A 115,343-nucleotide genomic window follows, 5' to 3' on the forward strand; every position below is an offset into this window, starting at 1 on the left:
TTCATTCTTTTTAAAAGCTTCCGATTCCATTTGCATTGCCATGCATTATACCTATTTTTAATGCACCATTCGTTACCTGTATGCCAGCAAAGCCCGTTACGATAAAGGAAATCGCCAAACTGCTAGAGGTCTCCACCTCTACAGTTTCCAGGGCGCTACATGACCACCCAAGCATAGGGCTGGCTACCACACAAAAAGTAAAAAAACTAGCTAAGGAACTGCAGTATGAGCGGAACCAGACGGCTATTTTTTTTCAGCAAGGCAGAACCTATACCATCGGCGTTATTTTACCGGAACTCTCAGAGGCCTTCTTTTCAGCGGCCATCAGCGCCATTGAGGACACAGCCTATAAGCGTAACTACACGGTGCTGCTGGCACAATCCCATGACGACGAATTGAAAGAGAAACAACTGGTAGAGAAGATGAAGCACCACCGGGTAGACGGCTTGTTGGTGTCCATCTCAAAAAACACCTCCTCTTTCGAGCATTTCAATAGTCTGAGCAAATACAACATTCCTGTCGTTTTCTTTGACAGGATCCCTGCATTGGACAACATTCACTCTGTTTCCTGTAATTTAGAGACCGGCACCGTAGAAGCCGTATCCTACCTTCTAAAAAAAGGGCACCGTGCCATTGGCATGATCAATGGTCCTGACACCCTCTTTGCCAGTAAGCAGAGACGGGAAGGTTACATAAAAGCCATGCTCAAAAATAGGCTCAAGTTCGACCCATCCCTGCTTGTAAACTGTGATCTGACAGAGGTCAGTACGCAAAAGGCATTGGATGAACTATTGGCGAACCGGCGCAAAGTCACGGCTGTCGTCACTTTCAACGATTATGTCTGGCTCTATGCCATGCAATATGCCCGTAAACTTGGCATCAGGATAAACGAAGAGCTAGAGTACGTTAGTTATGCCAATCTCCCGATAACCAGTTACATGTCCTGCGCTCCTTTGGCCTCTGTTGAGCAATTCCCTTACCAACAGGGGCAGAAAGCTACCGAGATCTTGCTGGACCTTCTGAACTCAAGAGAAAAGGAACCGAAGCAGCAGGCCTACTACAATGTCTTGGTAGAGTCGCAACTAGTAGACAAACAAGGGAAGGATCAGCAATTAGAGTAGGCCCGAACTCCCAAACATCGCCACATTACCCTTTCCGACAATCTTAATTATATAAAGACATGATAGCCCTATTAATATGGGTGCGTTATCGTACAAACCAAGTGCGTGTTCGTAAACATTATCGAAAATTTCTTGCTTTATATCGTACGAGGCTATACATTTAGGAACAATACGGTCAAGAGTGTCTCAACATGCTGATAAGTAGTGCCGGGAACCTCATAATTATAGCAATTTATTTTACCGACGGTCTCAGTTTTTGGTTTTATTCTAAAACCATGGAGGCTTGTCTTTATTTCTATCTTATATAGCATGCATAAACGTCCGACTCTACTGATCTTAGCAGCCGGTATGGCGTCAAGGTATGGCAGTCTGAAACAACTGGATGGCTTTGGGCCAAACGGGGAAACCATCATAGACTATTCCATCCATGATGCGATCAGAGCAGGATTTGGCAAAATCATCTTTATCATCCGGCAATCCATCGCTGATGAGTTCAAGGCTGTCATGCAGTCAAGGCTGCCTGCTCACATACCTGTTGTGTATGTAGCACAGGAACTGGACATGCTACCGACGGGCTATGAAGTACCTGCAGGAAGAGAAAAGCCCTGGGGAACTGGTCATGCCGTTTGGGTAGCCTCTCGCCTTATTGCGGAGCCTTTCGCAGTTATAAATGCCGATGATTTCTATGGCTATGAATCGTTCAGACTGGTTGTAGATTTTCTACAGAACAGCACGCTGGATCATAAGCATGGTCTTGTGGGATTTACCTTATCAAACACCTTGTCGGAGCATGGAAGCGTATCCCGCGGCATCTGCTCTTTTGCCCCGGACAACTCGCTTTCATCCTTAACGGAGCTAACCAAGATCGTGCAGTCGTCCAGCGGGGAAATTACGGTGCAGGATGAGGGTGCAACCTGCACGCAGTTGCAGGGCGATGAAATAGTGTCGATGAATCTCATGGCCTTCAAGCCCACGGTGTTTCCCTATTTTGAGAAGTATCTGAAGGAATTTCTAAATGATAGAGGCCAGGAGTTAAAAGCCGAATTCTACCTGCCAGCAGTTGTTAACAAAATGATTGCGCATGGTGAGGCACAGGTTCGCGTACTACCCTCACCTGAAAGATGGTTTGGAGTCACCTATCCTGACGATAAACCAACGGCAATTGCAAGAATCAAGGAACTGGTAGACAGTGCCGTCTACCCTGAAAACTTATGGACAACCATACCATGAGCAAAACAAAAGCTAGTACTCCGGTTACGGAAGACCTGAAAGAGATCCTGTCCCATTTCCTCATAGAAGGGAGTGTAGCCAGTGTGAAGGCATATGGTTCGGGGCATATACATGACACCTATTACGTGCAGAACCAGTCTCTCACTCTGCCTGACTACCTGCTACAGCGCATCAATCATCATGTTTTCCGGAACGTCCCCCAACTAATGGACAACATCGAGCTGGTTACTGCGCACCTCCGCAAAAAACTCGCCGCCATGCCAGGCCGTGAACCCGACAAAGAAGTGTTAACGCTCATTCCAACAAGGCAGCATAGGAGTTATTTTGAGGACCCAGCCGGCAACTTCTGGCGGCTATACCTCTTGCTGCAGGGAACGCGCAGTTACGACCTGGTAGAAAACACACAACAGGCTTACGAAGGAGGTAAGGCTTTTGGGCTGTTCCAGGCCCTGCTCGCCGACATGGACGCTCACCTGCTGCACGAGTCTATACCTGATTTTCACAACGTGGAGCACCGGCTAAAGCAATTCGAAGCAGCTTTGGTGAAAGACAGGGTAGGAAGGGTAAAAGCCGTGCAACCGGAAATAGCGTTTGTAAAGCAGCGCGCGTACGAGATGACGGCACTCCTGAGGCTAGGCCGCGAGGGAAAGCTCCCGCTTCGGATCACACACAACGACACCAAGTTTAACAACGTGCTGCTCGATCGCCAGGACAAGGCGCAGTGTGTCATTGACCTGGATACGGTAATGCCAGGCTTTGTCGCCTATGATTACGGGGATGCCATCCGTACCACCGCCGTCACATCGCCCGAAGATGAAGAAAACCTTGACCGAATCGACATCGATTTGGGCTTGTTCAGGAGCTTCACGCAGGGTTTTCTGGAGGAGACACACGCCTCACTCACAGATGCTGAAATCGCGTCCCTATCGCCTGGCCTCACACTTTTACCCTTCATCATGGGCCTTCGTTTTCTGACAGACTACATCGACGGTGACCATTACTATAAAATCCACGCGCCGGACCACAACCTGCAGCGGGCCAGGGCACAGTTCAGGTTAGTTGAAGTTCTGGAAGAAAAATCCGGATTGCTTCAAAGTATCATTCAAGAGATCTATCAGGCCTGCCAACATACTGACACCCAAAAAATCAGCTAAAGTGATGCATCATTTAAACGTCCCTCTTCTGCCCCATCTGCGGCAAGACAGCCCCATGCAACTGGTTTCTTCCGAACTGGACAAGTTAGCGCCGGAGCGTATAGAAAACACGCCATGGTCTGCTCACGAGAATGGGACCATAGCATCTTTTGCCATGGCCCACAACAACGCATGCATCTTTCTAAAGTACTATGTAACCGAACAGGCCATTCAGGCAAAATACCGGAACACCAACGACCCAGTATATAAGGACACCTGTGTCGAGCTTTTCATCGCGTTTGAGGGAGAAACGGCCTATTATAACCTGGAGTTCAACTGTCTTGGCACCTGCCTGGCTGAATTTGGTTCTGACCGCCAAACCCGCAGATTGTTACCTGCAGAGACGATAGCTAAAATCAGGCGTATGGCATCCCTGCGCGCAGGTCATGAAAATGCTCCCTTAAAGACATGGCAACTTACGCTCGTGATTCCGACTGACGTGTTTTCGGAGCACGCCCTAGCAAAACTGGAAGCGACTCAGGTACGCGCCAACTTTTACAAGTGCGGAGATGAGCTCCCCATTCCCCACTACATGACCTGGACTGCTGTGGAAGCTCCGGCGCCTGACTTTCACTTACCAGAATACTTTGGAAGAATTAACTTTATGGAGGCACCATATCACCCTACGGAGCATTCTACCGGCCTTTGCTTTTCCAGCGCATCGAAAACCCTTTAATCATATCACCTGGACTTAAAGAAATTACCATGAGCAACAACCGCAGAGATTTTCTTAAACTAACCGGCCTGGCTGGTATTGGCCTGGCCGGAACCGGGCTACTGAGCAGCTGCGCGACTGCAACTACTCAAGCAGCTAATGACCCAACGAAACAGCAAGCAGCACGTTCCTACACCCAACAGTTCAACATGTCAGGCTACCGGGCCCCAAAACTCGACAAGGTGCGTGTTGGCTATATAGGGCTGGGGATGCGGGGGCCCGGTGCGGTTATGCGCATGAACCGCATCGAAGGTGTCGAGATCAAAGGCCTCTGCGACCTGGTGCCTGCAAAAGCACAGGCAGTAGAAAAAAAATTGGCTGAAGCCAACCCGGAACACAAGCCCACCCTGTACGCAGGCAGTGAGGACGCCTGGAGGAAAATGTGCGAGCGAGATGACATTGACCTCATCTACATCGCCACCCCCTGGGACACGCACACGCCGATGGCCCTCTATGCCATGGAGCATGGCAAGCACGTTGCCGTTGAGGTGCCGGCCGCCGTTACCATAGAAGAGTGCTGGCAGTTGGTAGAAACCTCTGAGCGCACGAAAAAGCATTGTATGATGCTGGAGAATTGCTGCTACGACTTCTTTGAAATGCTCACGCTCAACATGGCCCGCCAGGGTTACTTCGGTGAAATCATTCACGGAGAGGGTGCTTACATACACCAGTTGCTTGACCTGAACTTCGACAAAAACGGCTACGAGGGAATGTGGCGCCTGAAGGAAAACATGACCCGCAATGGCAGTCTGTACCCCACGCACGGCTTAGGCCCTATTTGCCAGATCATGAACATCAACCGGGGTGACCTGATGGACTATCTGGTGTCGGTGTCTACCGACGACTTCCAGATGTACGAAGAAGCCAAGCGACTGGCAGCGACGGATTCCTTCTACAAGCCTTTTGTGCAGGACACGTACCGCGGCAATATGAACACCACCACCATCCGCACCAAAAAAGGCAGAACGATCATGATCCAGCATGATGTCACTTCCCCGCGCCCCTACTCCCGCATCCACCTGGTGAGCGGCACCAAAGCGATTGCCCGGAAGTGGCCTGAAAGAAAGATCGCCACCAGCCACAACGGCTGGCTCAAACCAGAGGAGTTTAAGGCTGTGGAAGAGAAGTACACACCGGAGATCATTAAAAAACTGGGCGAGATGGCCAAGAAGATCGGAGGACACGGCGGCATGGACTTCCTCATGGAGTGGCGCCTGATCGACTGCCTCCGAAACGGACTTCCTCTGGATCAGGATGTGTATGATGCCGCCTCGTGGACGGCAGTAGGTCTGTTGAGCGAGTGGTCTGTAGCGAATCGATCCAACTCCATCGATGTGCCCGACTTTACGGCCGGTGCATGGCAAAAGAACGCCCCCGTTGATATCTCTCTGCAGGGAGCCGGCACTACTAATGTCAGAATCTAGCATTTCGACGAACTGGTCTGCAGATCAGCCCCAGCAATATAACAGCTGATTTCAATGCCCCGGCTCCCTGAGCGCGGGGCATTGGCGCTTTTGGTGCCTTGTTCGCCAGATTTTTTTAACTTCCCGGGTAACTTAATGCACAGGTAGTATAAGATTTAATCTATATTTTTGGTGTTCCCCGGTTATTTAGGCTACCGGAGCATTGTCATTCAGAATTTAAGTCGCGGTAAATCCGACCACGAGATAGAAAGCAACGTGAATAAACAGATAGTCAGAATAAAAGATATAGCAGAGAAAGCTAACGTGTCAGCGGGAACGGTGGACAGGGTACTGCACAACCGGGGCCGGGTGGCGGAAGACGTACGCCAGCGGGTGCTTAAAATTGCGGAGGAGCTAAACTATACGCCCAATATCCTGGCGAGGGCCCTGGTAACAAACAAGGTATACAATATAGCAGCTCTGATACCAGACCCGGCAGCAGACCAGTACTGGCAGGCACCAAAAGTAGGTATAGAGAAGGCCGAAGCAGAACTCAGGCAGTATGGCATACGGGTCACTCAGTATATATTCGATCCCTTCCATGCAGCCTCTTTTCTAAATGAGGCAGACAAGGTAGCGGCTATCAAGTATGACGGCATTCTGATCGCTCCGATCTTTTACCGACAGTCCTTGTCCTTCTTCACCAAGTGGAGAAGGGATGGCATACCTTTCGTGCTCTTTAATACCCACATACCGGACTATGAACCGCTCATGTACATCGGTCAGGACTCTTACCAGAGTGGCGTGCTGGCGGCCAAGCTGATGCATTATGGATGTCGCGACAAAGCCACTTTTGTGGTAGCCCACGTGGAGGAAGATATCCAGAATTCTTCTCACTTGATCCACAAAGAGCAGGGCTTTGTAGACTATTTCTCCAGAAATAACCTGGATGGCTACTATAACATCGTCCAGAAAGACCTGCAAAGCACTTCCCAGGCTTCCATGTTGCAGCAACTGGATCAGCTTTTCGAAGAGACACCCGGTATCAAGGGTATTTTTGTGACAAACTCAAAGTCAAACATCATAGCCGAATACCTGCAGCAGAAAAAAATGCAGCATATCAATCTGATAGGTTACGACCTGCTGGAGAAGAATCTCCAATACCTCAACAACGGCGTGATTGATTTCCTCATCAACCAGAACCCGAAAGGACAGGGTTACTGGGGCATTCAGGGCCTGGCGGACCACCTGGTGTTTCAAAAGAAAAACAACCCGATCAAATACCTGCCGCTTGACATCATCACCAAAGAAAACCTCCACTATTACATAGAGGCTGACCAGTAATTTTCAGGCGGCTGCCTATTGGAGGGAGCCGCCTGAGTCCATTCTGCTGTTGTCCTGGTTTTCAACAGTAACCGGCACGAAAGTGAACATCCATTTGGTGGGGTTCTGCCAGTCTTTCCCTTTGAAACTGCCTGCCGGCAACTTTACCAGCACCGTGTTCCATCCTTTGCGAAGTGGCAGCGCAACGGGTGTTCTGTACTCGTACCCTTCATCGAGAAGCGGAATTTCAGAATTGCCTTTCTGGCCGGCCCGCCTCCACTTAGGTGGCGCTACCGGCTGCCCGTTCAGGTATACTGCGCTGCCCCTGTCATCCCAGGTGCCCGGCGCGGGGGAGTCAGAGTTGTAAGAGCGGGACAGGTTCTGAAAACCGATCCAGAAATGACCGGTGGTATCCGTATCGCTCCAGAATTGGGTGGTGGCATACCAGGTGGTGTTTTCCTCCGGATCAGGCAACACGCCCTTCACCAACGGATGCCAGAAGTGGCGTAACACCACGGTGCCACCTATCACCTCCATCGCCGGTTTGCTGTTCTTGAAGTTCTTCTTCTCCGAGGTAAAGGAAGCCTTCAGATCGCCCTTGTTTTTGTAAGGCCCGAACAGTTTCCAATTTATACCTGCCTGCGCGGCATACGGGAAAGGAAGCCCCTCAAAATTTAGCTTTTGCTGATCCAACAGGCGGCGTTCAAACTCCTGAAACTCCTGTAGCCGCCCGGGCTGATCGGCCGGAATGTTGGTGATCCATCCATCGTGACCACCTCCCTTCCAGCTGCGCTCTGCAAAGGCCAGTATACCAGGGTACACCGGATTCATGTGCAATACGTCTTCCTGCCGCAGCACAATACGGTCGTGCCAAAGGCAAAGGGTAGCTCCCACAACGCTGCTGTCGCCTTTCACCCGGTCACCGATGCGACGGCTGAAAATAGTATTCACTGCCTCCAGGGGATCCATGTGGTTCAGGTAGAGATGACGCGACTCAATGTACTTTGACTTTGGGTTGACAGCGCCATCTTTCATCCAGAGTTGCCGTATTGTGGCTTCGTCTAGGTTGCCTCCGGGGTCCCAGCCGATCGTCTTTTTGCCTCTGTCGTGCAGCCACTTGGTGACCTGTGGCAAAAACTTGTTGTTCGTAATTTCCACTTCGTCCCCCCCGATATGGACGTAGGGCACATCGTAAGTGTCAGCGAAATCCGACAGGATGTTTTTGAGTATAGCCAGTCCCTCATCACTCTGCATATCCACTCCCATGGCCCGGGTAAAAGCGGCGCTGTGACCTGGCATGTCTATCTCAGGCACTAAGGTTATGTGGCGGTCCTTGCAGTACTGGATCAGCTCCTGCATGTCGGACACGGTGTAATAGGCGCCTTTGTTGCGGGTCATGTGCTCCGGTGCCGTTAGTTGCGGATATCGGGGTATTTCCAGCCGCCAGGCAATGTCTTCGGTCAGGTGGAAGTGAAAAATGTTGAGCTTATACCTCGCCATCACATCAATTTGCTGCTTGAGCATGTCCATTGTCTGGTAATTCCTGCCTACATCTACCATGTAGCCTCTCCAGCCAAAGGCAGGCCAGTCACGTATCTCACAGCCAGGTATAAACACCCCATCACGCATCAGCTGGTCGAGCGTCTGCACGGCGTTGAAAATGCCATGCGCCGTGTTGGCCTTAAGCTGCACCCTGCTCCCATTCACTGATAATGTGTAGGCCTCGTCTGAGTGCTGTGGTGCGACTGTTTTCTCCAGCGCCAGCGCAAAATGTGGTTCGTTGCCTACTGCCTTCTCTGTTATGTGCACTGCCAGCCCTTTGCGGGCAAGCGCTTGTTTGAGACGTACCGCCTCCGCCTTTAAGGAGGGATCCTTTACCACAATTGACTTTGCCTGGTAAAGCGGGAAGGCCTCATCCTTCCACTCCAATTGCTGGGGTACGGGCAGGATGGCAGGCTTTTGCTGCAGGTCAAATACTTTGTCGTAGATCAGATGTTTCCAGAAGGTATAGCCATCGCCGTTCAGGTGCAGGCCGTCGTTGGTATATTTGGCGTTGAGCCTGCCGGTGTGATCTGAAAAAAGGGTGTGCAGGTCAAGGTAGGTATAGGCCTGCTTCGCAGCATTTACCCGCAGCTGTTCGTTCACTTTTCTGATAAGCTCCGCCTTGCTGGTGTGGCCTCCAAACTTGTTGAACTGCTCGTTTACTGGCAGAATGCTCTGTACATACAGTTGCGTAACCGGAGATTTCGCCCTCAGATAATTTGCTATCCAGGACATGTTCTTCAGCAGGCTGTCAGCCGTTATATTCTGGGCCAGGTCATTGGTACCAATCAGCAGAAAGACTTTTGCCGGCTTGCGTTGCGCCACCTCTTCGATACGATGCATCACACCAGCAGAAACATCGCCGCTTATGCCCCGGTTCTTTAGCCCGCTGTCGGCAAATAACTCACTCCACTCACCTCCGTCGCTTATGCTGTTGCCCAGGAAGATGATGTCGCCATTGGTGTACGGCAGGTTCTTAAACAGGCTTACCCGTTGATGGTAATAGGTAGAAAACAGATTATCTGCCAGTTGCACCGGCTTTACCTGGGCAGTAGCGGTGCTGATTAGCAACATCAACAGGAGCGTGAGTCTTGTCATAGCTATAAAGTAAATCTTTTATGCCAAAGCACAAAGTGCAGGGTACGATTGGTTATACACAATGTATTAGGTATGACATATAATTATAAAGTTAGCTATTTAAGTCAGGAACAACCAAATCTCTATCACCAGACTTAGGAGGTGAAGGCATAAAAAAAGGCAGGTGACCAACTCAGGCTGGCACACCTACCTCCCACATCCGGCTGATTGCTCTTCAGCCGTACATAAACTCAATTGTGCATCAGCTTATTTCTCCCTGGACAGGGAGTAAGGATAGGCTCCTTCTTTTGTACCTCTTTCCTTGTTTGGGCTATTGGTCATTTGGAAGTCTATTGCACCTCCTTTTAAAAGCTCACTGTGACTCAGCCAGTTCTTATCGTAGGATTTGCCATTGAGGCGCATGCTGTTGATGTACTTATTGTCGGCGCTGTTTTCCGGTGCGCTGATGACCAGTTGCTTACCGTTTTCCAGCTGCAGCGTCGCCTTCTTGAACAAAGGGGCTCCCAGCACATACTGGTCCGTGGCTGGGGTAACCGGATAAAATCCGAGCGCAGAGAACACATACCAGGCAGAGGTCTGCCCATTGTCTTCGTCGCCACAGTAACCGTCCGGTGCAGGCGTATACATGCGGTCCATGGTCTCGCGTACCCAGTACTGCGCCTTCCAGGGCGCACCTGCATAATTGTAGAGATAGAGCATGTGCTGGATGGGTTGATTACCGTGTGCGTACTGGCCCATGTTGGCAATCTGCATTTCGCGTATCTCGTGGATCACGGCTCCATAGTAACTCTCATCATACACAGGGGGCAGGGTAAACACAGAATCCAGCTTGGCGGTGAAGTTGGCGTTGCCGCCCATCAGGTCGATCAGGCCCTGCACATCGTGGAACACAGACCAGCTGTAGTGCCAGCTGTTGCCTTCCGTAAAGGCATCGCCCCACTTAAAGGGATTGAATGGCGACTGAAAGGTCCCGTCCTGGTTTTTGCCGCGCATCAGCCCGGTGGCAGGGTCGTATAGGTTGCGGTAATAAAGCGCCCGTTTTGCATACAGGTTAATCTCCTTCTTAGGACGCTTCAAAGCCTTGGCCAGTTGGTAAATGGCAAAGTCATCGTAGGCGTACTCGAGCGTACGGGCGGCATTCTCGTTGATCTTCACATCATAGGGCACATAGCCCAGTTTATTGTAATAGGATGCGCCGGCACGCCCCACTGCCGTCAGAGGCCCTTCGTTGTTGGCCCCCTTGAGCACTCCTTCGTAAAGCGCTTTGATGTCCTGGCCCCGTACCCCCTTCAGGTAGGCGTCTGCCACGACAGAGGCAGAGTTGTTGCCCACCATCACGTTGCGGTAGCCCGGACTGGCCCACTCCGGTAGCCAACCGCCTTCCTTGTAGGTGTTAGCCAGGCCCTCCTGTATTTCAGCATTTACAGACGGGTACATCAGGTTCAGGAAAGGGAAAAGTGCCCGGAACGTATCCCAGAAGCCGGTGTCGGTGTACATAAAACCCGGCAACACCTTACCGTTGTAGGGGCTGTAATGCATCACTTTCCCTGCCGCATCTGTTTCGTAGAACTTGCGGGGGAAGAGCAGGGTACGGTAGAGACAAGAGTAAAAAGTACGCATCTGTTCCGGGGTGCCACCCTCCACTGCAATACGGCTCAGTTCTTTGTTCCAAGCCTGTTTCCCTTTTTCCTTTACCGTTTCAAAGTCGTCGTCTCCGATCTCTTTCAGGTTCAATACGGCCTGTTCAAGACTAATAAAAGAAGAAGCTATACGGGCATGCACCTGCTCTCCCTTGCGTGTCTTAAAGCCGACTGCGGCGCCAACGTGATTATCCTGCAACTCCAGCACGGTCGCCTGCAACTTATCCCCGCTCCAGGTCGCCGTGCTGGCGAAGGACTTGTCGAAGACGATCACAAAGTAGTTTTTAAAATTCTCGGGCACCCCGCCACTGTTTCTGGTGGTGTAACCAATGATCTTGTTTTCGTTGGGTATGATCTTGATGTAAGAGCCTTTGTCAAACGCGTCGATCACCACATAAGCGCTCTCAGTTTCGGGAAATGTAAATCGGAAACTGGCAGCGCGTTCGGTAGGGGCCATTTCGGTGGTTACGTCGTGGTCGGCCAGGTATACGCTGTAGTAATAGGGTTTGGCCACTTCGGATTTGTGGGAAAACCAGCTGGCACGGTCCTCTTCGCTGAACTTCAGCTTTCCCGTCACAGGCATGATGGCAAACTGCCCGTAGTCGTTCATCCAGGGTGAGGGCTGGTGGGTTTGTTTAAAGCCCCGGATCTTGTCGGCGCTGTACATGTAGCCCCAGCCGTCCCCCATTTTGCCGGTCTGTGGCATCCAGAAGTTCATCCCCCAGGGAAGCGCGACAGCCGGATAGGTATTGCCATTGGAAAGGCTGTGCTTCGAATCTGTACCCATCAGCGGATTCACCCACTCTACCGGGTCTGTCACTTTATCAACCAGTACGGTTTGCCCGGATACGGAGAGCGTGGCAAAAGCAAGAAAAATGAGTAGAAGCTTTTTCATGATTAAATTTGGAGCTAGACAATAGCGTATGGTTGCACTATACTATACAGCGGCCTTTTTACCGTTCTTCAAGTATACTATATTTTAGATTAAGGAAAAACTACCCTCCCTATCCAAGTCCGCTATACCTGCTACAGCGCCCGGTCCAGGTGCACATAGCCGCCATCCACATGCACAAGCTGCCCGGTGGTGTGGCTGGATTTTGGGGAGAGCAGAAACGCCACCGTATTCGCGATCTCTGTAGTAGTGGTCATGCGCTGCTCAAGCGGGATTTTCTGTGTGATGGCTGCCAGCTTGTGCTCCGGCTCTTCAAAGGTGCTGATCCAGGAGGCATACAACGGCGTCCAGGCTTCGGCCACAATCACGGCATTGACCCGAATGCTGTAAGGCAAAAGTTCAACGGCCCACTCGCGCGTGAGGGCGTTGCGGGCTCCGTTGGCGGCGGCATAGGCGGAGGTGCCTCCCTGCCCGGTTTCGGCTGTCTTGGACCCGATGTTCACAATGGCGCCTTTCGAGGCTTTCAGGGCTGGCAGGGCGTGGTGTGCCATCAGGTAATAATGCACCACGTTTTTGTGAAGTGAAGCCATGAATCCTTCGTAGCTACCCTGTTCCAGGCCCACGCCATCGTTCTCGCCGGCGTTGTTTACCAGGCCATCGATGCGCCCGTACTGCTGCATGACCTCTTTTACGGCTTTCTCGCAAGTTGCCGGATCTGTCAGTTCGGCAACTACCTGGAATGCCTTTCCTCCGGCAGCTTCCACCTCTGCTACAGTTTTCTGATTGTCTTTCCCGGACCTGCCTACAATAACAGGTATAGCCCCCTCGGCAGCCAGCACTTTCACGATCCCTTCCCCAATTCCTTTGGCCCCGCCTGTCACAATGATCACTTTATCTTTTAGCTCTAAATCCATAGCAGCTTTGTTTTAAGTCAGGTTGTAAAATCTGGCTGCATTCCCTCCGAAGAAAGCCGCCTGCTCCGTCTCGCTGAAAGAAGCGAAGTACTCCTCCACGATGCCCAGCATGTCGGCATAGCTGGCGGCCACCAGGCACACCGGCCAGTCAGAGCCAAACAGAATGCGTTTTGTTCCAAATGCTTCTACCGCAGTGTCCAGATAAGGTATAAAGTCTTCTTTTTTCCAATTCCTCCAGTCTGCCTCCGTCACCATGCCCGATAGTTTGCAGTAAGTATTTTCATGAACGGCCAACGCGCTTATACCTTTTCGCCAGTTACGCAATTCCTGGTTTCGGATATCCGGCTTGGCCAGGTGGTCGAGCACGAAAGGCTGGTTTGGGAAATGCGCTACAAGCTGCTCCGCATACGCCAGCTGGTCCCGGTAGATCAGAAGGTCATAGGTATAGCCATACCTGGCGAGCTTTCCGATACCCCGCATAAAGTCGGGCCGTAACATCAGGGCCTTGTCCGGCTGCCCCTGCAAGATATACCGGAAACCTTTCATCTTCGGGAACTGGCTGTAATAATCCAGGCGGGCATCCAGGTTTTCGTCTTGTAGCTCCACCCAGCCAACGACTCCTTTTACAAAGTCATGCGCCTGCTCCAGCAGAAACCTGTTCTCTGCTTCGGGCTGCGCCGACTGCACCAGTACACAGCCGTCAAAGCCGTGCTGCCGTAACAGCGGTTCCAGATCCGATGGCATAAAATCCCTCCGGATCGATGCCATTTCATCGGTGATCCAGCTGTCACGCTCCGGGTTATACTGCCAGAAGTGCTGATGGGCGTCTATTTTAACCATAGGCTTTTACAATCTGCTTAGACGAGCCCAAACCTTCTATCCCTAACTCCACCACATCACCTTCCTGCAGGTATACTTGCGGGTTCATACCTAAGCCGACACCGGCGGGAGTGCCTGTCGTGATCATATCGCCGGGCAGCAGCGTCATGAACTGGCTCAGGTAAGAAACCAGGAATGGAATTTTGAAAATCAGGTTGGCTGTGGTGCCCTCCTGCATGGTCTTACCGTTCACGGTCAGCCACAGGCGCAGGTTATCGATATCGCCTAGTTCGTCGGGCGTGGCCAGGAAAGGCCCGACCGGTGCGAAAGTATCGTTGCTCTTGCCCTTCACCCACTGTCCACCACGCTCCAGCTGAAACTCGCGCTCGCTGTAGTCGTTGTGCAGGGTATAGCCTGCCACAAAATCCAGCGCTTCCGACTCCGACACATAGCTGGCTTTTCTGCCGATCACAACGGCCAGTTCCACTTCCCAGTCCAGCTTTTTGGCGTTCTTCGGTATTACTACGTCATCGTTGGGCCCGCATAGTGCCGAAGTTGCCTTAAAGAAAACGATTGGCTCCTGTGGGATGGCAGCGTTTGTCTCCCTTGCATGGTCAGCGTAGTTGAGTCCGATGCAAATAATCTTAGACGGGCGGGCAATTGCTGAACCGAACCGCACGCCGTCCGGTACCAGCGGCAGCTTCCCCTCATTTTGCTGTACATAGGCTGCTAGTCGATCAAGGCCGTTGCGTTCAAAGAACTGCTCATTGTAATCTTCACCAAAGGCAGAAACATCGTATTCTACATCGTTCAAAATCACGCCGGCTTTCTCCTGCCCCGGCTCTCCGAATCTGAATAGTTTCATGGTAATTGTTTGTAAGTATTAATTTCGCTCCAGATTTGCACTCGAGCGCTACATTTTGGATTTAGAGCGTGTACCCCCTGATCGAGGTAGCTCGGTTCATTCAATTTGTTGTCTCTGTCGACTATCATGCCCCTACCATTCCCGAAGGCGGGACTCATCGTCAGAGTTGTTTCGTTAGTTGTTCAATTTGATAAAGCCTCCGTCGATCGGGTAGTCGCAGCCGGTAATGAAAGCCGCTTCGTCAGAGCAAAGAAAGAGGGCGAGTGCAGCTACTTCCTCCGGTCTGGCCATTCGTCCGATAGGCTGGGTTTTGGAGAGTTTTTCAAACATCTCATCTTCCTTCCCCGGATAGTTCTTCGCAATAAAACCATCCACAAAAGGGGTATGGACGCGGGCCGGGGACACGCTGTTGCACCTGATATTATCCGAAAGATAATCTTTTGCGACAGACAAGGTCATGGCATGTATAGCGCCTTTGCTCATGGAGTAGGCAAAGCGGTCCGGTATACCTACATGGGAAACGATAGACGCCAGATTCAGGATCGTACCGCCCCCCTGCTCTCTCATCCGGCTGACAGCAGCCTGCAGGCAGTTATAAGCACCTTTCACGTTTACCTGGTAGATCCTGTCCAGGTCTGCCTCAGAAGTATTTTCCAGGTTGCCCACATGCGCTATACCTGCATTGTTGACCAGGATGTCCACTCCCCCAATGGCTTCGAACACCTTGTTTACCTGGTCCTGCCGGCTCACATCGCAGGTATGGATGAAGACAAGACCACCAGCAGCTTCAATTTCTGCCCTAGTTTCATAGGCCGCCGCTTCGTGCAGTTCCACCACGTGCACCTCGGCACCCTGTCTTGCGAATACCAGCGCGATGGCTTTCCCAATGCCGCTTCCGCCACCGGTCACAATCGCTTTCTTTCCTGTTAGCTTAAACATTTCGATTGTTGATTGTTAATTATTGATTGTTGGTTGTTTTGGGGTGAAGATGATTAGGCTGGTCATGTTAATTGCGAGGTATCAACCACAATAGTCAAACAAACAATTGACAATCAACATTTAACAATCCACATCTTCCTTTAGAGCGAAACCCCGCGTTTCCAGAAGATAAAATCGTCCTGCCCCAGTTCCATTGCCCGGGTATCGTATTCCCCGCTGGCCAGTCCGATGATATATTCCAGCATCTCCTCACCCAACTCTTCAATTGTTTTTTCCCCACTGATCACAGGCCCGGCATCCAGGTCGATCATGTCGGGCAGCCGGGTGGCCAGGCTAGTGTTACTCGAAATTTTAACCACAGGAGCAACAGGATTTCCGGTAGGCGTGCCCAGGCCTGTGGTGAACAGCTGCACTGTACAGCCCGCCCCCGCCATGGCCGTTGTGCTCTCTACATCATTGCCCGGTGTACAAAGCAGCGTCAGTCCGCTCTTACGCACGTACTGGCCATACCCGAGCACGTCCACTACCGGCGAGGTACCTCCCTTTTTGGCGGCTCCTGCCGACTTGATGGCGTCTGTGATCAGGCCGTCGCGAATATTGCCCGGCGAGGGATTCATATCGAAGCCGGATCCTACTGCCTCTGCACGGGCAGCGTATTCCCGCATGAGCCGCACAAAACGCTCCGCGGTTTCATCGTCTGTGCATCTGTTTATTAGTTCCTGCTCTACCCCGCATAGCTCTGGGAACTCACTCAGCACGATTCTGCCTCCCAGGGCTGCAATCAGATCTGCCGTATAGCCCACCGCCGGGTTAGCCGATATGCCCGAGAAACCGTCCGAGCCACCGCATTCCACCCCAATGACCAGTTTGTCGAGTTTGGCTGGCTGTCGTTCGCAGCGGTTGGCCTCAGCCATACCTTTAAAAGTCTGCAAAATGGCCTCCGACAGCATGGCAGACTCTGAGGCGGCTTGCTGTTGCTCTAGTACAAACAGCGGTTTGGCAAACGCTGGGTCCCGTTCCCAAATCTTTTGCTGCAGCATGTCTACCTGCGCATGCTGGCAGCCGAGGCTCAGCACCGTTACGCCAGCCACATTCGGATTAACGCAATAGCCGGCCAGCAGTGCGCACAGGTTTTCCGCGTCCTCGCGGGTGCCGCCGCAACCACCGTCATGGGCGATAAACTTGATCCCATCGAGGTTCGGGAAGAGGCGGCTCTGAGAGGTATAAACAGGACTCTCGGCCAGGTCGATCTCCTGCAGGTCTTTGCCCTGGCGGTAGAGGTTGGAGAGCTCCCGTACCTGCGCCTGGTATCTGTCCGGAGCGGCATAACCCAGCTCTTTCAGAAAAGCGTGCTTCAGCGTCTCGATGTTCCGGTTCTCGCAGAAAACCAGCGGCAGCACCAGCCAGTAGTTACGGGTGCCCACCTGCCCATCGGCGCGGTGGTAGCCCCTGAAGGTACGTTGCATCCACTTGCTCACATCCGGTGCCTGCCAGGTATACGACGCGCTCTTCTGCGAAAAACCTTCGGCAGCGTGTTTTAAATTTTCGGTAGTCAGTAAACTCCCCGCCGGCAAAAAACAGGTCGTTTTACCGACCAGCACGCCATACATGTATACCTCAGCACCGATGGCCAGGTCCGTTATGGTGAACTTGTGCTTGGCTGGCACGGGGTCATTTAAGGTAAGCTCCTGTCCGTCAATGAAAATACGGTTGCCCGCCTGCTGATCCTGCAGTGCCACCAGCACATTGTCTTTGGGGTGAATCCGGAGGTAGGTTTGTCTGTCTGTCGTTTTCATCATCGTGCTTATAAAGCAAATAGCTTATTCATCGGCTGCCACTTCTCACCGGCTGCTACGCCCGGCAGTCCCTGCTGGTATTTCCACATCAGTTCTTCCCACTCCTGCACTTTGGGGTTGGCAGCGTCCATAGCTGCTTTACGCTCAAAACAGAATGTATCTTTCACTTCCATGATCATAAAAAGCCGGTTCTCCCACCGGTATATCTCCATATGGTCTATACCCGCATACCGGATACTGGCGATGATCTCGGGCCATACACTTTTATGCCAGGCTTCGTATTCGGCGATCAGGCATGGGTCATTTTTCAGGTCTAGCGCAAAACAGTAGCGGGGCATAAAACTGGCTTAAGGTTGAATGGGAAAAGCTAAAGGACACTTGTCACAGGCTGCGTTACCAACGCATCTGCTTCTTTTTTACGAGCTGCTATTTCCGGTTTTTCTGCCACGAAGGCATACAGCGCAATTACCAGAAAACACAGGAGCGGCACATAGAACGCCAGCCCTATATCCTGCGTCAGGTCGGAGACGTAGCCCTGAACGGAGGTCAGGATTGCGCCGCCAAGTATAGCCATGATCAGGCCCGAGCCGCCAATCTTTGTGTCTTCTCCCAAGCCCCGTATACCTAATCCGTAAATGGTGGGGAACATCAGGGACATACACCCGGATATCCCGATGAGCGCGTAGACGCCTGCCGGGCCGTTCCCGTAGATCACGACAAGGGTAAGCGCAGCGGCGGCAATTGCGGTGGCAAACAGGAGTGTCTTCGGTTGAATGAACTTCATCAGGGCTGTGAACGCGAACCTGCTCGCCATAAAGAGCACCAGTGAGGCCATGTAGTAAGTGGAGGCATCGCTTTCGTTTAGCCTGAGCTCCAGCATGACGTAGCGGATCGTAAAGGACCATACGCCGATCTGCGCGCCCACATAAAAGAATTGGGCCACAACCGCCCAAACATAGTTAGGTGTTCTGACCAGCCTGCTGAACGTTGCAGCCAGCTCTACCTTCGAATCGGTATCAGAGGCTTTGGGCATCCTTGTAAAATAGAGCACACCCCACAGCAGCACCAGGAAAAGGGCGATGCCCACGTAAGGGCCCATTACAGCGGTCAGTTCCTCAGACTGCACAGCCGCCAGTTCGTCGGCGTTCAGGCCTGACCGTTCTTCTGCATTTAGCTGGTTGAGTTGCGACAGGATAAACACTTTGCTCAGCAGCACCCCCGATATAGAGCCGATCGGGTTAAAAGACTGGGCCAGGTTCAGGCGCCTCGTGCCGGATTCCGCTGGCCCCATGGCTACAATGTACGGGTTGGCTGCCGTTTCCAGAATGGATAGTCCGCCAGCCAGCACATAGAGCGCTACCAGAAAATAACCGTAAGACAACGTGAGGCTGGCCGGATAGAACAGCAACGCCCCAAGGATAAACAACCCCAGCCCTACCAGTATACCTGTCTTATAGGAATACTTTTTTATCAGTATAGCGGCAGGCAAGGCCAGGCAAAAGTAGGCCCCGTAAAAAGCCATCTGGATCCATGAGGTCTGGAAGTCAGACATGCTCATGATCCGCTTGAAAGCAGCCAGCAGGGTATCCGTCATGTTATTAGCCAGCCCCCATAAAAAAAACAGGCTTGTGACAAGGATAAAGGGTCCTAAAGTGCCCGGTGCTAAAAGAAAATTTTTTCTGGGAGCTGTATGCATGATCTTGGTTAGTTAAACAAACACGGATGATCGTTAAAATTTGCAGGAACAGGTACTACAGGGTAGCTGCATGAAGCCGCTACACCAGTCATTAAGAAATTCAAACCACAGTGTTGATAGAGGCAGCTACTACAAAGTAAACAAATTACGCTTCCCGGAATAGTGAAGAGATTGACCAATTAATAAACTATTTTGGCATAATTGGACACAACTTTTGTTAAATCCCAACCAACATGACATATTAGAAGTGTCTTTGCTGTACCTGTTATCTCCAGCTCTATGAAGTCACACCTTATAAAAATTTCAACCGCGCCAACACAGTCTTTCAGCATCCGGCAGGACAAGGTACCCTTCATTAACAACAGGTGGCACTACCACCCGGAACTGGAGCTGATTCACATCAGGCAGGGAGAAGGTTTGCAGTTTGTAGGAGACAGTATTCAGCGCTTCTGCTCGGGCGATCTGCTGCTCATCGGATCTAACCTATCACACTATTGGCGCTTTGATGATGCCTATTTCGGTGAAGACCCAAAACTAAAGGCCGATGTATGTGTCGCTCATTTCGGTGAAAACTTTTGGGGAGAGACATTCAGCAACTTACCAGAGAATAAGCTTATCAAGGCGACACTGGAGAAAGCAAAGTTGGGTATGCAGATAACAGGCAAGACACGGCAAACGGTAGGCCGCCTGCTCGACGAAAGTCTCCAGGCAGATGGAGCCAGAAGGATCATTCTACTGCTGGAGATACTGGACCTGATTTCCAGGAGTAGCCAGACGCAAATGCTTTCCTCCATAGGCTTTAAGATGAAACTTGAAAAAGCAGAAGAAGAGCGGATTGGCAGGATATACGAGTATTCCCTGGCCAACTTCAGAAACAAGATAGAACTTCAGGAGATTGCGTCTGTTGCATACCTAAGCCATAACTCATTCTGCCGTTATTTTAAGTCAAAGACCAGAAAGACTTACTCTCAGTTTCTAATAGAAATCAGAGTTGGGCAGGCCTGCAAACTTATTATGGAAAACAGGCTCGACATGAAGCAGGTCTGTTACGAAAGCGGTTTCAACAACCTAACCAGTTTTTACAAGTGTTTTAAAAAGATTACAGGCAAAAGTCCGCTACTCTACCAAAGGGAATTCCTGCATTCGGGGTAAACTAGGGGCGCAACTCCAAATTATATGGTCCGCGCCCTGGGTTCACGGTACCTGTACTGCTTGCATATGTTAAACATAAGCGATAGTTCCGATGATGACAACGCAAACGTTTGCTATACCTTATTCAACAAACTATGTGTGAGAAGGTATGCCCGACAAGCATTTTTTCCTTAACTTTTGCCTATAAAATCAAGCTTACTCCCAAACGAACGTTGTTTTCAGCCATTGAGGGGCGAATTGAAGTCTGAAGTTGATCACCAGACTTTACCTGCGGTGCCAGTGCACATCCACTAAAACAGAAGATAATGCGGCTTTACACCGCCTTAATACATACTACATAATACATCTCTAAAGCACTAACCAATTTAATATGAATCCACGCTTCAGGAAGAAGATTGCCAGTTTAGCCGTCGCCTGTGCCCTGGCAGGCTTGACAGGACCACTCGCATTCGCACAGGGTCAGCAGAAATCCGCTCCCCAACAAACCGTTTCTATTATTCCGCAGCCAGTTAAACTGACCCAGCAAAGTGGCAGTTTCGCGCTGGGGAAGGAGACGAAGATTATTGTTGATCCCAAAAATGACGAGCTCCGTAAAATCGGGGAATACCTGGCCAAGCACCTACAGGAAACAGCCGGCCTGCAACCGACGGTGCTCCAAAAAGCACCTGACAAAAACAGCGGCAAGCACATTTACCTGACGCTTAACACCCCCATCGACACGTTGGGCACCGAGGGTTATACCTTGGAGGTAACACCGGACAAAATCACGCTGAGCGCCAAAGCGCCCCAAGGCCTTTTCCTGGGCACGCAAACCATCCGGCAGTTGCTCCCAGCCTCGAAGGCAAACGTCCCAATTTCCATTCCGGCGCTCGAGATCGTGGACAAGCCCCGTTACCAGTGGCGCGGCATGCACCTGGACGTAGCCCGTCACTTCTTCCCCGTGGAGTTTGTAAAAGAGTACATCGACTACCTGGCCATGCACAAGATGAACACCTTCCATTGGCACCTGACCGAGGACCAGGGATGGCGCATCGAGATCAAGAAATACCCGGAGCTGACCCAGGTGGGCGCCTACCGCGACGGCACCCTGATCGGGCACTACAGCAACCAGCCCCACCGGTTCACCAACGAGCGCTACGGCGGCTACTACACCCAGGAGCAGATCAAAGACGTGGTGAAGTATGCCCAGGAGCGCTACATCACCGTAGTGCCGGAGATCGAGATGCCGGGCCACGCGGTGGCCGCCCTCACCACCTACCCGCACCTTTCCTGCACCGGCGGGCCGTTTGAGGTAGAGAAGAAATGGGGTGTGTTCGACGATATTTTCTGCGCCGGCAACGAAGAGACATTCACGTTTCTGGAAAACGTGATGACCGAGGTGCTGGACCTTTTCCCAAGCAAGATCGTGCACATCGGCGGTGATGAGGCGCCAAAGACCCGCTGGAAAGAATGCCCGAAATGCCAGAAGCGCATCGCCGACGAAGGCCTGAAGGACGAACATGAGCTGCAAAGCTATTTCATCCAGCGCATGGAGAAGTTCTTAAACGCCAAGGGCCGCACGATCATTGGCTGGGACGAGATACTGGAAGGCGGTCTGGCACCGAACGCTCTCGTGATGAGCTGGAGAGGCACCGAAGGGGGAATTGCCGCCGCCAAGCAAAAGCACTATGTGGTGATGACGCCCGCCTCGCACGTATACTTCGACTATTACCAGGGCGAGCCAAGCCTGGAGCCGACTGCCATTGGAGGCCTGGTGACTATGGAAAAAGTATACTCCTTCGAGCCAACTCCGGCCGAACTGAGCGCTGATGAGAAAAAGTACATCCTGGGTGCGCAGGCCAACTTATGGACGGAGTACATCCCGAGCACCGAACACGTAGAGTACATGGTTTTCCCGCGCATCTCAGCCCTGAGCGAGGTGCTTTGGACGCCGGCCGCCAAAAAGGACTGGGACAGCTTCCAGGCACGCATGCAGCAGCAGTACAAGCGCTACGACGCAATGGGCATCAACTATGCCCGCAGCACGTTCAACGTGAAACAACAGATACAGGTAGATCCTGCCAAAAGCGTGGCTACCGTTCACCTGAACACAGGTGCCAAAGGCACGCAAATATTCTACACGCTGGACGGCTCCGAGCCGACCACAGCTTCACAAGCATATCAGGGCCCTGTGCAACTGACAAACTCTGCGGTGATAAAGGCTGCTTCTTTTGACGAAAAGGGGGGGCTGTTGAGCAAGGTGAGCACGAAAGAACTAGACATGCACAAAGCTTTTGCGCACACGGTGGAACTGAAGCACCCGCCCCACCGCAACTATACTGCCGCCGGTCCCACCACCCTCGTAGATGGGCAATTGGCTTCTAACAGCTTTACAAACGGGCAGTGGCTTGGCTTCCTGGGCACCGACGTGGAGGCCGTGATCGACCTAAAGGAGAAACAGCGCATCAACCGCATCACCAGCTCCTACCTGCAAACGAAAGGCGATGGTATCTATCTGCCAAGCCAGGTGGAGTTCGCCATCTCCAAGGACGGCAAAAAGTACCAGACCGTGAAAGTGGTAAAAGAGCTGACAGATAAGCCCGGCGTGTTCAAGGAAGTGCTCACAGCGGAGGTACCTAACAAAAAGGTGCGCTTCATCAAGGTGACCGCCAAAAATCCGCTCCCCGGCACGGAGCAGGACAAACGCAAAGCCTGGTTGTTCACAGATGAGATCATTGTAAACTAAGCTTTCCCGGCCTGCACCAGAAAGGCAGGCTTCATTACAAGTAAATGAAGCCTGCCTTTTTCTTTCCGCAGCAATATCCTATTTTTACACTAGCCAAAAGTGTCCAGAACCCTCACCCTGACTGCATGACAACTTTTACCATCTCCCGCTTTTTAAGCTTATTTATCTGCACGCTCTTCGGCCATGCGCTCCTTGCTCAGAGCCAGTACGAGCTTAAGGCTGGGTGGATGAGTGCGCCCATCTCCCAGGTAAAGGAGAAAGGCGAAGCCATCTCCACGTCCTCCTACTCCACCGCAGCATGGGCCCCAGCCGTGGTGCCGGGCACCGTGCTCACCACGCAGCTACACAACAAACAGATACCCGACCCCTTTTATGGGATGAACAACGAGCGTATACCTGATATCTACACCACGGGCCGCGAATACTATACCTATTGGTTTGCAAAGGACTTTACAGAGAGCACCCCGCAGAAAGGGGAGCAGGTATGGCTGCACCTTCGCGGCGTCAACTACAGCAGCGACGTATACCTCAACGGACGAAAGCTGAACGAAAAGACCCACCATGGGATGTTCCTGCGCCAGACCTACAACATTACCCCCTACCTGGCTAAAGACGGCAACAACCGCCTGGCCGTGTTGGTATACCCACCCGACCCGGTGGGAAAGCCTAACGGCGGGCAGGGTGGCGACGGCACCATCGCTCGGAACGTGACCCACCAGTATGTGGCCGGCTGGGACTGGATACAGCCGATTCGCGATCGCAACACCGGCATCTGGGATAAGGTGATCATTGAGAAGACAAAGCAGGTAAACCTGAAAAACCCGCACGTCATTACCCTGGTGCCCGGCAAGCGCAAGCCCAATGGGCCACAGCAACCCGCCACCGTGAAGGTAACGGCGGAACTGGAGAACCCAACATCCGAAAAAATCCGTGGTGTGCTGCGCTATACCCTGGATGGAAAGACCGTCTCCAAGAAAGTAAGCCTGCCGGCCAATAGCACACAAAAAGTTGCACTGGACGACCTGGTGCTCCAAAACCCGAAACTGTGGTGGCCGAACATGTACGGCCCGCAGCACCTCTACCCACTCCATTTACAATTCCTAGTAAACGGCAAAACCGTGTCGGACGAGGAAACGGTGCAAGTGGGGGTGCGTGAGATCCAAACCGTGTGGAACGAGCGCACCCGCAGCATGCAGGTGAACGTGAACGGGCAGCCCATCTTTATCAAGGGCGGCAACTGGATCATTTCGGATGCCATGCTCCGCTTCTCAGATGCCCGCTACGACGCCGAGGTGCGTTACCACCGCGACATGAACCTGAACCTGATCCGCATCTGGGGCGGCGCCCTGGTGGAGCGCCCCGAGTTTTACGAGGCCTGCGACCGGTATGGCCTGCTCGTGATACAGGACTTCTGGATGACAGGCGACGCCAATGGCCGCTGGGTGGACCCCCTGAAAGCAGACGACCAGTGGACCCGCCGCAAATACCCGGACGACCACGGCCTGTTTCTACGCTCTGCCGCAGACCAGGTGAAGATGATCCGGAACTACCCCTCGCTGGCCATGTGGTGCGGCGGCAACGAGATCACACCGCCCGCCGGTATCCTCACCGCCCTGCAGGACTCCATCCTGCCCGAACTGGACGGCACACGCTGGTTCATCCCCTACTCCAATGCCGACAGCATGTCGTTCAACACCATCGGCGGCAACGGCGACGGGCCTTATACCATCCAGCCCATCAGCCAGTTCTGGGCCTACCGCACCTGGCCGTTCAACTCCGAGGTGGGCTCGGTAGGCGTGGGCGACCTGGAATCGCTGGAGCGCTTTATACCCAAAGAGAACCTGGTGGCACCGCAGTACCTGGGCAAAGACCACAAACCGTCTGAAAAAGTGGATTCCGTTTGGACCTACCATACCTATACCGGCGTGGGCTACGAGCAACATATCCTGCCCTACGGCGCCCCTACCGATATTAGGGACTTCACCCGCAAGGCGCAACTCGTGAACTACGACCAGTACCGGGCGCTGATGGAGGGCTTCAGTTCCCACATGTGGGACTGGTACACGGGCACCATCATCTGGAAGACCCAGAACCCCTGGACCTCCATGCGCGGCCAGATGTACGACTATTACCTCGACCCGAATGCTGCCCTCTTCGGTTTGCGTAATGGTGGTGAGCCGCTCCATGTCATGTTCGACCCGGTGGACAGCATGGTGATGGCCGTGAATAACGGCTTTGAGATGAAGCGCGACCTGATGCTGGTCGCTACCGCCTACGACATGGCCGGCAAGAGCACCTCACTGGGACAGCTGATCGTGGAGATCAACCCGTCCACAGCAAAAAAATACTTCCCGCTAAAAGGTAACCTCAGGCGCCTCGGAAATGAAAAAGGCGTTTTCCTGTCGCTCCGTTTACTCGACCTGGACCAGAACGTAATCAGCAACAACTTTTACTGGCTGCCAAACGCAGCAGGCAACTACACCGGCCTGAACGAGCTGGCGAAAGCAAAAGTACATGTGACCGCCAAACAGATAGAGAAAGGGAAAATGGAGGTAACGCTCAGTAACCCAGCTACCAACACGGTTGCTTTCTTCAACCGCGTTTCGCTGATAGACCCGCAAACCAACGAGCGTATACTGCCCGCATTCTACAGCGACAACTATATCTCGGTTCCCCCGGGAGAGCAGCAGCGCATTACAGTGGAATACACTCCAGTGGAAGGCGCGGCATCACCCGCTATCACAGTGGAAGGCTGGAACGTGGAGAAACTAACCCTGCCTGTAACGACAACTGGCTCAGCCGGCCGTTGATACGCTAGCGACAGAGCAACTGAAATGCTATACCTGAACGACTTTATACCTTGACAACCCTATACCTAAAACGAACCCGATGCACCTGAAAGCTTTCTCCAGATTAAAAGCCGCTTTCGTTGTGCTGGCCTGCATCTTTGCAGCCTGCACAGCCACCCACCAGCAGGACAATCCCTCCTCCACCGCCTCACTGACCAAGTACGTAGATCCCTACATCGGCAGCAGCTATCACGGCCATGTGTTCGTGGGGGCCAACGTGCCGTTTGGGGCGGTGCAGCTGGGCCCTACCAACATCACGCAGGGCTGGGACTGGTGCTCGGGCTACCACTACTCTGACTCCACCATTGTGGGCTTTGCGCACACACACCTTAGCGGCACGGGCATCGGCGACCTGGGCGACATAGCGGTGATGCCCGTGACGGGCCAGGTGCAGCTTGTGAAAGGCAATGTAAAGCAGCCGAACAGCGGCTACTATTCGCTATTATCGCATGACGAGGAGACGGTGCGCCCAGGCTACTACGCAGTCAGGCTAAAGCGCTATGATATTGCCGCCGAACTCACCACCACTCAGCGTGTGGGCTTTCACCAGTATACCTTTCCGGCATCAGAGGAGGCGGGCATCATCATCGACCTGAAGGAGGGCATCGGCTGGGATTCGCCCACCGAAACGTTCATTGAGCAGATCAACGACAGCACACTGGCAGGGTACCGTTTTTCCAAGGGTTGGGCAAACGACCAGCGCGTCTATTTCACCGCCGTCTTCTCCAAGCCAATCGGCAAGTTCGAGAGTTATCAGGTATACGACACGGCTGCCACCTCGCCGACGCCAGCCGCTAAAGGCAATCGCATCAAAGGGATAGCGCGCTTTAAAACCCAGCAGGGCGAGAAGGTAAAACTGAAGGTAGGTCTCTCGCCAGTGAGCACAGAGAACGCCCTAGCAAACATACAGGCCGAGCTGCCCCACTGGAACTTCGACAGGGTGGTGTCCGAGGCCGATGCCGCCTGGAACAAAGAACTGCAAAAGGTGCGCATCGAGGCCCTGGATTCGGCGCAGCTCCGCACCTTCTACACTGCGCTGTACCATACCCTGATTGCCCCGTCCATCTTCAACGACCACAACGGCGACTACCGCGGCACCGACAAAAAAGTATACCGTAACGCTGATTTCACCAACCTGACCACTTTTTCGCTCTGGGACACCTACCGGGCCGCCCACCCGCTCTACACCATCCTGCAGGCAGACCGCGTAAATGACATGATCAACTCCATGCTGGCCATTTACCAGCAGCAGGGCAAGCTACCCGTTTGGCACCTGATGGGCAACGAAACCAACACCATGGTGGGCTACAGCAGCGTGCAGGTGGTGGCCGACGCCATCCTGAAAGGTTTTGACGGGTTTGACCACGCCCTTGCTTACGAGGCCATGAAAGCCACCGCCATGGGTGACGAGTTCGGGCTTACCTGGGTCAAGAAACAGGGCTTTATACCTGCCGACGAGGAGGTAGAGAGCGTAGCCAAGGGCCTGGAATACGCTATCGCCGACTGGAGCATCGCGCAGGTGGCCAAAAAGATGGGCAAACAGGAGGACTATGCCTACTTCAGTAAGCGCGGTAGGTACTACGCTAACTATTTCGACCCGCAAACCCACTTTATGCGCGGCAGAATTTCACAAAATGAATGGCGCACCCCGTTTGACCCGTTCCGATCTGAGCACCGCAAAGATGACTACTCAGAGGGCAACGCCTGGCAGTATACCTGGCTGGTACCGCAGGACGTGGAGGGGTTAATCAATTTACTGGGTGGCGAAGAGGCTTTTGCGCAGAAACTGGACTCCCTCTTCACAGTGGAGGGCGATATGGGCGAAGAGGCCTCCAGCGACATTACAGGCCTGATAGGCCAGTATGCCCACGGCAACGAACCGAGTCACCATATCACCTACCTATACCCCTACGTGGGCCAGCCCTGGAAAACAGCCGAAAAGGTGCGCTTCATCGTTAGGAACATGTACTCTGATAAACCAGACGGATTGATCGGCAACGAGGACGTGGGCCAGATGTCTGCCTGGTACATTTTCTCCACGCTTGGCTTTTACCCGCAGAACCCCGTGAACGGTGCCTATGTGTTCGGTAGCCCCGCCGTTAAGCAGGCGACGCTCACCCTGCCGAACGGAAAGGTGCTGGAGCTAGAGGCCCTTAACAACAGCCCGGAGAACAAGTATATCCAGCGGGTAACACTGAATGGCAAGCCCTATACTAAAACGTATGTCCTACACAAAGACCTGATACAGGGCGGCAAGCTGGTGTTTGAGATGGGACGCCAGCCGAGCCCTACCTGGGGTGTCGCTAAAGAAGACTGGCCCCGCTCAACACCTGGTGAGTAAGGTATAAGCCCCAAAATAAACAAAAGCCCTGCCCCGGATTGCCTGGACAGGGCTTTTGTTTTAATCACTTTAGTTTATTTAACTGGCGCTATCCTCTCGCCGAGGCCCGCTCCAGGGCCTGTAGCACCTGCTCGTTCACATCCCCGAAGATAGAGATACCTGCCGCGCCGTTCTGAAGTGCATACTCCATGCCCTGCTGCAGCTCTTGGTTGTCCTTAAAATCAGGCAGGTATAGCCCAGCGTAGAGCGGGAATTTCCCATTCAAGAAGTGCAGTCCCTCTGCCACGGCGTCCCCGATCCAGCGGACGTCCTCTTTGTAGAATCCGTGGTAAATCATGGGATATACGGCATTCAGGTTCCAGTTAGTCCAATCCTGGCGCACGATGCGGCGGGCCACCTCGGGCGTCGGGAAAACGGCGGCGGTAATGGGTTTCTTTTTCTCTTTGGCCACTTCGGCAAGGTGGTTCACAATGGCATTGACTGCGTTGTAGCGGAACAGTCGCCACGAAAGGCTGGCCTCCGGGTACTCCAGTTCCTCAACAGCCTGCCCACGCCAGGCTTTAAATTTAGCGCGGCATACCTCGCAGTAACAATAATCATATTCCGGCAACTCTTTTGTTTGCTCGATTTTATACGTGTCCCAAAGGTTTACAGGAAGAATCACGTCGCAGAAACGCACGTAGTCCAGGTGGATGCCGTCGATGTAGTCTTTGCTGAGAATGTTGCGCACGTCCTCGGCCAGGTATTGCTTTACCTCTTCGCGGGAAGGGCATAGCCAGCGGTAGTAGTTGACATAGGGCGGCTTGTCGGCACAGGACTCACCCTTGCGGTTGCGGGCATACCAGTCGGAGTGCTTTTGCAGGAGCTCTTTCTCACCCCTGTTCATGGTCCACATCCAACGGTGCGCCTCCAGTTTGCTGGCTTTGGCTGCCCGAAAGTGCTTCTCGCTGTCGGCCTCGAAAAAGATGCCCCGGATACCTGCCTTGTAAAAACGGGCATACTGCTGTTGCAGGTCAGACACCTTGTCTGCTTTGTTGGGCCTTACCCATACCCAGTGGCGGAGTTCTTTTTTTGCTGCCGTCCCAGTTGCTGCCACAACCCCAAAGGCAGGTGCCGCAGGTATACTGGCCGCCAGACCGGCCACTACCCCAGCTTTCAGAAAGCTTCTTCTCGATTTCATAGGAGACCCTTTATCTTGTGTACAAATCCGTTTTCATTGATACCCCATACCTGACCGTCGGTACCCTGTATGGCCGCCATGAATTGCAGCGTGCCCGCCTCCAGCATCATCCGATTTTCCTGCCCCTCTACCTGCACGACAGAGCTCTCCAGGCCCAGCTCTTTGAGTGATTGGCTATACCTGCCATGCTTGCCAAAGTATTCTTTTTGACGGTAATACACCAGCCACAGGTACTGCTTCTGCCGCTCGGCATGGGGCAGGCTAAAAGCAACGGGACTATTCCCAGCAGCTTTTCGTGTGAAGTACAAATAGCCCCACCGCTCTGGCAGGTGCATGTTGACCACTCCCTGCGGCGACCATACCCAGTTATGCTCTGGCAGTGGTTTCCCGTCTTCGGCTTTGCGCTTAACATACCTGCCATCCTCGACGTCCACATCCCATTGCACCCTTGAGAAGTTGATGCGCCACAAGGTTCCTTCTTGCGGCACTTTCGTGTGGTTGCCTATGGTCACGGAGCGGAAGGGAATGGCCATTTCCACGGTCCAACCCTCGTCTGTATCGGTGGTGTTGTTCAGCGTACCCTGTACCTGCACTGCCGACTTCAGCCCATGCATGTCCCAGGCTATCAGGGCGCCATTGTTGTTGCGGTAAGGCTTGGACATGAACAAATCAAAAATCGTGTTCAACGCATTCACCTCCACCTCAAAGTACTGGTGCGTGTCATTGTCAGGGTCGATGAACACCTCAAAATCGTTGTCGTGGAAAACCACCTCGTCGTGTTCGGTCAGGGTGGCCCACACATGCGGGTCTTTCAATTCCGCGGCAATGTATAGGTAGGTATTGTCCCAGGCCATTTTCACGCGGGTAAGGTAAGACGGCGCTGGTTTTGTGTCGCCCTCTATATCGGTAAAGAGGTCTGTCCAGACGGCCTGTTGCCATACCTCATCATCCAGGTGCCCATCTATGGCTGGAGCCGTGTCCGTGAAATGGGCAACGTAGTGTCTGGGCTCAGTGAACAGGTGCTCCAGGCCTTCGAAAGGTGATACGGATGATAGGGGCTGGCTTATGTAATGGCTGCCCTGCTCCTGCTCAATAGATGAACGTGCCATCTGCGCGCAACCCGCTCCGATAAAGGCCAGAAAAAGCACTATGCAATATTTTATCATGTCATTGGTTATACAGCCTGTTTTCAGTATACCTACCGAAAAGCGTTGCCATCTTTAAACTCACCTCTCCGTTTTTCCTCCTTTATAAGGGTAATGCGGAATGATGCGAAGCCGCTTTGGCTCACAAAAAAAATCAGAAGGTAGTTGAGCTTTCCGTACATTCAATTACTCTCGATGGGCTTTATCTCCTCCCGGTAGAGCTCCACAGGCCTATCCAACAGTATGGCGATCACGGTCAGGTCATCGTCCAGCAGCTCGTGCGGCACATCGATGTAGGCAATGCCAGGGATGTCGCTCCAGTACTGCTTGTTGAAAATCTCGTGCCCCAGTAAGGTGCCGTTGCCCACCACCCTAATGCGCTGCAGTTTATTTTTAAGCCCCTTGATGGCGATAGGCCCTGTGGGTTTGCCTTCCACGAACAGGTATAGCGTCTGCCTGTCCGCTGACAAGGAAGTGGCCCCTTCGTAATGCCCGGCAGGCAGTCCTGGGGAGGCTTTGTACAGCGTCTCAGCATGTTTGCGCACCCAGCGCTCTACTCCCGCATCGGCCAGCTTCAACTGCTTCACATCCGTGCCGTCTGCCTGTAGTGAGGTATTCTGGAAAGGATTGTGCCCCGCCTGCAGGTTGTCGGCCAGTTGGCTAATGGTGCGGTTTCGCTGTACATTATCCAACTTACCTGTTTGCTGCAGTGTCGTCAGCTCCACTTTCGTTTGTTCTGGTAATGTTAATTTCAACGGTTCTTCAAAGAACAGGGCCAGCACTGTCAGCTGTGCATCATAGGCTTGGGCAGGCACCTGCATGTAGGTGGTGTTTCCCTGCTTTTCATAGCTGGCAACTGCATTGGTCCCCACTACTTTCACCTCTTTCACTGGCGTGGCGAGCCCCTTCACCCGCACCGATTCCGCTCCCTGATGCTCAACGAACAGGTATAGCGTTTTGCGATCTTTGGATAGGGTGGAGTTACCATGGTAGTGCCCCTCAGGTATACCCGCCACCGTCCCGTAAATAGCGTCTGCATGTTTGCCCGTCCAGCGGCCCAGTTCCTTCAGAATCGCCACCTGTTCCTCGGGTATAGTGCCGTCTGGCTTGGGCCCGATGTCGAGTAACAGGTTGCCGCCGTTGCTAATGCAGTCGGCAAAGGTGCGTATAATCTGGTTGGGGCTCTTGTAGTGACGGTCGTGCGGGGAGTAGCCCCAAGAGTCGTTCATGGTGAGGCAAAGCTCCCAGTAGGGGTCCTGCGGCCGTACCACAGGCACACCCTGCTCTGGGGTGGCATAGTCGCCGTAGTGGTTCAGGCGGGAGTTCAGAATCACATTCTGGTTATACCCCAGCAGCATGTCCCGCACCTTAGCCGACTCCCATTCCTCGGCACTGTGCTCCCAGTCGCCATCGAACCAGTACAGGTCGGGGTTGTAGGTTTTGGAGAGTTCGCGCAGCTGCCCCTGGTAGTAGTGGAGGAACTTCTTCCAGCGGCGCGGCTCCTGGGCCAGCGTATAGCGTTTTTTGGTCCGCGTGAACACATCGTAATCGGCATGGCTCCAATCAGGCAGCGAGTAGTAGAAGCCCGTCTTCAGGTTCTCTTTCCGCAGCGCCTCCACAAAGGGTGTGAGCACATCCCGTTTGGCAGGCGTGTGTTTTTGGGTATTGATGCCGCCCATTTTGCTGTCCCAGAGCGCCACCCCATCATGGTGCTTGGTGGTGATGACGGCATACCGTGCGCCCGATTCCTTTATCAGCTTCGCCCATGCCGCCGGTTGGTAGTTGGCCGCCGTGAACCCATCGAGCTGTTTCATGTAGTCCTCGTGGCTGATGTAGTTATTGAAAAAGGACCAGGACTCGGGAATGCCGTTGACGGCATAGATGCCCCAGTGGATGAAGATGCCCAGCTTAGCGTCGCCAAACCATTGCATTTTATCAGCCTCCTGCGCTGGGTTTGCCTTTTTTGACTGGGCAAAGCAAAAATTACCGCTCAGGGCAAAGAGAACAAGCAGCCATAGTCTGCACTTCGTTACCATCATAATTAGTGTCTACTTTAAGCCTTTTTGATTTAATACACGGCGGCTATTCCTCAAATGCTGTGCGCATGGCACGCACCTGCACTACGTCGGCCACCAGTTGCTCAAACTCCGAAAGGACGCTGTTGCTGGACATGGGCGGGTAGTCTTTGCGGAAAACCATGCCGCTTTCCACAGCCGTTCGCACCGAGGCATGCACCTCGCTTACCCCTGTTCTGGCCACCAGCTCCCGCACGTTTGCAGGACTCACACCGCCCCCGGGCATAACGCTCAGCCTACCTGCTGCGCGCCTGTTTAGCTCTTTTATCAGATTAGCCCCCTGCAATGCGGACTCCTGCTGCCCAGACGTAAGCAGACGCTGTACTTTTAGCTGCAGCAAGTCATCCAAAGCCTTATAAGGGTCTGCCACCAGATCGAAGGCTCGGTGAAAGGTAACGTTCATCGCACCAGCCGCTTCCATCAGTTCCTGCGTAAGGGCCAGATCAATATTCCCCTCTTTTGTCAGGGCACCGATGACCACGCCATCGACGCCCAGGTCCCGGCAGACCTGTATATCGTGCTTCATGACGGCGCATTCGGCTGCCGTGTAGAGAAAGTCACCGCGGCGGGGTCGGATAAGGACGTGCAACCCGATGCGGATGCTGTTGCGCACCACCGCGATCATACCCGCACTCGGTGTGGTGCCGCCACCCGCCAGGTAGTCGCACAGCTCCACCCGCTGCGCCCCACCCGTCTCAGCAGCCAGGGCCGAGGCGACAGAGTCCACGCATATTTCCAGTGTCAGGGGTGTTTTAGAACTTGCTCTTTCCATCCAGTAGTTTCACACCAGCATGATCCTGCACGGCGTAGTTAAATCCCTTGTGAATGCAGTAGCCGCCATATTCGCCTTTTTTGTTCAGGGCGATAAAGCCAACCTGTAGGTCTTTCACGTCTTTGTGCTTGGCGATGATGCGCTCTACTGCCAGGCGGCAGGCTTTCTCGGGAGAGTTGCCCTGCCGCATCAGCTCCACCACCAGGTGGCTGCCCACCATGCGGATAACTGCCTCACCCAGACCAGTAGCCGTAGCAGCCCCCACTTCATTGTCCACAAACAGGCCCGCCCCGATGATAGGGGAATCGCCTACGCGACCATACATTTTGTAGGCGGCGCCGCTGGTGGTGCAGGCACCTGCCAGGTCGCCGTTGGCATCGAGGGCCAGCATGCCGATGGTATCATGGTTCTCGATGTTGATGACAGGCTTGTACTTTGACTCCCGCAGCCAGTTTTTCCAGTCTTTCTCGGAGGCAGGCGTGAGCAGGTTCTCTTTCGGAAAGCCCTTTTCGAGCGCAAACTGCAGAGCGCCCTCTCCAACCAGCATCACGTGCGGAGTATCTTCCATCACTTTGCGGGCCACAGAAATCGGGTGCTTGATGTGTTGTAAAAACGCCACGGCGCCGCAGTTGCTGTCCTTATCCATAATGCAGGCATCCAGCGTTACGTGGCCCTCCCGGTCAGGGTAGCCGCCGTAGCCCACGGTGCGCACCTCGGGGTCTGCCTCTGGCACGCGCACACCTGCCTCTACGGCATCCAGTGCGCTTCCTTTTTGGGATAGTATCTCCCAGGCAGCCGCATTGGCAGGTATGCCATGGTTCCAGGTGGAAATCACCACAGGCTTGTTTGTTTTGGCTACTCCCAGCGTACCAGCAAAGGCGCGCTCAAAAGGAAATCCGCCGCCCAGAATAGTCGCTCCCAGGGCGGATAGTTTTATGAATTTTCGTCTGCTATTCATCTTCTATAGTTCTGTTATCGAAAGGTATGTGGCTGCTGTACCCCATAACCAGGTATGGCAGCCTAAGGCATGTGCTTTCCTGTTATGCTCTGGCTTTGAGTATATGTGGTCGTTCGGCATGCAGCTTCAGAATCAACTCACCGAACAACGTATTGGCCCAGGCAAACCACTCCCTGGTAAACTTAGTCGGGTCGTCTTTGTGGAACGTTTCGTGCATAAAGCCTGTGCCCGCGTGGGTGTTCTTCAGGATCTGCAGGCAGTTCTTTATCTCTTCATCAGACTGGCTGGTCATGGCCTGCATGATGATGCTCATCGGCCAGATCATCTCGGGCCCCACATGCGGACCGCCAATGCCCTGCCCTGCCTTGCCCTTGAAGAACCAGGGGTTGTTCTCGCTCAGTACAAACCTGCGGGTGTTCAGGTATACGGGGTCGTCAGCGGGGCAGCAACCCAGGTAGGGCAATGAGATCAGGCTTGGTATGTTGGCATCGTCCATAAACAGTTTGTTGCCGAAACCGTCCACCTCGAAGGGGTATACCTTGCCAAAGTTCAGGTGCTCGGCCACGGCATATTGCTGCAGGGCTTTCTCCACTTCGTTGGCCAGGGCGGTACACTCGCTGGCGAACGCGCTGTTCTTTTTTATCTGCTGGCTCATTTCAGCCAGTTGTCGCAGCGAGGTAACGGCAAAGAAGTTGGAGGGCACCAGAAACAGGTAGATGGTGGCATCGTCGGAGGGGCGAAACGTGGAACAGATCAGACCGACGGGGTTTATCGGAAAGCCGTACCCAGCGCCCGCCACGGTATCTGTCTGCTTCGGTGTTTCGCGCTGAAAGGTATAAGGCCCCTTTCCCTCCTTGCGTTGCTGCTCCTTAAAGGTCTTCACGACCAGTCGCATGGCTTTGTCCCAGTCGGCATCGAAAGGAGCGGTATCCCCAGTGGTTTTCCAGTAGTGGTAGCCCAGCCTGATCGGGTAGCAAAGCGAGTCTATTTCCCATTTTCGCTCATGCACGCCGGGCTGCATATCCGTCAGGTCTGTGGCCCATTCCCCTTTTCGGTTCGGGTCGTCATAAAAGGCGTTGGCATACGGGTCTTGGAGGATATAGCTGGTCTGTCGGTTCACGACGCCAGCCACCAGATGCTGGAGGGCCTTGTCCTTTTTCATCAGGGGCAGGTAAGGCCATACCTGGGCCGAGCTGTCGCGCAGCCACATGGCATCGATGTCGCCCGTGATGACATAGGTATCGGGGCGGCCGTTTTTCTCACGGTAGGTTACGGTGGTGTCGAGCGTACTGGGGAGACAGTTCTCGAACATCCAGGCCAGTTCGGGGTCGGCTATGTCTTTTTTCACGTCCCTGATAACCTTTTCAACCGCCTTGCTCGTGAAGTTGCGCTGGGCGCTGGCGGGGCGCTGGCTCACAAATTTGTCCCGCTGGGTGAACGACATGAACGAAAAGCCTGTAGCGGCGATGCCAGCCGTAGCGAGGGCGCTTGTCTTTACAAAATCTCTTCTTGTAGGCATAAGGATGGAACTGCTTTTAGTCAGGATATTTGTTTTGGTGTATCGCTATTAAAGATAGTGATTTCAGTATTCATTTATGGGTTCAAAGTAACGTCCATGGCGCTATCGCACGATTATTTCATCGGCGAATAGCCAGGCCGCCTCTCCCGCTCCGTTATGGCCCTCCGGCATGGCGGTGAGGTGATAAGCCGTTACCCGCACATACTTTGCTTTTTGCCTTGGAAACTCTGCCTTGAAATCGTAAATGGTGGCCTGCTGCACGTTCGGCGAGACTGGGTTTTTCACGGTCTTCACCTCTTTGAAATTGACACCGTCGGCCGACACCTCAAACTTCACCGCGGTCGGCAAAAAGATCCAGTCGCGGTAGTGCTGCAGGCAGCCCAGGGCGATGCTGGAGATGTTTTTTGCCGCTCCCAGGTCTATGGTGGCCACCAGGTCTTTTCGGCTGAAGCCGTGCCAGTATTTGCCCACAGCCTGCCTGCCGCGCACGCCGTCTGTCAGCGAGTTGGGGCCATCGGCATTGTAGTGCTTGCTCACAGGGTTTTCGTAGTGCACATCCCGCCCGATGGCCTGGTGCATGCTAAACGACTGCTCTGCCGGTTTCAGCCCCATCACCTTGCCCTCCACCACGGTCACTGCCTTCAGCACCACCGACGAGTCGATTGGAATGGCTTGCGTATACCTGCTGCTTTGCGTGGTGGGGGCTGAGCCGTCCAGGGTATAGTATATGTCCCCGTTCATGGCTTCGGTAAAAAGACTCACGGTGAGCTTACCCCCCGCTGAACTTGGTTTGATATCCACCGTGAAATTGCCTTTGGAGTAGTTCAATCCTTTTTGGTCAAAAGCCCTGAACTGGGGTTGCAGGCGTCTGTTGAAACTTCCCCAGTCACGGCTCCCCGGTGGCGACCAGACTACCTCGGCCAGGGCCAGCATGCGGGGCAGCACCATGTACTGTAAGTGCGATGGTGTGGTGATGTACTCCGCCCACACATTGGCCTGCGCACCCAGCACGTGCTTTGCCTCGGCTGCCGTAAGTTCCTTAGGTATAGGCTCATAGTCGTACACTTTCTTCAGCGTGTTGAATCCCCCGATGGCCAGTGGCTCTCCTTCCGGGCCAGCCTGGTACTGGTCGAAATACACGGGGTTGCCAGGCGTCATGATGACGTCGTGCCCCATCTTGGCCGCCTCTACCCCTCCGCTCTCGCCGCGCCAGCTCATCACGGTGGCCTGCGGGGCCAGTCCTCCTTCCAATATCTCATCCCACCCAATGATGCGGCGCTTCTTTGTGAGCAGGTAGTTTTCCATGCGCTTGATGAAGTAGCTCTGCAACTCCTCCACGTCCGCAAGCCCTTCGGCGGCCATGCGTTGCTGACATTTCGGGCACTTCTTCCACCCTGATTTGTCTACCTCATCGCCGCCGATGTGCACATACTGCGAAGGGAACAGCTGCACCACCTCGTCCAGCACATCCTCCAGAAACGTATACACCGCTTCGTTGCCCGGGCAGTAGTTGGAGGCCATGTTGGTATAGTCGCCGCCCGTGAGTGGGAGCTGTGACTTTCCTTCGCAACTCAGGTGTGGGTAAGCGGCAATGGCAGAAGCCACGTGACCTGGCATCTCAATTTCCGGCACCACGGTTACGTTGCGCTGTGCGGCATAGGCCACTATTTCTTTCACCTGCTCCTGGGTATAGTAGCCTCCGTAGGTGGGTTCATCTCCTGGCCTGGCCTGCGGTCTTGCATCCCAGGGTTTGTCGGTGTGGTCCACACGCCAGGCGCCCACCTCGGTCAGTTTCGGGTATTTCTTGATTTCAATGCGCCAGCCCTGGTCGTCTACCAAGTGCCAGTGCAGGGTGTTCAGTTTATAGGCTGCCATCAGGTCGATGTACTGCTTCACGACCGCTGGTGAGAAGAAGTGACGGCTCACATCCAGGTGCATACCGCGCCAGGCAAAACGGGGGTAGTCCGTTACGGTCATAGCGGGCACTTGCAGCGCCGCGTTGGTACGCACGGCTGGCAGTGTTTGCAGCACTGTCTGTATGCCGTATACAATGCCTGCTTTAGTATTGGCCTTTATGCTTATCCTGGCAGGTGTCACCTCTAGGGTATACCCTTCTGGCCCTAAACCTTCTATGCGCTCAAGGGTCAGGCTGATTGTTTTGCCTTTACCCTTTCGGATGGGAAGTTCGTGGCCGGATAGCTCGCTGATGCGTGCCGCCAGAAACGCAGCGGCGGGCTTCAACTCCTTTTTTTCATTTTCCAGATATATAACAGTCTCCCTGTCAATCACGAAGCTGCCGTCGTGGTGAGCTATGCGCACAGGTTGCGGTATGATGCCTGCAGGCTCCTGCGCCAGTGCCAGCAGGGGAATCAAAAATGCGAGTAGAAGGGGAATCCGCTTTATCATGTCTGTTCAATCTTTCCCAATCAGGGTTTAGGGTTATGTGTCATCAGAAGGCTATACCTGCCAAAGCAGGCAGTGTCGGTGCTTCGGTATACCTAAATGGTAATTTGTGTTATCCTTGCCTTTCAGCTTACTCCTGTTTGTTGGCTGAATAGTTTGCCCCAGAAAGGGCGTTCTTGTACAGTCCAATTTCCGAAATGGTCGGGTTCAACCGCGATGACGCAATGCGCAGCCTTACTTTACTGGCCGTTACAGGCTCAAAACGTAGCAGTCGTTTGTAGCCGACGGTGGTACCCTCGGTTGCCTTTTGCCACTGCCCTTCCTTCCAGTACTCAAACGTGAACTTTTCAATGCGCTGTCCCACGCTGATGTTTTCCTGTAGCATCAGCACGTCGAAGGTCTGCTCTCCTTTGAGCCGCAGTTCAATAATGGCGGTGGTATCTTTTGCGGATTTGGTCGTAAAGTGCGTATCGTACTTGCCGTCGAGCAGGGCGTGCTTGTTCCTACCCGCCGCTTTCACTTTGGCTCCGTTCGCAAAGTTCCTCGCAAAAGTGTCTTGGCGCAACTTGGCCCAACCCTGTAGTGCTTTCACATCGCTTTCATGGATCAGCCCCCGGGTGTCGGGTGGAATGTTGAGCAGGAGCACGCCGTTGCGGCCCACCGAGCTGTAATAGATGTCCAGCAGCTTCTCGGGCGACTTCACTTTATCGTCTTCGCCCGGGTGGTAGAACCAGCCCGGACGAATGGACACGTCTGTTTCGGCGGGGTACCATACAAGTCCCTTGGCGTTGCGGATCTTTTCACGGCTGCCCAAAACTTCCCCGCGCATGTCGCCCTGCGGCTTAAAGGCAACGGCTTGCTGCGAATTGGCCGCCACAGCTTCCTGTTCCAGGTTATCGGCAGGCACAACACTCCACTCAGTTTCGCGTCCGTAGCCCGTCTCGGTGCCCACCCAGCGCACATCGGGTCCCATAATGGCAATCGTGGCCGTGGGCTGCAGCTTGCGGATGTGCCTGTACCAGCGGTCGAAATCGTATACCTGCTTTTTTCCGTTTGGTCCCTCACCGTTGGCACCGTCGAACCACACTTCATCTATCTGGCCGTAGTTTGTCAACAGTTCCGTCAGCTGCGCCACAAAGAGGTCGTTATAGGCGTCGGTGCCGTACACGGGTGAGTTCATGTCCCAGGGCGACAGGTATACGCCTACCCCAAGCCCATACTCCTGGCAGGCCTCCACGACTTCCCGCATCACATCGCCTTGCCCGTTCTTCCAGGGGCTGTTCTTTACCGAATGCTCCGTGGTGGCAGTGGGCCAAAGACAGAAGCCATCGTGATGCTTGGCTGTCAGGATCACCTGCTTGATGCCCGCTTCCTTGGCCACGCGCACCCATTGGCGGGCATCGAGCTGGGAAGGATTGAAAATTTTAGGATCTTCCTTTCCCGTGCCCCACTCCCGGTTGGTAAAGGTATTGACGCCGATGTGGAAGAAAGCGGTGAGTTCCAGCTGCTGCCAGCGCAGCTGCCGGGGTGTTGGCACCACGTTCGCAGCTTTGCGGATGATGTCGGACTCGGTGTCATTCGGGCGGATGATATAGAAGTTTTGTTTATCGTCTGTTCCCTGTGCCAGCACCTGGGGTGAAGTGACCAAAAGGATGCACAACATGCCAGCCACCAGACATTTCATGCCACCACAAAGGCAAGTTGAATATGGGTATTGTATTCTCAGCATCAGTTTATCGTAAAATCAGTTTATCGTAAAAGCTGCATTTACTCATTGCATATATCCATGTGACCATGCCAGTCGTCAGTGTGTCGCCCTTTTCAATTGACAGGCCCGCTTGAGAAAACCGTGGTAGCAAACCCTGTCTATGCTCCAATGCGAAAGGCGCATGCTCCGTAAGCACCATGCATGTCAGGAGTTCCCACTGCCTTTCTCCAGTAGCTGCCTGGCTTCGTCATCCTCGTACTTTTTAATCATTTCGCGCAATTGGCTTCTGAGTTTGGCGGTAATTTTCTCATAGCCCTTTTGCCCGTACAAATTATTCATCTCCTGCGGGTCTTTCTCGAGATCATACAGTTCCCACGACTCCACTCTTTTGTAGAAACGAATCAGCTTGTAGCGTTCCGTCCTGATGCCGAAGTGAGGTGATACAGCGTGCTCGCCGTTCTCATAGTAGTGGTAGTACATGGCTTCGCGGCCCTTGGCCCTAGGCTGTTGCAGGTATTTCAGAAAAGACTCGCCCTGCATCTCGTTCGGGATGCGCACGCCGGCTGCATGGAGCATGGTAGGGGCTATGTCGAGGTTCATCACAAACTGCCCCAACTGTGAGCCTGGCTTGACCACAGCGGGCCAGCGCACCACCATGGGCGTGCGGAACGACTCCTCGTACATGAAGCGCTTATCAAACCAGCCGTGCTCCCCCATGTAAAAGCCTTGGTCGGAAAGGTACAGCACAAGGGTATTTTCGGCGAGCCCGTGCTGGTCTAAGTAGTCCAGCATACGGCCGATGCTGCGGTCCATGGAGGCAGCTGTGGCCAGGTAGTCACGCATGTAGCGCTGAAACTTCCACTCCACCAATGCCTTGCCCTGCAGGTTTTGGGCCATCAGGTCTTCATAGATAGGCTTGTAATAGGCCTTAAACCTGGCTCGCTGAGCTTCGGTCATGCGGGTGATGTTACCGTCGCTGATCTTGTCGTAATCGGGGAACATCTTCAGGTCATATCCCATGATCATGGTTTTGTCTATGGTCATGTCCTGCACAGTGGCGGCCTCGCGGTTTTTGTAATGATCGTAGAAGTTGGCGGGCAGCGGAAAGGTCTTGCCATCGAAGATCCCCATGTCATTGAGGTCGGGCATCCAGGTACGATGCGTCGCCTTGTGGCCGATCACGAGAGCAAAGGGTTTAGTCTTGTCACGGCTGTCCAGCCATTCCTCTGCCACATCCTGTGTCAGACTTGACACATACCCCTCGATGCGCTCGCGGCTGCCGTCCATGTTAATAAAGTCCGGGTTAAAGTAGTGGCCCTGCCCCGGTAGTATTTTCCAGTAGTCAAAGCCCTGCGGTTCAGTTTCCAGATGCCATTTGCCCACCCAAGCTGTTTGGTAGCCGTTGTGGCCCAGTTCTTTCACAAAGGTGTTCTGGCTCCCGTCGAAGCTGGAGTTTTCGTTGTCCTTGAAACCGTTTTTGTGGCTGTACTTACCCGTCAGGATCACGGCACGGCTTGGCCCGCAGATCGAGTTGGTAACATAGGCCTTGTTCATGATCGCCCCTTCCCGGGCGATGCGATCTATGCTGGGCGTCTGCATCAGATTGCCGCCATAGGCACTGATGGCTTGGTAGGCATGGTCATCAGACACAATGATGACAATGTTGGGCCGCTTGGCGGGTTGCTGTGCGTAAGTAGAGAATCCGTACCCTAATACCGTGATCAGGCATAAAAAAGTCTTCATTATAGCATGTCGCTGTATCATGTAGCCTGGAATTAAAGGGTAAAGGGCTGCTCAACCCGTAACGGGATGGCAGCCCCTCTCACCTAATTAAACTCTAATCTATCACCACTTATACTAATCTTATCAATAATACACTGCACATGCAGTTGCTGAGATTCACTTGCCCTTCGGGCCCAAAGCCTGATGGGCACCATAGGCAGTAGGATCAGCTTAAAGCAAACAGGCAGTAATTACCGCTTCTGTGCCCACCACAACGGTGTGGTTACGGCATCTTCACCTCCCAGGAAGCCTACAGCCTGTTTGTAACCGGCAGGGTTTGCATTTTGGAGCCCCGATGGGTACCTGAGGCGCTGCGGGAAGAACTCCACTTTACTGTCCATGTAGTTGGAAGCCGTTAGAGATGGCAGGTTAGGAAGTGGGTTCTCCACGGCAGGGGTCTCGAAGAATGGAAGCCCTAGCCTTCTGTGATCATTCCAGGCCTCCAGCGGTAACCACGGAAACTGTGCAAGATACTTCTGTGTGATGATCTTGGTCAGGTGATCATTTTTAACAGTCCCGTTCTTATACAGGTGATTGTCCGGATATTTTACAGTAGCCACACCGGTTGCGCCTGTATACCCGTTCTCAAACTGCATCGAATAGGTAGCAGGAGGTTCTGCCGTGTGGTTCCAGCTGGCAGAGGTGCCGTTCCGGTTATATTCCTGCGACACCAAGTAACCACGGAGGGGTAGATTCCAATACTCGAAGCTTTTGGTAACTCCAGCTTCATACGCTTCTTGTGCACTTACAGGAGTGCTCCAACCACGCACAGCTCCTTCGGCCAATAAAAAGTAGGTTTCCCAGGGACCGAAGAAAACACGCTGGCTCTGGCTTGTCCTGAACTGATGAGACATACGCGGAATAGTACCTACATAGGTATAGAGCCTGTTCTTTGCACCTTTAGCGCCCCAAGACCCGTTCGTCGTCGAATTCCAGGTATAGGCAGCGTCAATTTCCTTCACCACACCACCATTATCGTCAATAAGCGTACGCTTGGTGTTTCTGGCATCCGTTGTCCAGGACGGGTAATGGCTGAAGTTAGGGTTTGAGAAATCTCCTGGTATCACGAATGCTTTGTAGGCACGAGGGTCTACTGCATGCGGCAGGCCATTGAACCAGTAGCCAGCGGTTGGGTTGTTCGTTTTGGTGGCAAAGTGCTCCTCAAACTTTTGTCCCATCCAGTTGGCAGGCTTAATATAGGGATGATAGGTGCTACCAAGCTGTGCCTGTGATTCTACCCCACCCAGGTTAAAGTAGGTGTTGAAAAGCGTTTGAGACAAGAACTGTGCGTTCCACTCTCTGCTCATAACTCCTGATAAAGCATCCCAACCTGGTCTCTCCTGTACTTTAAACGTCTCGTTCGTGTTAAGCAGCAGCGCACCCGTGGCAGCTGCGGCTTCAAACTCAGAACGGGCCTTGGCCGGGTCCACTTCAGAAAGCCTCATCGCCAGGCGCAGGCGCAGCGAGTTGGCATACTTCTTCCACTTGATAAAATCATAGGCATAGGCTGGATCAAGCGCGCGCAGCCGGTCAGTTGTTGCTACCGACTCATCCAGTTTGGCACTGGCATCCTTGAGCTCCTCAAGTAAAAAATAGTAAACAGACTGCACATCCGAAAACTCCGGGTTTTGTCCCTGAAATGCGTTGATCGGAATTGGGCCGAAGTTGTCGGACATCTCGCTCATCAGATAAGCTCTCCAGATACGGGCCACCTGCAGCAGGTTTCCGGTGTAGGGCTGTGTATTGCCCGAACTGATGTGACCTTCGGCAATCTCAATGGCGGTGTTGGCAGCATTGAGCCAGCTAGCCACCTGATTGTAGTAGGCTCCCGTCCAGCCATCGTTGTAGCCACCGGCAGATAAGGTGCCCCCTTCCTGATAGTGCGCGGCAACTTTCCAGTATAGTATAAAGGATCGTTCCGCCACGTCGGGGTTCATTTGTGCACTGATGATGGAGTTGTTTATAAAATACTCCACCTGCACCTGATCGGCACTGGCCGCAACAGGGTTTACGTTAATTTCATCAAAGTCGTCGCAGGCAGTCAGCATCAAACCGGCCCCTACTAGTGCCCATGATTTTTTCAGTATATTTCTCATCTTGATAGTACGTTAATTGATTAGAAGCCAAGCGTGAGGTTAAACAGGACAGAGCGGGTAGTTGGCATGCTGCCATTCTCAAAACCTGTCGCGTTAGTGCCCGTGGCAAACACTGACTCAGGGTCCAGGCCATCCATGTGGCTGGAGATCAGCCATACGTTAGTAGCCGTTACCCCAACGCTTGCCCGTTGCAAAGGCAGTCTGGACAAGAGCCCACTTGGGAGCGCGTAGCTGAGCTGCACGTTGCGCAGGCGCACATTGGTTGCATCGTAAATATTTGCTTCGGTTATACCCAGGTTGCCGACGCCAGCCACGGCATTCCAATAGTTCTGCGGAGTGACAGCGGTAGTGTTAACAGTATAGGCACCTGTGTTGGGGTCCTGTATCACACCCTCCACCACAAAGCTCTCGCGGCCTCCATTGCGCAATGTGGCAGCACCCGTACCGTTGCGCTGCATGCTCACGTGCGTGCCAGAGAAAATCTCTCCTCCGATGCGGGCATCTACCTGGAACGTCAGGCCAAGTCCTTTGTAACGCAGGGAGTTGATCACGCCCACCAAAGCATCAGCCTGTTGGTTCCCCAGTCGCACACCTTGCTCTCCCACAGCGGGCAGGCCGGCACTGGTCAGCAGCAACTGACCGTGGTATGGGCTCTCCGGGTCATCCACCCTTTTGAAGGTGCTGCCGTAAATCTCGCCATACTCGCCGCCTACTACGGCCCACACCCGCACGTCATCAAAGCCACCCAGCGGATAAACTTCAATGTCCTCGTACAGGTCTTCTACCGTGTTGCGGTTTCTTGAGAAATTACCAGTGATGTTCCAGTTGAAGCCGGCAGGGTTACGGATAAGCTCCGCATTTACCATTACCTCTACCCCTTTGTTCTGGATATCACCCGCATTGATTTTTCGGAAACTGTAACCGCTCAAAGGGTCCATTGGCAGGTTGATGAGCTGGCGAGTGGCGTTGGACTTGTACCAGGCCACATCAACACCAATCCGGTTGTTAAAGAAGCGGGCCTCCAGACCTGCCTCGTAGGCTTTCACCAGTTCACTTCTCAGATTCGGGTTATACAGGATAGGGTTCCTGCCGGCAGTAGGATTGCCGATCGGATCTTTGCCCACCCAATAAGTATTGTAAAGTTCGTATGGCCCGAGGCTGTTACCTACCTCTGCATAGGAGGCTCTCAGCTTGCCAAAGCTCAGCCAAGAGGGGGCTGTACCGCCAATGGTTTCCAGCATGTCGGTAAAGACATAAGAGGCGCTCAGGGAAGGATAGAAGTAAGAGCGATTTTCCTTGCTTAGTGTGGAAGACCAGTCGTTACGGAAGGTGGCGTCCAGAAACAGGTAGCCGTCCCAGTTAAACTGCACTGATCCATATACTGAATTGATTTTGTGCTCGCGCAAGTCCTGGCCCACGCTTGGGTTGGAACGCCCGTTATTTAAAGAGAACAGGTTGGGCACTTCCAGTTCGCCCGCGCTGCCACTGATCGAACTGAATTTCTGGGACATCAGGTTACCACCCAGTGTCACCATGCCCCCTAGCCTGCCGATCACATTGTCGCGCTGCGCTGTAAGGAGTGTACTGTAGTTGGTCTCCATGAAGTTCTGCTTGTTCAGGCTATACCTACCGGAGGGTGTCTGCGGACTGCCTCCGTAGAGTTTGTTCTCGGCAGTCGTATAGTGCATATCCCCGCCACCCTTAATCTCAGCACTCATCCAATCAGTGAAATCATACTTAACCGAGCCGTTCAGGATAAAGCGATCCCTTACATCCTGGTTCAGGTTATACCTGCCGTTCCAGTACGGGTTCATCTGGCTGCTGGATCCATACCAAATCATCTTGCCTTCCTCGTCTACTGCCTGCTCAAAGTCGCGCACATCGATGGAGCGAGGCAGCCCGAACAACGTTCCAAAGGAGTTATTGGGATTGTTGCCGCCAATAGGCCTGTTTCTGGCATCCGACTTGGTGTATTGCACCTTGGTGTCGGTGGTCCAGCGGTCGGTCTTGCCAAAATGGCTGACGGCTCTGGCCATCAGGTTGGTTCGGGAAAGCTCTACTCCGGGAGAAATTCCCTCGTTATCAAACCGGTTGAAGGAGGTGTAAACGGAAGTTTTATTATACTGCTGCTGGAAAGACACATTCTGGCTGGAGTAAAGCCCTTTCCCGAAAAAATTATCGATGTTATCGTAAATACGAAGCGGCGCGCTTTCGCCTCTCCAGTTCTTCTCTGGCTGGCCTTCGGCTCGCGGCCCCCAACTCAGCCCCGACTGTTCATTGTAGCTTCCTTCAGTCCCTTGCCCAAAAACGTTCTGCAGCTGGGGATAGGTAAATATCTCATCGTAACCAACTGTGGAAGAGATGGTGATTCCGAGGCCCTCTTGTGGCCTTCCGGATTTTGTAGTGATCAGTATGACGCCATTGCCAGCTCTTGACCCATAAAGTGCCGCCGCAGAAGGCCCCTTCAGTACAGATATACTTTCGATATCCTCTGCATTGATATCAGCCAGGCCGTTGCCCATGTCCAGGCCCGGGTTCCAATAGTCGTTATTGTTTCTGCCTGTGAAGTTATCGATCGGGATGCCGTCTACTACGATAAGCGGCTGGTTGTCGCCCACCAGGGAGTTATTGCCACGGAGCACGATCTTGGAAGAACCAGCAGGGCCATTGCTGGATCGGGTGATCTGCAAGCCGGCCACCTTACCCGTCAGGGCGTTAGCCAGGTTAGCCTCTCGCGACTCCACCAGGCGCTCTCCTCCCACTTCCTGCACAGCATAACCGAGCGACTTCTTTTCACGCTCAATGCCCAGGGCGGTCACCACTACTTCGCTCAGTTGGCTGCTGCTGGTACCCAGTGTCACAGCCACAGTGCTGGCAGTTCCCACCCGCACCTCTTTTGTGTCATATCCAATGGATTTCACCACCAGCACCGCTCCTTCATCCACAGAAAGGCTGAAAGAACCGTCGTCTCCTGTTGTAGCCCCAATCGTAGTGCCCTTCACCTGTACGGATGCGAAAGGTACGGGAGCCCCCTGTTCATCCTTTACTGTACCGGTGATTGTTCGCTTCTGCTGAGCAAATGCCAGTCCCGTAAAAAGGCACAGCACCAAACAGAGCAGAAACTGCTTTGTAAAGACTTTTCTCATAAATAACAGTTTTGAATGTGTGAATTAAATTTTATCCCTTAATTTTTTCAGGATACTTACCCAGCTGCTACTACACAATCTGTGCGGGTCCGGCCAGTTGATGTGTTGACAGGCTCAGCGTATCGCAATGCTCCATCACCAGGGCGGCAGCCCCTATGATTTCGGCCTGGAAACCAAGCGAGGATATTTTTATTTCTGTGTCTTCTGCGATTTTAGGGATACAATGCTCGTTGATGGCCTGCTGGATAGGCGCCATCCAAAGCTTACCGGCCAGCGAGCCTCTGCCACTCAGGACGATAAGCTCAGGATTGAGCAGGTGTATGAGCGTAGCAACCCCTCTGCCAATATTATAGGCAGTCTCTGAGAACAGCTCGACTGCAAAGCGGTCGCCGTGAAGGGCCGCCTCCATAATGGCATTGGCAGTGGCCTCTACATCGTCGAGCGTAAGTCCTTGTAGCTGTGATGCCCTGCCCTCCCGCAGTCCCCTGACTGCCTTCTCTGCCACTACCACCAGCGATGTCTCTGTTTCGAGGCATCCACTTTTGCCGCAGCTGCACAACTTACCGTTCATGAAAATAGGGATGTGGCTGAGCTCGCCTGCAAAACCATTATGCCCTCTAAAAAGGCTACCATTCAGCACCATCCCCAAGCCAATGCCCCAGCCTATGTTGAGCACCATCACGTTCTGTCTGTCTCTGGCCGCACCCAACTTCTGCTCTGCCAGCGCCACCAGGCTGGCGTCATTGTCGATCAGAACGGGTATCTTCACAATGGATTCCAGGTAGCTGACAATACTCCCCTGCGGTGCTTTAAGGAATGAGTGGTTCACGCCCTTAATTACATCTATAAATCCAGGCATGCCGATACCAATGCCTATGATCTTATCGCTCGAGACCCCTGTCTTTTGAATGAAATCAGAAATGTGATCTGCCAGTTGAGTCAGCGCGTCAGGATTGTTGGCCAAAGGCAATTCAACGCGTTTCACCTCCCCGATGTAATTATGGTGCATGTCCAGCAGTGCGATGCGTGTGATCAGCTGATCCATCGCCACGGACACAGTATACATCAGATCAGCCTTGAGGGTGTATACCTGCGGGCGGCGCCCGCCTGTGGAGCTGGCATACCCTTTCTCTATCACCACTTCTTCGCTGATCAGTTCATTTAGTACACGTGTCGTATGGGGCACACTTTTATGAGTTAGGCCACTTAACTCGGCGCATGACAGTTCGCCTGCAAAGTATAGCTGCTTTACAATGTTCCTTTTATAGGCAAACTGCTTATCAAACATCCAATATAAGTTATAAACTTTCCTTGTACATGTTACGAATATGTTAACAAGTTAGTCATACTTTTTAAAAATAAAAATAACTTTTTAAAAAATTTAATAAGTATTTCTATTTACTTGGTTCCCGGTTTCCATGTTAGTACAGGATGCTACTTGATACTGCCCGATGACGTGAGTGCTTCTCACCTTGCAGATTAGTTTAAAACAAAAGCCACTCCCTGCCAGGATTGCTCCAATAACAGACAGTGGCTTATTTGCCCAAAAGCAATGCTTACTCTTTTAGTCGGATGCGCTTTTTGAACTTTTCCTCCCCGCCAACAAACACTACTAAGTAGAAGCGCCCTTTCGGGTGATGGCTCAGGTCGTAGGTAAAAACACCCTCCTTCAACTCTGCATATTGCTGCTCCAACACTACTTCCCCACCCGGTTCGGTCACTATTTGCACCAGCACGTCGTGCGGATGGTTAGCGTAATAATCGAAGGTGGTGGTGTCGTTGGTGCGGGTAGGGTACAGGCCGAAGGAAAGTGCATCTGTGGTAGGAGTTGCCGGTGTGCCTACCTCGAAAGCATAACGCACCGAGGAACCGAAGTCTGACTCGAAATCCTGCAGCATGGCGCCATTGCCGTCCAGCAAACGGAGCTTGCCCCTGCCACCGCGCGGATTGGCCCAAAACTCCAGGCCGTTGCCTCCGCTGTCCTGAAACAAGAATTCATAATTCCCTTGCCGGAGCTGCAGGGTATCCCGGTACAGGGTATTGGCTTTCAGAGTCCCCACCACTCTTTCTTGTACAATTTCACCAGCGCCATTCTTAAGTGTGTAGAAATTTTGATCTGGCTGATTATTGGTCATCAGGTATACCACCATTGTTGCCCCATGCTTCGGCACCCCCTCAAAGGTGCTGGTCATTTTATTGTCTGCCGGATACTTGTCTTTCTTACCGTTTGGCTTAAGCAGCTCCACCTCAAACATGTTCCGCCCGGGTGCTTGGTCTATCACGCCGGGTAGGGAGATAGTGGTGGAGGCGGCGGGTGCTAGGTTGCCCGCCCAAGTATAGCTGCGCTGCCCAAACCCTTTGGTGCCGTAGCGGATATCCAGGCGGGTGAGCGGAGCCGCCCCCATGTTGCGCACCACTACCTGCGGCTGCACATTGGCGGGGTTCTGACGTCGGTGCGCGTCTTTCAGCGTCGGGCGCACGATATCCGAAATGGCCGCATCCTGCTTGGCAGCTGGTTTTTTGTACTGAATGACATAGGCGGTGATGTAGGCTTCGGCACTGGGGGCAGAGGAGGTATAGTCCTCCATGTTGATGTCCACGGTGTGCCGGGCTCCCGCCCGCACGGGCAGGTCAAACAGGTCGGGTTGCATCAGGTCGCCGGGACACCAGTCGGCCCGGTCGTAGACCCAGGTACCCGCCTGCGGGTAGAGCGGGTTGTCTCCGCATTTCTTCCAGATGTCACGTTTGTCGATCAGTTTCTGATCAAAGTATATCTCCCGGTACTTACTGCAGAACTCGGCGCAGTTGTCGGGCTTGTCCATGCCGTGGCCGGTCTGCACAACCCGCAAACGGGCGAAAGCGGCGTTTTTATCTGCCGTGAAAGCGGTAGGTTTCAGTGCGTTCTCAATCGGGTTGGCAGGGTCGCCGTACCGGTAGGCCCCGTCATAAATCTTGTGAATGGAGATCGGTTCCCAGGCGGGTTTGCCCTTCACTATCTCAAAATCGAGCGTGATGGTCCAACCCCTGTCATTGTTGGGTTCCCAGCCGGTATGGTTGTACTCTATTTCCACGCTGTCGCGCAGGAGCAGACTGAAATCGGTGACATCCACTTCCCAGTCGAAAGCCCAGTCTTTGCTGAAGGCCCCTCCATAGGGTGTGAGCATCCGCCCGATCTCAATGTCCTGCGACTCGCCCTTTACCCCTCCCGTGCGGCGGATGGTGATGTGGTCTTTGTAGTCCCAGTCGGCGCAGCGCATCGTATCGGGACACCCCATGCGCAATTTAAGCTTGATGCTCCGGATGCCTTCTTTGGGGGAAGGAAATACACCCCATGCTTTGTAAAAGTTAACGCCCTGGCTCGGGTCGGTCACAACAGTCAGGCGCTTGTGCGTGACCACATGCAGAGTGTCGGAGGCATAGGTCTGAAATGAAAAAAGCAAGAGAATAGCAGTGAGGGTGTAATACCATACCTTGCTGTTGGTCTTGGAGCTCATGTATTTCCGTAGTTATTGATGGTGTAAACAAAGAGGGCCCGACAACCACCAGAAGCGAGTTGCCGGGCTTTTTTTGACTAGTTTGCTATACCTATTCGAGCGGTATGGGTCATTCTACTTTTTCACAGGCACGATGCGGTATTCATACTGGTAGGGCTTGTTGAGGAACAACTGGTACTTATCCAGCGGCAGGAGCCCCCAGCTGTTGTTACCGCCCAAGCCAAGCTGCTGCAAGTCCACGTGCAGGTGTATGTTCTTGTCTGGCTCCAGCGAGCCTGAGTGCGTCTGGTGCTTATCGAAGCCCGGGAACAACTGGTTTGGGCTGTAGGGCAGGGCGCTCACGTTAAGCAGTGTGTCGATGTATTGAATGATAATGCCAGAACCATCCTTGCGGCTGATCTTGGCCCAGCGCACATCCGCCTTATTGCCGCTTTCCTGCGGACGGGCGTAGGGGTGGTACTGCTCAGCAATGCTGCCCTTGTAATGCCCCACCAGGGCAGCCGTTTTCCTGTCCCAGTAGCTCTCCCACGGACCGCGGCCATACCACTCCATGCTTTTAAAGTCGGTCGGCAGGGTCATGTGGTTGCCTACCTTCAAGGTCAGCATCCTCAGTTCCTTAAGTGGCTGCACACTGTTTTTCACCGTCAGGGCGCCTCTGCCGTCGGCGACTAGCGTTTGCGCATACCGCAGCCCACCATCCAGCAGTTCCTTTTCGATGCTTACCTGCACCCGCCCATCGGGGAGTGTTTCTGCAGTTACTATTTTTACCACGGCTTTATCATCTGCGTCTTTCAGAACGCGCAAACGTTTCTGCAGATTGGCACCAAAGTCGTTATCCGTACTAGGACGCCAGAAATTGATGCGCGGCCCGCTTTCGAAAACCGTCTTGCCGTTGGCTTTGTAGGAGGTGATGTTGCCGGTTTTCTTATCCACCTTCAGGCTAAAGCTTTTGTTACCCAGTTCGATGGCAGCAGGCCCATCCGTCACGGTTATTTTGTCGTTGTTCGCGGCATAAGCCGGAGGCACCGACTTGCTTAAGGCGAACTCCTCGAGGGCCAGCTCAGTGCCTGCTTTCAGCATGCCCTCGTCGTTTTTGAGCACAGCGCGCACTTGCAGGTAATATTCGTTCAGGCTATCCGCCTTGATAGCCTCTGCCGGCAGGGTAAGCCTGGCAGTTTGCCCTGGTTGCACAGTCAGCTCATCTATCGTGCCGGCCTTCACTTCCTTTCCATCGCGCAGGAGTGCCCATTGCAGCTTGAAGTTGTCCAGGGAGCGGAAGAAATACTTGCTGCGCACGCCGAGCTGATCTCGCTGCAGCGTGAAGGCGATGTTCTGGTATACCTTGCGCACTTCGTAGGCGTGCGGATGCAGGCTGCGGTCCGAGGCGATCACCCCGTTCAGCAGGAAGTTGTTGTCGCTCGGCGTGTCTTTATCACCCCAGTCGCCGCCATAGCCCAGGATTCTCTTGCCGTCTTTCTGGCGATACACCCCCTGGTCCACCCAATCCCAGATGAAGCCGCCCTGCAGCACGGGGTAGGTCTCGAAGATATCCCAGTACTCTTTCAGGTTGCCGATACTGTTGCCCATGGCATGTGCATACTCACACAGCAGGTGTGGCTGCGTGGGGTTGCTTTGGGCATAGGCAACCACCTCGTCAGGCGTGCTGTACATTTTTGAGTAGATGTCTGTGTTCCAGTCACCTGACGCCAGTTCGTAATGCACGGGCAGGGAGGGATCCAGTCGCTTGGCCAGTTCGTAGCCTCTGTAAAAGTTCCAGCCGTTGCCTGCCTCGTTCCCCAGGCTCCAGGAGAAGATGCTCGGGTGGTTGCGGTCGCGGAGAATCATCCGGCTGATGCGGGTCAGGTGCGCCAGTTCCCACTCGGGGGCATTGGCCAGGGTGCGGCCCGGGTCGTAGTGCATGCCATGCGACTCCACGTTGGCCTCGTCCATGACGTACAGTCCGTACTCGTCGCAAAGCTCGTAAAAGTAAGGGTCGTTCGGGTAGTGGCTGGTGCGCACGGCGTTTATGTTCAGCTGCTTCATCAGCCTTACTTCCTCGCGCATGTTTTCGCGGCTCACCACCTGCCCTGTTTCTGGGTGCGTTTCGTGCCGGTTCACGCCCTTGAACATCACCGGCTTGCCGTTCACCAAAATCTGCGTGTTTTTGATTTCTACCGTGCGGAAACCAATCTTGCGGCTGATCACCTCCTGCACGGTGCCATCCGTATCGTTTAGTGTTATTTCGAGGCGGTAGAGGTGTGGGGTTTCGGCGCTCCAGGCTGCCGCGTTGGCAATGCGGGCAGTAAAGCGCAGTTCGGTTTTGCCCTGCTTCATTTTCAAGCCCCCGGCCTGCTGTTGTGCGCTCCATACCTTGCGGCCGCCTGCGTCGTAAAGGGTCGCTGTCACCGCATAGCGCTCCTGATTCTCGTCCGTGTTGTTCCAGGCTGCTACATGCAGGTTCAGCAGTCCATCGCGGTAGTTATTGTCCAGCGAGGCATTGGTCACGAAGTCGTAGAGGTGCACATTGGGGCGGGTATAAAGGTAGCAGTCGCGGCTGATGCCCGACACGCGCCACATGTCCTGCGCCTCCAGGTAGCTGCCATCACTCCAGCGGCGCACCTCCAGGGCAATCAGGTTCTGCCCGGGCTGCACATACGGGGTGATATCGAACTCAGACTCCAGCTTGCTGTCTTTGCCCAACCCCACATACTTCCCGTTCACATAAAGCTTAAAAGCTGATTTGACGGCCCCCAGGTGAATAAACACACGCTGCCCGTTCCAGTGGGCGGGCAGGCTAACCACACGGCGGTAGGCCCCCGCCGGCTGCTCGATATCATCAGGGATATCCGGCGGCTGCGGGTTCTTCATGTTGAACTCAAAGGAGGGGTTCACATAAATGGGCACACCATAGCCGTTGAACTCCCAGTTGGCCGGCACCGGGAAGTCGTTCCACCCCTTATCACTAAAGCTGGTGGCGTAAAAATCCTGCGGCAGCTGCTTGTAATCTTTCACCCAGTGAAACTTCCACGTCCCGTTCAGGGAGAGGAAGTGGGATGATTTGGCCTTGTCGCCGGCAGCGGCTTTGGCAACATCCTCGAAGGGGAAATAGGAGGCCCGCATGGGCAGGCGGTTTTCTTCCTGTATGGCGGGGTTCTCAAATACAGGGTCCAGGTAGGGCTTTTGTGCGAATGCCAGGGACACGCCCATAGCCAGCATCAACGTAAGCGATAGTAATTTATTCATGGTAGGTGAAAAAAGTCGGGTGATGTTTGAGGGGTGACAGGCGGGGATGTGCCTACTTCTTGGAAAGCCGGAAAAGCTTTGTCTCATGCGCCTGCACACGGCCTTTCCAGCGCTTGCCTGTACCTGCTCCCTTGTGCTCCCACAGGTCGCGCAGCGCATAGCTGCCATCCAGGCCCAGCTCTGCCCAGTTCAGGGTATAGTTCCGTGGCTTGTCGCTGCGGTTGAGGATGGCAATCGCCACGTCACCGTTTTGCAATGGCTTCACAAACACGTCCCAAGTACCATCGTGTATTTTGCGCTCGGCCTGTTTACCCAGGGGATCCTGGTTTACTGCTATCACTTCCTTGTTCAGCAGAATACGCCTTGTGGCCCCGTTCATGTTGCGCACATCGTTGGTGGCAATCAGCGGGGAGGCCATGATACTCCACAGGCTCATCTGGCTTTGATATTCAGTGTCGTTCATGCCCAAGCCGCCCATATCGCCTGAAGGGCCCGGTTTGCCGTAGAGCCCCACCACCAGCATGTCGGCATCGTTCCACCGACCGGGGCCGGCGTAGGCATGCAGACCGGCATTGATGTCAAGTATGTCGATGATCCCCTCGGCGTTCTCGTCGCTGCTCAGGTTTTTCCACTTATCGCGCACGTCGTAGGTAGTGCGCCACAACTGCCCGCCTGCCTCCGCCGCCCAGTGCCAGGGCTTCAGCTGCCCCCATTCGCAAACGCCGTACACGATCTCGCGACCGCTCTTACGTAGGGCATCCCCCATTTTAGTATAGCGCTCCACGGCCGTGGCTGAGTCTTTCGGCGCATGGCAGTAGTCATACTTGAGGTAGTCGATCCCCCAGGAGGCAAAAGTTTTGGCATCCTGCTCCTCAAAACCCAGGCTGGCCGTGTAGCCCGCGCAGGTTAGCGGTGCGGCGTCGGAGTAGATACCGAGTTTCATGCCTTTGCTGTGCACGTAGTCCGCCAAGGCCTTCATGCCAGAGGGGAACTTAGCCGGGTCGGGAATCATGTTGTTGCGATTATCGCGTCCACCCTGCCAGCCATCGTCGATGAAGATGTAGGTATAGCCCGCCTCCACCATACCTGAGGCAACCATGGCATCGGCCATCTCCCGAATGTCCTTTTCGTGGATATTGTCGGCAAAGTAGTTCCAGGTCATCCAGCCCATAGGGGGTGTGGGGGCCAGCGGGGTCGTTTGTTGACCGTGGGCAACATGCAGGGTGCACAAGCACAGCAGCAGTGCAAGAAGGTTTTTCATGGTCTCGTGTTTGATGTTGTCAAGTTTCTGGTGCGAGTGGCTGGTTTCCTTAATTTTCCTGCAATCGCTGCAGGGCGGCCTTTGCCTGCGCCACTGAGGCAGCGGCCGGCTTTGTTTTCAGTTCGCTTATCTCGAAGGCACTCAGGAGACTGTCCAACTCCTGCAGCTTGTTGTGCTGACCACGCCGGGCAAACTCCTCGCGTAGCAGCCTTATCTTCTCAAAGTCCTGCACTCCCTCAATCAGTTTTTCGAAACGGATGGATGTCATTGGCCCTGGGTATACCTGGTAAGTGTCGCCCGCCGGCCATGTCCTGAACCGACTGTCCTGCATTGGTTTTTCGACCCAGCTGTTGTAGGCCCAGCGCAGATAGCCGGTAAAGCCCTGCGCTGCCGCATACCACCCCAGCCAGGTATGCTCTGCCGGGGGAGAAAAGGTAAATCCGTTCGGATAAGCCTCCTCGCAGCTGGTATAGAAGGTGCTGGGCATACCGATGGCCTTGCGGCGCTCCAGCACCCGCTGTTCGAACTTCCATTTCGAAGCGATGCTGTAATCGAATATGTCCGGCTCTATTTCGGGGTGATAGATACCGGCCAGTGTTATTTTCCAGTCAGGGTTGGTTTCTTTTAACAGGCTGATTACGGCCTGCATATCGGCCAGCGGACGCTCATCCATGGCGATGGAGGTGATGGAAAACCAGCCCTTTGCCTTCAGGTGCCGTGCAAAATCGCGGAGGAAGGCGCCCCAGAACGCATTGTAGGCAGGCGTGCCGGCCTTTCCCGTATAAACGGTGTCCCGGCCGGTAGCCTCGTCAAAGTACGGGAAGGCCATCTTCCAGGGGACCATGGTGTAGCAGTTGATCCGCTCCCTGATCCCGCAGGACATCACGAAGGACACGTACTCGTCGAAACGACTGTAATCATAGGTCCAGGAGCCGCCCTTGCGCTTGCGCCACCCTATCAGGCTCGGAAAATCGTCGTAGGTTTGGTGGTTCCAGGGCTCGTCTATGATGCTGGTCGTTATCGCCTTCTGGCCCGCCCCCGCAAGCATGGTATAATAGGGTCGCATGGCGTCGTAGTGCGCCCTGCTCCAAAGCGGCACCCCGTGCACGCGGGCTATAGCGGCTGGGTGCTGCCACAGGTCCAGGTCAAAAGCCCACTCAGCGGGCGGCGGCAGGCGCCTGTCCTGCACCGTCAGCGAGATCGGCATTTTGTAGGCCTTCCCGGCCTGTACGGTTATGGTGCCCGTATATTTGCCGGCGGCCAGGTTGCCAGGTACGGCTATGCTCAACCACACGGGCTGCACTGTGTTCTGCTCCAGCACCGACCATGCGGCCGTATCGATGGCGTCTGCCACACAGGAGGAGTCAAAGTCGGTGGGTTTACGGTGACCGCAACCCTGGCCAAATGCATCGGTCATCACGTAACGCACAAAGCCAGCTGTGATGTTGGCGGCCGGCAGGCGATTGCCCTTGGGCCCCTTCAATTCCGACACACTCACACGCAACTGCGGTATTTCCCTTTTGGCCCAGACCAGCAACTGGGTATGCACTTTCTCCCCCTTCCAGGCTGTTGCCTCCCAACTTTTCTGCATCGCCACCGGTACCTGGTTCTGTGCGTAGCGGGTATCGCTGGGAGCAAAGCTCACGTTCACCGGTTCTTTCAGGCTTTCCCAAGCCACCTGTTGCTGTGCAAAAAGGGGCAGTAAAAGCAAGAGCTGAAAGAGCAAGGCTAAGGTAAAGGGTAATGCTTTCATCCGTAAGGCTTAACTGGCTGGCAAACCATTGCTCCCTTTTCTAACTGGAACAGCGGCCATTCGATCGCACACGCTTGGCAGTACGGCGAGCGGCAACAGGTGAAGTGCTGCAAAGGGCACCTACCAGCTCCCACTCGCCGGACAATAGTGTGAATCTACAAAATGTCTTCGTAAACGCAAATCACACACTTGATTTACTACTATATAAGACCTTTCATTTCCACTTCAGGGTAGTAAAGACGATACGCCGGTAGCCATTCTTCTCGTAGAGCACCCCCACTTCCTTTTTTCCTACCTGCACCAGGTCTGAGTAAGCAGCATAGTCCTTTTCATCGTCCGGACTTTTGGCAATCACGTGCTGCACAGGCCAGGTCTTGCCTTCGTCGTAGCTGATGCGCAGGGTCAGGTTGTCGCGGCGCTTTGGGTCGGCTGCGTTGCAGAAAGCCAGTATGGTTTTACCTTTCTTTTTGCCAAGGGCCAGAATACTGCCCTGGTTCACCGGGTCGGGCAATTGCGCATCGAAATAGGTCGTATCCCAGGTGGCACCCCCGTCGCTGCTGATGCTCACTATGCGGGAACGCACATCGCCCTGTTGGTTGCGAATGTTCATCATCAGCCGGTTGTTTGTGATCTCCACCGCCATGGCTTCGTTCCCACCGGATTCAGGCACCGTCGCGCTGATCTTGAATGTCTTGCCGTGGTCGTCGGTATAGAAACCGTGGGCAAAATAGTCTTCCGCATTGTTTTTGGGCTTTCCCTCCGAATGATTGGCTGCCACATAAATGCGGCCTTTATATTTCCCGTCTTTAAGCTGGATGGCATGGCCCGGCGTGTTGGCATAGGCGCGCCAGTCCTCTGTAAAGGTATAGGCGGGATTGGCTGCTGGCATTTGAGGGCGGTGCACCTGCGCCGTAATATTCACGGGCGCCGACCAGGTTTGGCCGTTGTCAATGGAGGTGATATACCATACCTCGCGCCAGCCCTTCGCGCTGCGCACCTCATGCTCGTGCGCATTGCCGGTGTTATAGAACAGGAACAGACGGCCATTCGGATAAGCCGGGTCGGTCAGGTCCATCACGGGGGCGGCGTTGCCTGCCTGCAGTGTGTCATAGTCCACTACCGTCTGCAGTCCAGACCAGGTCTTGCCCTTGTCCCTGCTGCGCTTCATGACAATATTCACGTCCCCGAAGTCGGCGGCTCCGTGCACCCGCCCTTCTGCAAAGGCCAATATGTCGCCATTGGGCAGGTCGAGGATGGCAGGTATACGGTAGGATTTATGTCCTTCTTCACCGGAGACAAACACGGGGATATCCTTAGATTGTGCTGGCGCCAGCAGTGGCGCAAGCATCAGAAAACAGGCAAAAGCGAATCGTAACATAGAAATTGATTTGTGTAAAATGTAGCTATAATGGGTAGGGCTATCAGATCTGGTTTTGCAGCAGCTGCCAGCAGTACCACTCCTGACGCGGCAAGTGAAACGGCCCTTTAAATAAGTTACCTTTGATGGAAGATGACTGGCGCCCGTCGCGGTGCAGGTAGCCAAACCACTCTCCATGCTCCTTGTCGTGAAAGTGGCTGTAGGCGTAGTCGTGCACCTGCTTGTGCCAGTCGGCATACTTCTGTTCTCCGGTCAGGGTATAGGCCAGCAGCGTGGCGATAATGGTTTCGTTCTGTGGCCACCAGAACTTCATGTCGTGCCAGTATTCCTGCACCGGTTTGCCGTACACGTCGCGGAAGTACAGGATACCGCCATGGGTTTTGTCCCAGCCCCGTTCCCACATGTAGTCGAGCATGCGGCAACCCAGACCAATCAGGTGCGGGTCGTTGTGGCGGTGCTTTGCCTCATGCAGGATAAACCAGGCTCCTTCGATGGCATGGCCGGGGTTCAGTGTTCTTCCGTCAAAGTGGTCGATGATGCTGCCATCGGGGGCGACCTGCTCCATCACACAGCGAATGTCGTCTTTCACAAAGTCACGCTCTATTTCGGCAATCCACCTGGTGATCCACTCATCGCAATGCGGATCGCCGATGGTGTCGCGCAGTTGCTGCGCCGTGTTCAGCATGATCATGGGTATGCCTATTCCTTTGGCGGGCCGTGTGTCCGTATATTTGGCAGGCAGTATACCTGGCGTGGTGGCGTACTCGATGCACTGGCCAAAAAGCCTGCGGGCCTCCCCGGCCACCTCTTCGTCGCCACTGGCCTTGGCATAGGCAGCAAAGGCAATCACGGCAAAGGTTTCGGAGAAGAAATAGCGGCGTTTGCGAATGGGCTTGCCCTCGCGCGTCACGTGGAAAAACATGCGCCCGTCCGTGTCAAAGCAATGTTGCCGCAGGAAGTCCACCCCTTTCCGGGCACCCTCCAGCCACTCCGGCCGCTGCTCGACTGTGTTGTAGAGGGTGGCCAGCAGCCAGGCAGCACGGCCCTGTATCCAAACGGCTTTGTCATCGTCGAGCAGGCTGCCGTCTGCGTCGCGCATCAGCAGGTAGCCGCCGTGCTCCTCGTCAATGGAGCGCGGAAACCAAAACGGCACGGTGTCCTCCAACAGCTGCCGCCTGTAGAAGTCTTTGTAGTAGTCCAGTGTGAATGTGTAGTCTGAAGTCATATAAATAGATAATCTTATTCGCTTCGGGTTGTGAAACTAGTGAAGGTGGAGGCAGGGAAACCAGCTTTGTTGACAAGATTGGCTCTGGTAAAGGGCTCCCAGGCGTAGCGTACATACTTCGGTGCGGGCACCTTCTCTGCTGACACCCATACCTGGCTGCCACGGATCTCGGCACTCGCCTTATGAAACACCATGTCACTGCCCGCCACCTCAAAACCGCGCAACACTGTACCGTCGCTGGCACGCAGGCCCTTCGCGTGCTCAAACGAGCATACCGCCTGCTGACCGACAAACCTGGCCTTGTCGAAGAGTGGCCCGCTATAGGGCACGCGTTGCCTGTACGTGTTGGCCAACGCCCAGGCAGCCAGCCGATTCCCCACCTGCCGCTTCTGAGTCGGGTGCACGTCAAGCGAATCACCCAGATCGCTGGTTACGGCCATACCGGTGTTTTTCAGTTGCGAAAGCAGCCTGCGCTGACTGTCACGGAAGTGCTGCCAGCCCGGACGGTCGATACTGGAGAGCTGGGCATAGTAGAAGGGAATATCACCCCCCCACTTTTCGCGCCAGCCGCGAACCAACGTCCTGAACAATTCCTCGTGCAACTCTGTGTTATGCGCATTGCTCTCGCCCTGGTACCAGATCACGCCTTTGATGGGAAATAGCGTGAGCGCCGCTATACCTGCCTCGAAGTTGTAGGCAGGCTCATAGGGGTGCCGCTGCTTCGCATTGGCAGTTCCCTGGGTGTTCACACCCGCCCGCTCCCTGGCCCAGCCCATCACAAAGTCGGAGCTGCGCCAGTTGTGCAGCATGTCCACCAATTGGGGGTGGTGCTCCAGGGTATGGCGGTCAATCCACGACTCCGTAGTGGAACCTCCCACAGCCACCTGTATCAGCCCGACAGGCACCTTTAGCCGTTCGCGCAGTTGCTTGCCGAAATGGAAAGCCACCGCAGAATACTCTCCGGCCGCGGTGGAGTCGCAGCGCTGCCAGGTGCCCGAGAAGTACGCCAGCTGGTTTACTTTGCGAAGCGTGGTGGAGTCCCAGACAAAGTTGCCTGTTTCGGCAAGCGGTTTCATGTGCAGCAGGCGAATGTCAGCTGTCTGTTGCGCCTGCCGCATCTCTCGGCGTCCTTCCTGCGATGCCTTCAGCGGAAAGGCCATGTTGGACTGCCCCGAACAAAGCCACACCTCTCCTACCAGTATGTCCTGCACGAGTATCTTTTTATCCGTCGTGCTAACCTCCATCTGGAAAGGACCTCCTGCCTTCTGAGGCGACAGCTCAACCCTCCAGCGTCCATCTGCTCCGGTTGTGGCTTTTCTTGTCTCATTGCCGAATCTCACCACCACTTCCTGGCCGGCATCGGCTATGCCATACACGGGCAGCACCAGCCGCTGTTGCAGCACCATATGGTCTGTAAACACGGGTGCCAGCTGTAGTCCGCCATACCTGCCCGTCAGGTGCGCTGCTACTGTTGCTGCTATCAAGGCCGCCCCCTCGGCTGTGGGGTGCAAGTTGTCCGGGAACAGGTCGGGGCGCCTGTGCAGGGGCGTGTGCAGGTCGATCAGTTCCACCCCTCTGCTCTGGGCAATCAGGGGGATGCGCTCCTGTATCTGCCAGAACCAGTCGCGGGTGCCGGATTTGAAACGGGGATGGCCCGAAAAGATGGGCGTGAGCCGGGAAATGACAATGCGCACCCTGGGGTTTGCGGCACGCAGCGTGTCGATCAGGTGATAATAATCGGCGGCGAACTCATCGCGGTAGTTCGGCCAGTTGCGTGGATCGGTGTCGTTAAGACCCAGATGGATGACGGCGATATCGGGCCTGAAGGTGATGGCGTCGCGGTACTGCTGTGTTTGCGTGTACGGCCGGTGCCCCTTGCGCAGCAGCGTGGCCCCGCTCAGCCCGAAATTTGCCACTTCATACCCTGCTCCTAAATGCTGCTGAAGCTGCACCGGGTACGCCTCCTGTTCCCTGTTTTGCAAGCCATAGCCATAGGTCACGGAGTTCCCGATGCAGGCCACTTTCAACTTTGTTGAGCTTTGAGTGGCATAACCAGGTATAGCGCACATACAAAGCAGGTAAAACAGAATATAGCGAATCATGACAGCGTAAGTAAACTATACCTTTGCCCGCATTTATATCCTAGCAAGGGTATAGCAGTTGTTTATCGGATCATCTCCTGCACGTTGCAAATGTTTATTTTATTGCTGGATGCCATCGTTTGACGAGCAAGCTCAAAAACTAATGTGTCTTTTCCAGGGTTTTGCGATTCCTCCATGCCGCAGCAGGTACCTCCTCCCCGTGCATCGTTAGCCCATCCGTGTTTTTGTCCTGCCCCCCGAACAGTAGGCTGAATACATAGCCAAACACTACACAAGATACCAGCCCGGTGAATGCATACAGCAACAGGTTGATCTGGGTATACTGGCTGATGTAAAACTGTACCAACCCGCTCAGCAGCAAGCCCGTAATTGCCCCCCGGGCATTGGCGCGTTTCGTGAAGATACCGAGCACAAACAAGCCTCCCAGTCCGCCTGTAAACAAGCCAAGGATCATATTGAACTGATCCCAGAGTGAAGAGATGCCCCACTGCGCCATGACCAGCGCCAGGGAGGTACCGAGTATTCCGATCGTCAGCGTTAGCGCCTTTGCTGCCGTCAGGTAATTCTTCTCCGATTTACGAGGATAGAACCTTCTGTAGAAATCTGTGATCAAAGCGGTAGTTACGGAGTTCATGCTGCTGCTCAGTGTAGACATGGCCGCGGCAAAAACAGCAGCAATCAGCAAACCTGTAATGCCGGCGGGTAACTCCCGCACGATATACCATGGGAAAATCGCATCCTGGCTTTGCAGCTGATAGTTCACTTTCTCGGGGTGCTCCTTGAAAAACAAATAGAGCAAGGTACCAATCGAAAAGAAGATCAAGGCTGAGGGCAGCGCCATCCAGGCGCCCAGTCGCATGCTCCGCTTAGCGGCAGCTTCATCGCGGGTAGTGATATAGCGTTGCACCACCGATTGATCGGTGCCGTAAGAGATTACATTGATGGCCAGCCCGCCCAGCAGTACTACCCAAAGCGTCGGTTCGTTGAAGGTGAAGGTCGTGTTAAGGATATCCAGTTTATCGTTGTCCTGGATCGTTTGCCAGATAGTGGCCGCATCGCCTTCCAGTTGCAGCGGGATCATGACCAGGCAAAGCAGCGCCCCTCCCAGCAGGATGACCACTTGCGCTACGTCCGTCCAGATCACGGCCTCAATACCCCCCTTCATGGTATAAAAGATCGTGATCGCACCCATCAGCAAAATGCAGAAGTTTACGTTAATACCCGTTACCAATGTCAGCGCCAGACTTGGCAGCAACAGCACAATGGCCAGTCTGCCCATCTGCAGCATAATGTACAGGAGTGAGGCCATCGCACGTGCCGTGTAATTAAAGCGCTGCTCGAGGTACTCATATGCCGAGGTTATCTGTAACCTTCGGTAGAAAGGTATAAAATAGGTTGTGATGACAGGGATTACCAGGATAATGGTGATCTGCAGGATGAAGTAGTTCCAGTTGGTGGCGTAAGTTTTGGCAGGAATCGACATGAAAGTAATGGCGCTAAGCTGCGTACCATAAATACTCAGACCTGCCGCCCAGGCCGGAATGCGCTGCCCGCCACGGAAATAGTCATCGGTGGTATCCTGGTGTCTGGAAGTCCAGAGCCCGATACCGACCATCAGCAGCAGGTATAACACTACCACCACATAATCCAGCCAGCCAAAATACTGCTGTGGGACCAGGCTTCCTTTCAGAATATCAGGCGTGCGCACACCTGGTCTGATCTCACCCGATGGAATCAACACGTCGTTGTCCCACCTGGCGGCAAACGTAGTAACCGGCGCGTAAGGGAGCTGGTCGGTTTTAGTCCAGGTGTCGGTAACGGTATTGTAGAGGTATACATCCCTGCTAAAACCATCGTGCACGGTCTGCAGTTTGAGCCTGCTTGCCTGCAACTGCTGTTTTTCGGCTTCATCTGTTGCTTTGGCGATTGCCGCATTCAACTGCTCGATCTGTGTGAAAATATTCCCTTTGTCCCCCCCGAATACCAGAATGTAATTGGCCCCGGTAGCCAGGCCGGTTGCGGCAGAAAGCGTAGTCTCATTTCCTCTTCCGTCTGAAATGGTGCTGAGCCGCTTCCACTCGTTCTTTTTAGGATCAAAGCTAAACGTAGTGCCATGCAGCTCGCTGACGCCGGTCGGGGATTGGGTCCTGCCTCCTATCAGGTATAGCACCGGATACTCACCATTGGACTGCACCACTGCTACCGCATGCGACAGCGCCGTTGGCAGGTCCGGCAGTTTCTCCCAGCCTTTGGCTGGGGCTGATATGTCCAGCCGGTAAAATGCGTTAGAGGTCCTCCCTGTTGTTTCGCCACCGGCAACGTATACCTGGCTCCCCATCAAGGTGGCGGCAGCGTTGGTAAGCGGCAGCGGCAGGTCAGGCATTGGCGTCACGGTTACTTCTTTGCTCCCGGGGCTCCACTGCAGCAACTGCACGGTATTCTGGATGCCCTGCTCGTTTTCTCCCCCGATGCTCAGTATACCTTGACTGGTAGCCACACTGGCACTATAGCCTAAAGGCTCGGGCAGTTTGAAAGACTGAGAATGCCAGACATAATCTCCTTTCTCATTTTTGAGTAAAACGAAGATATCCTGCCAATACTTCTTTTTGCCTCCCTCCCAAGGCAGGGCCTCCGGAAAGTTTGCACCACCAGCCACCAACAGCGCATTGTTGTGCACGCCTCCTGCCGCTCCAGCGAGTCCGGCCTGTATAGGCTGCTCCGGCGCTGCAGGGATAGGTGCGATAAATGACCAGTGCATGCTTTCAAGCGATTTCTGTTGCGCCCTAGCCACAGAAGCGCAACAGAAGAAAAGAAGTATGACAAGGATATGCTTCATAGGTCAGTGTTATGCAGGTTTTAAAACCGTGGAGCGTGAACAATACGCATCAAATCCCAAGGCTGCCACATCGGCGGCAAAAGCTTTAAATTGGTCAGTACTCATGTTGCGTACTGGTAACCGGAACTCGCCACAGTCCAGCCCGACCAGTTTCATGTAGGCTTTGCCTGTCGCGATGCCGCCATACTTACCCAGTAGCCGGATCATATCGATCGACTGCTTCTGCAACTGACGGGCTTTAACCATGTCACCCTGGTCATAGGCCTCGATGAGCGCCGAATACAGAGGGGCAGCGTAATTGTAGGTACTGCCTACACCGCCTTTCGCCCCAAGCACGAGCGCCGACAGCAGGTTTTCATCCCGACCCCAAAGCATATCGTATTTCCCGTCTTCAAATTGCAGACACTCCAGGAAATCCATAAAGTCTTCATGCGTATACTTGATTCCGGCAAAGTTCGGGATGTGTCCATTCACCTCCGCCAGCAAGTCAATCATTTGAAAATTGACGCCAGTGAGCACCGGAATGTGATAATAATAAAAGGGCATATCGGGCACGGCGGCGGCTACCGCACTGCAGCAAGCCGCCAGCAACTGCACATTGGCTGGTTTGAAATAGGAGGGTGCCGTAAAGGACACTGCATACAGGCCTAAGCGCTGGGCGTGCTGCGCCAGGTCGATGGCATCCTGCAGGCAGGTGCCACCTACTAAGGTAATGATTTTAAAATTATCATCTCCCGCTGCGGCTGCCGCCCATGCAGCCGCAACTTCCTTCTTTTCAGCCAGCGTAAGCGATACCCCCTCGCCGGTTGAACCGCATATAAAGGCACCGATGTTCCCATTTGCTTTCAGCAGGTTGTAGTAAGCGGGAATCTGTTCTGTGTTTAAGCGGCCATCCGGATGCATCGGTGTAAAAGGAGCTGCTATGAGCCCGTGCAGGTGTGTTATGTTCATTCAGGTATTTTTATTCGAATCTGTTTTTACTTTTTTATTTAATTCCCCGCTGTCCCGGGGAGGAACTTTCCTGCCGGGACAGCGGGGAAACATGAATAAACTAGGGTTTAGTAACCCGGCGTCTGCGTAAGCTTAGGATCTGAGTTGAGCATGCCCACAGAGATTGGCAACAAGAACTTGTACTCTTGTCCGGGTGCCAGGTATACCGGGTCCACATAACGAAAAACCCACTCATTGCCTGCACGCCGTAGCGACCACCAGCGCTTGCCTTCGCCAATAAACTCCCTCAGGTCCTCCTCCAGAACAGCCTGCATGTTTTCCTGCTGACTGCCGCTGATGAATGGCGTATAGTTCTCTCCATAGGCCCGCTGACGGATTTTGTTTATCTCTTCGGAAGGATCTATCCCCAGTTTTGCCTTAGACTCTGCTAACAATAGCAGCACGTCAGCATAGCGGTAAATAGGGAAGTCCGTGTCGTACAGCTGCATGCCTGCATCCACTCTGCCGATAAATTTAGTTAAAAGAACACCGGCAATCGGGTAAGAAGGGGGGTTATTTCGGTGCATTATCCGGAAAGTAGTAGCCATTCGCTTGTCATTCGGGTCGTTCAGCTTCTGGATCATCTCCTCTGAAAGCCCTACTCTGCTGGCACCCCCTACAAAGGGATAAACCTGTGAGACCATTTTAGGATCGGTGAACGGGTCGAATACCAACGTACTGGCCTGCGTTGTGTTCACCATAAAGCTGCCGTACACACCAGCAGTGGCTTCGTTCTTTTCGTAGCTCAGGGCAAAGATGATCTCCTGGTTGTTGGCCTCCATAGCCGGGTTGAAGATATCGGCGTAGTTCGCCCGGAGACCAAGCCCTGCAATTGAAGTGACTTCTTCCAGTGCCTGCTGTGCAGTGGCCAGGTCAGCGCCGCCGCCGCCCATGTTCGTTCCAGACCAGATGTATACATCCCCTTTCAAGGTCAAAGTGGCTGCCCTGTTCCAGTAAATGCGTCGACTCGTCATGCTGTTGTTCCCATTGAACAAGGCAAGCGACTGCTCAATATCGGATTTTATCTGCTCCATTATCGCTTCTGGTGTTGCCCGCTCCTTATACAGGTCGGTAAGCCCCTTCACTTCCGTCACAGGCTCAGTGGTCAATGGCACGCCTCCCCAGGTCTTGAGCATGGTATAATACACATAGGCGCGCATCCCGTACATTTCGGCCAGGGCGCGGTCACGCTGCTCTGCAGGCACAAGCGTCATTGGAAAAAGCTTAATAACGGTGTTAACCTTATCGAGCAGACCATAGAATCCAGCCCAGTTGGCTGCCGGTACAATATTCGCGCTGATGTTATGGGTATAATAGTTTCTCAGGCCACCATCCTCTGATTCTGTAAACAGGCCATCCGCCCATATCTCTGAGCGCATTTCCCCAAGTTGAAACAGGGTGCCATGGTAGTTTCTGAATGAGCCGTACACGCCATAGTACAAGGTCATGGCAGCATTCGGATCTTTCAGGATAAGGTCTCTGTTGAGCGCCGTCTGAGGCTGCACTTCTTCTAATTTATCTGTACAGCTTGTCGTGCACAGGACCAGTGAAAGCCCCAGTACATACTTTATTTTCGTAAAATAACTTTTCATATCTGTTAAGTTAAGAAGTCTACTATAGTGACACATTCAGGCCTGTTGTAACAGTGCGTGGAAGCGGGAACCTGCCCACATCATTCCCTCCTACTTCAGGGAAAGTACCGCTGTAACCTGTGAAATACATCAGGTTGGTCCCCGTCACATGCAGTCTGAGTCCTTGAATTCTATCTTTGAGGACATTCTGTAAAAATGATTGGGGTACCTGAAAGCTCAGGGTAATCTCTCTCACTGCCAGGTAATCACCTTTTTCATAGAAATTAGCAAATGAGGTGGTACCACCGCCTGCGTCCTGGAAGTAGTTTCTTCCGTAGTTAGCCCAGTAGTAGCGTGGCAGCGTACCATTCGGGTTGTCCGGGTGCCAGGTGTTCTTCACATCCACCGGGCCGTTCTGCGAGCCCTGTACCTGTGACAAACCTCTGAGCTTGGCCTGGTTCAGGATCATAAAGCCAAGTGCGTAGTCGAACTGGGCATACAGGTTAAAGCCTTTCCAGCCGAAGTTGGTAGCGAAGCCGCCTTGTACTGTTGGGATCGTTCTTCCAACATACACTCGATCACGGAAGTCAATGGTATCATTGCCGTCCACATCACGCCAGCGGGCGTCGCCCAGGAGCTTTACTTTTTTATCGCGGTAAGGCAGGTATGAATTATGCAAATTGGCGTCTTTATCCAGATCACCCTGCGTCAGGTAGATGCCGTCATAGATGGGCGCCCAGATTTCATCAAGCCCTACCCGTTTGCCTTCCTGAAGACCTCCCACATGAACTAACTGACCGGTTGCCGGGTCCCATACCTGCATGGTACCTTGCCTGTTGAGTTCCTGCCCGTTGTCCGGAAGCTTTTTGACGTAATTCTTCACATGATAGAAGTTACCGCTCACGTCCCAGCTAAAGCCTCCGGGCTGGCTTGGGCGCAATACATTTGCCCGCAATTCCAATTCAACCCCTCTGTTCTGCAACTGCCCCAGGTTCGTGGTAAAGCTGCCATAGCCAGTCCAGGTGGGTATTGTAAGCGAAGTGATCTTGTCGTAGATATCGCGCACAAAGTAATCGCCGATCAAGGTGATCCTGTTGTCGAACAAGCCCAGGTCAAGGCCAACGTTCAGGGAGGAAGCCCGCTCCCATTTAAGGGCCGTGTTCAGCAGAAAGTTAGGGGCAAAGCCTGCGTTCCCGCCATATATGCCGGTACTGCTGTAAGTGGCCGCAGTGGCAAAATCACCGAGTGGCTCGATGCTGCCGTTCTGGCCCCAGCTGATGCGCGGCTTCAGGGTAGTGACATAGGAGCTGATAAAAGAATTAGAGAAAAAGGTCTCATTATGCACATTCCAGCCAGCCGATATACCTGGGAACAGGCCGTAGCGGTTGTCAGCCAGGCGCGAGGTACCGTCGTAACGCATGTTCACGTTCAACAGGTAGCGTGAGTCATAGTCATAGGTAAAACGGCCTATGCCAGACACCAGCCGGTGCCAGGAAGAGAAGGCGGAGTAGGGTATACCCACAGCCTCGGTTGAGGCGGAAAGGTAAGGGATAAAATCCGTTGGCGCATTGCGGCCGGCGCCCCAGTAGCCTGTGCCCTGCGACTCGAAATACTCTCCACCACCCATCAGGCTGATCGTATGCTTTCCAAAGTTGTTGTCGTATACCAGGAAGCCATTGTATGAATGCTGATTAGCCTGCGGAAGCGAGAAAGAAGCATTTCTGGTGGAGATAAACGCACCTCCTGTGCCATTCTGGTAAGCTTTTGTAAAGCTTTCGGAAGCAGTATAGCGCATGAATCCTGAGGCGGAGCCTTTGAACCGAAGCGTAGGCAGAATGGTGTATTCCAGATTCAAGCCACCAGAGAAGCGCTGTTCCCTCGTCTCGTTCATAAACTTATCCTGCAGGTATAGCGGGTTACCCAGCGTACCGCCGTCTACACCAGGGAGTATCTCACCTGTTTCGTCATGCGTCAGGCGAACGGTAGGGGCAATGGCTCCAAAGCGCTGAATCAGGCCGCCGGTCAAGCCACCTCCCGCATCAGCTGTCAGGTAGGATGGCGTGTTTTTGTCGTTGTAGGCTGCCAGGTTCAGGTTCACCTTCAGGTTTTCATTTACATGCAGTCCCCCGTTGAAGTTCAGGTTATACCTTCTTAAGGAAGAGCCAACCACCATCCCCACATCTTTTACTGTACCCACTCCCAATGAGAAGGTACCCTTGTCATTTCCTCCTGAAAAGTTAATATAATGCTCCTGTAAGGTGCTTTGCTGCAGAATCAGGTCTTCCAACTCCCTCTGTGACATCGAGCGGTACAGGATACTGTCCATTTTGCTTGGATCAAAGGGGTTCTTGTCAACCAGCAGGTTCCACTGCGGGTCATTGAGCAGCGCCCTGTTACCGCTGTTTACCAGTTGCGTGGAGTATTTGCCATTAGGCGAGGCCCAGGCGGAGTTTAGCCCCCAACCCCATGCACCAGTCAGTTGATTCCGTGTGTTGTTGGCCTCTGCCATATTATTATCTTTCATAGCTGCCTCATACCTGCTGCCCAGGCCTCTTCTGTTCCAGATAATGTAGTCCTCTGCACTCATGTATTCCAGCGGATTCCGGCGTACATTGTTCTGCGCCGTCTTTACACTGTAGGTAACCTGCGACCGACCTTTTTTCCCTTTCCTGGTCGTGACCAGCACCACGCCATTGGCAGCACGCGCGCCATAGATGGCAGTAGAGGCCGCATCTTTCAGCACGTTGATTGATTCTATATCCTCTGCGTTGATGCCATAGAGCGAAGGCAGGATAACACCGTCTACTATTACCAGCGGAGAACCGCTTCCGTTAAAGCTGGTTCCGCCGCGAAACGATATAGCAGGAGTAGAGCCCGGCTGGCCCGTTGTCTGCTGCACACGCAGTCCGGCCACTGTACCTTGCAGCGCTGTAGCCACATTAGTGCGGGGAGCGGACTGCAGCACCTTTTCGTCAACCGTGGACACAGCCCCTGTAAGGGTTTGCCTGCTCTGCTCCCCATAGCCGACTACCACTACTTCATCCAGTTTGGCGTAGGCAGGCACCAATTGTATCAGCAGTTCTTGGGCAGCGTTGGCTACTGCGACTTCTTGTGTCTCATACCCCAGGTACCTTACCACAAGTACATCGCCTACGGCAGCCTTCAGGCTAAACTTACCTTCTACATCCGTCTGTACGCCCTGGTTAGTGCCTTTTACATTTATACTGACTCCTATCAGCCCCTGCCTGTCTTCTGCTGAGACAACACGGCCTCGTGTAGTAGTGGATTGCGCCAGCATCTCATGGCCAAGCAGCAAGCTTAGCCACAGAAAGGCAAATCTGAGTAAATGTTTTAATTTCATATAGTGAGATTTTAGGTTGTATTAAGTATGACATATTAAAACTATTTAGTTAAATTTTAATTTCCTAATCTTTTCTTAACAATTAGGCAACAGAAACTTAACACATCCATTTTGAGGAAACCAAATATTAGTTAGATTTGTATAGTGCTGGCTTTGCAGGCACCGTTTTTAAGTCAGACATAATAGAATGGAAAATCTTTTTGACAAGATTAAGACAATAGACACCAGCTCACTTGTAGACAAGGTGGAGATGAGGTTGATCGAATTACTGATTCAGCAAAATTTCAAAGTGGGTGATGCAATACCAAAGGAAGTCGAGTTGGCAAACAGCTTGGGAGTTAGTCGCACCGTAATCAGAGAAGCTCTGCTGCGTTTGCGTATGGTCGGGCTCATTGAATCCAAGCGCCACAGAGGTGCTGTGATCACCAACCCGGACCTACTGGCAATGCTGGAGAAGCGGATGATTCCGCAAGTGCTGGATAATGCCACTCTGCGCGAGGTTTTTGAACTGCGTCTGGTGCTGGAGATCGGCATGGCCGATTTCATCATGGAACGAGTGACCAAGGAGGATATCGAAGAGTTAAAAGAAATCGTGTCCAACGAACCAGATCTCTCGGACACCATGCACTTCCAGATTCAGCATGAAATTAATTTTCATGGCAAACTCTATGATATTACCGGCAACACAACACTTAAGAAGTTTCAGAAAATGCTCCTGCCAGTATTTGATTACGCGCACAGCAGCGGTATCCTGAAAAAGGAAGTCGCTGTGAAGAAATTTGTTTCCCATAAAGGGCTGGTGGACATCATCGAGCACGGCTCGGCAGAGATGCTGCGTAATGGCATGCGCAATCACCTCGACAACCACTTCGCAAGGATTCTACTCTAGCAGACGCCCTTTGCCCGTACTAGCAAAAGCCCATGGCATGTGCGTTTCCAGACCTTTGGTATTACAAGGATCCGGAACCACAGGCCCAAGTTCCTGATTTGATGTGATGCCCTGGGAGGCTGTGAGCGTTACCTGCCAAGGGCTGTCTGGCTGGAACATGCTGTCAAGAGCCCGCCCCGGTGCGGGCAAAAATGATTGGAAGGGTTTTCTGTAAAAACAGTCCCAGGGGCCTCCAGACCAGAGGAGCACTTATAGTTAAAGAAGTCAATGGGAAGGCTTGTCTACCTCTGTTTTGATCAAAAACAGGCAAAAGATCTGAGCATAAATTGTGTGCAAATAAAAAAAGCACTTACAAGTTTTACCTTGTAAGTGCTTGATGCTGAAGTGATCCCGTTTGGATTCGAACCAAAGACCTACTGCTTAGAAGGCAGTTGCTCTATCCAGCTGAGCTACGAGACCAGCGTCCTTAGGAGAGCGGATGCTCTACCCTTAAACAAAAAATTTCGGAATTGCTTCCGAAATTTTTAAGTCGGGGTGGCAGGATTCGAACCTACGACCTCCACATCCCAAATGTGGCGCGATACCGGGCTACGCTACACCCCGAACTGTGCTTTCAACTCCGGTCAGCGATTGTGTCACTGTTATTGTTGAACGCGGTGCAAAAGTAAGCGAAGAATTTAAATTGTCAAAACTTTTTCAATTTATTTTTCCGCTTGCGGAGGAGGGGGGATTCGAACCCCCGGTACCGTTTCCAGTACGGCAGTTTAGCAAACTGCTGGTTTAAGCCACTCACCCACCCCTCCGGGTCTCTCCCTGCTGAAGAGATTGCAAACATACTACATTAAATTTGCCCACACAATACTACCTGCCAAAATTTTAGCAGGCAAACCTGTCTTAAGTGATCCTAAGCTGCCTTCTCAAAAACTAACTCCTTGATTCTATTCAGCTTTGTGAAGCGATATTTTTTTAAAAAAAATTACGCGGCCAGCCTCTTTTGCGCGTTGAAATTATCCATACCTCCCCAACTCTACCTGAATCTGCTTATAGCCGTGCGTAAAAGCCCGGCACATTGGCTATCCTTTCTTATATTTGTCATCGGGCCATTGCCCGAATCTGCATCACATGACCTGGTACCAAACGCTAACCTTACTCGAGATTTTGTTCGGCATCCTCTTTTTGGGGCTGTATATCGGCTATCTCTGGCGTGTGCGCCGTGTGTCCGCTTTTTTTGGGCAGCGGCCCCACGGCGTTTGGTTTAAGTTTATGCTGCGGCATGCCTATGTGGTGTTGCTTATTATAGCTATTCTCGGCCCCTCTTTCGGCGCCATGAAAAAGGAGATCAAAACCATTGGCAAAGACATTTACATTGCTGTAGACCTCTCGGCCTCCATGGACGCCAACGATGTGCAGCCGTCCCGATTGGAACGGGCCAAGCGAGATATCATCAGGCTGATCAGCCGCTTTAATTCTGACCGTATCGGCCTGATCGTTTTTGATTCGGAGGCCTACCTGCAAAGCCCCCTCACTTACGACCAGCAGGCGCTCACACTCTATACCCAAACGTTGCGCACCGGCCTGCTACCGCACGGAGGCACCAGCTTTATACCTGTACTGGAACTTGTCTCACAGAAATTCGGGCAGGCGGCCTCGCCGGAAGCCAGCGAACAAAAGGCACGCATCCTGGTGCTGATAAGTGACGGTGAAGATTACGGAGGACGCACCTCGGACTGGGCAGATCGGCTACGCGAACAAAACATACGGGTATTTGCGCTGGGCATCGGCACCACAGACGGCGCTCAGATACCGGTGGGCGCCACCTTTAAGAAAGACCAGCAGGGCAACCCTGTTGTTACGCGGCTACACCCCGAGGGGCTGGAGCAGCTGGCAGATGCCACAGAGGGCGAGTACTTCGAGGTAAATGGTCGCATCAGTGAAGTGAGCCGTCTAATCAATGCCATCAATAACATAGAGGGTGAGCTGCGCGAAAGCAAGACCATTGACGTAACCGCCAACAAGTACATTTATCCCCTGGCGGTGGCACTGGCTCTTATCCTGCTGGACATACTCATCACCGTGAAACTGATCCGACTATGAAAGCACTGGCAGCGATTATTTTGTTTATCGGATTTCTGTCGGGCGGTCTGCGGTCCATCTCCCTCTTAAATGAGCATGCAAACCTGGCGGCGGCAGCCTACAAACGCGGAGATTTTATCGAGGCGGTGGCCTCGTACGAGTACCTCATCGATGACCTGAACGTGCAGGACGATCAGGTGCGGCTGAACCTGGGGCATGCCTACTTCCGGTTAGGCGAAATGCAGAAGGCACAACAACAGTATACCTTGCTGGCCGACCATGCTACCCGCCACATCAAGGCCGTTTCGCTTCTGCAACTTGGAGCCATTTCTGCCCAAAGCAAAAAATACAAACAGGCACTCTCCTACTTTCGCCAGACGCTGATTGTGGAGCCTGGAAATCAGGCTGCCAGGTATAACTACGAGCTGATCAAAAAGCTATTGGAAGAACGCCCGGATTTGGCCAAGGCAGCCGAGGAGGAAGACCAACTTCCTGCTGACCAGCCGGCAGCGCAGCAGCAGTCCAGCCAACAGCAACAGGAGCCAAACGAAGAAGAACAGGTAGAGCAGCCGCGCAAAAACCCCGACAGCGAGGGGGACCAGGAGGCCGAGGTAGAAAAACCTGAACAAGACGACCAGGGCCAGCAACAGGAACAAGGCGGCGCTGGTGAAGAGAAAAACGGGAAAGAGAACGGTAAACAGTCAGAGAAACAAGAGATCAGCGGCCAGGAACCGGGCGACACGCAGGGCATGAACCCCGATAGCAGCTTCGACCCCAAAAGACCGGAGCGCAGTCGCAGTTCTGAACCACTCTCCGATGCGGAGCAGCGGGCACAAACCCGTAACAGCCGGCTACAGCAGCACAACATCAACCCCGAAAAGGCACGCCTGATGCTGGAAGCCATGCGCAGCGCAGAGCAGCAGTACATTCAGCAGTTGCCCAAGAAAGCAACCCGAAAGCCCGACCCTACCAAGCCCGACTGGTAAATTGATTAGGAATTTTAAAACCGATTGGTTTATTTTGCGTATCCCCTAACAACATGGACGCTACCTTATCCAAAGCAGAACGCACGCGAAAGCTCATCATTGAGCGCTCGGCACCACTCTTCAACCAGAAGGGCTATGCCGGCACCTCCATGCAGGATATTATGGCTGCATCCGGTTTGACAAAGGGAGGCATTTACGGGCACTTCGAGAGCAAAGAGGAGATCGCGCTGGCTGCTTTTGAGCACGCTGCCGGCATCATCACAGGTATGATCGCGGAGCGCGTTGCAAGCAAAGAAAGTGCTACGGACAAGCTAAAAGCCATTCTGCAGTTTTATAAAACATACCTGTTCTCACCGCCTGTGCAGGGCGGATGCCCAGTTCTGAACACAGCAGTAGAGGCTGATGACACCAATCCGTTGCTTAGGGCCAGTGTCGTAAAAGTACTCAACCGGCTCCATAAAGCCGTTGCCAACATCGTGCTGCAAGGTATAGCCAAAGGTGAGTTTAAGCCTGAAACCGATACACAACGCTTCTCTATTCTGTTTGTGAGCATGATAGAAGGAGGTATTATGCTTTCTAAAGCCTATGGCGATCACAAATACCTGAACACGGTCATTTCCCAGCTAGAGCAGATGCTGGAGCAGGAACTAAAAATCTGATATTTTTTTACCTTAAAATAAACCAATCGGTCTTTTTTTAAACAAATAAACCTATGACTAAAACATTCAGCAAAATCCTGGAGAGCAAGGCTCTGATTCGTTTCGAGGACTGCGATCCCTTCGGCCACCTGAACAATGGCCGCTACATTGACTATTACCTGAACGCCAGAGAGGACCAACTGCGCGACAACTATGGGTTAGACATTTACGCCATGGGCAAGACCACGGGGAAGGCATGGGTGGTGGCCTCTAACCAGATCGCTTATCTGCGTGAAGTGAAGTTCATGGAAACAGTCACGATCAAGACCTGCCTGCGCTGGTATAGCGGCTCCGACCTGCTCATGGAGGGCCAAATGGTTGACCCCGAAACAGGCGCGATCATCTCCGTTATCTGGACACGATTTGCCTACATTGACATCCGTAAAGGGCAGAAGGCAGAGCATAGCGAGGAGCTCACGGAACTGTTTGGCAAGGTAGCTATATTTGGAGAGGGGAGACCTGCGGAGTATTTTGAAGACCGTGTGAAAGAGCTGCGGATGGCCGCGGTGGTAGTGTCTTAAAACCAGGTATACCGCCCTGGCAAAAAGATGCATCAACAATAATTCCGGACCATGCCACAACATAGTTCAGGAATAGGAGTATAAGGAATTCATAGCACAAAATATAACTATGAAAACGGGCAGCTATCACTAGCTGCCTTTGTTTTTTTATACCTGCTATCGTCGCGGCTTAAAGCTTAGTTTTGGGCGTGTGGGCTACCTCCAAAACAAAGCCATTCGGGTCCCGAAAATCAACGGTATAGTAACTCGCATCATAGCGCGGCATCTCCTGCGGCCCGCGAATAATGTCAGCGTTTTGCCGACGCAGCCACTCCCCTACCTGGTCAACCACCTCTCTGCTTGTGGCATGGAAACAGATGTGCCGCACACCCAAACTGTCGCAGAAAGCAACCGGCATTTGCTTGAAGTATATTTCATGCTGCCCACAGCTAAAAGAGGTATCGTTGAGCGCGTGCCAGCCGATCAACGGAAAAAGTTCGCGGTAAAACGCAGTGGATTCCGCCAGGTCTTTCACCCAGAATTCGATGTGGTTAATGCCGGGAGCGTAAGGATATTTCATCTTAGGCTTTTTCCAAAATCTCCTTCAATTTTTTCAGATCTTTGTTGTTGGCTTTCCGCATCATGGTTGCCATAAAAGGCGCGAACAACTTAGAAAAACCCGACGGCCGCCCGGCATTGCGCAAGGTCATGTGCGTCCTGTTAACGCCATCGGCTTGCCAGGTATAGGTGGTTTCCATCGGGAAAGGTCCTTCGGCAGTATGCATCACCATTTCCTGACCCGGTATGTAGGATACAATTTTGTAGGTATAGGCCAGCTTTCTTCCCAGAAAATAAGCCACAAAAGCAACTTGAGACCCCACTGTTAATGGTTTCGGTGTCTTCCATTCCACTGACCTGATGTTGTCGTACCACACCGGTGCCTTGTCCGGATCAGCCGCGTAGTCTGACACCACATCAAGCGGCTTTTCTATCGTAATCTCAGTCAGGACATCGACCATAGAGGAAGATTTACAGCCAATCCATTTAGGCTTTTCTGACAAACTCGGACTTAAGTCCCATCGAGCCAAAGCCGTCTATTTTGCAGTCAATGTTATGATCTCCTTCAGTAAGGCGAATGTTCTTCACTTTTGTTCCTGCTTTTACAGGCTTCGGAGCGCCTTTCACAGGCAAGTCTTTTATCACCACAACCGTGTCGCCATCCTGCAGCACGTTACCATTTGCATCCACTACTTTCAGCCCCGCTTCTTCTTCCACTTCACTTGGGTTCCACTCGTTGCCGCACTCCGGGCAGGCGTAAAGCTCCTCGCCCATTGCGTAGCCGTAAGGTGAATTGCATTTCGGGCACTGTTTCATTTCTTCTGACATAAATAAATACTCTAAATGTGATGTGCGTATACCCGTGCCATGGCACTGCTTATACCTGCGCACTGGCTCCGCACCTACGTTCTGAATGCCGCCAATATACTAACATTCCGGCACTCTTGGCCTGCTCTTTCTTCTTCTTAAGTTTAATTGGCTGAGCAGCATTGCGTATACTTGCACAAAAAACAAAGCATGTCCATAACGCCAGAACTGCATTACCGGAAACTCGAAAAGCTATACCTGAGCGCCAACGTGCAGCAGCTGTTCAGCGGCAGCAGTATCCAGGTATCACACAGCAGGACGGAGATTTCCTTGCCGGTTGATCCGAAGTACTTTCATGGGGCACAAGCCATACACGGCGCCACGTACTTTAAACTGCTCGACGATGCCGCTTACTTCGCTGTCGCTTCGCTGGTGACAGACGTGTTTATCGTGACTTCTTCGTTTCAGATCAACCTGCTGCGGCCCGTCAATTCAGGTATACTCAAAGCCGTGGGTACCGTGCGTTCGGTAGGGAAAAACCTGTTTGTGGCGGAGGCTACGTTGTACAATGAAAAGGGCAAGGAAATAGCGTTCGGAACAGGGCAGTTTATGCGCACCGCTCAGCCCTGGGAAAGTCTGGAGAATTACGAATTGGGAATTAAGAATTAGGAATTGAAAACTAAAAAACCGCCTGGATGAACCTAAGCGGTTTTAGCTTTTCATAGCGAAAAGGCACTTTAAAAATCTGCCCTACTCTGCTTACACAGCGTCTGACAAACTGCTGAAGGTGAAGTCGCGGACTTTGAGCGGCGGCAAAATGTAGTTGACATTCGACTCGCCACTTACCACGCGTTCCGGCCGGCCCATCTCCTCCAGGTTGTTGAGCATGATGATCGGGCTTTCGTTGAAGCGGAAGTTCTTCACCGGATGCTTTATTTTTCCGTTTTCGATCAGGAAAGTACCGTCACGCGTAAGACCCGTGAGCAGGAGCGTCTGCGGGTCTACGGAGCGGATGTACCACAGGCGTGTCACCAGGATGCCGCGCTTCGTGTTCTTGATCATGTCTTCCAGCGAGGCCTTGCCACCTTCCATGATCGCATTGTTCGGCATCGGGATCGACTTGGCTCCTTTGTTTTCGGCCCAGTAGCGGGAAGCGTATAGGTTCTTCACCACGCCATTCTCGATCCAGTTCACACGCTCCACCGGTCTGCCGTCGCCGCTCCAGGTGGCAGCAGGCAGCTCGGGATGCGTGGGGTCTGAGTAGATGTTCACTTTCGCATCCACCAGCTTCTCTCCTATTTTAGTTTTACCTCCCTGTTTGCTCATAAAGCTGCGGCCCTCGTCGGCACTGCGGGCATCCATGTTGAAAAACATGTTCTCAAGCAGCACCGCTACAGCGGCCGGCTCCAATATCACGGTATACTTGCCCGGCTCCAGGGCTACTGCTTTGGCCGATCCCTCGGCCTTGTCCATCGCAATCTTAGAGGCCTGGGCGGTGTTTAGTTTGCTGATGTCGTTGTACCCACGTGAGGCATAACCAGAGCCTGTGCCTGCCTCGTTTCGCGCTGTTACCGAGAATTCCACGCTGGTGCTCGGGTGGTAGGCGAAAAGCCCCTTGGAGTTAAGCATGGCCTGGAAGCCGGCGTTGTGCTGCAGGTAGCCAGCCGCCTTCAGCTTTCGCTCACGGGCAGGCAGTATACTGGCTGCTGCTGCATCGGCACGTTGCTGCGGCGAGAAGTCGGCGGTGCTTTTGAAGTAGGCGTTAGAGCTTTGGTATTTCTGGGGACCCAATATCGGCATGTACTCCGGGTTTTCGGGAGCTAGCTGGGCCAGTTCCTCTGATCGTCGCACGGCTTTCTCGAGCGAGGCATCATCAAATTCGTTGATGGTGGCTATACCTGTCTTCTTACCGAAAGCGGAGGTCACGACCAGACTGGAATTGCTGTTTTCGCCGCTCGTCGACACGGCGTTGTTGGCGTAGCGTATGTTGCCACTGGTATAACCCTGCAGGTTCACCACGCACTCGTCGGCCTTGGAAAACCTGAGGGCCTTCTGCATGATCTCCCGCGCCTGTTGTTCTGTGAAAAGCATAGTTTCTTTTAGTTAGAGAGTTTGGGTGTTTAGGAGTTTGAGAGTTATTTGGTTAGAAAGTTAAAAGGTTTGGAAGTTAGAAAGTTGAATAAACCTTCACAGAACTTGGCTGTCGCTGCCATCAGCTTATAGTGCATAAGCAAACTACACTTCCTTCTCTAATTCCTAAACTCTCAAACTCCTAAACTTATCAGATTTTCCTGGCTGTATTGATCACGTTCACGCCGTTGAAGCGGGCGGTGGCGCTGCCATGCGAAACGGCACTCACCTGCATCGGCTGCCCTTTGCCATCAAAGAAGGAGCCGCCCAGGCGGTAGTCGCGTTCGTCGCAGATGGCGGAGCAGGAATTCCAGAACTCCTGTGTGTTGCTCTGGTATGCAACATCGCGCAGTTGGCCGGCAATTTGCCCGTCCTTGATCTCGTAGAAGAGTTGTCCGCCGAACTGGAAGTTGTAGCGCTGCTGGTCGATGGAGAAAGAGCCATCACCGATGATGTAAATGCCTTTCTTCACGTCCTTGATCATGTCCTGCACGCTGAGCGGTGTTTTGCCAGCCGCCAGCGACACGTTCGGCATGCGCTGGAACTGCACCGAACTCCAGCTGTCGGCGTAGCTGCAACCATGCGATTCTTTCTCGCCGATGATGTGTGCCTGGTCGCGGGTGGCCTGGTAGTTTACCAACGTACCGTCCTTTACCAGGTCCCACTGTTTGGTCTTCACGCCTTCATCGTCGTAACCAACCGCACCAAGCGAGCCCGGCTGCGTTTTGTCGGCGAAGAGGTTCACGATTTTGCTGCCGTAATTAAAGTTCTTTGATTTCCACTTGTCCAGCGTGGCGAAAGAGGTGCCTGCAAAGTTGGCTTCGTAGCCCAGCACACGGTCGAGCTCCAGCGGGTGGCCTACCGACTCGTGTATGGTCAGCCACAGGTGCGAGGGATCGAGCACGAGGTCGTACTTGCCTGCTTCCACCGATTTGGCTTTCAGTTTTTCCACGGCCTGCTTGCCGGCAGCGGCGGCATCCTCGAGCATGTCGTAGTGCTTGCCGTAGAGGGTGGTCACGCTGGCAGTCTTGCTTTCCTTGCGCCCATCCAGGTACTCGTAGCCCATGCCCATCGGCGCGCTCAGCGACTGGCGTGTCTCGAACTTGCCGGAGGCCGGGTCGATGGCCGTGGCCGTGAAGACCGGCCAGATGCGGTGCACGTCCTGGTCGATGTAAGAGCCGTCGGTAGAGGCGAAATACTTTTGCTCGTTCACCAGAAAGAGCAGCGAGTTCATGTAGTTGGCACCGTTCTTCATAGCAGCATCGTTGGCAGCCAGCAGCAGGTCGGCTTTCTCCTTAACAGGTATAGCCAGCGCGTTTTTTTCAATGGGTGTTTTCCAACTCACTTCGCCATAGCCGCGTTGCGGTGCCAGTTGCACCGGCTGCTCGAGCAACTTGGCGTTGGCTTTGGCAATCGCCACGGCCCTTTTGGCCATGCTGGCAATATTGTCTTTGGTGATGTTGTCGGCTGCCACAAAACCCCAGGCACCGTCGGCGATCACCCGTATACCTGCGCCGTATGACTCCGTATTCACGGTGTTCTCCACTTTGTTGTCGCGAGTGATCACGAACTGGTTGAGGTAGCGACCGATGCGGACATCGGCATAGGAGGCGCCACTGGATCGGGCAGCGTTCAGGGCCACATCCGCGAGTTCTTTCCGGAGCCCCACATCCATGGTCTCCAGCAGTACCTCCGGTGACACATCTTTCCCAATCAGGGGGATAGGCAGCATCAGCGCACCAGCGCCCATACCTGCCAGGTACATAAAATCACGACGTTTCAAAGTAGTTCAGTTTGGTGAAAAGGCTTCTGAAGTTAAGGAACGTCTTTTACAAACACAAGTTTTTATTGGTTTTAAAATAATATACCAAACACTATTTTTTAGCTACTAAGTTGACGCTTTCTTAAACGAGCAGCGGCCGCCTCTATTCGGAGACGGCCGCTGTCCTTCAGCTATAAACAGGTATAGAAACTACTCTTTCGGCGCAGAAGAAACCTGCGGCTCGGTCAGTTCAAAGCCGTAGTCTTTTCCTTTCAGCAGCGTCGGAACACCCTTATCCATCCACTTCGGAGCCGGAGCGCCTTTGAGGTAATGGTCGAAGAACTGCGACATGCGCACGGATAGGTCTTTGCGGTTTTTGCGCTGCACCAGGTTATGGTCCTCGCCGTTGTATACGAGCATCCAAACAGGCTTCTCCAAACGACGCAGCGCCATGAAGAACTCGATGCCCTGGTACCACGGCACAGCACCGTCCTGGTCGTTGTGCATGATCAGCAGTGGCGTCTTCACACGGTCGGCAAAGAAGAGCGGTGAGTTCTCGATGAACTGCATCGGCTTTTCCCACAGCGTGCCACCAATGCGGCTTTGCGTGCGCTCGTACTGGAACTGGCGGCTCAGGCCCGTGCCCCAGCGGATACCACCGTAGGCGCTCGTCATGTTCGATACCGGCGCTCCGGCCATGGCCGCCTTGAACATATTGGTGCGCGTCACCATGTAGGCGATCTGGTAGCCGCCCCAGCTCTGCCCCTGCAGCGCCATGTTCTTGTCATCCACGAAGCCCTGCGCTACGAGCATTTGCACACCCGGTATGATGCAGTCCATGGCGCTCTCGCCCGGATAGCCTTCGGTATACACAATATCGGGCACGAACACGAGGTAGTCGTTGCTTACAAAGTAGGGGATGTTGATGGTAGAGGCACTCGGGGCAGGCACACGGTGGTTGTGGATACCATCCGAAGAGCGCTCGTAGAAGTACACCATCATCGGGTATTTTTTCTTCGGATCGAAGTTCTCCGGCTTGTACAACAAACCCTCCAAAGGTATACCATCCGTCGATTTCCAGCTGACCAGCTCCACATTACCCCACAGGTAGTCCTTCATCTGCGGATTGGCATCGCTCAGCTTTTCTACATTGGCAAAGCTCAGGTCGGAGGTATAGAGGTCGTTGTACTCGCGGAAAGAGCCGCGGCGGAAAGTGATGCGGTCGCTGTTTTTGGCCTTGTTCAGTGAGGTATAGCCATGTGGCGTCATCACCAGTTTTTCGGGCTGCACGGTTTTGCTCACGTGGTCGCGGAAGTAGCCGGCCGATTTGTCAACAGTGTTGAAGGCGCTTAGGTAGAGCGTGGCGTTTTCAGGTATAAACTTCTCTTCGCTGTCGAGTTGCTCGTAGCGCAGGCGCAGCTTGTTCGTGCGGCCATATTTATCGGTCAGGTTTTCGGGAGCTCTTTTGCCGCTTGGGTCCAGTTTCCAGATGTCGAAGCGGTCGTATACCAAAAAGGCATTGTCTTTTTCTAGCCAGCCGGCTGCACCGTAAGAGCCCGGCAAGGAAGGCACGTCGTTGTCTTCTTCATAAAATGGCAAACCGATGCGCTTGGTCAGGTTGAGGTTAGCGCCGCCTTTGGTGGTCATGGCATGCCAGCTGCTGTCGGTTGGCTCGTACCAGTACACGTAGTTGCCCTGTGGCGACAGGCGCGGAAAACCTCTCGTTTCGTTCAGTATCTGCTTGTTGGTACCCTTTTTCAAGTCGATCAGGTAGGCGTCTTTGCGGGTTGGCGTGTCGTAGCCGACAGTGAGTTTATACTTCTCGTCGCTCACACCCAGCGCCACGTCCGACTGCCCGTAGGCGTCCAGGTATACGTCGGGCATTTCGAGGGTAGCGAGCTGCTGCATTTTCTTGCCGCGCAGGTCGTACATGGCCAGGAACGAGCGCTTCTGGTCGCGACTCAGTTGCTTGAGCTGCATCGGCTGGATGAGTGGGTCTTTGTAACCCCAGATATCCAGGTTTACTTTCTCTTCTTCGAGCTTGGTGGTGTCTTTCTCGAAGCGGGTCGGGCGTGGGAAGGTGCCGAAGAACAAGCGGCGTCCGTCTTCTGAGAAACGCAGGTTACCGTGCTCACTCACCATCCAGGCCTTCGGCATCCCTTTGGTTACCGTATCGGCCAGGGTAACGGCTTTGTTGTCTTTCTTATTCCAGTGGTAGAGATTGAAATAGCGTAGCTCTGCTCCTACCGTGTCCTTCGTCGCGACATAGGCCAGTTGCTCGCCCGCCTTGTCGGTGCTGATGCCGGTGTAAGTCACCTTGCCGGTATCGATCGGCATAACTTTAAGATCGGCTGTACTGAAAGCGTATACCCCGGCGGTGTGCAGCGAGTCAAGCTCGTCTTTCACAAAGTAGAGCATGTTGCCCATTTCGGAGAACACGTAATCCACTACGCGGTTGAAGCGGTGCTCTTGTCCACTTTGCAGGTTGCGCACCACTAGTTCCGTGCCTTCTGATTTCTTCTGCTTCGGCTTGGCGGCAGGTTTTGCAGCGGCTGTTTTGGCAGGTTCGGTCTTCGGAGTTTCAGGTATAGCGGGCTCTGTTTTCGGGTCCTCTTTTTTGGCCGTTTCCTTCTTAGCGGGTACCGGTTTCTCCAGTTGGTAGGCTACCCAGTTGCTTCCCTCTTTCGGCAGCTTGTAGGATTTCACGCGCGGTACTTTCACCACGTTCATGTTCTCCAGCGTCACGATGGCCAGGGAATCTTTCGGCAGGTCGTCGCCTTTTTTCTTCTTCAGCTTGAGCGCACGCACCTTGTTATACTCCGGCTTGATTTGGAACACGGCGTAGCGGCTATCGTTGGTAAACTCCGCTTTGGTGCCACGCGCAAATTCTTTCCAGGCTTTGCTGGCGTAGTTACGGATGTAGAGGGTGCCGTCGCCTTCCTGCGGATCGACGTTGAACAATACGTATTGGCCGTTGTTGGAAAGTTTGTCCCCGGCCACTCCTTTCCAGCTGTCGTATACATCGTGGGTGAGTGGTTTTTTGGTGGCTTGCTGCTGTGCCTGCGCCTGTGTAAGGCCGGTACCGAACAGGGCCATCAACAATAAGAATCTCTTCATTGTAAAAGGCTTGGCTATTGGTTCTCTATTTGATTGGTTCTCTATTTGATTGGTTCTCTAAATGTACAAATTATTTTGCGGCTGCCCACGTTATTCGGTTAGAGGCTACTCTACAAGAAAGGTTTAAAGGAGGATGGCTCAACACTAACATTTAGACGCATGCAAACCCACTTCTATGGGCTCGACAATTTAACAATTAAACCATTTAACCTCTAACAAGCCATTTACCTAACGATTGTTTGGTTTTCCGCTTGAATCCTGATAATTTCACACTACAAAACTATTAGAGACAATCTTATGCAAACTAAGGAAGTATATATTATCTCAGCTGTGCGTACTCCGATCGGTAGCTTTGGCGGCGTGCTGGCCAGCCTGACTGCTACGGAGCTGGGTGCAGCTGCTATTAAAGGTGCCCTGGAGAAAGCAGGTGTTGACAAAAGCCTGGTACAGGAAGTGATCATGGGCAACGTGCTGTCGGCCAACGTGGGACAGGCTCCTGCCCGTCAGGCGGCTGTGAAGGCAGGTCTAGGTTACGAAGTAGAGTGTACGACGATCAACAAGGTATGCGCATCCGGTACAAAAGCGATCATGTATGCGGCGCAGGCCATCATGCTGGGTCACAAAGACGTGATCGTAGCGGGTGGTATGGAGAGCATGAGCAACGTTCCTTACTACCTCGACAAAGCCCGTTTCGGTGCTAAATTGGGTCACGGTCAGATGATCGACGGCCTGATGAAAGACGGTCTGTGGGATGTGTACAACGACTTCCACATGGGCAATGCCGCTGAGAACACAGCCCGCGAAATGAAGATCACCCGTGAAATGCAGGATGAGTACGCGATCAGCTCTTACAAAAAAGTAGCTGCTGCCGCTGAGGCAGGTATGCTGAAAGACGAGATCGTGCCGGTGGAGATTCCGCAGCGTGGCAAAGACCCGATTGTGGTAACAGAAGACGAAGAATACAAAAAAGTGAACTTCGAGAAAATGGCTGGTCTGCGCCCTGTGTTTGACAAAGCAGGTACAGTAACGGCCGCCAATGCCTCTACCCTGAACGACGGCGCCGCTGCACTGTTGCTGATGAGCAAGGAGAAAGCAGAAGAACTGGGTGTGAAGCCGATCGCAAAGATCCGTGGCTTTGCTGATGCGGAGCAGGATCCGATCTGGTTTACCACTACGCCATCTTTGGCTATACCTAAGGCGCTGAAAAATGCCGGCGTATCGCCTGAGGAGGTTGACTTTTACGAAATCAACGAAGCCTTCTCAGTCGTATCGATCGCTAACAACCAGAAACTGGGTCTGGAAGGTGGCAACGTGAACGTGTTCGGTGGTGCCGTATCACTGGGTCACCCACTGGGTGCTTCCGGTGCACGCATCGTAACCACGCTTTGCAACGTGCTCGACAAAAAAGGCGGCAAAATCGGTGTGACCGGTATCTGCAACGGCGGTGGCGGTGCCTCTGCCCTTGTGATCGAAAAAATGTAATTGCCCAAACAGGTATATTTTTTGCAGGAAGCCTTACGTTATTTCGTAGGGCTTCTTTTTTATACCTTGCTATCAATTAAACTGTTTGCCATACTTTTGGTGTTTATCCTTTTTGAAATACTATGTCATTAGAAAACGAACTGGCCAGGTTCTGGGAATGGGCCAAGATGACGCCCGACACCTATAACGAACAAAGAGGTTTGGGCGAGTGGGAAGCAGACTACCCTGAGAGGGACGCTTTGTACAAGGCAGCTGAAGAAGCACTGGAGCAACTGAATAAAGAGTTTAACCACGACCTGGCACAACTGCTTGTGTATGCCCTGGCGATCGACAATGAGGCAGGTATAGTGTTGAAAGCTGTGGAGGAGAAACTCGCGGAGCCCTTGCGATTTATACGCAAAGGGGTATTCTCGAACCAGCCGCAGGCCCGTTGGCAAATGGCCGAATTGCTCTCGCATGTGGAGGTAGAAGGCCGCGAGAAAATGCTCCTGCACCTGATCAAAAGCGAACCGGACAAGTATGTGATCCGGCGTGCCTTGATGAGCCTCGACAAAGTCAACCATGCCAAGGCAGTAGAGCTGGCCCAGCCCTATGTACGAGACACCGACCCGTTCATGAAACTAGTGGCAAAAGAGATAACCAAGAAGAAGGTATAGTTTTCTTGACAAAGGACAAAAGACTCCTCGGTTCAGTTGCTTTTGTGTGATTTATACCTGCTTTGTAATGCTGCACTATTTGTTCAGGCGCTAAAAAAAGTAAAATCTGCTTTAATCAGGATTTATCAAAAGACCTTTGTTAAATAGTCCTTTGTCTGGAACACATTTAAAATCAGTCCCATGTCTAAATTGCTTTTCATCTTACCCGCCTTTTTGCTAGTCGGCGCCACAGCTTTCGGGCAGTCCACGCGCAAAGTGGTCACCTACCACGACGAATCGATGACGACGGTGAAAGAGGTATACTACATAACACCAGATTCGGCCATTGTGGGCTACTACAACCGCTACTACCCAACTGGCGAGCGGGAAGCCTTTGCCAAGTTTGTAGCGGGCAAGAAGGACAGCGTGTTTACGGAGTATTACCAGAACGGGCAGCCCCGCATGCAAGTGACGTATGTGCAGGACCAGAAGCAGGGCCCATTCCGAGCTTTTCATCCGGACGGCCGCTTGCTGCAGGAGGGCAGATACGAGAATGACCAGCAGAGCAACGTGTTCAAGACCTTTTACGCCGATGGCAAAGTGCGCAAGGAGACAAACTTTGTAAACGGTTTCCCGGAGGGGCTGGTGCGCGAGTTTTACCCGAACGGCAAGCTGAAATCGGAGATCACCTACAAGAACAGCCAACAGAATGGCCCGGCTAAAACCTACTTCGAAAACGGCAACCTCGAAACCGATGCCACTTACCGCAACGGCATGCTGGAAGGCTCCTACAAAACCTACTTCGACAATGGCCAATTGGAAACAGAAGTGATCAATGTGGCGGGTCAGCGAAACGGTACTTTCAAGAGCTATTACCGCAGCGGCAAACTTAGCACTGAAGGCAGCTTTGTGTCCGGCAAGATGCATGGTCCGTCCAAAGCCTATTTCGAGAACGGGAACCTGCGCAGCATGATCACTTACCGCAACGGACAGGTACAGGGACTTTCGCAGATCTACTACGAAGACGGCAAACTGAAGGAGGAAGGCCAGTACAGCAACAACGGCGACGACCGCAAAATCACGACCTATTACCCCTCCGGCAACATAAAAGCCGAGGAGCAATACAAAAACAAACTGCGCACCGGCAACTGGAAAACTTACTATGATGTCCCCGGCAAAAAGGAAGAGATAGCCGAAACCTACAATACCGACAAACTGACCGGCGAGCGCGTGGTGTACTATGAAAATGGCCAGGCCAAGGCGAAGTATACCTACGGCAAAGGCGACGGCAAAATTGTGAGCAGCCAGGAGTTTTACGAAAGCGGCAAGCTCAAATCCGAGACAAGTTACAAAGACGGCCTTCGCTTCGGCCCTTACAAACAGTACTTCGAGGACGGCAAAGTAGAAGTGCTCGGCCAGCACCGCAACAACAGAGCCACCGGCACCTGGAAATACCACAACCCAGAAGGTAAGGTATACATGACGCGCCTCTACCGAAATGGAGAGGTTGTAGAGGAGAAACAGAAGTAATATGCGCTGCCGCGAAGCCAAACTCACCGACATTCCCCAGCTGCAAATCATCCGCCATTCGGTGAAGGAAAACATCCTCTCCGACCCGACATTAGTCACGGACGAACTTTGTGCGCTATACCTGACCGAGCGCGGCAAAGGCTGGGTATGCGAGGTAGATGGAAAAGTAGTGGGCTTCTCCATTGTGGATATGCAGGAGCATAATGTGTGGGCCTTGTTTCTACTGCCGGAATTTGAGAGCCAAGGTATAGGCAAGCAACTGCACAACATGCTGCTCAACTGGTACTTCGAGCAGACCAGGGAAACGATCTGGCTGGGCACCGACCCCGGCACGCGGGCCGAGCAATTTTACCGCAGACAAGGCTGGCGCGAGATAGGTACACACGGTCGCAGCGAGATAAAATTTGAGATGCGCTACGAAGACTGGAAAGCTTGCTCCGAATAGGTATAGCTTACTATACCAGTGTTAAGACATTCCTTATACCTATCCTAACCCTTTTAAAGTCTGTCCCATGATGGGGTTATTCTTTGATGCTGCAAAGCTTTTAGTTTAGCAGTGTGCAGTTCTCTCCAAATGTAAACACCCCTCTTCGCTCCCCTCAAGGGGAGAATCAGTTACATTGGAACGACCATGCCTTTATCCCGACTTTTGCCCGCTTTCTACCGTATAGACGAATCACGTTTTCACCAACCAAAACTGATGCGCTATGCTGGAAGAGCTATGGTATAAAAATTCAATAATTTACAGTCTTGACCTCGAAACGTTCATGGACCTGAACGGTGACGGCGTGGGCGACTTCGAAGGACTAGCCCGCCGCCTCGACTACCTCAACGCCATGGGCATCGACTGCATCTGGCTCGCCCCTTTTCAGCCTACCCCCAACAAAGACAATGGCTACGATATTTCCGACTACTATGGTGTAGACCCGCGCCATGGCTCCAGCGGCAATTTCGTGGAGTTTATGCACCAGGCCAACAAGCGCGGCATCAAGGTTATCATCGATCTGGTGGTGAACCATACCTCCGACCAGCACCCCTGGTTTCAGGATGCCCGCAGCAGCGAAAACGCCAAGCACCACGACTGGTACGTGTGGCATAAAAAGAAACCCTCTGACTGGAACGAAGGCATGGTGTTTCCGGGTGTGCAGGAGTCAACCTGGAGCTACGACAAAAAAGCCAAAGCCTGGTACTACCACCGCTTTCACCATTTTCAGCCTGACCTGAACTGGGACAACCCCGACGTGCGGGCCGAGATCAAGCGCATCATCGGGTTTTGGCTGGAGTTAGGTATAGCCGGCTTCCGGGTAGATGCCGTGCCTTTTATGATCGAGTCGCCGGAGCCGAACACGAGCAAGCACGAACTGAATTTTGACTACTTGTGCGAAATGCGCCAGTTTGTGCAATGGCGGCGAGGCGAGGCTATTTTGCTGGGCGAGGCGAATGTGATGCCCGAGGAAAACAAAAAATACTTCGGTGAGAAAGGCGACGGCATTCACATGATGTTTAATTTCTATGTGAACCAGTACGTCTTTTATGCGCTGGCCACAGGCAAAGTCGAGCCGCTCGAAAAGGCTTTGGAGGCCACCCGCACGCACCACCACACGGTGCAGTGGGCACACTTTCTCCGCAACCACGACGAGCTGGACCTGGGCCGCCTGAGCGATGAAGAACGCGACGAGGTATTTGCACGGTTTGCCCCGGACAAAGACATGCAGCTCTACGACCGCGGCATACGCCGCCGATTGAGCACCATGCTCGGCAACCGTCAGCAGAGCGAGTTGGCCTACAGCCTGATGTTCTCACTGCCCGGCACCCCCGTAATCCGCTACGGCGACGAGATTGGCATGGGCGACGACCTGAGCCTGAAAGAGCGCGATGCCGTGCGCACTCCTATGCAGTGGACGGACGATTTCCAGGGCGGCTTTTCGAAGGCCGAGAAACTGGTGCACCCCATCATCGACAAGGGCCCTTACTCCTACCACCACATCAATGTCGAGAACCAGCGCCGCGACCCCAATTCCATGCTGAACTGGATGACCTCGCTGATACGGCTGCGGCAGGAGTGCACCGAAATAGGCTGGGGAGACTGGCAGATCCTGAAAACGAACAACGAGAAAGTGCTCTGCCTACACTACAGTTGGCAAGGCAGCTCGCTCATCATTCTGCATAACTTCGACAAGCTGGCCCACGAGGTGGTGCTGGATTTGAAGCAGGAGAAAAACGACAAGCAGGAAAAGGAGCATCAACTGGTAGACCTAATGGTAAACTTCACCAGCGAGGCCGATAAAAAGGGCAGGCACTACATCACACTCGATGCCTACGGCTACCGCTGGTTCCGGGCCGGTGACCTGAGTCACTTGCTCAAAAAAAGCTAGGTACACAGGTATAGGCGCGAGGCTCGACGGGTATTGCCTATACCTGGCTACTGTCCTTGCAAGTCAATTGTATCGGTGGGTAATACTTCTACCTTCACTCCCATCTTTTTCTGGATGATCTTGAAGTGGTGGGCATCTTCTGGCGTGATCAGCGAGATGGCTTCGCCGGAAGCTTCTGCACGGCCCGTGCGGCCAATGCGGTGCACATAGTCTTTGGGAGAGCGGGGTAGTTCGTAATTGATCACGTAGGGCAAAAACTTGATGTCTATACCTCGCGAGGCCAGGTCAGTAGCGACCAGCACCCGCAGTTTGCCGGCTTTAAACTGGCGGAGCGCTTCTGTTCTGCCACCCTGGCTTCTGTCGCCGTGAAAAGCCGCCGCTTCTATTCCATGCTTCTTCAGTTTGCCCACCACATTGTCGGCGGTACGGATTGATGAAGCAAATACGAGCACCTGCTGCATGTCGTGCTGCCGGATGAGGTAACGCAGCAAAGGGCCTTTCTTCTCAGGCTCCACCTGGTAGGCTACTTGTTTGATCAGCTCCGGCACGGTCGCCTCTTCCTGCACTGTAATTCGCACGGGGTCCCTCAGTAGTTTTGCGATCAGGTCCTCCACATCCTGGCTCAGTGTGGCCGAGAACAGAAGGTTTTGTCGACGGGCTGGCAACATAGCAAGCAGCTTGTTCACTTCCTCCTGAAAGCCCAGGTTCAGCATTTTATCGGCCTCGTCGAGCACCAGCGTTTCCACTTCCGAAAGGTGCACGGCTTTGTGTTCGATCAGGTCGAGCAGGCGGCCGGGCGTGGCGACGAGCACATCGGTACCACTCAGTTTCATCATCTGCGGATTAATGGAAATACCCCCATACACAGCCAGCGTTTTTACCGGACGTTCGAGCCCTTTGGCGAAAGCCCGGAACACTTCTTCGATCTGCACAGCCAATTCGCGCGTCGGCACCAGTACCAGCGTGCGCACGTACCTGTTGCGGCCGGCTTGCTTTTTTCGTTGCATCTCCAGAATCGGTAGCGCAAAACCCGCCGTCTTGCCAGAGCCTGTCTGCGCTATACCTAAAACATCTTTGCCTTGCAGGATGGCAGGTATAGCCTGCTCCTGTATGGGATAAGGAGCCGTGTAGCCGTGGTCAGAAATGGAGCGAAGCAGGGGAGCCGAGAGGCCTAACGAAGCAAATGACATAGAACAGGCATAAGGTGGCAGGCACGCGCCTAAACCATTGCAAAGGTAGGGATATTATACGTCTTTTTGGGCAGGCGCCACCACAATGCGTGTATGGTACTTTGTGAGCATATCCAGCAAGGCATAGATGAACAACGCCACGCCCGACATTTCAAGAAATTCCTCGATGCAATACAGGATGCGGTTGTAGAGGTGGTACAAGCCATAGCGCTTGTAGAGATACCCTTCAATAAACTCCAGGCCGAGCGCTCCGACCACAAACAACGCCCCCGACAGGATAATGAGGTTGCGGGAATACTGGGGCAGCCTCAGCACAAAGCGAAGAAAGTAGGCCACCACTGCCAGCGTGAGCATACCATAGGGCACCACCCAGGCCCAGTGCAGCATACCCGACAGGTCGGTAGCCAGACGGGGGCGCACAAAATCGGCCACCCGCTCGTGTATCTGGGTGCTTTCATCGATGGCCATAAACAAAAAGATACAGCCAAGTATAAACCAATGGCGGCTGTATTGGTCAGGTGCCTGAACGCGCAACTGCCGGTTCAGCAAAAAAAGCAGGCCACTGGCCACCAACAGCAGCACCGAGGAGAAAAATGCCGGGATGTTGCTCTCACCATTAAAGCTGAAGTAATGTACCACCAGCCGCGTTAGCCTCGATTCATACGCCCACACACTCTCCAGCAGGATTCCCGCCACATCGGCCAGCAACAACACCGTGATAATGGAGGCAAGCATTTGCAGCACCTGCTTTGGGCAAAACACACAAGCTGACGTAGTGGGATAAGTCTGATTCTGTAGCATAAGCCATAGACAAAGTGAAGCATCGACAAGGTATAGCTCCCTCTTACCCTGATTCGTGGCGAATGGTTATCGTGCCGGGCCAAAGTACGTATGCAGAGCTAAACCCCTTAACCATGCAGCACAACGACACCTCCACCAGGTTCTCCTCCGGCAGCAATCCATGGCTCCTGGCCTCTGTTACCGTCTTCCTGCTCGTGTGGGTCAGCACCTTCGTCTGGACCAATGACCTAAACAACTGGTTCATCGAAAACGCACTGGTTTTTCTGTCGCTGGCTTTTCTGATAGGCACTTACCGGATCTACCGGTTCAGTACCCTAAGCTATGTGCTGATCAGTGTGTTCATGTGCCTGCACGTGTATGGCTCGCAGTATACCTACGCAGAGAACCCTTTTGGTTATTGGATGATGGAAACGTTTGATCACTCCCGAAACCACTATGACCGGCTCGTGCATTTCAGTTTCGGCCTGCTGCTCGCCTACCCCATGCGCGAGGCGTTCATACACTGGCTGGATTATCCGCGCAGCAGCGCCTGGCTCTTACCTATTTTAACCACACTGGCGGTGAGCGCCGTTTATGAAATGATAGAATGGGCGGTAGCTGAAATACTTTTCCCGGCGCAGGGCCCGGCCTACCTGGGCACGCAGGGAGATGTCTGGGATGCTCAAAAAGACACCTTCATGGCCTTCTCCGGGGCTCTGATCGCCACCATTGCGATGGGCCTGACGCGAAACAAGGGCCTGATTAATGAAAAGTGAAGTGGCTGTGCCGGTTAAACCGGGAAGTGCCTGCCAGCACCAATTTTCTTTCCCAACAAATTAACAAACCATTTTTTCCACAGAAATACATCAGCTGCTGAATAAGTTAACAAGTTATCCACCGAAACTACCCCCAAATCCAATTTTTTATTCCTAAAACTTCAGATTATCTTCGTCCTCTAAACCCAAGCCATTATGACGCAAGACGGACAGAACACAGCCATTCGAAACGACTGGACACTGGAGGAAATCAAAGCGATCTACTATAAGCCAGTGTTGGAACTGATTGTAGAGGCAGCCAACGTGCACAAAGAGCACCAGGCCACAGGCGAGGTACAGGTATGTACCCTGCTGTCGGTGAAAACAGGTGGCTGCCCGGAAGACTGCTCGTACTGTCCGCAGGCGGCCCGTTTCCATACCGGCGTGGACGTGCATAAACTGCTGAGCCAGGAGCAGGTGCTCACGGCGGCGCAGCGTGCCAAAGACGGCGGCTCTACCCGCTTCTGCATGGGGGCAGCCTGGCGTGAGGTGCGCGACAACCGCGACTTCGACAAGGTGCTCGACATGGTGAAAGGCGTGAACGAGATGGGACTGGAGGTTTGCTGTACCTTAGGTATGGTAAACGAGTACCAGGCTGAAAAGCTGAAAGAAGCCGGCCTGTACGCTTATAACCACAACCTCGATACCTCAGAAGAGAATTACTCCAACATCATCACTACCCGTACCTACGGCGACCGTCTTGACACAATCGAGAACGTGCGCAAGGCAGGTATATCGGTTTGCTCAGGTGGTATTATCGGCTTAGGCGAGACCGACGAAGACCGCATCGGAATGCTCCATACCTTGTCTACCCTGGTGCAGCACCCGGAGTCTGTTCCGGTAAATGCCCTGGTGCCGGTAAAAGGAACCCCGCTGGAAAACCAGCCGCTTGTTACGGTTTGGGAAATGGTGCGCATGATTGCCACAGCCCGCATCCTGATGCCAAAGACCATGGTGCGCCTGTCTGCTGGACGCGAGCGCATGAGCGTAACCGATCAGGCGCTTTGCTTCCTGGCCGGCGCCAACTCCATCTTCACAGGCGAAAAGCTGTTGACAACGCCGAACCCGGACTTTGACGCAGACAAAGCCATGTTCGATTTGCTGGGCCTGACCCCGCGCAAGTCTTTCAAGGAAGAAGCACAGCACGTTTGCTAAGCAGACAAAAGACTGTTTGACAAAAGACAAAAGACTTTCTAAATTGATTTATTGTCTTTTAACTCCTTTGTCCTTTGTCAAAAATTCCTTTGTCACAAAAACTACAGCAGAAGCTGGCGGAGCGGGCAGCGCAGGATACCTTGCGCCAACTTAAAACCACCGCCGGCCTCATTGACTTCTGCTCCAACGACTACCTCGGCCTTGCTCGCAGCGAGAAACTGCGGGCGCTTATCCACAAGGAAGAGGAGCACTACAGACATTTACCTTTGGGAGCAACGGGCTCCCGACTGCTATCCGGCAACCACGGCCTCTTCGAAGAGCTGGAAGGTATCATCGCGTCCTACCATAAGGGAGAGGCCGCATTGCTTTTCAACTCGGGCTATACGGCCAACGTGGGCTTGCTGTCTGCCCTGCCGCAGCGTGGCGACACTGTGTTTTACGACGAGGCCAGCCATGCCTCCATGAAAGACGGGCTGCGCCTGAGCTTTGCCAAGACCTATGCCTTCCGCCACAACAGCGTGGCCGATCTGCGGCAAAAGCTGAAGCATGCCACCGGGCAGGTATACGTGGTGGTGGAATCGGTCTACTCCATGGATGGCGACCAGGCTCCCCTGCGGGAGCTGGCGCAGGTATGCACGGAGGTGAACGCCGCCCTGATTGTAGACGAAGCCCATGCCGTGGGCTTGTACGGATCCAAAGGTGAGGGATTGACCGTAGCCCTTGGGCTGCAGGACCAGGTGTTTGCGCAGGTGATTACCTATGGCAAAGCCATGGGCAGCCACGGAGCTGCCGTAGTGGGGCCGCAGGTGCTGCGTGACTTTTTGATTAACTATAGCAGAGCCTTTATTTACACAACAGGTCTGCCGACGCATGCGCTGGTGGCCTTGAAGTGTGCCTATACCTTGCTGCCCGAACTTGCGCCTGAGCGGGAGCGCGTGCAGCAATTAGCGAACCGACTGTACCAGAAACTGAACAAACTTAGCGGCATACGCTGCACCCCGGAAGATAGTGTGATACTCTCTGTTTTCCCGCAACAGCCCCGGCAACTCAAGGCGCTGGCGGCTGCGCTGCAACAAGCTGGATTTGATGTACGCCCCGTGCTGCCCCCTACTGTGCCTGCTGGTACAGAGCGGCTCCGCGTGATCGTGCATGCCTATAATAGTGAAGAAGAAATTGACGGCCTCGTGCAGGCCATAGCGAAAGGTACATGAAAAGATATTTTGTAACAGGCATCGGTACGGACGTTGGCAAAACAGTTGCCGCAGCCATACTCACCGAAGCCCTGCAGGCCGACTACTGGAAACCCGTACAGGCGGGTGGACTAGATTTTACAGACACCGATACGGTCAGAAGTCTGATTTCAAATGAGAAGTCCATATTTCACCCCGAAGCTTACCGGCTTAAAATGGCAGCCTCGCCGCATAAGGCAGCTGCAGCTGAAGGTATAGAGATTGACGTGCACGGTCTGAAACTGCCGGAGACGCAGAACAACCTGATTGTGGAAGGAGCCGGTGGACTGATGGTGCCACTCAACAAGCGCTACCTCGTGCTGGACTTGGTGCAGCAACTGGGGCTGGAGGTGATCCTGGTGTCCCGAAATTACCTGGGCTCGATCAACCATACCCTGCTCACGGCAGAGGTACTGCGCTACCGCAAAGTGCCGGTGGCGGGCATTATCTTTAATGGAGAGGAGAACCAGACATCCGAGGACTTCATTGTAAAGTACACAGGGCTGCGTCGCCTACCCTCCATTCGGCAGGAGGCAGACTTTTGCCAAGAGGCTGTGGCAGAGTATGCTAAGGCATTCGTGCCATACCTGTAAGCCTTCATAACAAAGGATAAACCACACGATTGCCTATTGAGTACACTCTACAAAACGACAACATTTACCGCAATAATAAAACACATTCTGGATCAGCCACTTGTTCGGGAGCTGATCTGGGGTAAAATGTAGGCAGGCGCTATACCTGCGCCCCGTATACCTGGCCTATGGACGAAGAGGAATTGCTGCAATCATTAAGTCAGCCGTTGGGCAAACTGCAGGTACAAGAGCTCGCTGCGAAAATGAACTCGGGCAAGCTCTCGGTGCAGCAACTGTTGGATCTCTGTTCTTATGATAAGGATCGATCAGTGGCCTTTCGCGCCGCCTGGGTGCTGGAGTACGCAGCCTATACCTTTCCTAAACAATTTTTGCCATACCTGCCCGTTTTCATTGGCATGCTGCCGACACAGCATAATTTGAGCTGCCAGCGACACTTCTCCAAAATACTGATGTGCTGCGCCAACCCGGACGCCAATCCGATTTACAAAGCGGCATGGCGCGCGCTGCCAGACCGTGAACCCGTGGTAGAGTCCATGTTCGAGTGGCTGATCAACTCACGGACGCCTGTTGCGGTGAAAGTCAACTGCCTGGACGTGCTCGTATACCTGCAGCCAGAATTCCCTTGGGTGAAAGACGAGTTGCTGGCCCAGATCGAGTTTCTGATGAAAGACGGCTCACCGGCCATGCTTAGCCGCGGCAAACGAATACTCAAGCGCTTTTTGCGCGGTAAGGGTAGGTAAATCCCCTCCCCTTGCCTACTTTCGCACCAAAGCGAACACATTTCACCATGTCCATCACAAATCTTGCTACCCGCGACCAACAGGTTATCTGGCACCCCTACACCCAAATGAAGACTGCAGCCCTTCCCATACCTATAGTGCGGGGTGAGGGTGCGCTGCTCTATGCCGAGGATGGGAAGACCTATGTGGATGCCGTTGCCTCGTGGTGGGTGAACCTGCACGGGCACGCGCACCCTTACATTGCCCGGAAAGTGGCTGAGCAATTGCAAACGCTTGAACATGTGATCTTTGCCGGCTTCACGCATCCGGCCGCCGTTACCTTTGCCGAGCGCCTCATCCAGATCCTGCCGCAGGGCCAGAGCCGCATCTTTTACTCCGACAATGGCTCTACCGCCGTGGAGGTGGCCCTCAAAATGGCCATCCAATATTGGCAGAACGAAGGTATAGCCAGGCGCAAGATCATCGCTTTCCGCAACAGCTATCACGGTGATACTTTCGGAGCGATGGCCGTGAGTGCCCGTAGTGCCTTTACGGCTCCTTTTTGGTCTTACCTGTTTGAGGTGTGCTTTATTGATGTGCCTATACCTGGTCAGGAAGGGGAAACCCTAAAGCAGCTGGAGGCTTTTGCTGCAGCCGGCGATGTGGCTGCCTTCATCTACGAGCCGCTGGTGCTGGGTACGGCAGGTATGGTGATGTATACCCCGGAGGTATTGGATTGTCTTCTGGAGACCTGCCAGCAGCACGACATCCTAACCATTGCAGACGAGGTGATGACAGGTTTTGGCCGCACCGGCCGCACGTTCGCCAGCGACTACCTGCAGCATCAACCTGACATGGTCACTTTATCGAAGGGCCTGACAGGCGGCACCATGGCGTTGGGCGCAACCTCCTGCAACGAAAAAATTTACGAGGCTTTCCTGAGCGATGATAAACGCAAAACCCTGTTTCATGGTCATAGCTACACGGGCAACCCGGTTGCCTGCGCCGCCGGCCTCGCCAGCCTGGATTTGTTGCTGCAGGAACAAACAAAGCAGCAGATTGATCGCATCGGACAGCGACATGCGGCTTTCAGCCAAAAATTCCGTGCGCTGCCTAAGGTGTTGGAGGTTCGCCAGCAGGGCACCATCCTGGCGGTAGAGTTCGAAGCGGAGGGCACCTCGTACTTTAATAAATTAGGTGATACGCTCTATAGCTTTGCGTTGGCGCAAGGCGTAATTCTGCGACCGCTCGGTAACATCATCTATGTGATTCCCCCCTACTGTATCACCGACCCGCAACTCGACCAGGTATACCTGACGCTACAAGGGATGCAGGAGCTGATTATAGGAGAGCGCTACTTCGAACCACCTTCACAAACCACCTTGCACGATTAACAAACATTCTAAAGATTCATTTTGGGAAAAATGAGTTGATCAAAGCCAATTTTACGGAGAACGCGTACGTACAAATCCAATTACACTGCTATCCTAGCATAAATAACCCAATACATAAACACTTGATAATTAATTCGTTGCCAATTAACAGCAGATAAAATACGGATCATCCATTGGCCTTTTGCGTTCAATTCTACTTATTCAGAAATTAGCCGTATCCCCACATTTTATATCCGAATCGTTCAAAAAATTCCACTGTTAGGATAACATTTCCAGCTTTTGGAAAATTGGACTCCCTCTGCACGCCTACAATGCTTTGTAATGGCGCAAACTCCTTCTTCCTAAAAAAATTTTTACACCTGACTTCCAATGCGTTATACTCCATGTTGCACTATTTCTTTCTGAATAAAAAGTACTGTATAAAATGGCATTTAATTTTCTTCCGACTCAGCAATTAACCAGCTAGTCTTAGCTAAGTAGGATTCACCATCTCTATATTATCTATCGGAGGGTTAAGTTTCAAACCATTATTTACTTAACCCATATGAATCAAATTTTACCCTTCTACAAGGCTGTCTTGTTGAGCCTGGTGCTTTTACTATTTGTAACCCCTGCCTTGCACGCGCAAACCAAAGGCATGATCGTGAAGCCTGCTACAGGGGCGGGCAAAGCCGTGCTCGACCCGAACGGCGATGGCTATGTTTCCAGCCCCGCCACCCCTCCGGGCTTCCGGTTCAACGATGTGCAGGAGAGCGAGATTCCGTACAGAGCCTTGCCGCTTCCTGCAGGTGAGGTGTTGGGCGACCTGCTACGCGGACCTACCGGTGGCTTCTCCGACTTCTCATACCTGTTCGGCAACGTGGACCCGGTGTATACCTACCTGTCTGGCGGCAACCTCATGTTCCGCTTCCGTTTGGGAGGTATAGCGCCAAACTCGAAAGGCTACAGCATCCTGATCGACACGGATAATAAATTCGGAAATACGGGGCCGAATGCCGACCCGGAGTATACACCTGCCAACCCTGGCTTTGAAGTAGAGATCGTGTTGGCGACAGGTTTTGGGGTGCGGCTTTACAATGTAAATGGTGTGTCGTCTCCGGCTGCCGGAAGCCAGTTGGTTAACCTGCCTTATGAGCAGTATGCCCAGAAAGCCATAGCCTATACCACAAATGGCGGCAGCCCGGACTATTTTTACGATTTCTACATTCCTTTCTCCGAGATCACTAAATACATACCGTCGTTCACGGCCAGCACACCGGTGCGCATGGTGGCCAACACGGTCATGAGCGCACAGCACAGCGCGCTGGCCGGGCCGATCTCTGATGTGGGAGGTATAGACGACAAGGTATACGCTGGCAACTACTCGGCAGCATTCACCAACATCATCCAAAGCATCATACCAACCGCCCTGAACGTTACGCCTACTTCAGATTTTCCGGCGCTACGCAGCGCTGCCCCAGTTATCACCGGGACGTACACGGCAGGCACTTCTACTGCTGCAAATCCTCTGCTGGTAAACGGCACATCCACGGAAGCAGCTGGCACTGTGATTGCGGTATACCTGAACGGCACAGCGCTGGGCACTACAACAGTGGGTACCGGTGGCACCTGGAGCTATACCTTGCCCGCCAACACAGTACTTGCCGCAAGCGATAAACTTACTGCCACCGCCTCTGCCACAGGGAAGTCTGTCTCTAACCTCTCGAACGAAGTTGTTGTGATATCGCCAGCTTTTGTTTGTCCGGCAAGTGCAACTCCTACCATCCTGTGCGCATCAGACAAAGGCTTCACCGGAACAGTACCGGCTGGAGTAGCTGCAGGCAGCATCATCAGAATCTATAAATTCGGAGAGCCGGACAGACCGGTATTGGGTATACCTGATATCCCGGTCAGATCGAACGGCACCTGGGGCTGGACTTGCCGAGACGGCGTGAATGCAACCGACTGTAGCCCGGGACAGGGTTGTGTGGCTGGGACCGTGACTTTGGGTAACGGCAGTTACTATGCGATACTGGAAGAAGGGAACGGCAAATGTTCCTCTGCCAGATCGAACGAGGTATGTGTGGGCAAGGGCAACCTGGCCACCACTGCTACACCAAGCATCACAACAAACCCAATCCTGCAAAGCACGACGACCATCTCAGGCACCGCTGTTGCCAACGCCACTGTCATTGTGTTGATCAACGGAAAACTGTTTGGCAACACCACGGCGACAGGAACCGGCGCCTGGACGATGCCAGGTATGGTGCTGAAGGCAGGTCAGGTAGTTTCGGCTCGTGCACTGACTCAGAACATCTGCGTGTCGAACGAGACCTCAGCCACTGTTATGGCAGAAGCCTCTGTTGCTCCCGTCGTGAACGGACCTATCCGGGCTGGTGCTACCTCAGTATCGGGCACGTCTACAGAGCCGGCTGGCACCGTGATCACGGTTTACCGTAATGGTCAGGCCATCTGCTCTACAAACTGCCCGGTAGTGGATGCCTATGGCAACTGGACGCTGAGCGGACTTGCCTCTACTGCACTGACCAGCGGCAACACCATTACAGGTACCGCTACTGCACCAGGCAAAGGCGCCAGTGCTCCATCGAGTGCCGTAACCGTTCAGGCTGCAGCAGCGGCAGCGCCTGCTATACCGGTCATTACAGGGTCATATGTGGAGGGTGCCACTGCCGTTGCAGGCACGGGACCTGCTAATAACATGATCAACCTTTACATCGATGGTTATTTCCTGGGCTCCGTTGTCTCCTCTGGAAGCGGAAACTGGACAGTAAGCGGGCTGAGCGGAAACGACATCGAAAAACTACTGTATGCCGGTGGCGTACTGACTGCTACCGCAGGTACGATCGGCACAAACGAAAGCAGGCATTCAGCTGGCGTAACTGTATTGTGCTCTAATACCATACCTGACAGAAACAAAGCCGTAACAGCTATTGCCTCCGCGATCTGCCAGAACAGCAGCGCCACGATCAGGATCAGCAACTCTGAGCGGGGCATCAGTTACGTACTCCGTAACGAAGCCAACACAGCCGATCTGAGCTCCTCTGTGTTAGGCAACGGCAGCGACATTTTGCTTATGTCATACCCGCTTAGCACAAGCCAGAAAATCAAGGTGGCTGCTACACGTGGCGAGAGCCCGGGTTGCGGCGCGGCTACGCTGAATAACACGGCCGACATTACGGTTAACCCGAACCCAACTGCCTTTATGGTATCGGTTCAGAACACGCAGGTATGTATCGGTGCTAAGGCTGTCCTGACCGTTACAAGCTCGCAGTTGAATATGAACTATCAGATCAGGCTGAAGGCAGACAACAGCGCTGTCGGGGCGCCGGTAGCTGGCACAGGTGGCCAGATCACACTCGAAACCCCGGTTCTGAACACGACAGGCAGCTTCAACTTCTATGTACAGGCTACTTCAGGTATAGCGCCCACCTTCTGCGGCACACAGATGAGCAACGAGGTAACGATTACAGTAAATGCGCTGCCTTCTAAAAACCTGGAGTTTATAGAAGGCACGTTTAATGCTGATGGCACTATGAATTTGATCGTTAAGAATTCGGAAGTGAACGTGCTCTACCAGCTTCGTCTGAATGGCACGGATTTCCGAACGCCGGTAGCCGGCAATGGAGCTGATGTAGTGCTGGTGTCTGATGTGGTAAACTCCGAGAAAAAAACTTATACTGTAATAGCCCGCCACATCAACTCTGGCTGCCCTGTTGAGCTCGAGCAAAAGATCGAACTACAGAGCATCACCCCGCTCCCGGTAGAATTGGTTTCATTTAAAGCAGTGGCCCAGCATAACCAAGTATTACTGCAATGGACAACCGCCTCTGAACGCGACAACGACCGTTTCGAGGTGGAGCGTAGCCAGGACGGACGCAAGTTTACCCTCATTGGCCAGGTAAAAGGCAAAGGTACCAGCAGCCTAACCAGTTCATACAGTTTCACTGACCAAAACCCCGGCACTGGGGTGAACTACTACCGCCTGCGCCAGGTAGACTTCGATGGTACGTTCGAATACAGCAAAACAATAGCGGCACACCTGAAGGAAACAAGCACTTCGGTTAAAGCCTATCCGAACCCGTTCTCGCACAGCGTGCAGGTAGGTATAGCAACTGAAACCTCCGGTCCGATCCGGGTGACTGTGGCAGATGCCCAGGGCCGTGTGGTGATCGAGCAGTTGCTAAATGCTGAAGGCAGGTATAGCAACTTCGAGCTCTCGACACAGCAGCTGGCAACAGGCGTATACTTCCTGCGCGTGACTGGCGGTGGCCTTAACTCTACCACCAAGCTGATCAAATCGCACTAGCTTTCACAGAACACGAAGCAAAGATCGGGGTGACAGAGGTTTGTCACCCCGATCTTTGTTTTTACCTTTGCCCCGCATTGGAAAGCGCGAAAGAACATATCGTCATCAGGGGCTGTGGTGCCATTTCGGCCTTAGGCTATGACACCCCGTCTGTTACCGACGCCTACCTACAAGGCAAACCCGCCTTTACCTATATCCCACACGGAGGTAGCCTCACGCCAGTGGCTGCGCTCTCAGCAGCGGCAGAGACGCAATTGCAGTCCATCGCAGCGTCGAACTCCAATTACCGGCACCTGGACCGCTCTGTACTACTGGCCATTTTTGCGGCCAGGCAGGCAGTAGCACAGGCTGGATGGCAGCCTGCAAACCCGGATGCTGATCTGCGGGAGGACATGGCCGTGAACATCGGCTCTTCCAGAGGTGCGACCGGCCTTTTCGAGCATCATTACGAAGGCTTTCAGCAGGGGCAGCTCTCGTCCTCGTCCTCTCCTACCACTACCCTTGGCAATCTTTCGAGTTGGGTGGCGCATGCCATCCATGCCGGAGGAGCCCAGATCAGTCACTCCATTACCTGCAGCACCGCCCTGATGGCCGTGGCCAATGGAGTTGCCTGGCTCAGGGCAGGTATGGCCAGCCGCTTTCTGGCCGGCGGTACCGAGGCGCCGCTCACCGATTTTACAATTGCCCAGATGAAGGCTGTGGGCATCTACTCCCGCCTGCAGAATAATTTATTTCCTTGCCAACCCTATGGCACTTCCGGGCAGAACACGTTTGTGCTGGGAGAAGGCGCCGCTGTATTTGCTCTCGAAAAAGCCAATTTGGCTACCTTGCAGCCAGGAGACGTTGTGGTAGAAGCGGTTGGTTTTGGCTTTGAAAAAATCACGAGCAAGACAGGTATATCGGCAGAAGGGTTGAACTTTCAAAGGTCCATGCAGCATGCCCTCAGTCAGCTTGAACGTCAAGATAACAAGGTGGATGCAATCATAACCCACTCCCCCGGTACCAAGGCTGGCGATCATGCCGAGCTAACCGCTATTGAAACTGTGTTTGGTAACCACCTGCCCTTGTTGACGACAAACAAACACCTGATTGGCCACACCCTGGGAGCTTCCGGCGCACTGAGTCTGCAGTATGCGATGCACTTATTAGCAACCCAGCAAATTCACAAGCCGGGCTACAGCCATACACTACCTGCCTCCGCTCCGGAACAGCTGCGCCGCGTTATGGTAAATGCGGCTGGCTTCGGTGGAAATGCTGCCAGCGTCATCCTGACGTCAGTCTAGTAAATCAAGGAATTTTTAAATTTCAACTCCACTACAGCTCACCTATATTGACAAGCGCTATATAGGGCAAATATTGTACATTTCCGCTCCTCCTATACCTGTATCTTTCCCTGAAAATTGCACTGATTTTTCATTGAAATACTACTCCCAATCTGGTTACTTTCTTTCTGCTAACCCATCTGCACACAAAAGCTCTCATAACACAGGAAACTGCCTGCATATAATATATCACTAGATATTTCTATAAAAATATAGCAAGTTAACTATACAATTCCCAGTACCTGTCACCTCCGATTTCAGTTCAATTGCACACTAAAGTTTTATAGTACAGGAACGTATAACTCAATACATTTTAATTGTGGGATTCAGGTATACAATGCCTGGTTCACGCAGTCATTTATTGTGTTGATTACCCTTTAACTAAATACTTGCTATAACAAACTTTTACCCAAACTATGAAAAGATATGTACAAGTCTCGATACTACGGAGCAGCTTGTGGGTTGCCATTTTACTCGTAGTCACGATCGCAGGCGCTTTTGCGCAAACCACGCCTGGCCTTATCATAAGACCATCAGTCGGAACCGGACAACAAATATTGGACCCTAACCGAGATGGGTTTGTTTCCATCAGTAGAACAGGATTCACAAATGGCAGAGATGAGGGGGTCGGCAACAGCGAGATTCCCTACAGACAATTTCCAGCCCTGACCTCAGAGCCCACCGGGGACCTGAATACAGGTACTGCAGGTGGCCACACCGATCTGGCCGGACCAGCCACCCCAATCACATCACCCTCCACAGGCTCTCCTGTTGCCGTGTATTTTGACGGCGCCAACCTCATGTTTCGGTTGCGTTTGGGCGGCACCTCTACTGCCTCCAAAGGCTACAGCGTCCTGATTGACTCGAACAATTTGTTTGAGGGCACGGGGGCAAACCCCGGGTTTGAATTTGAGGTACTTCTTGCTTCCAATTCAGCTGTGCAGGTACTGGACCACAGAGGCACGACAAGCGGCACCATTTTCACGGGGGCAGTTGACCAGTATTCGCAGCGGGCGGTGGCAGGCTCTACCAATGGAGGCAATCCAGACTACTTTTACGATTTCTTTGTTCCGATAAGCGCATTTGGTGGAGCTATTACAGCAGACACTCCGCTGCGTATGAGTGGCATTACAATTACAAGCGCGCAAAGTGGTTTTACAGGTACTATATCAGATGTGGGTGGGGTAAACTTTCAAGCCTATGGGTATAATGCACCGGATGCCTGGCGTGCCCTACTGGGTATATTTCCGCCTACTACGCTAACTCAGGTCAGAAACTCAGGTATAACGCCTGCGGCTTCAGCAGCACCAGTAGTCAATGGTCCCATCAATGCTAACAGCACATCCATCTCGGGCACCAGCACCGAGATAGCAGGCTCTGTTGTGACTGTACTTTTAAACGGTGAAGCCATTTGCGGAAGCGCTGGCCAATTGGCCTGTCCAACTGTGAGTGCAAACGGCACCTGGACACTGAGCGGTATACCGAGCACCTTGTTGGTGACAGGCAACATTATCACGGCTAGAGTGACAGCTCCTGGTAAAACCATTTCCCCGCTCTCGAATGCGGTAACGGTTACAACTGGGGTGTGTACAGAAACTCCTGCTCCTCGTATAACCGGTCTGACTAGCTCTGGCAACGACAGATACCTAACATTCATTCCTAGCATAACCGGACGCCAAAGAATAACTATTTACAGCACATCAGGCACAACAACCTCTTCAAATACAGTAATTCTAGATCTTGTAGCTGGTACTGCATACCCAAATAGTACATTAACACCTATACCTTCTAACTTCTTTCTAACAAGCCCTGGCACTAGCTATGCTATAACAACAACACCAGTAAATGTCAGCAACAATGCAACAGGATGTGAGTCTCCCAGATCAAATCTATTATGCAGAGAGCAGGGCAATAACGCTACTGTCAACACACAAGTAATTATAATTACTGGCGTCACTTACGACGGTGCAACTTTCACGAGTAACTTTACAAATGTCCCTACTAACCTAACCTCTCTTACTGTTTCCATTAGTGGGGGTACAGCTACAGGCAATCTAGTTTTGTATAGAAACGGAACAGCTACTACTATCACCACACCTCTTAATGGTGCTGCCTCACAAACGTTGAGCGTAGCAGGCATCACGCCCGCTCTGACTTCAGGGGATATTTTATCAGTTAGGTCAGTATTATCTAGTAGTGCCTGCCCTTCTGCATCTGCACCTTCCAACTTTGTAACGGTTCGTCCAACCCTAACGGCTCCTGTAATCAATGCGCCCAGTTGTGGTTTTGTCACAACCTTATCAGGGACTTCTACCAACCCGATCGGTACGACGATCCAGTTTTACACAGGTGGCACGGCTGGCACCAGAACAGGTACGCTCGTTACACAAAGCGATGGCACGACACCAGTTACGGCAACAGTTACGAGCACCGGCGCGTGGGTAGCAGATTTCACATCGACCACGGCAGGAGGCATTGCAGCAGGCACAGCTATTACAGCCAGAGCTGTATCGCCAAACAACGTATCTAGTGTGAACTCTAATGTAGTAACAGCTACGCCTGGGCCAGAAGGAGTGCTCACCGTTAACCCGATCACAGCAGGCGCTACCACCATAACAGGTACAGCCCCAGCCTCTGCTGCCGGCGGACAGATCACCTTGTATATCGAAGGCACACCATTCCCTACACCAGTGTTTATCTCGGGAACAACCTGGGGTGTAGAGGGCATCTCAGCCCAGGATCTGTTTGCAGGGGCAACTGTTACAGCCACTTTCACGCCGCCAAATGGTTGCGAGAGCAGACAATCGGCACCGGTTGTTGTCGCTTGTAGCCCTCCGCCAACTGCCTTCACACTGAGTCCTACCACGGCAACAGTTTGCGGCGGTAACACTACGAGCTTCGAACTTTCCGGCTCAGAGTATGGCATCATCTACCGCCTGTTGGTCAATGGAGAAGAGTCAGGCAGTTCAGTGCTGGGTACAGGCGGACCGATCACGTTAATTTCAGGACCGTTCACAAACCTGACATCTGCTAACCAGAATCAGACCGTTACTTATCGGGCCAGAAGCCTGACCGGTATTGCCTGCGATGCTATCTCGACCAACTCGGTGACTGTAACCGTTTTGCCACAGCCTGTAACTACCGGACTTACCTTAACGCCAATAACCCCACAACCAGTATGCGGCAGTCGCAGTGTGAGTTACTCACTTGCTGGCTCTAACCCTGCTTATGTTTATCAACTGGTCAACCAGTCGACCGGGCTGCCAATTGGCTCACCAGTACCCGGATCAACAGGAAACATTACCCTGAACACCGGCCCGATTACAGCTAATACCACCATCGGCCTGCGTGTTTCTTTCCCAGGAGAGGGCGCCTGCGGCGTGACTATACCTGATCAGGCGACTGTGTTCATTTCTGGCCCGTCCGTTAATAACTTCGTGTTTGCAGAGAATAACAAGGTATGCGTTGGCAACGGAACTATCATCAGCGTGCAAACAGAATTTAACGCTAATACAACCTATACCTACCGTATCTACCGTAGGGTGGGCTCAGAAATAAACTTCAGTGCCGACCAACTTATAGGAACTCCATTTAACGGTACTGGCGGCGTGGTGAGTAGACAGACCCCTGGCCTCCCCGAAGGCAACCAGTTCTTTTATGCTACTGTGACCAGTCCGAGTTGCGGGGAAATCGTGTTGGCGAATACCGTCACCGTTCAGGTAACAAATGCCGCTTTGCAAGCCAACGCTGGTCCTGACCAGACTGTGTGCGGCTCCAGCGTAGTGCTCAGCGCGAATGATGTGGGGCAGGATGCTGGCCTTTGGAGCCAAGTGAGCGGTCCTACTACTGCTGTGTTCTCTCCGGCAAGCTCCAACAATGCGACCGTATCTAACCTGTCTCCGGGCACCTATATTTTGCGCTGGACTTCTACCCCGGTTTGCGGCGCAGGTGGCGCAGCCACATTCGACGAGGTAACGATCACGGTTAACTGCGACGCCTACTATACCATTAATCCGCCAAAGTATAACAATGAATACATAGTTGGTGACTTACTCGCTTTTGCAACAGACCCGGATGGCGATATTACAGGTGCGGCAATTGTTTTTGGCAGTTTACCGGACGGCCTGGCATTGGCAAATAATGGTAACATTTCCGTTACAAACCCGGCTGCTCTGGGCGAAGGGGCTTTCCCGCTGACAATTAGGGTAACAGATCAGTTTGGAGGTTCTATCGACCTTAGCATCGTCATTCGTCTGCTCGGCAACGAACCGATCATCATCCCGCTCCCAGTCGAGCTGGTATACTTCACCGCCACTGTCCGCAACAACCAGGCGCACCTGGAGTGGCTCACGGCATCAGAACTGGACAACGACCGCTTCGAGATAGAACGCAGCCTCGATGCGAGAAGCTTTGAGAAAGTGGGCACCGTGAAAGGCAAAGGCACGACCAGCCTGGAAACCAAGTACCAGTTTACAGACCGCACACCGGTGCAGGGCACTGTCTACTACCGACTCAAGCAGGTAGACACCGACGGACAGTTTGCTTACAGCAACGTGATTGCAGTGAACGCCAAGGGTTTGGCGCGTGAACTTGCTACGCAGGCCTATCCGAACCCATTCCAGGATGTGATCAAGGTAACACTAACAGCACCTGAGGCGCAGACCGCGGTGATGACCATCTATGACATGAACGGACGCCGGGTAATGAACAAGGAACTGCAGCTGGATGCCGGCCTGAACAGAATGGAGCTTAACCTGGAGCAGCTACAATCAGGTATGTACATTCTGAAAGTAGTGGGCGCGGGCATGGAGTCCACCACCCGAATCATGAAAAACTAAATAACAGGTATAGCACACACAGAAAAGGCAGCCGCAAATGGCTGCCTTTTCTTTTTTAACCAGTTATCACACTTCTGCACTGAATTTGTTAAATTTACGGCCAGATTTTGTTCACCCTATACCTTGCAAAAGGCTATACCTGACCATCTTCTGGCTATATCCTTTATTCCAAACTAATTAGATGAAAGTTTTAAAGTTCGGCGGCACCTCGGTAGGGTCGGCTGAAAGAATGAAAGCAGTGGCAGACCTCATCAACGATGGGTCCCCGAAAATTGTGGTGCTCTCGGCTATGTCGGGTACTACCAATCAACTCGTACAGATAGCAGAGACACTGTACCAGAATGCCAACCAGGAAGCGAACGCGCTCATCGATGCGCTACATGATAAATATAAACAGGTAGTAGCGGAACTCTACGCTACCGACAAAAAGAAAAAAGAGGCCCTCGAACTGATCTCCATTCATTTTGATCATATCCGCTCGTTCACACTCGACCTTTTCACCATTTATGAAGAGCGTGCCGTGCTGGCACAGGGCGAGCTCCTGTCTACGGCGCTGTTTCAGTTTTTCCTCGAAGAACAAGGTATAGCTTCTGTTTTGTTACCTGCCCTGAACTTCATGAAGATCGACGAGAACGAGGAGCCGGACAATGCCTACATCAGTAAGAACCTGAAACTGGAGCTCGAGAAGCATCCAGGGGTAAACCTGTTCATCACGCAGGGCTACATTTGCCGCAACGCCTTTGGCGAAGTGGACAACCTGAAGCGCGGCGGTTCCGACTACTCGGCTTCGCTAATCGGGGCTGCTGCAGACGCCAGTGAGATCCAGATCTGGACCGACATTGATGGCATGCACAACAACGATCCGCGGGTTGTGAAGAATACCTTCCCGATCGCGGAGCTGTCGTTTGACGAGGCGGCGGAGCTGGCGTATTTCGGCGCCAAGATCCTGCACCCTTCCAGCGTATTGCCAGCCAAGCAGAAGAACATACCCGTGCGCCTGCTCAACACCATGCAGCCACAGGCCCACGGCACCACTATTTCATCGCAGACGGGCCAGGGGGGCATTAAGGCGGTAGCGGCCAAAGACGGTATCACAGCGATTAAGATCAAATCAGGTCGCATGTTGTTGGCCTATGGTTTCCTGCGTAGCGTGTTCGAAGTGTTCGAAAGGTATAAGACTCCGATCGACATGATCACCACCTCCGAGGTAGCCGTTTCGCTGACCATCGACAACCCGAAATTTCTGACCGAGATCACCCGCGAACTGCAGGAGTACGGCCAGGTGGAGGTTGACCAGGACCAGTCGATCATTTGCGTGGTAGGCGACTTTATAGCAGAGCGCAGCGGCTCGGGACTGAAGATATTTGAGGCGCTGAAAGACATTCCGCTGCGCATGATCTCGTATGGCGGAAGCAAGAACAACATCAGCTTATTGATCAATACTACTGATAAAGAAAGATCCCTTATCCAGCTGAATGAGGGCATCTTCGAAAGGAACAACCACAATGCTTAATCTTTCTGTGCAGGAGTTGCAACAGCACGCCACTCCTTTTTATGTGTACAACCTCAACCTGTTGCGCCAAACCCTGCAACGGGCCAGCCAGGAGGCAGCCAGGTATAACTTTCAGGTGCACTACGCCCTGAAGGCCAACACCAACAGCCCGATTCTGCAGGAGATGCGCGCAGTGGGTTTCGGTGCCGACTGCGTGAGTGGCAACGAAGTGAAATGCGCCATCGAAAACGGTTTCCCGGCACACCATGTGGTGTTTGCCGGTGTAGGCAAGTCGGATGCCGAGATCAATTATGCGCTTGACAAAGACATTTTCTGCTTCAACTGCGAGTCGAGCCACGAGTTGATCGTGCTCAACGAACTGGCGGAAGCCAAGGGCAAAACAGCCCGCATTGCGCTGCGCATTAACCCGAACGTGAACGCCAACACGCACAAGTACATCACCACCGGGCTGGAGGAAAACAAGTTTGGCATCAACGCCTGGGAATTGCCGGATGTGCTGGCGCTGCTTAAAACACTTCCTAACCTGTCGCTTATCGGGCTGCACTTCCACATCGGTTCGCAGATCACGGATCTTTCGGCCTTCAAAAACCTGTGCACGCGTGTGAACGAGTTTCAGGACTGGTTTGAGTCGCAGCAGGTGCATCTGGAGCACATCAACGTTGGCGGTGGTTTAGGGGTAGATTACTACAATCCGGACGAGCAGCCTATACCTGATTTCGAAGCGTACTTTTCGCTCTTCAACCAGTTTCTGAAAGTGCGTCCCAACCAGCAGGTGCACTTTGAACTGGGCAGAGCGTTGGTGGCTCAAAGCGGTACGCTTATCTCGCGGGTACTCTACATCAAAAAGGGTGTCTCAACGAATTTTGCGATTCTGGATGCCGGCATGACCGAGTTGATCCGACCGGCGCTTTACCAATCTTATCACAAGATCGAGAACATCAGCAGCAAGGGCGCGGAAGAGCGTTATGACGTGGTAGGTCCTATCTGCGAATCGTCTGATTGCTTCGGCAAGGCGGTAGTGCTGCCGGAGACCAACCGGGGTGACCTGATCGCGATTCGGACAGCGGGTGCCTATGGCGAGGTCATGGCCTCGGCCTACAACCTGCGCGACAAAGCGGCCGCCGTATACCTTGGGTAGCTATACCTAAAATTGATCTAAAACGAAAGCCCCGCCTTCAAGTCTGAAGGCGGGGCTTTCTCACTCTTAACCCAAAACCATCGCAATCTATTATCTTACATGGCAAGCGAGACCACGAAATCCGGCTCCGCATGCTTTATATGAGGCTGTTTCTGAAAGAAATTGGCCATCTCGAGCGCATTGCCGCGCGAATTTTTATCGGCACGCAGCACAAAAGTATCTTCACTCAACGAACTCACCACTTCGGTGCGTGTGGCATTGGCAAGGCGCTGCAACACCTGTGCGGCCGGCATCCTACCTGTTTCCACGCGCACAATAAACTCGTTCGATATACCCAGAAGCTCTCCTCCCGCTGATTCAAAATAGGGAGCGGCATAACGCACAGCAGGGTCCTTCGCAATGTCGGCCAACAACGTTTGCACCTGGCGGCAGCTTAAGCCGGCGGCAAGCCTGGCTGGGTAAAGCCTCGCAGAATTTGACTGGACTGGCTGCCCAAGTGCCTCTATATACCCATAACGACCAACAGCCGCTGTAACCTCTTCATAAGTCAACTCCTGGCTGAATGATAGCAGCACCATGCCTCCGTAAACTGTGCCCAGTGACTTTTCAGCATCGTTGTAATAATAGCTATGTGAAATACAGGGCGCACCGTCGGCTGCCTGCAGTGGGTTAAGCAAACCAGGGTCGAAGCGTACGTTTCTGATCGGCGACACATTGTCGTTTCTACAAGATGAAAATATAATTATCAGAAGTAGAGCGTTTATCCAGAGTATATTGATTTTCATTGCTGTTGGGTATTATGAATCGTCCATAAATATTCTTTGTACGATAGTATAACCACAAACAGATGAAAATGATAAGGTTATTTACACAAATAGTTTCGAATGCCGGCTTAAAGACTGTAATCAAAATTATTTAAACATACCTATACAATTAAGATACAATTAAAAATACACATTATCTAATTGTTAAAATTGAATTATTTCCATAAATCTAATATACAGACATTGCTTTATAGAAAATCGCTATACTTAAACGAGCAAAACCTAAACTTATAAAGTTTCAACCGGCAGGATTTCTTCTGCTTTAAGTCGTTCTGGTATTTTATCAAGCGAGACATTTGCTGGTATGGCTGCCACAAAAACACCCTGCTGCTTCAGGAAGGCGGCATGCTGGCCGAGCTGCTGCGGCGACAGCGACAGTATAACCTGGCTTTGATCCTGTGACTGAAACAGTGCCTCTGATGGCACCTGCTCCAGAAATTTAGCGATTTGTTCGGGTTCACCCTGCAGCAAAATAGTGAGGCCGGTATCGCCTGCGGTGACGGTTGCCTGGTTGGTGCACAGCTTGGGGTAGGTATAGCGGTAGCCGCGCACAGCTGCCGCTACGTCGGCCCACACGGCTGAGCCGGTTGGGTGGCTACCGGCACCGCGGCCTTTCAGGAATTGTTTACCCGCAAACCGAGCTTCTACCTCCAGGCCATTAAATTCGGCCTCCACATCGTACAGCGCATCCCCTGCAGGTATAAACGTAGGTATAACCTGCAACACCACTTGCCCATGGGCTACAGCTTTTAAGGACCCAACCAGCTTGATGCGGCATTTCAACACATCAGCCAGCTCAATAGCTTCCGGGCTGATATGCTGAATCCCAAAATGCAGCACGTCCTCCGGATGCACCAGCACTCCATAAGCGTGTGCTGCCAGTATGCAGAGTTTGTGCAGGGCATCACCCCCTTCTACATCAAGGGCAGGATCGGCCTCGGCAAAGCCTAATTCCTGTGCCTGCCTCAAAGCGGAATGATAGCTACCCCGCTCGGCATGCAGCTTGCTTAATATATAATTAGACGAACCGTTCAGAATACCCCTCACTTCTACCAGTGGCTCTGAGCCATAATAGGCCTCGAGTGTGCGCAACACAGGTATGCTGCCGCACACGGAGGCCTCATAAAGCAGTACGCCGCCGTAGCGTTGCTGTAGCTGTATCAGTTCCGGCAGGTTCTCGGAGATCACTTTCTTGTTGGCCGACACCACTGTTCTGCCCTGCTGCAGGGCTTGCCGAATTATGCCGAGCGCTTCTGCAGGATCGCTGATCAGCTCGGCTATTATATCCAAACTGGCATCCTGCAGCACTTCCTGCACATTGTAGGTAAAGGAGGATGCAGGCAGGCTGCGCGGTTTATCCTTGTCTTTCACGCAGATACTGCCGATTTCCCAGCCCAGGTGCCGGTTGGCCTCCACCACATCGTACAAGCCCTGCCCCACGCAGCCAAAACCGATCAACCCGATGCGTTTTCTAAACTTCTGTATTTTCATAGTGTATATGCTTTACTGTTTCAGATTCATAAAACTCCCGGATAACCTGCGTGATTTGTGCCGTTTCCACTAAGAAGCCGTCGTGGCCATAGCCGGAGTGCAGCAGCGCAAATTTTGCTCCCGGCACCAGTCGCTGCAGCTGCTGCTGCTCCTCTACCGGGAAAAGCAAGTCGGTGTCGACGCCTATAAAAAGACACTTCGCCTGTAACCGCTCCAGCGCTTTGGCTATACCTCCCCGGTCGCGGCCAATGTTGTGTGAGTCCATGGCTTTGGAAAGCAGCCAGTAAGTATAGGCATTGAAGCGCTGCGCCAGTTTCTCGCCTTGGTATACCTGGTAGGAAGCCGCCCGGAAATTGTCGGTGATGCTGTTGCCTGGCTCCTGCTGGCTCTCTTCGTAGCAGTTATAGTGCCGGTACGACAGCATGGCAATGGCACGCGCTGTTTTAAGTCCTGCTATACCTGCCTCAGCCGTGCTGATCTTCCAGGTTGGGTCCTGCCGGATGGCCATGCGCTGGCTCTCGTTAAAGGCGATGCCCCAGGCCGAGTGCCGCGCATTGGAGGCCACCTGTATCAGGTTTCCGAAAACATCGGGCTGCAGAATAGCCCACTCCAGCGCCTGCTGTCCGCCCAGCGAGCCGCCGAGCAAGGTATGCACCCTGGCTATACCCAGGTCCTGCCGCAGCAGGTCGAAGGCACGCACAATGTCCCGGTTCGTTAGTTGCGGGAAGCTGTGGTAGTATGGCTGGAGCGTTGCCGGATTAACTGCAAGTGGTCCCGTGGATCCATAGCAGCCACCCAAGGTGTTCGCACAAACCACAAACCAGTCCGCCGGTTCATATAATTTCCCCTCGCCAAATAATTCGCCCCACCAGTCGGTGAAGTCCGAGCTGCCCGTGAGGGCGTGGCATACCCACACCACATTGCTTTGGTCTTGGTTGAGTTGTCCATAGGTTGTATAGGCCAGTTGGAAGCCGGGAAGCGAAGCCCCCGACTCCAGCTGGAATTGTTTCTGATAATGAAAAACTAATTGCTCAGGCATTATGCTTCGTTCAAAACTGCTTGTTTGTCATGCTGCCTTACTTTGGCAAAAGCCTGTTCGAGGTCAGCTTTTATATCATCAATGTGCTCTATACCTGCCGAGAGGCGCAGCAAAGTCGGCGTTACGCCTGCACTCAACTGCTCATGCTCCGAAAGCTGCTGGTGCGTAGTGGAGGCCGGGTGGATGATCAGCGTTTTAGCGTCTCCCACGTTGGCCAGGTGACTCACCAGTTGCAGACTGTTCACGAAAGTTTCCGCTTGTTTTTTATCGCCTTTCAGATTGAAGGAAAGCACGCCGCCGAAACCACGATGCAGGTATTTTTGGGCTAGCTCGTGATACTGGCTGGATGGCAATCCTGGGTAATTCACACTCTCCACCTGCTCGTGCTGCTCCAGCCACTCGGCCAGCGCCTGCGCATTTTGCACGGTGCGGTCCACGCGCAGCGAAAGGGTTTCCAAACCCTGCAGTAGCAGGAAGGAGTTGAAAGGGCTCAATGCCGGACCAAAATCCCGGAGTCCCTCTACCCTTGCCCTGATAGAGAAGGCAATGTTGCCAAACGGCCCGTCGGTACCGAATACTTCCCAGAAATTGAGTCCGTGGTAGCCAGGGGAAGGCTCTGAGAATTGCGGGAACTTGCCGTTGCCCCAGTTGAAATTGCCGCCGTCCACGATCACGCCGCCGATGCTGGTGCCGTGACCGCCGATCCACTTAGTAGCCGACTCCACCACCACGTTGGCACCATGCTCGATGGGTCTGAACAGGTACCCGCCCGCCCCAAAGGTGTTATCCACTACCAGCGGAATGTCATGCTTTTGGGCAATGGTTGCGATGGCCTCAAAGTCGGGTATGTTGAAGCGCGGATTGCCGATGGTCTCCACGTAAATCGCTTTGGTATTTTCATCGATCAGCTTTTCGTAATCAGTCGGTTCGTCGCTCCCGGCAAAGCGCACTTCTATACCTAGCCGTTTGAAGGATACTTTAAACTGATTGAAAGTACCGCCATAGAGGTAGCTCGTGGACACGAAATTATCGCCAGCCTGCAGGATGTTGTTGAGGGCTATGAACTGAGCTGCCTGTCCCGAAGCCACGGCCACTGCCGCCACGCCACCCTCCAGTGCTGCAATGCGTTTTTCGAACACATCGGTAGTGGGGTTCATGATGCGGGTGTAAATGTTGCCGAACTCGCGCAGCGCGAACAGGTTGG

The 115,343-nt window shown here is 53.1% G+C and carries 76 protein-coding genes and 3 tRNA genes (1 of these 79 cut by a window edge); 32 read left to right on the forward strand and 47 right to left on the reverse strand.

Translation table 11 applies throughout. The features are described from left to right. The first annotated feature begins 80 nt into the window (after nt 1–80). The 6 genes from BD749_RS13420 to BD749_RS13445 all read left to right on the forward strand — a co-directional run bounded on the left by BD749_RS13420 (nt 81) and on the right by BD749_RS13445 (nt 7,006). Nucleotides 81–1,121 (forward strand): LacI family DNA-binding transcriptional regulator, encoded by a 1,041-nt coding sequence (locus tag BD749_RS13420; protein WP_101445119.1) that lies wholly within the window; start codon nt 81–83, stop codon nt 1,119–1,121. A 309-nt stretch (nt 1,122–1,430) separates the two neighbouring features. Continuing rightward, nucleotides 1,431–2,351: a nucleotidyltransferase family protein gene (locus BD749_RS13425; RefSeq protein WP_101445121.1), complete on the forward strand. Its 921-nt coding sequence runs from the start codon at nt 1,431–1,433 to the stop codon at nt 2,349–2,351. Then, nucleotides 2,348–3,505, forward strand: a complete 1,158-nt coding sequence (locus tag BD749_RS13430; RefSeq protein WP_101445123.1) for a phosphotransferase enzyme family protein — start codon at nt 2,348–2,350, stop codon at nt 3,503–3,505. Before BD749_RS13425 ends, BD749_RS13430 begins: the two co-directional genes overlap by 4 nt. Nucleotides 3,506–3,509: 4 nt before the next feature. Continuing rightward, a complete protein-coding gene (locus BD749_RS13435; protein WP_101445126.1) occupies nt 3,510–4,220 on the forward strand; it encodes a carbohydrate-binding family 9-like protein in 711 nt (236 codons plus the stop codon). Between the two features lie 29 nt (nt 4,221–4,249). After that, complete coding sequence (locus BD749_RS13440) at nt 4,250–5,683, forward strand: Gfo/Idh/MocA family oxidoreductase (protein ID WP_101445128.1); 1,434 nt, start codon at nt 4,250–4,252, stop codon at nt 5,681–5,683. A 255-nt stretch (nt 5,684–5,938) separates the two neighbouring features. Then, nucleotides 5,939–7,006: a LacI family DNA-binding transcriptional regulator gene (locus tag BD749_RS13445; protein ID WP_101446608.1), complete on the forward strand. Its 1,068-nt coding sequence runs from the start codon at nt 5,939–5,941 to the stop codon at nt 7,004–7,006. 15 nt (nt 7,007–7,021) lie between these two features. Here the strand turns inward: BD749_RS13445 and BD749_RS13450 are convergent, their stop codons facing one another. The 9 genes from BD749_RS13450 to fucP all read right to left on the reverse strand — a co-directional run bounded on the left by BD749_RS13450 (nt 7,022) and on the right by fucP (nt 19,186). After that, nucleotides 7,022–9,625, reverse strand: a complete 2,604-nt coding sequence (locus BD749_RS13450; protein WP_101445130.1) for a family 20 glycosylhydrolase — start codon at nt 9,623–9,625, stop codon at nt 7,022–7,024. Nucleotides 9,626–9,871: 246 nt separating this feature from the next. Then, nucleotides 9,872–12,160, reverse strand: coding sequence for a GH92 family glycosyl hydrolase (locus BD749_RS13455; protein WP_101445133.1), 2,289 nt, complete (start codon nt 12,158–12,160; stop codon nt 9,872–9,874). 131 nt (nt 12,161–12,291) lie between these two features. Further along, on the reverse strand, nt 12,292–13,071 hold the full coding sequence (locus BD749_RS13460; protein ID WP_101445136.1) for an L-fucose dehydrogenase: 780 nt from the start codon (nt 13,069–13,071) through the stop codon (nt 12,292–12,294). 12 nt (nt 13,072–13,083) lie between these two features. Then, on the reverse strand, nt 13,084–13,911 hold the full coding sequence (locus tag BD749_RS13465; protein ID WP_101445139.1) for an amidohydrolase family protein: 828 nt from the start codon (nt 13,909–13,911) through the stop codon (nt 13,084–13,086). Continuing rightward, nucleotides 13,904–14,755: a fumarylacetoacetate hydrolase family protein gene (locus BD749_RS13470; protein WP_101445141.1), complete on the reverse strand. Its 852-nt coding sequence runs from the start codon at nt 14,753–14,755 to the stop codon at nt 13,904–13,906. The genes BD749_RS13465 and BD749_RS13470 overlap by 8 nt, the downstream gene beginning before the upstream one ends. 174 nt (nt 14,756–14,929) lie before the next feature. After that, complete coding sequence (locus tag BD749_RS13475; RefSeq protein ID WP_101445144.1) at nt 14,930–15,694, reverse strand: SDR family NAD(P)-dependent oxidoreductase; 765 nt, start codon at nt 15,692–15,694, stop codon at nt 14,930–14,932. Between the two features lie 140 nt (nt 15,695–15,834). Then, nucleotides 15,835–17,493, reverse strand: coding sequence for a UxaA family hydrolase (locus BD749_RS13480; protein WP_101445147.1), 1,659 nt, complete (start codon nt 17,491–17,493; stop codon nt 15,835–15,837). Nucleotides 17,494–17,498: 5 nt separating this feature from the next. Next, entirely contained in the window at nt 17,499–17,828 is a 330-nt protein-coding gene (locus BD749_RS13485; RefSeq protein WP_101445150.1) for an L-rhamnose mutarotase, read from the reverse strand. 29 nt (nt 17,829–17,857) lie between these two features. After that, nucleotides 17,858–19,186 carry an L-fucose:H+ symporter permease gene (gene fucP, locus BD749_RS13490; protein WP_101445153.1) on the reverse strand — a complete coding sequence of 443 codons (1,329 nt, stop codon included), beginning with the start codon at nt 19,184–19,186 and terminating at the stop codon, nt 17,858–17,860. Nucleotides 19,187–19,465: 279 nt separating this feature from the next. Here fucP and BD749_RS13495 point away from each other — a divergent pair, with 279 nt between their 5' ends. The 4 genes from BD749_RS13495 (at nt 19,466) to BD749_RS13510 (ending at nt 28,253) form a co-directional block, all read left to right on the forward strand. Then, nucleotides 19,466–20,338 carry an AraC family transcriptional regulator gene (locus BD749_RS13495; protein ID WP_101445155.1) on the forward strand — a complete coding sequence of 291 codons (873 nt, stop codon included), beginning with the start codon at nt 19,466–19,468 and terminating at the stop codon, nt 20,336–20,338. Nucleotides 20,339–20,708: 370 nt separating this feature from the next. Further along, on the forward strand, nt 20,709–23,063 hold the full coding sequence (locus BD749_RS13500; protein ID WP_101445158.1) for a glycoside hydrolase family 20 protein: 2,355 nt from the start codon (nt 20,709–20,711) through the stop codon (nt 23,061–23,063). Between the two features lie 125 nt (nt 23,064–23,188). Next, nucleotides 23,189–25,873, forward strand: coding sequence for a glycoside hydrolase family 2 protein (locus BD749_RS13505; protein WP_101446610.1), 2,685 nt, complete (start codon nt 23,189–23,191; stop codon nt 25,871–25,873). 79 nt (nt 25,874–25,952) lie between these two features. Next, nucleotides 25,953–28,253: a GH92 family glycosyl hydrolase gene (locus BD749_RS13510; protein ID WP_101445161.1), complete on the forward strand. Its 2,301-nt coding sequence runs from the start codon at nt 25,953–25,955 to the stop codon at nt 28,251–28,253. Between the two features lie 88 nt (nt 28,254–28,341). Here BD749_RS13510 and BD749_RS13515 read toward each other — a convergent pair whose 3' ends face one another. The 23 genes from BD749_RS13515 to BD749_RS13625 form a co-directional block, all read right to left on the reverse strand. Then, entirely contained in the window at nt 28,342–29,433 is a 1,092-nt protein-coding gene (locus BD749_RS13515) for a glycoside hydrolase family 10 protein (RefSeq protein WP_101445164.1), read from the reverse strand. Further along, the gene (locus BD749_RS13520) at nt 29,430–30,599 is read right to left on the reverse strand and encodes a carbohydrate-binding family 9-like protein (protein WP_245869202.1); all 1,170 of its coding nucleotides are present in this window, start codon (nt 30,597–30,599) and stop codon (nt 29,430–29,432) included. Before BD749_RS13520 ends, BD749_RS13515 begins: the two co-directional genes overlap by 4 nt. 161 nt (nt 30,600–30,760) lie before the next feature. Then, nucleotides 30,761–32,617, reverse strand: coding sequence for an alpha-L-fucosidase (locus BD749_RS13525; protein WP_245869205.1), 1,857 nt, complete (start codon nt 32,615–32,617; stop codon nt 30,761–30,763). A gap of 43 nt (nt 32,618–32,660) precedes the next feature. Then, nucleotides 32,661–33,425, reverse strand: a complete 765-nt coding sequence (locus tag BD749_RS13530; RefSeq protein ID WP_218972552.1) for a copper homeostasis protein CutC — start codon at nt 33,423–33,425, stop codon at nt 32,661–32,663. Further along, nucleotides 33,406–34,383: an isoaspartyl peptidase/L-asparaginase family protein gene (locus BD749_RS13535; protein WP_101445166.1), complete on the reverse strand. Its 978-nt coding sequence runs from the start codon at nt 34,381–34,383 to the stop codon at nt 33,406–33,408. Before BD749_RS13535 ends, BD749_RS13530 begins: the two co-directional genes overlap by 20 nt. Nucleotides 34,384–34,465: 82 nt before the next feature. After that, nucleotides 34,466–35,902, reverse strand: a complete 1,437-nt coding sequence (locus tag BD749_RS13540; protein ID WP_101445169.1) for a glycoside hydrolase family 125 protein — start codon at nt 35,900–35,902, stop codon at nt 34,466–34,468. 102 nt (nt 35,903–36,004) lie between these two features. Beyond that, nucleotides 36,005–38,308 carry a glycoside hydrolase family 20 protein gene (locus BD749_RS13545; protein WP_101445172.1) on the reverse strand — a complete coding sequence of 768 codons (2,304 nt, stop codon included), beginning with the start codon at nt 38,306–38,308 and terminating at the stop codon, nt 36,005–36,007. 127 nt (nt 38,309–38,435) lie between these two features. Next, nucleotides 38,436–40,034 carry an alpha-L-fucosidase gene (locus BD749_RS13550; protein ID WP_245869206.1) on the reverse strand — a complete coding sequence of 533 codons (1,599 nt, stop codon included), beginning with the start codon at nt 40,032–40,034 and terminating at the stop codon, nt 38,436–38,438. A 183-nt stretch (nt 40,035–40,217) separates the two neighbouring features. After that, on the reverse strand, nt 40,218–41,756 hold the full coding sequence (locus BD749_RS13555; protein ID WP_101445178.1) for a sulfatase family protein: 1,539 nt from the start codon (nt 41,754–41,756) through the stop codon (nt 40,218–40,220). A 230-nt stretch (nt 41,757–41,986) separates the two neighbouring features. Beyond that, a complete protein-coding gene (locus tag BD749_RS13560; protein ID WP_101445181.1) occupies nt 41,987–43,891 on the reverse strand; it encodes a SusD/RagB family nutrient-binding outer membrane lipoprotein in 1,905 nt (634 codons plus the stop codon). A 20-nt stretch (nt 43,892–43,911) separates the two neighbouring features. Next, nucleotides 43,912–47,037 carry a SusC/RagA family TonB-linked outer membrane protein gene (locus tag BD749_RS13565; protein ID WP_101445184.1) on the reverse strand — a complete coding sequence of 1,042 codons (3,126 nt, stop codon included), beginning with the start codon at nt 47,035–47,037 and terminating at the stop codon, nt 43,912–43,914. A 70-nt stretch (nt 47,038–47,107) separates the two neighbouring features. After that, nucleotides 47,108–48,223: an ROK family protein gene (locus BD749_RS13570; RefSeq protein ID WP_218972553.1), complete on the reverse strand. Its 1,116-nt coding sequence runs from the start codon at nt 48,221–48,223 to the stop codon at nt 47,108–47,110. Nucleotides 48,224–48,593: 370 nt separating this feature from the next. Continuing rightward, entirely contained in the window at nt 48,594–50,531 is a 1,938-nt protein-coding gene (locus BD749_RS13575) for a peptide-N-glycosidase F-related protein (RefSeq protein WP_101445190.1), read from the reverse strand. Between the two features lie 114 nt (nt 50,532–50,645). After that, the gene (locus tag BD749_RS13580) at nt 50,646–53,774 is read right to left on the reverse strand and encodes a glycoside hydrolase family 2 TIM barrel-domain containing protein (protein ID WP_101445193.1); all 3,129 of its coding nucleotides are present in this window, start codon (nt 53,772–53,774) and stop codon (nt 50,646–50,648) included. Between the two features lie 52 nt (nt 53,775–53,826). Then, nucleotides 53,827–55,035: a glycoside hydrolase family 27 protein gene (locus BD749_RS13585; protein ID WP_101445196.1), complete on the reverse strand. Its 1,209-nt coding sequence runs from the start codon at nt 55,033–55,035 to the stop codon at nt 53,827–53,829. Between the two features lie 49 nt (nt 55,036–55,084). Beyond that, nucleotides 55,085–56,788: a DUF4091 domain-containing protein gene (locus BD749_RS13590; protein ID WP_101445199.1), complete on the reverse strand. Its 1,704-nt coding sequence runs from the start codon at nt 56,786–56,788 to the stop codon at nt 55,085–55,087. A gap of 214 nt (nt 56,789–57,002) precedes the next feature. Then, on the reverse strand, nt 57,003–58,166 hold the full coding sequence (locus tag BD749_RS13595; RefSeq protein ID WP_245869208.1) for a sialidase family protein: 1,164 nt from the start codon (nt 58,164–58,166) through the stop codon (nt 57,003–57,005). 43 nt (nt 58,167–58,209) lie between these two features. Next, nucleotides 58,210–59,391 (reverse strand): AGE family epimerase/isomerase, encoded by a 1,182-nt coding sequence (locus tag BD749_RS13600; protein WP_101445201.1) that lies wholly within the window; start codon nt 59,389–59,391, stop codon nt 58,210–58,212. A gap of 14 nt (nt 59,392–59,405) precedes the next feature. Then, complete coding sequence (locus BD749_RS13605; protein WP_101445204.1) at nt 59,406–61,493, reverse strand: GDSL-type esterase/lipase family protein; 2,088 nt, start codon at nt 61,491–61,493, stop codon at nt 59,406–59,408. Nucleotides 61,494–61,632: 139 nt separating this feature from the next. Further along, nucleotides 61,633–64,329 carry a sodium:solute symporter family transporter gene (locus tag BD749_RS13610; protein ID WP_218972554.1) on the reverse strand — a complete coding sequence of 899 codons (2,697 nt, stop codon included), beginning with the start codon at nt 64,327–64,329 and terminating at the stop codon, nt 61,633–61,635. Between the two features lie 9 nt (nt 64,330–64,338). Then, nucleotides 64,339–65,280 (reverse strand): dihydrodipicolinate synthase family protein, encoded by a 942-nt coding sequence (locus tag BD749_RS13615; protein ID WP_101445206.1) that lies wholly within the window; start codon nt 65,278–65,280, stop codon nt 64,339–64,341. 107 nt (nt 65,281–65,387) lie between these two features. Further along, nucleotides 65,388–66,911, reverse strand: coding sequence for a RagB/SusD family nutrient uptake outer membrane protein (locus BD749_RS13620; RefSeq protein ID WP_101445208.1), 1,524 nt, complete (start codon nt 66,909–66,911; stop codon nt 65,388–65,390). A gap of 22 nt (nt 66,912–66,933) precedes the next feature. Then, nucleotides 66,934–70,251, reverse strand: a complete 3,318-nt coding sequence (locus tag BD749_RS13625) for a SusC/RagA family TonB-linked outer membrane protein (RefSeq protein ID WP_218972555.1) — start codon at nt 70,249–70,251, stop codon at nt 66,934–66,936. A 187-nt stretch (nt 70,252–70,438) separates the two neighbouring features. Here BD749_RS13625 and BD749_RS13630 point away from each other — a divergent pair, with 187 nt between their 5' ends. After that, a complete protein-coding gene (locus BD749_RS13630; protein ID WP_101445210.1) occupies nt 70,439–71,140 on the forward strand; it encodes a FadR/GntR family transcriptional regulator in 702 nt (233 codons plus the stop codon). A gap of 385 nt (nt 71,141–71,525) precedes the next feature. Here the strand turns inward: BD749_RS13630 and BD749_RS13635 are convergent. From BD749_RS13635 to BD749_RS13645, 3 genes are all read right to left on the reverse strand, one after another. Then, nucleotides 71,526–71,599, reverse strand: a tRNA-Arg gene (locus tag BD749_RS13635). A 70-nt stretch (nt 71,600–71,669) separates the two neighbouring features. Continuing rightward, a tRNA-Pro gene (locus BD749_RS13640) sits at nt 71,670–71,743 on the reverse strand. Between the two features lie 113 nt (nt 71,744–71,856). Further along, nucleotides 71,857–71,943, reverse strand: a tRNA-Ser gene (locus tag BD749_RS13645). A gap of 319 nt (nt 71,944–72,262) precedes the next feature. On the opposite strand from BD749_RS13645, the gene BD749_RS13650 reads away from it, so the two are divergent. The 4 genes from BD749_RS13650 to BD749_RS13665 are packed head-to-tail and all read left to right on the forward strand — an operon-like array spanning nt 72,263 to nt 75,418. After that, entirely contained in the window at nt 72,263–73,234 is a 972-nt protein-coding gene (locus tag BD749_RS13650; RefSeq protein WP_101445213.1) for a VWA domain-containing protein, read from the forward strand. Next, nucleotides 73,231–74,199: a tetratricopeptide repeat protein gene (locus BD749_RS13655; RefSeq protein ID WP_101445215.1), complete on the forward strand. Its 969-nt coding sequence runs from the start codon at nt 73,231–73,233 to the stop codon at nt 74,197–74,199. Before BD749_RS13650 ends, BD749_RS13655 begins: the two co-directional genes overlap by 4 nt. Before the next feature lie 53 nt (nt 74,200–74,252). After that, nucleotides 74,253–74,858, forward strand: coding sequence for a TetR/AcrR family transcriptional regulator (locus tag BD749_RS13660; protein ID WP_101445218.1), 606 nt, complete (start codon nt 74,253–74,255; stop codon nt 74,856–74,858). A gap of 53 nt (nt 74,859–74,911) precedes the next feature. Further along, nucleotides 74,912–75,418 (forward strand): acyl-CoA thioesterase, encoded by a 507-nt coding sequence (locus tag BD749_RS13665; RefSeq protein ID WP_101445220.1) that lies wholly within the window; start codon nt 74,912–74,914, stop codon nt 75,416–75,418. 169 nt (nt 75,419–75,587) lie between these two features. Here the strand turns inward: BD749_RS13665 and BD749_RS13670 are convergent, their stop codons facing one another. Genes BD749_RS13670 through BD749_RS13680 form a run of 3 tightly spaced genes read right to left on the reverse strand, consistent with a single transcriptional unit; the run spans nt 75,588 to nt 76,783 of the window. Then, nucleotides 75,588–75,977, reverse strand: a complete 390-nt coding sequence (locus tag BD749_RS13670) for a VOC family protein (protein WP_101445222.1) — start codon at nt 75,975–75,977, stop codon at nt 75,588–75,590. Between the two features lies 1 nt (nt 75,978). Continuing rightward, on the reverse strand, nt 75,979–76,416 hold the full coding sequence (locus BD749_RS13675) for an SRPBCC family protein (RefSeq protein WP_101445224.1): 438 nt from the start codon (nt 76,414–76,416) through the stop codon (nt 75,979–75,981). Nucleotides 76,417–76,441: 25 nt separating this feature from the next. Beyond that, nucleotides 76,442–76,783 carry a zinc ribbon domain-containing protein YjdM gene (locus BD749_RS13680; protein ID WP_101445226.1) on the reverse strand — a complete coding sequence of 114 codons (342 nt, stop codon included), beginning with the start codon at nt 76,781–76,783 and terminating at the stop codon, nt 76,442–76,444. A 189-nt stretch (nt 76,784–76,972) separates the two neighbouring features. Between BD749_RS13680 and BD749_RS13685 the strand changes: the two genes are divergently transcribed. Continuing rightward, the gene (locus BD749_RS13685) at nt 76,973–77,431 is read left to right on the forward strand and encodes a PaaI family thioesterase (protein WP_101445228.1); all 459 of its coding nucleotides are present in this window, start codon (nt 76,973–76,975) and stop codon (nt 77,429–77,431) included. Nucleotides 77,432–77,521: 90 nt separating this feature from the next. Here BD749_RS13685 and BD749_RS13690 read toward each other — a convergent pair whose 3' ends face one another. From BD749_RS13690 to BD749_RS13700, 3 genes are all read right to left on the reverse strand, one after another. Next, a complete protein-coding gene (locus BD749_RS13690) occupies nt 77,522–78,853 on the reverse strand; it encodes a TldD/PmbA family protein (RefSeq protein ID WP_101445230.1) in 1,332 nt (443 codons plus the stop codon). Nucleotides 78,854–79,043: 190 nt separating this feature from the next. Then, the gene (locus BD749_RS13695; RefSeq protein ID WP_101445233.1) at nt 79,044–80,675 is read right to left on the reverse strand and encodes a TldD/PmbA family protein; all 1,632 of its coding nucleotides are present in this window, start codon (nt 80,673–80,675) and stop codon (nt 79,044–79,046) included. Nucleotides 80,676–80,864: 189 nt separating this feature from the next. Then, nucleotides 80,865–83,771 (reverse strand): alpha/beta hydrolase family protein, encoded by a 2,907-nt coding sequence (locus tag BD749_RS13700; RefSeq protein ID WP_101445235.1) that lies wholly within the window; start codon nt 83,769–83,771, stop codon nt 80,865–80,867. Between the two features lie 297 nt (nt 83,772–84,068). On the opposite strand from BD749_RS13700, the gene BD749_RS13705 reads away from it, so the two are divergent. From BD749_RS13705 to BD749_RS13725, 5 genes are all read left to right on the forward strand, one after another. Continuing rightward, the gene (locus BD749_RS13705) at nt 84,069–85,253 is read left to right on the forward strand and encodes an acetyl-CoA C-acyltransferase (RefSeq protein ID WP_101445237.1); all 1,185 of its coding nucleotides are present in this window, start codon (nt 84,069–84,071) and stop codon (nt 85,251–85,253) included. A 122-nt stretch (nt 85,254–85,375) separates the two neighbouring features. After that, complete coding sequence (locus BD749_RS13710; protein ID WP_101445239.1) at nt 85,376–85,909, forward strand: HEAT repeat domain-containing protein; 534 nt, start codon at nt 85,376–85,378, stop codon at nt 85,907–85,909. Nucleotides 85,910–86,089: 180 nt separating this feature from the next. Continuing rightward, nucleotides 86,090–87,418, forward strand: a complete 1,329-nt coding sequence (locus BD749_RS13715; RefSeq protein ID WP_101445241.1) for a toxin-antitoxin system YwqK family antitoxin — start codon at nt 86,090–86,092, stop codon at nt 87,416–87,418. Nucleotide 87,419: 1 nt separating this feature from the next. Next, nucleotides 87,420–87,863, forward strand: coding sequence for a GNAT family N-acetyltransferase (locus BD749_RS13720; RefSeq protein WP_101445243.1), 444 nt, complete (start codon nt 87,420–87,422; stop codon nt 87,861–87,863). 262 nt (nt 87,864–88,125) lie between these two features. Next, a complete protein-coding gene (locus BD749_RS13725; RefSeq protein ID WP_101445245.1) occupies nt 88,126–89,793 on the forward strand; it encodes an alpha-amylase family protein in 1,668 nt (555 codons plus the stop codon). Nucleotides 89,794–89,840: 47 nt separating this feature from the next. On the opposite strand, the gene BD749_RS13730 is transcribed toward BD749_RS13725, so the two are convergent. Together BD749_RS13730 and BD749_RS13735 are read right to left on the reverse strand one after the other, a co-directional pair. Then, nucleotides 89,841–90,983 (reverse strand): DEAD/DEAH box helicase, encoded by a 1,143-nt coding sequence (locus tag BD749_RS13730; RefSeq protein WP_101445247.1) that lies wholly within the window; start codon nt 90,981–90,983, stop codon nt 89,841–89,843. Nucleotides 90,984–91,037: 54 nt separating this feature from the next. After that, nucleotides 91,038–91,784, reverse strand: coding sequence for a multidrug transporter (locus tag BD749_RS13735; RefSeq protein ID WP_245869209.1), 747 nt, complete (start codon nt 91,782–91,784; stop codon nt 91,038–91,040). A gap of 113 nt (nt 91,785–91,897) precedes the next feature. Between BD749_RS13735 and BD749_RS13740 the strand changes: the two genes are divergently transcribed. The 11 genes from BD749_RS13740 (at nt 91,898) to lysA (ending at nt 110,785) form a co-directional block, all read left to right on the forward strand. After that, on the forward strand, nt 91,898–92,539 hold the full coding sequence (locus BD749_RS13740) for a DUF2238 domain-containing protein (RefSeq protein ID WP_101446621.1): 642 nt from the start codon (nt 91,898–91,900) through the stop codon (nt 92,537–92,539). A gap of 195 nt (nt 92,540–92,734) precedes the next feature. Then, nucleotides 92,735–93,733, forward strand: a complete 999-nt coding sequence (gene bioB / locus BD749_RS13745; protein WP_101445250.1) for a biotin synthase BioB — start codon at nt 92,735–92,737, stop codon at nt 93,731–93,733. An 89-nt stretch (nt 93,734–93,822) separates the two neighbouring features. Then, nucleotides 93,823–94,944 (forward strand): aminotransferase class I/II-fold pyridoxal phosphate-dependent enzyme, encoded by a 1,122-nt coding sequence (locus BD749_RS13750; RefSeq protein ID WP_245869212.1) that lies wholly within the window; start codon nt 93,823–93,825, stop codon nt 94,942–94,944. After that, the gene (bioD, locus tag BD749_RS13755) at nt 94,941–95,555 is read left to right on the forward strand and encodes a dethiobiotin synthase (protein WP_101445255.1); all 615 of its coding nucleotides are present in this window, start codon (nt 94,941–94,943) and stop codon (nt 95,553–95,555) included. Before BD749_RS13750 ends, bioD begins: the two co-directional genes overlap by 4 nt. A gap of 167 nt (nt 95,556–95,722) precedes the next feature. After that, nucleotides 95,723–96,295: a hypothetical protein gene (locus BD749_RS13760; protein ID WP_101445257.1), complete on the forward strand. Its 573-nt coding sequence runs from the start codon at nt 95,723–95,725 to the stop codon at nt 96,293–96,295. 47 nt (nt 96,296–96,342) lie between these two features. Further along, entirely contained in the window at nt 96,343–97,668 is a 1,326-nt protein-coding gene (gene bioA, locus BD749_RS13765) for an adenosylmethionine--8-amino-7-oxononanoate transaminase (RefSeq protein ID WP_101445259.1), read from the forward strand. 544 nt (nt 97,669–98,212) lie between these two features. Beyond that, nucleotides 98,213–101,974: a T9SS type A sorting domain-containing protein gene (locus BD749_RS13770; RefSeq protein ID WP_101445261.1), complete on the forward strand. Its 3,762-nt coding sequence runs from the start codon at nt 98,213–98,215 to the stop codon at nt 101,972–101,974. 77 nt (nt 101,975–102,051) lie between these two features. After that, nucleotides 102,052–103,257, forward strand: a complete 1,206-nt coding sequence (locus BD749_RS13775; RefSeq protein ID WP_101445263.1) for a beta-ketoacyl synthase N-terminal-like domain-containing protein — start codon at nt 102,052–102,054, stop codon at nt 103,255–103,257. A 455-nt stretch (nt 103,258–103,712) separates the two neighbouring features. Beyond that, on the forward strand, nt 103,713–108,134 hold the full coding sequence (locus tag BD749_RS19610) for a T9SS type A sorting domain-containing protein (RefSeq protein WP_245869215.1): 4,422 nt from the start codon (nt 103,713–103,715) through the stop codon (nt 108,132–108,134). Between the two features lie 181 nt (nt 108,135–108,315). Further along, nucleotides 108,316–109,647, forward strand: a complete 1,332-nt coding sequence (locus BD749_RS13795; RefSeq protein WP_101445269.1) for an aspartate kinase — start codon at nt 108,316–108,318, stop codon at nt 109,645–109,647. Beyond that, the gene (lysA, locus tag BD749_RS13800) at nt 109,640–110,785 is read left to right on the forward strand and encodes a diaminopimelate decarboxylase (RefSeq protein ID WP_245869218.1); all 1,146 of its coding nucleotides are present in this window, start codon (nt 109,640–109,642) and stop codon (nt 110,783–110,785) included. Before BD749_RS13795 ends, lysA begins: the two co-directional genes overlap by 8 nt. Before the next feature lie 95 nt (nt 110,786–110,880). Here the strand turns inward: lysA and BD749_RS13805 are convergent, their stop codons facing one another. From BD749_RS13805 to BD749_RS13820, 4 genes are all read right to left on the reverse strand, one after another. Then, nucleotides 110,881–111,570 carry a hypothetical protein gene (locus BD749_RS13805; RefSeq protein ID WP_101445274.1) on the reverse strand — a complete coding sequence of 230 codons (690 nt, stop codon included), beginning with the start codon at nt 111,568–111,570 and terminating at the stop codon, nt 110,881–110,883. 267 nt (nt 111,571–111,837) lie between these two features. Then, nucleotides 111,838–113,100, reverse strand: coding sequence for a homoserine dehydrogenase (locus BD749_RS13810; RefSeq protein WP_101445277.1), 1,263 nt, complete (start codon nt 113,098–113,100; stop codon nt 111,838–111,840). Next, nucleotides 113,081–114,139 carry a homoserine O-acetyltransferase MetX gene (gene metX / locus BD749_RS13815; RefSeq protein WP_101445279.1) on the reverse strand — a complete coding sequence of 353 codons (1,059 nt, stop codon included), beginning with the start codon at nt 114,137–114,139 and terminating at the stop codon, nt 113,081–113,083. Before metX ends, BD749_RS13810 begins: the two co-directional genes overlap by 20 nt. After that, nucleotides 114,139–115,343 carry the 3' portion of an O-acetylhomoserine aminocarboxypropyltransferase/cysteine synthase family protein gene (locus tag BD749_RS13820; RefSeq protein WP_101446623.1) on the reverse strand. It continues 130 nt past the right edge of the window, so only the last 1,205 of its 1,335 coding nucleotides appear in the window; its start codon lies off the right edge, out of view; it ends in the stop codon at nt 114,139–114,141. Before BD749_RS13820 ends, metX begins: the two co-directional genes overlap by 1 nt.

The organism is Pontibacter ramchanderi (assembly GCF_002846395.1).
GTDB lineage: Bacteria > Bacteroidota > Bacteroidia > Cytophagales > Hymenobacteraceae > Pontibacter > Pontibacter ramchanderi.

Bases quoted from the DNA above. Each gene is read 5' to 3' on its own strand.
- BD749_RS13685 (WP_101445228.1), top strand. From the start codon at position 76,973: ATGTCCATAACGCCAGAACTGCATTACCGGAAACTCGAAAAGCTATAC.
- BD749_RS13735 (WP_245869209.1), bottom strand. From the start codon at position 91,784: ATGCTACAGAATCAGACTTATCCCACTACGTCAGCTTGTGTGTTTTGC.
- BD749_RS13580 (WP_101445193.1), bottom strand. From the start codon at position 53,774: ATGAATAAATTACTATCGCTTACGTTGATGCTGGCTATGGGCGTGTCC.
- BD749_RS13455 (WP_101445133.1), bottom strand. From the start codon at position 12,160: ATGAAAAAGCTTCTACTCATTTTTCTTGCTTTTGCCACGCTCTCCGTA.
- bioA (WP_101445259.1), top strand. From the start codon at position 96,343: ATGTCCATCACAAATCTTGCTACCCGCGACCAACAGGTTATCTGGCAC.
- lysA (WP_245869218.1), top strand. From the start codon at position 109,640: ATGCTTAATCTTTCTGTGCAGGAGTTGCAACAGCACGCCACTCCTTTT.
- BD749_RS13630 (WP_101445210.1), top strand. From the start codon at position 70,439: ATGGAAAATCTTTTTGACAAGATTAAGACAATAGACACCAGCTCACTT.
- BD749_RS13520 (WP_245869202.1), bottom strand. From the start codon at position 30,599: ATGATAAAATATTGCATAGTGCTTTTTCTGGCCTTTATCGGAGCGGGT.
- BD749_RS13515 (WP_101445164.1), bottom strand. From the start codon at position 29,433: ATGAAATCGAGAAGAAGCTTTCTGAAAGCTGGGGTAGTGGCCGGTCTG.
- bioB (WP_101445250.1), top strand. From the start codon at position 92,735: ATGACGCAAGACGGACAGAACACAGCCATTCGAAACGACTGGACACTG.
- BD749_RS13625 (WP_218972555.1), bottom strand. From the start codon at position 70,251: ATGAAATTAAAACATTTACTCAGATTTGCCTTTCTGTGGCTAAGCTTG.
- BD749_RS13465 (WP_101445139.1), bottom strand. From the start codon at position 13,911: ATGGTTAAAATAGACGCCCATCAGCACTTCTGGCAGTATAACCCGGAG.
- BD749_RS13500 (WP_101445158.1), top strand. From the start codon at position 20,709: ATGAATCCACGCTTCAGGAAGAAGATTGCCAGTTTAGCCGTCGCCTGT.
- BD749_RS13670 (WP_101445222.1), bottom strand. From the start codon at position 75,977: ATGAAATATCCTTACGCTCCCGGCATTAACCACATCGAATTCTGGGTG.
- BD749_RS13665 (WP_101445220.1), top strand. From the start codon at position 74,912: ATGACTAAAACATTCAGCAAAATCCTGGAGAGCAAGGCTCTGATTCGT.
- BD749_RS13605 (WP_101445204.1), bottom strand. From the start codon at position 61,493: ATGATTCGCTATATTCTGTTTTACCTGCTTTGTATGTGCGCTATACCT.
- BD749_RS13795 (WP_101445269.1), top strand. From the start codon at position 108,316: ATGAAAGTTTTAAAGTTCGGCGGCACCTCGGTAGGGTCGGCTGAAAGA.
- BD749_RS13430 (WP_101445123.1), top strand. From the start codon at position 2,348: ATGAGCAAAACAAAAGCTAGTACTCCGGTTACGGAAGACCTGAAAGAG.
- BD749_RS13600 (WP_101445201.1), bottom strand. From the start codon at position 59,391: ATGACTTCAGACTACACATTCACACTGGACTACTACAAAGACTTCTAC.
- BD749_RS13690 (WP_101445230.1), bottom strand. From the start codon at position 78,853: ATGCTTTTCACAGAACAACAGGCGCGGGAGATCATGCAGAAGGCCCTC.
- BD749_RS13590 (WP_101445199.1), bottom strand. From the start codon at position 56,788: ATGAAAGCATTACCCTTTACCTTAGCCTTGCTCTTTCAGCTCTTGCTT.
- BD749_RS13575 (WP_101445190.1), bottom strand. From the start codon at position 50,531: ATGAGCTCCAAGACCAACAGCAAGGTATGGTATTACACCCTCACTGCT.
- BD749_RS13550 (WP_245869206.1), bottom strand. From the start codon at position 40,034: ATGCTGAGAATACAATACCCATATTCAACTTGCCTTTGTGGTGGCATG.
- BD749_RS13615 (WP_101445206.1), bottom strand. From the start codon at position 65,280: ATGAACATAACACACCTGCACGGGCTCATAGCAGCTCCTTTTACACCG.
- bioD (WP_101445255.1), top strand. From the start codon at position 94,941: ATGAAAAGATATTTTGTAACAGGCATCGGTACGGACGTTGGCAAAACA.
- BD749_RS13730 (WP_101445247.1), bottom strand. From the start codon at position 90,983: ATGTCATTTGCTTCGTTAGGCCTCTCGGCTCCCCTGCTTCGCTCCATT.
- BD749_RS13650 (WP_101445213.1), top strand. From the start codon at position 72,263: ATGACCTGGTACCAAACGCTAACCTTACTCGAGATTTTGTTCGGCATC.
- BD749_RS13565 (WP_101445184.1), bottom strand. From the start codon at position 47,037: ATGAGAAAAGTCTTTACAAAGCAGTTTCTGCTCTGTTTGGTGCTGTGC.
- BD749_RS13480 (WP_101445147.1), bottom strand. From the start codon at position 17,493: ATGATGAAAACGACAGACAGACAAACCTACCTCCGGATTCACCCCAAA.
- BD749_RS13470 (WP_101445141.1), bottom strand. From the start codon at position 14,755: ATGAAACTATTCAGATTCGGAGAGCCGGGGCAGGAGAAAGCCGGCGTG.
- BD749_RS13530 (WP_218972552.1), bottom strand. From the start codon at position 33,425: ATGGAAAGAGCAAGTTCTAAAACACCCCTGACACTGGAAATATGCGTG.
- BD749_RS13450 (WP_101445130.1), bottom strand. From the start codon at position 9,625: ATGACAAGACTCACGCTCCTGTTGATGTTGCTAATCAGCACCGCTACT.
- BD749_RS13440 (WP_101445128.1), top strand. From the start codon at position 4,250: ATGAGCAACAACCGCAGAGATTTTCTTAAACTAACCGGCCTGGCTGGT.
- BD749_RS13585 (WP_101445196.1), bottom strand. From the start codon at position 55,035: ATGAAAAACCTTCTTGCACTGCTGCTGTGCTTGTGCACCCTGCATGTT.
- BD749_RS13760 (WP_101445257.1), top strand. From the start codon at position 95,723: ATGGACGAAGAGGAATTGCTGCAATCATTAAGTCAGCCGTTGGGCAAA.
- BD749_RS13700 (WP_101445235.1), bottom strand. From the start codon at position 83,771: ATGAAGAGATTCTTATTGTTGATGGCCCTGTTCGGTACCGGCCTTACA.
- BD749_RS13505 (WP_101446610.1), top strand. From the start codon at position 23,189: ATGACAACTTTTACCATCTCCCGCTTTTTAAGCTTATTTATCTGCACG.
- BD749_RS13510 (WP_101445161.1), top strand. From the start codon at position 25,953: ATGCACCTGAAAGCTTTCTCCAGATTAAAAGCCGCTTTCGTTGTGCTG.
- BD749_RS13420 (WP_101445119.1), top strand. From the start codon at position 81: ATGCCAGCAAAGCCCGTTACGATAAAGGAAATCGCCAAACTGCTAGAG.
- BD749_RS13555 (WP_101445178.1), bottom strand. From the start codon at position 41,756: ATGAAGACTTTTTTATGCCTGATCACGGTATTAGGGTACGGATTCTCT.
- BD749_RS13710 (WP_101445239.1), top strand. From the start codon at position 85,376: ATGTCATTAGAAAACGAACTGGCCAGGTTCTGGGAATGGGCCAAGATG.
- BD749_RS13740 (WP_101446621.1), top strand. From the start codon at position 91,898: ATGCAGCACAACGACACCTCCACCAGGTTCTCCTCCGGCAGCAATCCA.
- BD749_RS13495 (WP_101445155.1), top strand. From the start codon at position 19,466: ATGAAGTCACACCTTATAAAAATTTCAACCGCGCCAACACAGTCTTTC.
- fucP (WP_101445153.1), bottom strand. From the start codon at position 19,186: ATGCATACAGCTCCCAGAAAAAATTTTCTTTTAGCACCGGGCACTTTA.
- BD749_RS13595 (WP_245869208.1), bottom strand. From the start codon at position 58,166: ATGTTACGATTCGCTTTTGCCTGTTTTCTGATGCTTGCGCCACTGCTG.
- BD749_RS13620 (WP_101445208.1), bottom strand. From the start codon at position 66,911: ATGAAAAGTTATTTTACGAAAATAAAGTATGTACTGGGGCTTTCACTG.
- BD749_RS13660 (WP_101445218.1), top strand. From the start codon at position 74,253: ATGGACGCTACCTTATCCAAAGCAGAACGCACGCGAAAGCTCATCATT.
- BD749_RS13675 (WP_101445224.1), bottom strand. From the start codon at position 76,416: ATGGTCGATGTCCTGACTGAGATTACGATAGAAAAGCCGCTTGATGTG.
- BD749_RS13425 (WP_101445121.1), top strand. From the start codon at position 1,431: ATGCATAAACGTCCGACTCTACTGATCTTAGCAGCCGGTATGGCGTCA.
- BD749_RS13535 (WP_101445166.1), bottom strand. From the start codon at position 34,383: ATGAATAGCAGACGAAAATTCATAAAACTATCCGCCCTGGGAGCGACT.
- BD749_RS13545 (WP_101445172.1), bottom strand. From the start codon at position 38,308: ATGATAAAGCGGATTCCCCTTCTACTCGCATTTTTGATTCCCCTGCTG.
- BD749_RS13475 (WP_101445144.1), bottom strand. From the start codon at position 15,694: ATGTTTAAGCTAACAGGAAAGAAAGCGATTGTGACCGGTGGCGGAAGC.
- BD749_RS13485 (WP_101445150.1), bottom strand. From the start codon at position 17,828: ATGCCCCGCTACTGTTTTGCGCTAGACCTGAAAAATGACCCATGCCTG.
- BD749_RS13805 (WP_101445274.1), bottom strand. From the start codon at position 111,570: ATGAAAATCAATATACTCTGGATAAACGCTCTACTTCTGATAATTATA.
- BD749_RS13540 (WP_101445169.1), bottom strand. From the start codon at position 35,902: ATGCCTACAAGAAGAGATTTTGTAAAGACAAGCGCCCTCGCTACGGCT.
- BD749_RS19610 (WP_245869215.1), top strand. From the start codon at position 103,713: ATGAAAAGATATGTACAAGTCTCGATACTACGGAGCAGCTTGTGGGTT.
- BD749_RS13680 (WP_101445226.1), bottom strand. From the start codon at position 76,783: ATGTCAGAAGAAATGAAACAGTGCCCGAAATGCAATTCACCTTACGGC.
- BD749_RS13610 (WP_218972554.1), bottom strand. From the start codon at position 64,329: ATGAAGCATATCCTTGTCATACTTCTTTTCTTCTGTTGCGCTTCTGTG.
- BD749_RS13705 (WP_101445237.1), top strand. From the start codon at position 84,069: ATGCAAACTAAGGAAGTATATATTATCTCAGCTGTGCGTACTCCGATC.
- BD749_RS13560 (WP_101445181.1), bottom strand. From the start codon at position 43,891: ATGAGAAATATACTGAAAAAATCATGGGCACTAGTAGGGGCCGGTTTG.
- BD749_RS13460 (WP_101445136.1), bottom strand. From the start codon at position 13,071: ATGGATTTAGAGCTAAAAGATAAAGTGATCATTGTGACAGGCGGGGCC.
- metX (WP_101445279.1), bottom strand. From the start codon at position 114,139: ATGCCTGAGCAATTAGTTTTTCATTATCAGAAACAATTCCAGCTGGAG.
- BD749_RS13770 (WP_101445261.1), top strand. From the start codon at position 98,213: ATGAATCAAATTTTACCCTTCTACAAGGCTGTCTTGTTGAGCCTGGTG.
- BD749_RS13715 (WP_101445241.1), top strand. From the start codon at position 86,090: ATGTCTAAATTGCTTTTCATCTTACCCGCCTTTTTGCTAGTCGGCGCC.
- BD749_RS13725 (WP_101445245.1), top strand. From the start codon at position 88,126: ATGCTGGAAGAGCTATGGTATAAAAATTCAATAATTTACAGTCTTGAC.
- BD749_RS13525 (WP_245869205.1), bottom strand. From the start codon at position 32,617: ATGATGGTAACGAAGTGCAGACTATGGCTGCTTGTTCTCTTTGCCCTG.
- BD749_RS13655 (WP_101445215.1), top strand. From the start codon at position 73,231: ATGAAAGCACTGGCAGCGATTATTTTGTTTATCGGATTTCTGTCGGGC.
- BD749_RS13810 (WP_101445277.1), bottom strand. From the start codon at position 113,100: ATGAAAATACAGAAGTTTAGAAAACGCATCGGGTTGATCGGTTTTGGC.
- BD749_RS13720 (WP_101445243.1), top strand. From the start codon at position 87,420: ATGCGCTGCCGCGAAGCCAAACTCACCGACATTCCCCAGCTGCAAATC.
- BD749_RS13435 (WP_101445126.1), top strand. From the start codon at position 3,510: ATGCATCATTTAAACGTCCCTCTTCTGCCCCATCTGCGGCAAGACAGC.